Below are 115,343 nucleotides of genomic sequence, written 5' to 3'. Positions count from 1 at the left end.
ACTTCATCCAATGAGGGTATTCCCTCCGCTTCAAGATCAAGACCAGAGAGACCGGCTCGACCGTCAACGGGCATGATCCAGTTCATCGCGAGATAGGCGAAGTCGGCCAGAGGATCGCCGATAGTGGCGAGTTCCCAGTCCAGCACTGCGCATACAGACGGCGTCTGCGGTGCGTAGATGAGGTTGTCGATACGGTAATCGCCATGAATGATTGAACTGCGACTCTGCTGTGGGATGGTTTTGGGAAGCCAATCGATCAGCTTCTCCATTTCGGGTATGTGCTCAGTTTGAGCAGCCCGATATTGCTTTGTCCATCGCTCCACCTGACGCGCAAAATAGTTGCCGGGCCGACCAAAATCCGTCAGCCCAGCCGTTCCGACATCGATGCTATGCAACTGCGCCAGGGTGTCGATCATTGCCTCATAATAGGCCTTCCGTTCGGTACGGGGCACCTCCGACAACGATCCGTTCCAATAGGTTCGACCCTCAATCATTTCCATCAGATAAAAGGCAGCTCCGATGACCTCCTGGTCCTCGCACAGGGCGATCGGGCGTGGGACAGGGAAGCCGAGCGGATGGAGCGCGTACAGCAGGCGAAACTCCCTCTCGATCGCATGAGCGGATGGCAAAAGCGGACCAAAGGGCTTGCGGCGCAATACGTAAGCACCTGTCGATAAAGAGACGCGGTAGGTTGGATTGGACTGGCCGCCCGCGAACTTCTCGAAGCTCACTATGCCGTCGAAGTTTGACAACGTCCTTGCAAGCCAAACACGGAGCGCTTTGTCATCGAGGTCGCTCATTGGCTGGCATCCTTGACGCGACGGAACTCAGATCTTGCGATCGCACGAATGTGAACCTCGTCCGGGCCATCGGCGAGCCGAAGCGCGCGAATGTTCGCCCATTCGGCCGCTAGCGTGAAGTCTTCTGAGACGCCGGCACCTCCAAACGCTTGCACCGCATCATCGATAATCCGCAGCGCCATTTGAGGCGCCTGCACCTTGATCATCGCGATTTCATTTCTTGCTGCCTTATTGCCAGCGCGATCCATCATGTCAGCGGCCTTCAGGCAAAGCAGGCGCGTCATTTCCAGGTCGATGCGCGCCCGGGCGACCCGTTCTTCCCATAGCGAATGATCGGCTATCCGCTTTCCAAAAGCGGTTCTTGCAAGGAGCCGGCTCACCATCAGTTGCAGCGCTTCCTCAGCCGCTCCAATGGTGCGCATGCAATGATGAATGCGGCCGGGTCCAAGCCGCCCCTGTGCGATTTCAAATCCTCGCCCTTCACCCAATAGAAGGTGCTCGATTGGAACGCGTACATCGGTCAGTGTGATTTCAGCGTGGCCGTGAGGCGCATGGTCATACCCGTAAACCGATAGCAGCCGTTCGATTTTGACGCCAGGCGTGTCGAGATCGACGAGAATCATCGCCTGCTGCCTGTGTGCTTCCGCTTCGGGATTGGTCTTGCCCATCACGATAGCAACCTTGCAGCGCGGATCACCTGCGCCGGAGGACCACCATTTGCGGCCATTGATGACATAGTGATCGCCGTCACGGACGATGGAAGTGCGGATGTTAGTGGCATCGGACGACGCCACCTCCGGTTCCGTCATCAAGAAGGCGGAGCGGATTGCTCCCTCCATCAGCGGCTTTAGCCAACGATCCTTCTGCACTCGCGTGCCATAACGGTAAAGCACTTCCATATTGCCCGTATCGGGCGCTGAGCAGTTGAACACCTCGGATGCCCAGGCGACGCGGCCCATCTCCTCCGCGCAAAGCGCGTATTCGACATTGCTGAGCTGCGTGCCCGAGAATGCAAAACTGTCATCGAGCAGTGCACGATCTCCCGACGGCGGCATGAACAGATTCCATAAACCCGCGGCCTTTGCTTTCGCTTTCAGCTGTTCGATCGTCTGGAGCGCGGCCCAGCGGTCACCGCTGTTCACCTCGGCGGCACATTCCGCAATCCGCGGTCGTACCTCGTCGTTCATGAAGCTGCGGACGCGAGCTCGGAAGTAGGTCTCGCGGTCGGTGATAGAAAAGTCCATGATTGCAATCCTTTTTCAACCGGCGCGAGCTGTTTTCGCAGACGATCGAGCTTTTCGATTAACCCAGTCATCAAGCTTGTGGGCAGCACCCAGCACGGATGACATGACTCCCCATTCCAGCGGTTCGGGTAGGACCGAAGGTGTTTTATGGCGGAGGGCAGCGAGATGTTCATTCTCGGCGCCCCGGATGCGATCGGCAAGCAACCTGCCGATAAATGATTGAGTGCCAACGCCATGACCGGAGCAGCCGGCGGTATAGAAAATGTTCTGCTGCGCTCCTGTTTCACCCACGACTGGCAACGCATCATGGGCGAAGGAAATATAGCCGCTCCAACAAAATTTGACGCCCAGTGTATTCAAGGTCGGAAAGCGATCCCGTAGAGCTACTGTGAGCGCCCTGTAGGCGCGCTCATCGGGCACATTTGGCGTCTGCCCGCGACGCATGTAACGCAGCCGCTTGGTGGTGATCACCAAGCTGTTGCGCTCGGTGAGACGATGGCTTTCCATTACAAGATGCGAGGTGATGATACCTTCGCGGTTTGGCCAGCCCAAGCTGCTGAGTTGTTCAGGTGATAAGGGCTCGGTTTCGATGGCAGAGACCCGCATTGTCGCGATCTTGTCTTGCAGTAACCCCAACTGGGGGGTGAATGCATTAGTTGCGAAGACAAGAAACCGCGCGTGGACGCGCCCTTTGGCGGTATAGCAGGTGATGGTTGCTCCATCCGAATAGGATAGGAGAGCCGAGTTTTCATATAGTCTAACACCTGCCGCGATTGCCGTGCGCCGCAGACCCATTACATATTTGCCGGGATCGAGGGTGCCTCCATTGTTCATCAGATAACCAAATTGGAAAGCAGGGGGAATTCCTCGCGCGCGCATGTCTCCCCGGTCTAGAAACTGAGCCGGTGCACCGAGTTCAATGTCGACCTGCATATTATGCCGGAGCTTTTTTTCCTGGCTCGGATGTATGCCTGCTTTGATATTTCCGGTTGCCCGATAATCGCAATCGATCCCAAGTTTATCGAGCTTCTCTTCCACGTAGGACACGCCGGTCTGATAGAAGCGAATTATCTTCCTCGCCTGATCCATGCCGACGCGTTTCAGAAATAGGTCATGTTCCAGGCCATGGCCGCCGCCCAAGTAACCAGCGTTGCGACCGCTTGCGCCAAAGCCTGCGAAGTGCTGTTCGAGTATGACGACATTTGCGCCTGTTGACGCCAATTCTAGCGCAGTGGACAGTCCAGCGAACCCGGCCCCGACAACGACAACGTCGGCAGTGACTTCGCCGTCCAGCTCTGGTTGAAGCACAGGCGGCTGTTCAAGCCACCCGCTGACTGGACGATAACTGCCATGCTGCGCTGTCATAGAACCGTGCCCTTCATTAGCTCTTCCATTCACCCGACTATTTAAATTGCGGCGCATGACCGATCATCGGGTGAGGATGTGAACCGCCACCGCAGCTTCCTCGATCCCCAGCAACCCGCCGCCATTTTCCTGTATGGCGACGCGTGCACCTTCGACCTGGCGCGCGCCGGCCTCGCCGCGGAGTTGAGTGGTCAGCTCGAAGAGCTGGCCAATCCCTGTTGCACCCAATGGATGCCCTTTCGATTCCAATCCGCCCGACGGATTGACGGGAACTCGACCGCCAAGACTGAAGTCGCCGCGTTCAGCGCAAGGTCCGCCCTGCCCTAGCGACGCAAGCCCCAGATTCTCGACTTGCAGGATTTCCCCCATGGCCGTCGCATCATGGACCTCCGCGACGTCAATGTCTTCCGGACCGAGCCCAGCCAACTCATAAGCCTGGCGCGCAGCCAGGGCACTGACATGCTTTTGCGGCTCGTCCTCGCGCCTGTGTGTAAAACTCCGCATCACGCTCGCGGCAATGCGGACGCAGCGCGGTCGATCAGCCCCGATCCGACTCAGACCCTCTTCAGTGCATAAGATCGCTGCAGCCGCGCCATCTGTCATAGGCGCACACATGGGTAGGGTGAGAGGATAGGTGATAGGCGGCGCCGCGAGCACCTCATCGATGGTGAAGGACTTGCGGAATTGCGACCAAGGATTGTGCACTGAGTGCTGATGATTTTTGGCACAAACAGCGGCAATTTGGCGCTGCGTAGTGCCAAAGCTCTTCATATGCCAACGGCACCAGGCGGCATAGATGGCCATGAAACGGCTGTAGGGCTTGTCCGACTCCGTGCCCGCCGGCACTTCAATGCCTTCGCCCATTGCGACAAGGCGGGCATAAGTCTCGTCAGCCTGCGATACGTCCCAGCCCGTTTCAAACAAGGCGAACGCTTTGCTTTTATCGGGCACATTCATCTTCTCGACGCCGAGAGCCAATGCGATGTCGGTCGTGCCTGCACGCAGGCTCTGAACGGCGAGATTGATCGCAGAACTTCCCGTTGCACAGGCATTTTCCAGATTGAAGATCGGAACACCTTCAATCCCGATTTTGCTCAAAACTACTTGCCCTGAAATTGAATGTTGGCCTTGAAGGGGGCCATTCGTGATACCGGCATAATAAGCGGTCCCAATATCAGCGTGGCGAGCACCTGCATCCTTTAGCGCGCCATCCAGCGCTTCCTTCGCTAGATGCTGAAGGCTCCGGTCCATGTGACGCCCAAACTGGGTCATCGCGATACCGGCAATGTAAATCGGTTCCATGCGTAAAATTCCTGACGGTCAGATTTGCCGACCTGCGCCTTCCCAGTACCGGACGCGGAGGTCCTTCTTGAGCACCTTGCCGACGGGACTGCGCGGCAGGGCGTCAATGAAGTCGATGCTCTTAGGAGCCTTAACCGATCCGAGTTTTGACTTGCACAGCGCAATCAGTTCGTCGGCCTGAACCGCTTGCCCCCTGTTCAGTTCGACCACAGCCTTGACAGCTTCACCCCATTGTTCGTCTGGGACGCCGATCACTGCGCAATCCTGCACGGCAGGATGGCTCCACAGAAGCTGCTCGACCTCGCTTGGATAGACGTTGAAGCCACCGGTTATGATCATGTCCTTCTTGCGATCGGTGATGTGCAGATAGCCGCGTTTATCGATGAAGCCGATGTCGCCGGTATGCAGCCACCCGTCGACAATTGTTTCAGCTGTTTTCTCCGGATCCTTGTAATAACCCTTCATGACGATATCGCCGCGCACGCAGATCTCTCCAGACTCCCCGGGGCCCAAAATCCTGCCATTATCATCCATGATTTCGACGCGTGTAAGGATGTTGGGTCGGCCCACTGAAGAAAGTTGGTCGTCGGGCGCGATCTCGCCGTTGCGCAAATGCTCATCAGGAGGCATGCTCGAAATGCCTGCTGGCGCCTCCGTCTGTCCATAGGCTTCCGCCATGATAGGTCCAAATGTCGCTATGGCCTCCTTGAGCTTCTCGACGGACATGGGAGCCGCACCGTAGAGGAAGTAACGCAACGAGCTGAAATCGACCTTCTCGGACAGCCCGGGAATGTCGAGCAGGCGATAGATCACCGTTGGCGGCAGGAAGAGCTCTGTCACCTTGTGTTGCGCGATAGCCGCAAGCAGCGTCGCTGGCTCCGGGCTCGTGACGATTACGACTGTTCCGCCACGGGCTGTGCAGGGAAGCGACAGTGTACCGGCCGTATGAGTCATGGGCGCGGCTGCCAGGTTGACCGGCGGGGAATCAGCAGAATAGGGAAAGTTAGCCATGAATTGCGCAACGAAAGTCTGGACGCTGCGATGAGTGTTCATCACGCCTTTAGGCTTCCCGGTAGTGCCGCCAGTGGGCGACACCGCCACGACATCGTCGAGCGCATAATCCACCTGTGGAGCCGTCACGGGATGGTCCTTGATCCAGCTTTCAAGCGAAGGCGCGTCTGCCAGTTCTCCGTCCAAACAAATCCAGAAGCGCACCTTCGGGAGTTGAGGACGCAGCGCTTCCACAGCCGCTGCGAAGGCTTTCTGGAAGAACAGGACTTCGCAATCGAAGGCATCGAGGATATACCCATTCTCCTCGATGCTGTTGCGGGCACCCACTGGAATCCAGCACATATTCGCACGCCACAGGCCCAACGCGCAGGTCCACGCCGTGACATCATTGGAAGCCCAGATCGCGCCCTTGGTCTCTTTAGGCAAGCGCTGCGCCAAGAGCGCGTTGGCAATCTTGCATGACAGTGCTCTCACTTCGTCAAAGGTGAAGCGCTGGTCGTCCTGGATATAGGCCACCCCTTCGGGGTTGATCCGCCAGCCACGGTCGAAAAAGTCGATAATCCCCATTGTACGGCTCAGAGCTGCGAGACAGTGGCGCGAGCTAAGCCGCGCTGCTCAAGGAATCCAAGGAGGTAGCGGTGGCCAAGCGCCTTTGAACCAGAGGCGAAACCGACCTTGGCTGTGTCGTTTTCGAGCAGCTTGACAACAGCAGCCGCCTGCAAGGCCCCGGTGGAGATATAGGGGGTTTGCCCGTGGATAGTCGCCCGTACCGCTCCAAGGTTACCGCGGCCGATGGCGAAATCCACGGTTCGCTGTAACGTTGTGCGTTCGCGCGGCGGCATGGTCGGCGTGGTCGACTCCACGACGCCATTGATCACGGCATCTTGCTGATCCTTGGAAAGATGCTTGTATTCCTCTTCCCATTTCGCGCCGAAGGCATGAACCGCGCGCATTACTTTTGTATCGTAGAATCCTACTGCGGAAACACAGCTTCGGACGCGAGGATCATGCTCAAAATAGACGGGAAGAGAAGTTCCTCCCCAAGGCAAGCAGAAAACCGGTTCGAAGAAGTCGGGGGAGACAATATTGAACGACGCGGAGGCATCGTAGGCGACCAGCTGGTTTTCCCAAAGATACTGAGCTTCATACTGATACCCGCCAAAGATTGTGGCCGTCGACCCAACGGTCACGCCCGAGGTGTTGCCGCGTGGACCTCTGCACAACGTTGCAGTTTCAAGGGCATCGATGCCTGGGATCTCAAGAGCAAGTTCGGCCGCGATTTCCGCGAAGGTGTACATGTAGGCCACCGACGGCGAGACAAGCAAACCGGCCTGGCGATAGAGTTCGCCATATTCATCGCGGACCTGTCGCATGAACATCTGTTCGCCCGTCGTATCAATGTAGTGACATCCGGCGTTCAGCGAAGCTTGGACGGCTGTAATTCCAAAGTTATTGAATGGTCCAACTGTGTTGCAGACAACGCGAGCGCCGTTGAAGACCTTTGTCAGCTCGTCAACGTCATGACTGCATTCGACCAGCTCATAGGTTGCTGACTCGAGGCGAACAACACGCTGAGCCATCATCTCTTTAGCGCGTTCGACATTGCGCGCCACTGCGGTGAACGGGATATTCTGGTCGATGAGCCAATCCATCACCAACATGCCAGTGTAGCCGCTCGCTCCATAAATAACGACAGGATATATAGCCATTTCACATTCCTCAATGAAGTGTATTTTCCATCGGTCAGGGATGAGACCAACCTTCGGCATAGAGTTGTTGCGCTAGGAGTCCGAGCCGCATGGTAAGGACGCGGTTTTCGCCATCCTCGATCAAGGCTGACTGAACGTCTCGCACCAGTTTTTCGATTGGATATTCAAGAGTGGTCGCATTTCCACCGAAAAGTCGAAAAGCTTCGTCGACGACTATTCTTGCTTCTTCCGTCACGGTGACCTTGGACGACGCCGTGTAATAGGGGTGGGTCATGGGCGACAGCCGAGCGAAGGCGAGTGCTCTGCGTGAAACGGCGCGTGCCGCTTCAACACGGCGAAGCATCTCACCCAACCGAAGACGTGTCATTTGATGATCGATGAGCAGCCTTCCGCCCTGGCGCCGTTCGTGACAATATTGCAGAGCGAATTCGAAAGCCGCTCGGGCTACCCCGGTGAAGTTCAGGCCCATGAAAGTGCCGGCAATTGACCAGGATGAGCTACCCGACCCGTAATAGGTTTCCTTCTCGGCAATCGCGAACCGGCGCGGTAATCGCACGTCGTCAAAATAGATTTCACCTTGAGGTAATGAGCGCTGCCCTATCTTCGCCAGGGGCTTCCCCTTGGAGATGCCCTTGCTGTCCAATGGCACAATTACTGAAAGTCCGTTCGGTAGTCCGTCTTCACCCACGAAGCCGGCGCCATAGTCAGCGACGATTTGTGCAAGCGCGATTTGAGCCACGGAACCGTTCGATACCCAGGCCGAGCTCTGTCCGTTGATGATGATGTCGTCGCCGATCACCTTGGCGGTGAGATTTCCGATATTGGCCGGCTGCTTTTCAGGCCACTCACGAGCCATGTCGAAGATCTGTGGATCGCTCCCCCGGTCGGGCTGGGTCACGATCCAGCAGCCGATCTTGCCTTGGCAAAGCTCGGTTAACTCGGATTTTCCAACCGCGGAGGAAAGGAGCATGGGGATCCCGGCGACACCCAACGAGATAGCCAAACCGGCGTCACCCCAGCCGAGTTCTTCCCCGATCAGCGCTTCGACACGAATGGCCGTTTCCGGCGGAAGGGTTGTGAGCAGCTCCGGCTCCAGACCCAGTTTCGCATATTCAGCAAAAACTTCATAAAATGGCGAGTTCGATGCGATCACTTCATCGGGGCTCATCTTGTCGAGTTTCTGTCCGACAGGTCGCAAGATGTCCTTCGCGAAGCGATGGACTGAATCCTGGATAGCGGTTTCCTCCTCCGTGAGAGGCGTCTCGAACCCAGACAGCCCAACAGCAGGAAGGGTAAGCTTAGGTTTAAGGGTGATCATAGCCGCTCTCCTGACCGGCGGCGTTCGATGAAGTGGGCGCAAGCCCGTTCATCGAAGCTGATAAGCTTCGATCCCTGCTGGAAACCAGCCATGGCAGCCTTCTCCTGATTTTGTTTGACGAGTCTCCTCTAGCACAAGTGAGAATTTAACACAACAATCGTTATGAGAAACTATTGTTGAGCTTCTTCAGCTGTTCACTAGAGCACGAAGGGCCTGCAAGGCTGCGGCATGACCAGCCCGAACTGCGCCATCCATCGAGCTTGGCCAAAGTTGCGCCATGTCGGTCCCTGACCAGATCAGTCTGCCGGTAGGCTCGCGCATGATTTTGCCCCAACGGGTGAGGAAGCCGGGCGGGTAGGGCGAGGTGCAGGATAGACTCCAGGGATCGGTTCCCCAATCGATCTCATGATATTGTCGGGGTTGGAGAGCTTCATCGCCTAGGGCCTTGGCGTATATTGTCGACAGGGCAGCGGACGCATTCCGCTCATCTGTTGGCAGTGAGCCTTCTCGAACAAATGCCGTTATTATGCCGACGGAGCCATCGGGCGGAGAATTGTCCGCAGACCAGACGACGGGTCCATCGACCTGAATGATCTGGCCGTTGAGGTCCTTGTCTCGCCAGAATGGCCGCGAATAAACGTGCACGGCTTTCCGCATTCGGGCTGTTGTCGGCCAGGATTGTTGCAGCCGGCATCTATCAGCGGGGAGAGGCGGATCGAATTGGATCTGATTACAAAGTGACGGACTCATCGCCAGGATTAGTTGTCTCGCGTGAACTGTGCCGCTGTCGGTGTGAATTTGAACGATGTCCCGATCCCACCCGACGATGCGGCGTACGGGGGACGACAGCCTTATATGGCCCTCAAGCTGATCTGCCATCTTGGCACTGAGAATATAGGACCCGCCGACAAATCGCTTCTCTTGCGCGCCTCCCGCCATCGCCTCAAGTTTTTCGAGATCGCATTTTGCTGAATTGATAAGCGTTAGATAGTGTAGAAGGCTGAGATTCTCTGGCGGAGCTCCATAGGTAAGACTTGCTGAGAGGCTGAATGTGAGTCTTTCCTCCTCAGTCAATGTGTTTGTCGAAAGCCAGTCCGCAAGTGATTGCCGGTCGAGATCGTTTGCGTCGGGCGCAGTCCAAGGTGCCTCGCTGGGAACATTACGCGCCATCTCGTTTAGCTTTGCGATCGTTGAATTGTGACTGCCCAGACCGCCGGTGCCAACATCCTGCGTGATTCTTTCGTCACCGACCAAATAGACGGTCTTACCGCGAAAGAAGCTCTCAAAGGTCTCGACGCCAAGCTCTCGCGCGAGGTCTGCGATCGCTGTTTGCCCGGGTCCAATCCATTGTCCTCCGCCTTCTGAGATGACTCCGTTGCCGATGTCGTGGTTGCAGGTACGTCCTCCTACTCGTTCGCGCGCTTCGAAGAGGATGAAAGAATCGCAACCTGCACGCAACAAATCGCGTGCAGAGGTCAGGCCCGAAAGGCCTGCCCCGAGAATTGCGATGTCAAGCGGCGACTCGTTACCGCCTGCGCTTTGCCGTTTGCCAGTGCTTGCCCGTCCCGCAGCGCCGGTGACGGCCGCTCCCATGCCGAAGGTGAGTAAAGCAGTTCTCCTGTTAACGTTCTGATGGATCGAGGGTTTCTGGGTATCTGGCATGCTGATTCTCCTGTCCATATTCGACGCTGAATATTTATGATGACAGGCGTTGTGTAAATATGCATTATAGGAAAATCAAAACAGGAAATGACGAGAGTCTGCCCTTGATGACTAGGCCGTACTTACGACTTTCGGCCGTCACATCCCGACGCCTCCGAGGCTGGGAAAGGGTGAGTGACTTTCGCACGATCCTGATGATCCAGCCGGAATGATGCCCATGCGGTTGGCCACAATAGGGGTGGAAAGATGAACAAGTTTGGTCTCAGCCTGTTTTCCGGTGTTTGTGCAGCAGCCCTTGCAGTTCCCGCAATGGGCCAAGAGCCGGCCCCACAAGGGTCGAGTGCGCAGCAATCCGATGAAATCGTCGTAACGGCATTGCGCCGTTCCGAAAACCTTCAGAGTGTTCCTGTCTCGATCACAGCGCTGGGTGGAGATAAGCTGGCGAACCAGCACATTCAACAAGTGAGCGATCTAGCCGGCTCCGTTCCAAACCTTCAAGCGTCTCCTGCAGGCGGTGACGCGCTTCCCATATTCTCGCTCCGCGGCATTTCGATGTCCGACTTCAACGTCAATCAGCAAGGTCCTGTAGCGACCTATTTTGATGAAGTTTACAAAGGCAGTTTTCCTTTGCTACCTCTTGGTATGTTTGATCTCGAAAGGGTCGAAGTCTTGCGCGGTCCGCAAGGTACTCTCTACGGGAAGAACACAACGGGCGGTGCCATTAACTTCATCAGCCGCAAGCCGGGCTATGAGACCGAGGGCTATTTGAAAATCGGCTACGGTAATTACAATCGCTTTGATGCTGATGGAGCCGTGCAAGGCGCTTTGGGAAGCAAAGTTGCAGCTCGCATTGCCTTCACCTTCTCCCGCGCGAACGGATGGTATCAGAACAAGCTTGCCGGAGAGCCCGACCTTAATGCCGTGCGTCAATATGGCGTACGTGCGTCCTTTCTGGCGGAACCCAGCGACAAGCTGAGCTTCGTACTCCGATTGTCAACCAGTCTGCAAAATCCTTTCAATTACGGGATCTATGCTCGTCCTGACGCGGCAGGAGTGGGTGCGGGGGTCTACGAACTGTTTGGAGGTTCGAGCTATTTCCGGACCGGCATCGGGCGGCGGGAAATCGAAAGCAACTACGCGGAGCGCTATCGGCAGCGTACTTATGGCGCGGCTCTGACCGGGACCTGGAAACTGTCAGACAGCTTAACTATTACATCGGTGACCTCCTATGATTACGGCAAACTCTTTTTGCCGGAAGATACTGATGGAAGCCCTCTTCGGGTGCTTGAATCTGATTACAGGGGTAAAGCCAAACAGGTGTCGCAAGACTTGAGGATCGCGAGCGATTATGCCGGGCCGATAAATTTCATCCTGGGGGCATATTATAATTCTGAGACGATACGAGGTGGTACGACCTACCGATATTTCAACGATCTCGACGTGACGGGCGATGGGGCGATCGACGCGAACGACTGCCTTCAGGACTTCTTTCTCGCTTGCACTTACAACAACGATTACAAGCAGAAGAAGACGAGTTACGCCGTTTATAGCGATGTGAATTACAAAATTTCAGATCAGATCATCTTGCGCGGTGGTCTTCGCTATACCCATGATCGCGGCCGGCTCGAAGACTTTTCCGCGCAGTTGCTGTCAGCCGATGGGACGGCGCTTGCCAATACGGTGCCTGGAGATCCCACCGATCCCTTCGCAACGACAGGAACCAGGTTTCAAAAAGGTACCATCACGGGCAAAATTGGGCTTGATTTCAAAACGTCGGATAACGACCTGATCTATGCCAGCTTCAGCCGCGGCTATCGCGCTAATGCCTTCAATGCTCAGGCATTTTTCTCGCCGACCGAGTTGACGGTCGCCAAGCCTGAGACTGTGAACGCCTATGAACTCGGCTTCAAGAGTCAGTTCCTCGATCGAGCAGTGACATTGAATGGAGCGATCTTCTATTATGACTATCGCAATCAGCAAGCATTAAATGTCGATGACCTTTCTATTCAGACGCTCATCAATATCCCTAAGTCGCGGATTCTTGGGGGCGAGTTGGAACTGATCGCGCGTCCGGTCAGTTCGGTGCGCATCAATGCCGGACTAGGTTTTCTAAGTACGAAAATTCGGGAGGGCGTGCTGAGTGGTCAACCGTTGGTCGGGAACCGGCTACCAAATGCACCCAAGCTTACCGCGTCAGCAGGCGTTGATTGGGATGTTATCGATAACTCTGCCGGGAAACTGACTGCCAATGTGAACGCAAGCTATACCTCGAAACAATTTTACGATCTCTTCAATACCGATCGTATCGCGCAAAAGGGTTACGCGCTAGTCAATGGTCAGCTGTCGTATCGTTTCGCTGATGATCGTTTTGGTGTTTCCGCTTGGGGTAAAAATATCTTCAACAAATTCTATCATCGCTACGCGATCGATCTGAGTCCTAGCTTTGGCTTCGACTACATCCACCTTGGAGATCCGAGAACATTTGGGATGACGTTAGATGCCAAGTTTTAGCTGATATTTTAAATGCAAGGATAACTCACCCGGCGGGCCAACACTGTTTAAGTGATCTGATGGTCACTCGTGCTGTGGTCAGCAAATCCATATTGCACTGAAACTTTTCTAAGGATGGGATGCCGGGCGCATTGATGCTGCCGGCTCGCAGCGTCGCCGGCCGCATCCATCAACCTTAATAATCGGATGTCCATGAACGGCATGAGCTGGTGCTCCTTGCCGTGAGGAGAGCTTTGAATGTTCAGCTATGTTCCACCCGTTGAAGATTATCGCTTTTTGCTAAGTGAAGTGCTGAGCTTTGACGTCGTTATGGCTGAAATGGGGAAGGACGTCGACACCGACCTCGCCATCGCGGTGCTCGAGGAAGCGGGTAAGATGTGTGCAGAACGGTTGCACCCGCTCAATCGGCATGGCGATGAAGCGGGTAGCCGACTGATTGACGGCGAAGTTCACACCCCAGCGGGATACCCTGACGCCTGGGCGGATTTTGTAAACGCCGGTTGGCCCTCTCTGTCTGCGTCGCCGGAATACGGAGGGCAGGGACTGCCATTCGTTCTTCAGCTCTGGTTGGATGAGATGATGTCGGCGACGAATCTTTCATTCGCACTGTTTCCGGGATTAACGCGCGGTGCCTGTGAGGCAATCATGGTCCACGCTGACGAGGCGCTACGGACGACATACGTGCCGCCAATGATAAGCGGTGAATGGACCGGCGCTATGGCGCTGACCGAAAGCGGCGCGGGCACTGACCTTGCATTGCTTAAGACGAAGGCTGAGCCGCAAGGCGATGGTAGCTGGATGATCACGGGAACAAAAATTTTCATTTCTTCCGGCGACCATGATTTTGGCGGGAACGTCGTGCATTTGGTACTGGCGCGGCTGCCGGACGCCCCGGATGGGGTGAGGGGAATAAGCTTATTTCTCGTGCCTAAATATCTCCCCGATGCGGAAGGGCGCTTCACAGTCCGAAACACGATGTCGGTCGGAGCGCTGGAAAAGAAGATGGGCATCCACGCTCAACCGACCTGCGTGATGAACTATGATGGCGCCACAGGATGGCTGGTGGGCGAGGCACATAAGGGTCTTGCTGCCATGTTTACGATGATGAACGCTGAGCGGTTGATGGTGGGGATTCAGGGGCTCGGAATTGCGGGCGGCGCCTATGTCCAGGCGGCGAGCTATGCGAAAGAACGCCTGCAAGGGCGAAGCGCAGACGGAGCGCATGGGCCGGTCGCGATTATCGAGCACGCCGATGTCAGGCGAATGCTGCTCAATATACGCGCTTTTGTCGAGGCGGGGCGGGCTCTGGCCGGTTGGACCGCCTTGCAACTGGACCGGGCCCATTCCCACCCTGATGCTGCAGAGCGAGTCCGGGCGGACGCACTGGTCGCCTTGCTGACGCCGGTAGTGAAGGCGGCGTTTACCGATATGGGGTTCGAAAGCGCGGTGCAGGCGCAGCAGGTTTTTGGAGGCCACGGCTACATCCGTGAATGGGGCATGGAACAATATGTTCGCGATGCCCGCATCGCACAGATTTACGAAGGTACCAATGGCGTGCAGGCCATGGATCTGGTGGCACGCAAACTGGCGATGGCAAACGGCGCTGTTGTTGAGAGCTTTTTCGATCTGGTCTGCGGAGACTTGAATATCGGCCCCAGCACAAAAGTGGGGGAGAAAACGCGCGAAGCGCTCGCCTTACTCCGCGAAGCGACTGCGGCGCTAAGAGGCGCGGCGGTGGATGCCGCCGGAGCAGCATCCGTAGATTATCTGCGGTTGTTCGCGCTGGTGGCGATGGGCTGGATGTGGACACGTATGGCAGGTGCAGCAAGAAACGGTACGGCTCAACATCAAGCCAAGCTCGCAGTCGCTGATTTCTTCGCCGATAAAATATTGCCCCAAGCCCATAGCCTCGCTGCTGCTATCGCTGCGGGGGAGAAGTCGGTCACGGCGCTCGCCACCGACGCTTTCTGAGCCGGAGATAGATATGAAGGTTGAGATTGTGCCTCACGGCGCAACCGTGCTGTTGCGCCTGTCCAATGGACCAGTGAACGCTCTATCGGTGGGGAAGGGATTCGTCGAGGCGATCGGCGCTATGCTGCGCCTGGCTGCCAACGATCCCAATTGCCGAGCGATCATCATTGCAGGTGCCGGGACGATGTTTTGCGGGGGCGCAGATATCAGCGACTTCGACGGTGATCCGCTGCAGATTGAAGAAATGCGCGAGATGATGAACCTGATCGAAGGCAGCGACAAGCCTATCATCATGGCGATTCATGGCATGGCGCTCGGCGGAGGTCTGGAGCTAGCATTGGCAGGGCATTATCGCCTGGCGCAGAGCGGAGCCCTGTTGGGCCTGCCTGAAGTGACGCTGGGTTTGTTGCCTGGGGCGGGGGGCACCCAGCGATTGCCTCGCCTGATCGGCGCCGGTCCAGCGCTCGACATGATGTTGTCTGGTGTGCCGCTGACCGCAGAGCAAGCGCTGGAGCGTGGGTTGATCGACCGGCTGGTGGAAGGCGATGTTGTCGGAGCCGCGCTAGAATTCGCGCGTACGGCGCAACTTTCGGTGCGGCGCACAGGCGACTTGGCGGTCCCCTGCGATCTCGCCGAGGCGGTGGGGAGCCGTCGTGCCAAATTGCCTCCGACTCTTAGCCAAGCCCCAGCTTTCATAATCGATTCCGTGGCCGCTGTTTCGGACGATCTCGCTTATGGTTTGGATCGGGAAGCAGCGCTCTTCGGCGAACTGATGCTGTCACCAGCCTCTCGCAGTCTTCGACACGCTTTTCTCGGGGAGCGATCGGTTAGCCGACTTCCGGGCCTTTCAGCGGATATGCAGCCGCGCACAATTAGTGAGGTCGGAGTTGTTGGCGGCGGCCTCATGGGAACGGGCATCGCTATTTCTCTGCTCAATGCGGGTCTGTCGGTAACAATGGTTGAGCTGCGCCCCGAAGCGCTGGCCAAGGCGGAAGATACGATTCGCAAGACCCTTATGCGCGACGTTGAGAAGGGGCGCATCAGCGCCGAGGTGGCGGACGCGCAGATTGCCGCCTTCACCCCCGCGACAGCGCTTGATGCGCTTGCCGACGTCGATCTGGTGATTGAGGCCGTGTTCGAGGATATGGCGGTAAAGCAGAAGATTTTCACCAGCCTTGATGCCGTCACACGGCCCGACACGATCCTCGCCAGCAATACATCGACCCTTGACGTAGACGCCATCGCTAACCTGACGCGTGCTCCTTCGCGCGTGGTCGGCCTGCATTTCTTTTCGCCCGCCAATGTCATGCGTTTGCTGGAGGTAGTTCGCGGGCGCGAAACGGCGCCTGATGTGCTGGTGACCGGGATGGCATTGGGCAAGCGTATGAGGAAAGTCAGCGTTGTGTCGGGCGTATGCGATGGCTTCATCGGCAATCGCATGTTTGAGGAGTATCTGCGGCAGGTCTGGTTCATGCTCGAAGAAGGCGCGCTGCCGCAGCAGATCGACGCAGCTATGGAGGAGTGGGGCATGGCGATGGGGCCATGTCGTGCAATGGATTTAGCGGGACAGGATATCGGCTGGGCAATACGCAAACGGCGCGCGATAGAGCAGCCGGGTCGTTCCTATTCGGGCGTGATCGACCGGATCTGCGAGTTGGGCCGTTTTGGCCAGAAAACCGGGCAGGGCATTTATACCTATCCTGATGGTCGCACTGCGAAGGTTGATCCAGATATCACCAGACTGATCGAGGACTATTCAGATGAACTTGGCGTCACCCGCCGTTCCTTCAGCAACGAGGAGATCATCGAGCGCTGCCTCTTGGCGTTGATCAACGAGGGCGCTCGCATCGTAGGTGAAGGGATCGCCTTCCGGCCTGTCGACGTCGATATGGTCTACCTCCACGGCTACGGCTTTTCGCGTGAGCGCGGCGGGCCGATGTTCCAAGGCGATTTGATCGGTTTGCCTCAGCTGCTTGAGCGGCTGCGTAGCTATTCATCGGGACGTAACGGCTGGGTTTGGACTCCCGCGCCGCTTATTGAGCAGCTGGCCTCTGAGCAGCGCCAGTTCTCGGATCTGAACACGTAAAAGGTATCATGCATGACTAATGTATTCTTGGTGTCGGCGGCGCGCACCGCTATTGGCAGCTTCGGGGGATCGCTGAAGGATCAAAAGCCAGGTGAATTGGCCGCCCATGTTGCCAAGGCGGCGATCGAGCGCGCGCATCTGGACGCGAAACGTGTTGGCAATTTTGTGTTGGGCAATGTTGTCCATTGCGAACCGCGTGATGCTTATGCCGCACGCATCGCGGCAATTGGCGCGGGCGTTCCGCAGGAAAGCCCTGCGCTAACCGTCAATCGATTGTGCGGGTCGGGCCTGCAAGCGATCATCACCGCAGCCCAGTCGATCATGTTGGGTGATTGTGAATTTGCGATTGGTGCAGGGGCTGAGGTCATGAGCCGGGCGCCTTATTTTCTACCCGCTGCGCGTTGGGGGCAGAAAATGGGAGACACACAATTGCAAGACGGGCTGACTGGTGCGTTGACTGATCCGTTTCAAGCGATCCACATGGGCGTGACGGCGGAGAATGTCGCCGCCCGCTACGGCATTTCGCGCGAGGAGCAGGACGCACTGGCTTATGAAAGCCACAAGCGCGCCTCCAACGCCATCGCTGCGGGCTATTTTCGGAATCAGATCGCACAGGTCGAAGTAATGGTGCGGAATAAGCCGATGCTGTTTGACACTGACGAATTCGTCCGCGCCGACGCTGTTGCGGAGGATTTCGGCAAGTTGAAGCCAGTTTTCCAAAAGGACGGCACAGTCACTGCGGGCAACGCATCCGGCATCAATGATGGCGCGGCGGCGGTAGTGCTGGCGAGCGAAGCGGCGGTGGAGGCCCAGAGGCTCACGCCCCTGGCCCGGCTGGTCACATATGGCCATGCTGGTGTCGATCCCGCCTATATGGGCATCGGCCCTGTTCCCGCGACGCGCATTGCCCTAGAGAGAGCCGGGCTGACCGTTGCTGATCTTGATGTTATTGAATCTAACGAGGCATTTGCTGCTCAGGCCTGCGCCGTAACCAGGGAACTTGGCTTCGATCCCACAAAGGTCAATCCGAACGGGAGCGGTATTTCGCTTGGCCATCCTGTTGGCGCGACGGGCGCTATTATCACGACAAAGCTGGTTTATGAGCTGCAGCGCACCGGCAGCCGTTATGGCCTGGTGACGATGTGCATCGGAGGAGGACAGGGTATCGCCGCGATTTGGGAGCGGGTCTGATAGAGATCAAAGCTGAGTTGTCCGCTTGAACTGGCCAATAACCGCTGTCACGTACAAAATCAGGTGTGTTCAGCGAGTGGAGGGGCTTGATGCCCTATGAGCATCATACTTGATGGCTGCCAACCCAAACTGGAGGCCAGATTGGTCCAGTATCGGGTCATTGCTGATCATCGCCTCCATTTCGGCAGGCTCTATTTCCTCGTGGTCGCGACCAACCTCGCGATCGTGATCGGCACCGCAACAGCGATCGCAATCGGTCGGCCTACATGGTGGATCGCCATGCGGGTCATAGCGGGTATTATGTTGGCGGGCACCGGCTTCGTTGCGCAGCGTCTTCATCATCAAGAGTAAAGCTATGCCGCCGCGCTCCGGACAATCGAACAAGAAGAAGACGGCTTACTCACGCTTGCCAGCGCAGGCGGCTTCGGCGCTCGTCGACTGGTGGCCATTGCCCTCATTGCAGTTGGCCTGCTGATATCGTCCGAGGCGGTCTGTCATCTGATCTGAGTGAGCGACTGGATCGCAGGCGTCGTTTCTCCTGAGGCCGCATTGGCCGATGGAGATGTGTCATGGGACATTCAGTATATGATCCTGCTTTTGGAGAGCGCCCTGCCTGGAACGCAGGGAGGAAGGTCGGTTCGAAACGTGCCTTGAAGCCAAAGCAGATTTGGGAAATTCGCTTTTGGCTCGATAGAGAGAGGCGCCTGCGCGACCGTGCGCTGTTCGATCTGGCGATCGACAGCAAACTACGCGGCTGCGACATCGTGAAAATCAGGATTGGGGATCTGGTAAGCGGTGGCGTGATCCGCCCGCGTGCCCTCGTCATCCAGCAGAAAACTGGGCGCCCTGTGCAGTTCGAATTGACTGATACCACGAGGGCCAGCCTTTTGGGATGGCTTGAGCGCCGGTAAGCGCTAAAACACTCCCACTGGGAGGCGTTAGGCGGCCTGATCGATGACGGCGCTGGCGGCGGCGCGGCTATCTACCCAGTTGTAGGGGAGCAGATCATCGACCGGATCTGCGTCGCCGCGCAGGATAATGCGGGCGAGGACATCGGTGAGGTAAGCCTGAGGGTTGATGCCGCCGAGCTTGCAGGTTTCGATGAGGCTGGCGAAGGTCGCCCAGTTTTCAGCTCCCAGGTCATGGCCTGTGAACAGGGCATTTTTCCGCTGGAGGGTAAGCGGTCAGATTGATCGCTCGACAGTGTTGTTGTCCAGCTCGATCCGCCCATCGTCGAGGAAGCGGAGGAGGCCTTTCCAGTGGTTGAGTGTGTAGCCGATGGCCTCGGCCGTGTTGGAGCTTCGCGGCAGCTTGGGCAGCATTTCCTCAAGCCAGGGTCGCATGTCGGCGATGATCCGAGCGGATTCAGCCTGGCGGATCGCCAACCTGTGTTCGGGACTGGAACCTCGGATACGAGCCTCGATCTTGTAGAGGCTGGCGATCCGCCTTAGCGCCTCATCGGCGACAGGGGCGTTGCCGCCCTTGGCATCGTCGAAGAAGCCACGCCTGACGTGCGCCCAGCAAAAGGCAAGCGTGCCCGGGCCGCCCTTCCGGTCCGGCGCCTCGATATGCTTATAGACGCCATAGCCGTCGCATTGGACGATGCCGGTGAACTCCCCGAGCAGCTTTTCCGCCCAGACTTTTCCGCGACCGGGCATGTAGGTGTAGACGACCGCCGGTGGATCGGTGCCCCCATGCGCGCCATCATCACGAGCGAACGCCCAGAGATATCCCATCTTCACCTTGCCGGTGCCGGGCGCCAGGACCTTAGCGGTGGTCTCATCGACGAACAGCCTCGCGCCCGTCAGGAGATCAGCTTTCATCCGGCCGGTCAGGCGCCCGAGCCAGGCAGCGGCTCGGCCCGCCCAGTTGCACATGGTTCCCCGGTCGATCTCAATGCCCTGACGCCGCAGCGCCTGCGCTTGCCGATAGAAGGGCATGTGATCGGCATATTTCTTGATCAGAACATCGGCGATCAGCGCCTCGGTGGGAAGGCCGCCTGGCACCACATGCTTGGGTGCGGGCGCCTGGAACACGCCGTCGCTGCAGGCGCGGCACGCCATTTTCGGCCGGGACGTGACGATCACGCGATATTGGACCGGGATCACATCAAGCCGGCTCGATATGTCGCTGTCTATGCAGTGCAGCGTGCCTCCACAGCAGGGACATTCCTTCTCGTCTGGAAGGATCACTTCCTCAACCCGGGTCAGGTGCGCGGGCAACGACGCCCGTGCTGTCCCGCTTTCCCTCCGCGCCCGTTCCTTCTTCTGGCCTGCCGCCTGCTCGCCAAGCGCCTCCAGTTCAGCACGGGCGACGTCGAGATCATCGAAGGCAAGCGCCAACTGATCTTCGCTCAGCTTCTCGGACCGCTTCCCGAATGTCGTGCGGGTGATCTGGTCGATGATATGCTGCATCCGAGCTTCACGCTCGAGGCCGGCCAGGACCATCGCCTTGAGGGTGGCGACGTCCTCAGGAAGGTCGGCTGCCGTGGCGGACATGCCCCATTTCTGGCAGTTTTTGGGCGGTCCGCAATGGCCTATCGATCAGGGGAATCAGGCGTGCGACCTATCGCGTCGTCACCGGAACCTGGGTGCGCGGCGTGTGCATTTTCGACCATTGCAGCCCTTCGAACAAGGCCGACGCCTGCGATGCCGACAGCCGCATCACGCCATCATGCGCCCGGGGCCAATGGAAGCCTCCGGTCTGCAAGACCTTGCTCACAAGCACCAGGCCGGTGCCGTCCCAGACCAGCAGCTTAATCCTGTTCGCCCGCTTCGAGCGGAAGATGAAGACCATCCCCGAGAATGGCTTGAGTCCGAGCTCATGCTCGACCAGCGCCGCGAGCCTGACGGCACCTTTCCTGAAGTCGACCGGCTTTGTCGCCACCATCACCTTGAGCGGCCCTGGCGGGATGATCATCCCGACCGGCTCACAGCGGCGAGCACCCGGGCGATATGATCCTCGCTCGCGCCCGGCGGCACGTGGATCGCAAGGGCGGCCGTGCGGATCACGATCTCGTCGCCTCCACCATCAGCGGAACCGGTGCCGTCCGCATCTTCGATCACCGCCGGGACGAAGCCCAGCTTCTTGCTGGCCAGGCGCTTGCCCGGGATGCTGTCATGCCGCCATGCGTAGAGCTGCTGTGGCAGCAGCCCATGCGTTCGTGCAATTTCCGCGATGTTGGCGCCGGGTTCAAAACTCGACGCGATGATCCGTGCCTTGGCTTCCGCCGTCCAGCGGCGCCGCATCGGCCCTGCGGGAATGACATCCATCCGCGAGGGGCGTTGCCCCTCCTGCCTTTCGAAACCAGTTTCGAATGTTCTTACATCATCAGCCACTACGATACCCCTCAGACGAGGGGCAAAACATAGCCAGATCAGCGCTTACGAAAATGTGGGGAGGTTTTTGCGCTTACGAGCGCCGAGGTGGATCGGTCGATGATTTTGCCTTTCCAAGCCGGACAAATCATTCAAATCACCTGAGCACTCGGCAATATGCCCGGCTGGTGGACGAATGGGTAACGGAAATCGGACTACGGGCAGAGGATTATGGAACGCACTCCCTGCGCCGAACGAAGGCGTCCATTATCTATAAGGCGACCGGCAACCTCCGCGCTGTCCAGATTCTGCTCGGGCATACCAAGATCGAGAACACCGTCCGATATCTTGGAGTCGATGTAGAAGATGCCCTTACTTTAGCGGAAGGCATCGAAATTTAATTGAAGGAGCTCGGCCCGTCCGGTCGCACGAGCCGAGCCCCAATTATTACATCCTATGGGAATGATCGCTTTCAGGAAGCAGCTATCCTCACCTAAGCGACCGGGATTGGCGCAAAGCAGAAGGTCGGATTGCACATATTGGGCGTTATCGCACCTTTGCGCCGTCATTAGGGCGCGCCGAGCTGGCACATCGCAGCACGTCGTTAATTCCGCACTCGACCCTTCTTTGCCGTTCAAGGACCGATGGTGGCTTCTCAAGTGCAGAAGGGCAGCTTACGCCTGACGCCGGGACTTGATCTTACAAAGAGCCTCGTTCAGAGCGATGAACCGATGAGCTACCCCTCACAGCATTGATCATTTGCCGCCAGGCTCAGCGTGGAAGGTGGCTTTCGCCCATTAGGTGCAAGTCGACTGCGCGAGCGCATTGCCGCCCCTCTCGGATCGCCCAGACTACCAGCGACTGCCCACGGCGCATGTCTCCGCAAGCAAAGACGTCAGGCTCACTAGTCATATAATCCAGCATCGTGGCCTTTACATTGCCGCGCCCGTCCAATTCCACGCGCGACTGTTCCACCATGCCGGCCTTGCGTGGACCGACGAAACCCATGGCGAGCAGGACGAGGTCGGCCTTCAGCTCGAACTCGCTGCCGGGGATTTCTTGCATCTTGCCGTCGACCCATTCGACGCGCACGCATTCAAGCGCCTCGATCTGCCCGTTTTGGCCGATCGCACGCTTGGTGGTGACGGCCCAATCGCGCTCGCAGCCTTCCAGATGCGAGGAGGAGGTGCGCAGCTTCAGCGGCCAGTGCGGCCAGCTCAGCGATTTCTCTTCTACCGCTGGGGGCTTGGGCATGATTTCCAGCTGCGTGACCGAAGCCGCGCCTTGCCGGTTGGAGGTGCCGACGCAGTCCGACCCAGTATCGCCGCCGCCGATCACGACGACATGCTTGCCCTTGGCCGACAGGGTGCCGCGAGGAGCGGCGCGCAGTTCATCGTCGCCCGCGTTGCGCTTGTTCTGCTGCGTCAGGAATTCCATCGCGAGTCGCACGCCCGCCAATTCGCTGCCGGGAATATCCAGCGTGCGCGGATGTTCCGCGCCGCCTGCCAGCGCCACCGCATCGTAATTGCTGCGCAGAGCCTCCATCGAGATTGCGACGCCGACTTCGGTCGAGGTTTTGAACTCCACCCCTTCCGCTTCCATCTGCTGGGCGCGGCGGTTGATGAGGTGCTTTTCCATCTTGAAGTCGGGAATGCCGTAGCGCAGCAGGCCGCCGACGCGGTCATTCTTTTCGAACACCGTGACGGTATGACCGGCGCGGGCAAGCTGCTGCGCGCAGGCAAGACCTGCCGGGCCGGAGCCAACGACCGCGACCCGCTTGCCGGTTTTGCGCGCGGGCAGCTGCGGTTCGATCCAGCCTTCGCGCCAGCCGCGATCGACGATCTCGCATTCGATCGATTTGATTGTGACAGGCGTGTCGATGATATTCAGCGTGCAGCTCGCCTCGCACGGGGCGGGGCATACGCGGCCGGTGAATTCAGGGAAGTTGTTGGTGCTGTGCAGCGTCTCCAGCGCCGTTTTCCAATCATCCTCATAGACCAGATGGTTCCAGTCCGGGATGATGTTGTTCACCGGACAGCCATTATGACAAAAGGGGATGCCGCAGGCCATGCAACGCGCGGCCTGGTCGCGGATTTCTTCATTCGACAGGGGAACGACGAACTCGTTCCAATGCTTCAGACGCTCCTCGGGCGCGGTGTAGCTGCGATCCTTGCGCTCAACCTCGAGGAAACCGGTGGGCTTGCCCAAACTCTTTCTCCAACTTCTCTATTCTGTCGCGAATTGGGGGAAGCGCCGCTTCCCCTGGACGATCACTCGGCGGCTACGGGAGCCACTGCGAGGCGTTCGTCCTCCATATTTTGCAGCGCCTTGCGGTAGTCCTTCGGCATCACGCGCACGAACTTGCCCAACGTGCCCTGCCAATCGGCCAGCAGCTCAGCCGCCCGTTCCGATCCGGTATAGAGCTTGTGCCGTTCCAGCAGGACGCGCAGGCGGTCCGCATCATGGCGGAGCATGTCGCCCATGCCCCAATCATGCACGTCGACGCCGCGCTGCATCGGCCGGCCTAGGCCATCGTCATCGGATGCCGTCGGGGGGACCGGATCGACATCAACCATCGCCGCGTTGACCTTGGAGCGGAAGCTGCCATCCGGGTCATAGACATAGGCCACGCCGCCCGACATGCCGGCCGCGAAGTTGCGCCCGGTTTGTCCCAGCACCACGACCACGCCGCCGGTCATATATTCGCAGCCATGGTCGCCCACGCCCTCTACGACCGCAATCGCGCCCGAGTTGCGGACGGCGAAACGCTCGCCACCAACTCCCCGGAAGAAGGCTTCGCCCGAAATCGCGCCGTACAACACCGTGTTGCCGACGATGATGTTCTCGGTCGGAACGCGTTTTGCATTTTCCGGCGGGCGAACGATGATGCGGCCACCCGACAGTCCCTTTCCGACATAGTCATTGGCGTCGCCGGTCAGGTCGAGCGTCACGCCATGCGCCAGGAATGCGCCGAAGCTTTGGCCAGCAACGCCCTCGAACTTCACCGAAATGCTGTTGTCGGGCAGACCCACGTGGCCGTGGCGACGCGCCACTTCACCCGACAGCATTGCCCCAACGGTGCGATTCACGTTGCGGATCGGCCGTTCGATGCGGACAGGGGTGCGGCTTTCCAGCGCATCCTGCGCCGCCTTGATCAGGTCCTGATCGAGAGCGGCGTCAAGGCCATGGTCCTGCCCTTCGGTGTTGCGCAGCGTGAGGCCCTTGTCGGGCTCGACCTGGTGCAGCAGACGCGACAGGTCGACGCCCTTCGCCTTCCAGTGGCTGATCGCCTTGCGCATGTCGAGCTTGTCGACGCGACCCACCATTTCGTCGATCCTGCGGAAGCCGAGCTGGGCCATGATGCCCCGCAGCTCTTCCGCGACGAAGAAGAAATAGTTGATTACATGCTCGGGCTGGCCGGTGAAGCGCTTGCGCAGCACGGGGTCCTGCGTGGCGACGCCCACCGGGCAGGTGTTGAGATGGCATTTGCGCATCATGATGCACCCAGCCGCGATCAACGGAGCCGTGGCAAAGCCAAACTCGTCCGCGCCGAGCAGTGCGCCGATGGCGACGTCGCGGCCGGTGCGCAGGCCACCGTCGACCTGCACCGCGATGCGGGTGCGCAGGCCATTGAGCAGCAGCGTCTGCTGCGTCTCGGCAAGGCCGATTTCCCACGGGCTGCCTGCATGGGTCAGCGAGGTCAGCGGCGATGCGCCGGTGCCGCCTTCATAGCCCGAGATGGTGACATGGTCGGCCCGCGCCTTCGACACGCCGGCCGCGACCGTACCGACGCCGACTTCGGACACCAGCTTGACCGAAATGCGCGCGCCCGGATTGACGTTCTTCAGGTCGTGGATCAGCTGCGCCAGATCCTCGATAGAATAGATGTCGTGGTGCGGCGGCGGCGAAATCAGGCCGACGCCAGGGGTCGAATGGCGGGTCTTGCCGATGGTCTTGTCGACCTTGTCACCCGGCAACTGGCCGCCTTCGCCCGGCTTTGCGCCCTGCGCCATCTTGATCTGCACGTCATCGGCATTGACCAGATATTCGGTCGTGACGCCAAAGCGACCAGACGCGACCTGCTTGATCGCCGAGCGCATGGAATCGCCGTTCGGCAGCGGCTTGAAACGGATCGGATCTTCGCCGCCTTCGCCGGTGTTCGACTTGCCGCCGATCCGGTTCATGGCCATCGCCAGGGTGGTATGCGCCTCCCAGCTGATGGAGCCATAGCTCATCGCGCCGGTGGCGAAGCGCTTCACGATCTCGCTGGCGAGCTCGACTTCTTCAAGCGGGATCGCCTGGTCGGCGAACTTGAAGTCCATCAGGCCGCGAATGGTCAGCAGCCGCTCATTCTGTTCGTTGATGGACGCGGCGAACGCTTCATATTCCTTCGGATTGTTGCCGCGCACCGCGTGCTGGAGCGACGCCACGCTCTGCGGCGTCCAGGCATGTTCCTCGCCCCGGACGCGATAGGCGTAGGCGCCGCCCACATCCAGCATGTTGCGGTAGATCGGATTGTCGCCATAGGCTTCGCGATGCCGACTGACCGTTTCCTCGGCGATCTCGGACAAGCCGATGCCTTCGATCGTGGTCTGGGTGCCGGTGAAATAGCGCTCCAGGAAGGCTGAATTCAGGCCCACCGCGTCAAAGATCTGCGCGCCGCAATAGCTCTGGTAGGTCGAAATGCCCATCTTGGACATGACCTTCAATATGCCCTTGCCGATCGCCTTGATGTAGTTCTTCTGAACCTCATAAGCCGACAGCGGCAGATTCTGCTTCTGGCGGATTTGCTCCAGCGTCTCGAACGCGAGATAGGGGTTCACCGCTTCCGCGCCATAGCCTGCCAGCACGCAGAAATGATGCACTTCGCGCGCTTCCCCCGTCTCGACCACAAGCCCGGTTTGCATGCGCAGGCCCTGACGGATCAGGTGGTGGTGAACGGCGGCCGTGGCCAGTGCGGCGGGGATGCCGATACGCTCCGCCGACACATTGCGGTCGGACAGGATCAGGATGTTCTGGTCAGCCAGCACAGCCTCGGTCGCCTGCCCGCAGATGCGCTCAATCGCGCGCTCCAGCCCGGCCGCGCCGTCGGTCGCGGGCCAGCTGATGTCAATCGTCTGGGTGCGGAACGCCCCGTCCATCACCTCATGAATACCGCGAATCTTGGCGAGATCTGCGTCAGTCAGCACCGGCTGCGCGGCTTCCAGCCGCTTGTGCGTGCCGGCGTGATGGCCAAGCAGGTTCGGGCGCGGACCGATCATCGACACCAGGCTCATCACCAGTTCCTCGCGGATCGGGTCAATCGGCGGGTTGGTGACCTGGGCGAAATTCTGCTTGAAATAATCGTAGAGCAGCCGCGACTTCTGGCTCAGCACCGCGATCGGCGTGTCCACGCCCATCGACCCGATCGGGTCCTCGGCATTGCGCGCCATTGGCTCCAGGAACTTGAGCACATCTTCCTGGGTATAGCCGAACGCCTGCTGACAATCGAGGAAGGCGGCGGCGTCATTGCCGCGCGCGGGCAGCAGGTCTTCGCCCAGCGAAGCCGGCAGCTCCTCCAGCTTATACTGGGTTTCCTTCAGCCAATCCTCATAGGGATGAGCCTGCGCGAGCTGCGCCTTGATTTCCTCATCCTCGATGATGCGGCCCTGCTCCAGGTCGATGAGCAGCATCTTGCCCGGCTGCAACCGCCACTTGCGGACGATATTCTCATCCTTGAAAGGCAGCACGCCGCTTTCCGACGCCAGCACGATATGATCGTCGTCGGTCACGATGAAGCGCGCCGGGCGCAGACCGTTTCGGTCCAGCGTCGCGCCGATCTGACGGCCGTCGGTGAAGGCGATAGCGGCGGGGCCATCCCACGGCTCCATCAGCGCGGCGTAATATTCGTAGAAGGCCTTGCGCTGCGGATCCATCAGTGGATTGCCCGCCCAGGCTTCTGGGATCAGCATCATAACCGCCTGCGCCAGCGAATATCCGCCCGCGACCAGCAGTTCGAGCGCATTGTCGAGGCAGGCCGTGTCCGACTGGCCATGCGGGATCAGCGGCCACATCTTGTCGAGGTCCGCGCCCAGCAGCGGCGATTCCAGCGTGCGGCGGCGCGCGTTCATCCAATTCACATTGCCGCGAACCGTGTTGATCTCGCCATTATGCGCGATAAAGCGATAGGGGTGCGCCAGCTTCCACGAGGGGAAGGTGTTGGTCGAGAAGCGCTGGTGGACCAGCGCCAGCGCCGACTGGGTCAGCGGATTGCGCAGGTCGTCATAGAAGCTGCCGACCTGGTCGCACAGCAGCAAGCCCTTGTAGACGATGGTGCGGGTGGAGAAAGACGGCACGTAGAAGTCGGCCAGGTTCTTCAGCCCCTGCTTCTCCGCGATTTCCTTCAGCGGGTTCTGCGTCTGCTTGCGGATCGCGAGCAGCTTGCGCTCGAACGCATCTTGATCCTTCACATTCGCGCCGCGACCCACGAAGCACTGACGGATCGTCGGCATCTCGTCGAGAACGGTCTGACCCAGTCCGTCCAACGTCACGGGAACGTCACGCCAGCCAAGCAGGATCTGGCCTTCCTTGGCGATGAAGCGCTCAAGCTGATGCACGGCCGCCGCTTGGGCTTCCGCATCGCGCGGAAGGAAGCACATGGCGACGCCATAATCGCCCGGCGGCGGCAGATCGACGCCCGCGCCGGACGCCCAGTTGCGAAACAGCGAATCGGGAATCTGGATCAGGATGCCCGCCCCATCGCCCACCAACGGGTCCGCGCCTACCGCGCCGCGATGATCGATATTGTGCAGAATCTCCAGGCCACGACGAACAATATCGTTGGTTTTTAATCCTTTGATGTTCGCAATAAAGCCCACGCCACATGCGTCATGCTCATTGCCAGGATCATATAAACCTTGTTTGCCCGGGTATGCCATTCAAGTTCCGTTCTGTGCCGACGTTTCCGGGAGCCATACTTCCGCGATGGACAATTGAATACCCACCGCTCGATTCTGCGGCGAAAAAGGTTAGGTGGCGATCGCCGCGTGCTCGGAAACAGAGTAGGATCATTCCGATGGAGTACGGCAATGACTACCGTAAAGCAGTGTGAATAGCGGCCAACAGCTGCGGGCGATCCCATTGGCGCCGATCGTCGCTATTCATAAGCGAATTTAATTATCTAGTGCGTACCGGCCGCGCCGACTTATTGCACCTTATTCGAACGCCCACGTCATAAGCGACCAATAGTGATGATGTGCCATGCGAACTGGCGATCTGCATCATCTCGGTCGAGATCGCACAAGCGAGCCAGACTGCTGCCTTTAGCTAAGTTTCACGCGGGCTTGTCGAGCGATAGCAGTTAGCTCAACGACCCTTTGTTGCCATTCAGCCGCCAAATTTGCGTTCTCCCAAGCGGAAGGTCCGCTAACCCTAAGCCATAGCCAAGCGCTCGCTTGCGAAGGTCGTCCAGGCGCCCCTGCTGCGGTCCCGATCGACTGGAGGCCTCGTGGAGATGAAGGATCCACCGCTATCTCCGCCAACGAAGCAGGCACGCTCATGGAAAAGTGATAGGGCTCAAGGGATAGGTTTTCGCTGCACAGGGGCTGCCTGATATCTGATGCGGTGGCGTTCAGTGCCGTTCTCTTGCCTAAGATGATGCGGTCCGTCTAGGGTTCGACCAGGCGCGGCCGGTCGCCCCGTCCACCGGAAGGAATTCTTTTTGCTCGACGGCCCCCGCCTCGCCCCTTTATCAGGCTCGAGGCCAGACGCCCTGATCATCCTGATCCACGGCTATGGCTCCAACGGCGAAGACCTCATTTCGCTTGCGGCGATGATGCAGCCCTCCCTTCCACAGGCGGCCTTCGTGGCGCCGAACGCTCCTTTGCAAATCCCTCACATGGCAGCGGCCCATCAGTGGTGGCCGATCGAGACCTTTTCAATGGCCGAGCGCGCGGCCGGCGCCGCAGCGGCGGCGCCAACACTTGACGCCTTCATCGACGCGGAACTGGAGAAGGCAGCTCTTGCCAGCGACCGCCTCCTGCTTGTCGGCTTCAGTCAGGGAGCGATGATGGCGCTTCATGTCGGTCTGCGCAGACCTCATCCTGTTGCCGGCATCATCGGCATGTCGGGCATGCTCGTCGCACCGGAACAGCTGGAAACAGACATCCGTAGCCGCCCGCCCATTCTGCTCATCCACGGCACGGTGGACGACGTCGTCCCGTTCCGCTCGATGGAACTGGCCTCCACCGCGCTCACCGCAGCCGGCGTGGTCGTGGAAAACCACGTGTCGCCCGGCATCGGTCATAGTGTTGGACCGGACGGGCTTTCCGCCGCGACGGCTTTCGCACGTCGCGCGCTTTACTGAGGCGTGCCGGTGAAGCCTGACACACCGTCCGAGGCTACCTCTTCCATGTTCGTCTTTCTCGATTTCGAAGCGTCGTCTCTCGCCAAACTCAGCTACCCGATCGAGGTCGCCTGGGTATTTGACAACGGAACCAGCGAAAGCCACCTGATCCGCCCGGCCGCGCAGTGGACCGACTGGGACGAGGAGGCGGAGGCCGTGCACCATATCCCGCGCGAAACGCTGGAAACCGAGGGCGCCCCGCATGACGAGGTCGCACGGCGCATGGTCGACCAGCTTTCCGGCCACGTCCTGTTCGCCAGCGCGCCGTCATGGGACGGAAAATGGCTAAGCGCGCTACTGCGTGCGGCCAAGCTGCCGCGCCATGCGCTACGCATCCGCGACACAGAGGAGGCCCGCGCAGAGGTCGCGAGAAGGATCCTTACCCGAGTGTTTCCACCCGAACGCCTGCACATAGAGATCGATGACCTGCTCACGCTCATCAAGGTACGACGCAAGGAAGGCCAGCCTGCGCACCGGGCGCTCGCCGATGCGCAGGACGAGCATCAGCATTGGATGGAGGTCGTGGCCGAGGCGGAGGCGGTTGCATGGAACGCTGTGCGTAGCTGATCACACCCGCGTTACGCCGGGCGCTGGCTGACGAGCGTATGATGACCCGCGCAGTCGCGCCTTGACGTAGGCTTCGACCCTTTGGCGCCATTCAGCGCCCGACTTTCGATCTCCAGCACCGGCCCGTCTGCTATTTTTGCGACTGTCGGCCACATTCGGTCGTCGAAATTGCTTCGAGGAATGTCGGGTCTCGACGAAAACTGTCGATCAGCCTGCGCGGTCGTCGCGGTGTGACGATGAGCTGCCACATATCGGACCGGACGGACGTCACGATTGCCTAGAACATCGCGTTAGGCTGCATCACAGCGGATCCTGTCCCTAAGCGGAGATGATCGTGCCGTGACTGTACCCTATAAAGTATCCGATCCTGGCCAGGGGTCGGGATCAAACATCTCAGTGCGCGGAGGTGCCCTCAAGCGGTTTGTAGTGCCTTAGCGCCACAAAGACGGTGATGCCTACCAACCCGAAGGCGAGCGCACCGGTCAAGAGAACGGCGGAGTGGGCGCTGGAGAATGCCGCGCTGATCGCCCCTTTTAGCACATTGTCGTCCAGTCCAATCCTTCGAGCCGCGGCGATCGTCTCTCCTACCGAGTGGGCCGCGCTGGATGGCAGATGTCCGACGAGGTGCTCGGGCAATCGGAGCGAATTCGCGTAACTGGAAGACAGCAGCACGCCGAAAAGCGTGATGCCCAGACCAGCGCCGAGCTCGTAGCCGGTGCCTTCAAGAGAACCTGCGACGCCAGCTTTCTCAGGCCTCACGCTGCTCATTATGGCCAAGCTAGATGCCGTAAGGCCTATTCCCAAGGCCAGACCGAGGAAGAACAACAGCGCAGCCACCCCAACTCCCGCGGCGGCGAAGTCGCTTACTCCGAGCCCTCCGAGACTTATGGCGGAAATAAACAGAGAGAACGCCGCCACCTGGCGCAGGCCGAAGATGCCGACCAGATACCCGACGACCGGACCGCCAATAGCCGAGGCGAGGATCAGCGGCAGCAGAAACAGTCCGGCCTGCAGCGGCGTAAGGCCAACTATGAACTGCAGTTCCTGCGCGATTGTCATTTCGATGCCGGCAAGCGATCCGGACACGACCATTGCAGTAACCACCCCCATACTGACTGCGGGAGTGGAGAAAAGCTGCAGATCCAGCATGGGATTGCGGCTGCACAGTTGCAGGCGCACGAACCAGCCCAGAAGGCCAAGTCCCATTCCTGCAGCCAGCCAACTCAGACCTGGGCGGCTGTCCACGTTGAAGCCTGACTTGATCGCAAAGATCGCGCTGATAAGTCCGAGAAGGAAAACCAGCGCCTGCCCTAGCTGCCACTTCCCCTGAACTTCCAGTGTGTGGCTGGGCAGGGTGACGTAGGCTAGCAACCATACCGCAAGTATGACGGGAACGTTGCTCAGGAAAACTGCTCCCCACCAGAAATGCTCAAGCAGCAGACCGCCAGCAAGAGGACCGACAGCGGCACCGGCAGACGCCACGGTGCTCCAGAGACCCAGTCCGAGTCCCATTTCCTGGGGATCGTCGAAAGTCTGCCGGATGATCGCGAGCACGTTGGGCAGCACCATTGCGCCGCCGACTGCCAACAATGCACGCGCGCCGATCAAGACCTCTGCAATCGAAGCGCAGGCCGCGATCACGGATGCCACGAGAAACACGGCCAAACCGCTCAGCAATAGGCGACGATGTCCAACGCGGTCGGCCAGAGCGCCCATCGGCACAAGAAGTCCCGCCATGATCAGCGGATATATATCAATGATCCACAAAATCTGACTGCCGCTGGCATTAAGCGCCAGCGTCATCGGTGGAACCGCGATGTGCAGGATCGTCATGTTTATGGCTATCGGAACGAAAGCCAACAGAACGGCTGCAAGGATGAGCCAGCGGCTGGATTGAGTAGTCATGGCGTTGACGATGCACCTAATTCACTTGGAGGTCCTGGGAAGGTGACTTCATCTGATAATCCGGATCGTCACCGCCTCGGCAAGTAATCAACGACACCTTCGCAATATAGCGGGCGTTTGTCGCAGCGTAGATAAAGTCTGGTAAAGGAAGACACTTCACCGAAGGCAGACATTCGCCATATTTGTGCGACGAGTTTCTTCGTATCTCCGCGATCTCTTGCATGTCGTTCCGCACAGATGCGATAGCCATTCGATCATCCGAACGATGTTCGAATGTTGCACGCCTACACAATCGAAGCATTCTGTCGTAATCTGTCATCTCTTCCGTCCCATCGTGGGTGGCGGCGACTAGGGCTGTGCATGTTATAGGTTTACGAACTACGCAGTCGGACGGAGATTCAGTTATGAACTGGATCGCCAGAGGCTACGGCTCACGAGCGACATCGTTGATCTCAAAGAAATCAGGCGCATTGAGCATCTCGCCATTGGCGAAGCGACCGGCGCTCGGATGCGTCACTAGCCATGTGATTGTCTGCGCAGTTTCCTCGGGGCGGCGAGCAGGATGTCCTTCACCGATCGTGGCGGCTGCTTCACTGCCCCAGCGCGCCTCCATGCTGTCGGTGAAGGTGAATTGCGGCTCGACAAGAAAGGCGAAAATTCCGTCTGGCCCGTGCTCGTAATTTATAAAGCCGGGAATGCGGTTCAGTGCCGCCTTGCTCGCGCTGTAGAGCAATCCTGCGCCAACCGGGGGCGGCATCACCGCGGCGCCGCTGGTGACGAAGACGATGCGGCCACCGCCATTGCGCGCCATGTGCACGATTGCCTGCCGGCTGATATACATTTGATTGACGACGCTGCCGGTAAAATTATCCTCTGCCTGCTGCATCGTAAAGTCGGCAAGCCGGTCCATGATGCCCGGCCCTTGATAAATCGCGTTGTTAACGAGCACATCAAGACGCCCAAACTGTGCGATTGTCGCGTCAAGCGCAGCATCGATTGAGGAGCGATCAAGCAAGTCGAGCTTGACGCCAAGCGCCACACCTCCTGCGGCTTCAATCGCTGCAACGGTCTCCTCAATGCTGCCTGGAACGAACTCGCCATCGCCGACCGACCCCTGCCCCGCTTGCAGAGTGCGGCCGGTCACAACGACGGAGAATCCCTGAGCGGCCAATGCCAGCGCAGTGACCTTACCGATGCCCCGCGTGGCTCCTGTAACCAGTGCGACCTTTTTCATCGATTCTCCTGTATCTACGGTGTGTTTGGCATCGCGTGAGCCAACAATTTTCAAAAATGTGCGCTCATGCGTCCGGCAACTCAGGTGCCCAGGCGACGCCGTTGATATGGCCCCCGCCATCGACGAACAGCGTGTTCCCAGTGAGGTACCGAGCATCTTCGCTGGCTAGGAACAGGGCAACGCCGCCAATATCGGCTTCTGGATCGCCCATGCGGCCCATGGGATTGGCAGCGGCCGCAGATGATGCGGCGGCAGGTTGCAATTGCTCGAACTCGCGGAATGACGCCGAAGCTGCTGCAGGGCAGATGATGTTCGCGCAAATACCGAAGACTGCCCATTCACGCGCCACTGTTCGCGTCAGCGTCCGAAGCGCTTCCTTTCCCACATTGTAGTCAACCGTGCCGACATGCGCGTTGACGCCATTGAGCGAGCATATGTTGATGATCCGGCCCCAGCCTTTGGCCTTCATATGCGGAAAGGCTCTATCCATCGCCCATTTCGGGCCAAAAAGGTTGATCGCGAAAGATCCATGAAAATGGATGTCGGACATTGCTTCCGCGCGCGAGAATGTCCCACCACTATAGGCATTGTTCACCAGAATATCGACGCTGCCAAAGCGGCTGACAGCGGCGTCGACCGCCGCTTCCATCTGGCTGCGATCTGTGACGTCGGTGCGGATGAAATCAGCTCGGCCTCCGCCCGCGCGAATGGCCGCAGCTGCAGCCTCGCCCTTCTCTTCGCTGAACTCCGCGATGATCACCGATGCGCCGGCACGGGCGAGGCGCTTTGCAATACCCAGTCCGATACCATCTCCCCCGCCGGTAACGATTGCTGCTCTGCCTTCAAGTCGTACATCCACCATCAATCTGTCTCCATAGTAAAGGCGTGGCGATCTCCCCGTTGCATCCGCAGCAACGCACATTCCGCAGCAACTTGGCGCAAGGTGTAAATTCTCCCATCGGGAGGATCTAAATCAGCGCCAGACTGGCTTGCAGGTTCAACCAATCAAGGTGAACGCTTATGTTTAAAGCGTGCGTGCAGGCCCCGCCGTTTATCGAATGTGGTGAAGGTCCGCCGCTGCGCATGCTAACGATGGCACAACTGCCCGCCCGATTATTTGGTGGACTGCTGCGCACGGTATTCAGCTAGGTTCAGCAACGGCATCCGTCTGCGCCATTTCCGGGATTTCGCGAGGCCAGCGGCCAAGTGCAACCTCGGGCGGCACGATATCGCTAAACTGGTCCCTTTTCCGAGGGTCCGTGTAAAAACCCAGAGAGTAGTTCCCGAAGGAATATCCTAATAGATCCGTCAGTTCTTGGTCGAAATCTTTCGCAATTTCGGGCGGACACGAGAGATACTGATTTTCCTCTTGCCGCAACCAGCCGAGCGTATAAGTAACGTTCAACGCCTTTCGAGGGCCCTTGCTGCGATTTTCACCGCCGCCATGGATGACGGTGCCGTTATACAGCAGGACCGACCCCGCCTTCATCACGGCCGGGATTGCCTCGTCGCGGCGAGCCTGACGGCTGAAAGGCCATTTATGGCTTCCCGGCACGATGTTGGTGGCGCCATTTTCAGCAGTGAAATCTTCTACCGCCCAAATTCCATTGCATTGCGGCTCGATACCTTCTGGAATCACACCGCCGCTGTCGTCGCCGCCCCATACAAAGCGGTCGCGGTGAAGTGGCTGCGCGCCCTGCCCGGGCATGATAGTGATGAGCTGCGTGATGTTCAGTTGTATCTTTGAGCAGTATGGACGAAGTGTGGCGTTCGCCGCACTTACGATCATGGAATTGACGGCGATCTTGCGGACCGATGCACAGCGCGCAATCAAGCCGCCCGTTCGCTTGGTTTTGCGGCCCGACCAGTCGTCCATGCCGTCAGCCGTCTGCTCGATCCAGGGTGCCGTCTCTTCCTGCAATTCCTTCAGATCTTCAGGAGAAAGCACATCGCGGATGATGCAGGCGCCGTCCCGCTCCATTGCGGCGACTATTTCTTCGACGGTGCAATCGCGATCCAAGGTTTGAAGGCCCATGACATTCCTTTCTGGCGCAGTCGCCCACCTGGCGACCAGCTATCGATGACAATCCTGACCCTTCTTATCGCCAATAGATGACGGTCGTCAACATTCTAAATTGGTGCAGGAAAGAGGGGCGCGCTATCCACCTGGCGCGCTATTATTCTCACAAAAGAGAAACGGAAATGCGAAACCGTTGACGATCGTCAACTTATGGTCCAGCTTTATCGTCGCCAGCTGATCGACTCGGGCTTGCTGCTACTTTGCCATGCGCGCTGGGACGATCGCCGCGTCATCTAATCGAGGAGGGACCGATGACCACTGATCTTGCCGACCAATTCCGCCCCGTTGCGCCGCCTTACGTCATTGAAAACGCCTATACCGACGATCAGTATGATCGCCTTATCCAGGTCGTGCGTGACCATGGGCCTTGGCCGCTCATCCTTGCTGAAAACTTCAAGTCTCCCGAAGAAGTGATCGCGACGACTGGCGGCGTTATCCCTGAAGGCGTGACGCTGACCTGGGACATGATCCTAAATGGAACATTCAGGGGATATTTTGCGCGGGGGGGCGTCTGCTTTTATCCTGAAATCGAAGATTGCTATTATAATTCCAAGTTTCTCGACATGGTGCGCAAATATTGGGGGGCGCAATATGCGGAACCCGAAACCTTCTTGTTCAACCTGCAAGGTCCGACGCCGATCGGCGGCCCGCCGCATCTCGACGGCACCGTTTTCCGCGGCATGACGATGGAAAATACGCCCCTTTGGCTGCTGCTCATCATGGCCAAGTCAGGGCTGTTCCGCCGTTGGCAGAGCAAAAAGGCTCAGGTTACCGGCTGGTATTATAAGGGCAAGATTGGGGGCGGGTTCAACTATTGGCCGGACGGTCCGCGGGGCGAGCCCCGGCAGGTTACCGCGCCGATGTGGGGCCGCGCCGTTGTCGCTGAAAACGAGATGATGTTCCACCATGCTCAGGCGACTGGCCCTGTGAATATGCGCCGTCCCACAGGCCTCGACATTTCCAGCAAGATCGGCGTCGACCCGACGGTTGAAGGCGGTTGGCGGATCGAAACCTTTGGCGAGGTTACGCAGCAGATCCCGCCGCAGGAAATCCGCTTGCTCGTCCACTGGGGCGCGCGCGTATTCATGGACATGGCGGATCTGAAGCGGACGTTCGACCATACCGACGACATCACGCACGAGCAGGCGCTGAACATGCTGCTGGATGACCTGCGCAAGCGGAGGGTGCCGTTCAAAATGCCGACCGACCCCATGAACGATCGGGCGTTCATCGGCATGCTCAGCCAGGCTTATGCGGTCAACGGGCCGACCAATGTCCCGGCTGATGTAAATGAAGTTCTGGCCGCCTGAGGGCGACTGAGGAAAATCAAAGCGGGAATGGCTGGCGGATCGATCATCGGCCGCCAGTCCCAGCATAAATCGCGGACGTGTCGTCCGGGGCATGCCTCGTCATGTTCAATAGATACCAGCCAGTCGAGCCGATGCGTTCCTTTTTCACAAAGGGTTAAGTCATAAACCAAGGGGGATTTTTTGCGATGCTACGATCCGTGCAGAATGGTGTTCTTCTTTGCACTACCGCGATGACGGCGATCTGGATTGGCGGTCCGGCCCAAGCTCAACTTTCGCCATCTTCTGCCGCCGATTCCGCCGCGTCATCACCGGCCAACGAAATCGTCGTGACCGCGCAGCGTCGCAATGAACGGGCGCAGGACGTCCCGATCTCCATCACCGCTTTCTCTCCCGAGCGACTCCAGCAGCAGGGCGTGACGCAGGCGCAAGATCTTCAAGCAAGCGTGCCGTCGCTGGTCGTCGGCAATAACGGCAATCCGTCACGCGAAGCGCAAAGTTTCACGATCCGCGGTCAGGGCGCGACGTTCCAGGCGTCTCCTGGCGTGGTCGTCTATCTGAACGAAGTGCCGCTCCCAGCCCCGATTTCGGTCCCGCAACAAGGCGGGCCGGGCAATTTCGTGGACCTGGAAAATGTCCAGGTGCTTAACGGCCCTCAAGGCACCCTGTTCGGGCGCAATACAACCGGCGGCGCGGTTCTGCTGGTTCCGAGGAAGCCGACGAACGATTTTGGGGGATATGTCCAGGCCAAGATCGGCAATTACGACAACAGGGAGCTTGAGGGCGCGCTCAATCTTCCCGTCATAGAGGACAAGGTCCTTCTGCGCGTTGCCGGAGCCTATCAGGATCGCGACGGCTATAGCCATGATGTGATCTGGAACACGGATCGCGACAATCTTCACTGGTATTCAGGACGAGTCGGCTTGACGCTCAAGCCGTTCGAGGATTTCGAAAACTATACCATGGTTTATGGCGCCTATTCACGGACCCATGGCACTGGTCTTGTCAGCACTGACATCAACATAGCCGGTCTTCAATCACTCACGGATGGGGCGGGAAATCCCACGCCATTCTGTTATGAAGGGCCGACGATCCCCGGCGCAATAGCATCATGCGACGTCTATCGCGCTTCGGTGGCCGAAGCGGCCGCGCGGGGTCCGCGCGAAACCGCGCACGGCGTGGATTCCTTTCAAAAAACGAAGACTTGGGGCATCACCAATACATCCACGCTCAACCTGACGGACGAGCTTACCGCACGGAATATCATCAGCTACCAACGGTTCAGAACGAACTACAGCATCGATAGTGACGCAACAGTTTTCCAGTTTGACGATGGCGATCCCCGCAATTATCCAGCTCCAGGCCAAGCGGTCCTCCCGGGGGACGGGACACCGATCACCTATCTCAACGCAACCGCAGCGCGCATCCCCCGTGACGATCTGAAAGTCTTCACCGAAGAACTACAGCTGCAAGGCAATCTTCTCGACAATCGGCTGACCTTCACGGCGGGCGGATTCCTTTACGACCAGCGCCCAGTTGGCGAGCAGGGTGCCGGCACCGTCGGCTTCTGCCCGGCCGCGTTCACCGGCAGCGATGTCACGTGCAGCGGCTATGACATCCGATATGCGATCGCCAACCGATCGAAGGCGCTCTACGCGCAGGCGACGCTGGATCTAGGGCTGGTCACGCCCGCGCTGGAGAAGCTGAAACTGACAGGCGGATATCGCCACACCTGGGACAGGATTACCGGCTCATCCAACTATTATCTGGCTTTCCCCGGCGGCGCGTTCTGCCTCGCCACCAACGCGATCGTGGCTGACCAGAGCGAATGCGGCTTTGAAGCCACGCTCAAAACCAATGCACCGACCTGGAATATCGGCGTTGATTATAGAGTATCCCGAGCACTGCTCCTGTATGGAAAGATCAGCCGCGGTTACAAGGCAGGCGGCGTCAATGCGAACGCGGTGTTTGACAACACTCGCACCTTCACGCCGGAATATGTCACCTCTTATGAAGGAGGGTTCAAGTCGGACCTGCGCATCGCCGACATGCCTCTTCGCCTGAATGCGACCTATTACTATATGAACTACCGCGATATTCAGCGCGCGACTGGCGACTTCAATCCTGCGACCGGCGCTGGCGGCGCGCAGATCCTGAGGGCAAACGCCAGAATACAGGGCGTCGAGGCGGAGGCGTCCTTGCGCCCCTTCCCTGGTCTCGAAGTCGGCGGCACGTTCAGCTACACGGATGCCAAATATAAGCGCTACGACTATCAGCCAAACATCCCGGTTCAGGATTGCACTGGCAATCTCGTCAGTCCCGGCGGCACGGCGGTTCTGACTTGCCTGCCCTTCCAATATGTATCGCCCTATATCTACAGCGTCCATGTATCGGCGGAGCGGCCACTTGGCGGCGATCTCGGCACGATATCGATGTTCTTCAACTATGCGCACACAGCCTCGCAGCACACCGAAGCCACGGTCGTTCCGGCCAGCATGAAGCCGGGCGAGAAATTGGCCGCATTCGGGACGCTTAGCCTGTCACTCGACTGGCGCAATGTCGGCGGCAGCCGCGTCGACATTGGTCTTTATGGCACCAACCTCACCAACAAGCTGTATCGGGTGAGCAACAGCAACACTTATTCATCCCAATATTACAACGCCACTTTGTATGGCGAACCCAGAATGTACGGCCTCCGTCTGCGCTATGCTCTCGGTGGCTGATCCATCCCAATCGACCGTTCATCACATCGAGGAATAGAGCATATGTCCACAGGTTCAGGTGGAGCGATCCCGCTGGCTTTTACAAAGTTGATCGTTGAAGACGCCGACAGCATGGCCCGCTTTTATGCCACGCTATGCGGCCTGGAAGAGGAAGGGCGCGGCGAAGACCAGATCGCCGGTCGCCCGATCCAGGAAATCTATTTCCGTTCCGATCCGCCGGGCACCGGGAGTTTCACGCTGACGAAGTTCCTGGATGCGCCAAGGTCCGCGAGCGAGGCCGTGATCCTTGGCTTCGTGGCCGCGGACATTGATCAGTTCGTCGAAACGGCGCAGTCAGCAGGGGCGACACTCATCGAGCCGGTGCAATCCCGTTCAGACCATGGCGTGAAGGTTGCTTTCGTGAAGGACATCGAAGGCAATCTGATCGAGGTGGTCCAACTCCTCTAAAAGGCGATGCAAGGCGGAGGCTGATTATGGATTTAGGACTGAAAGACAAGACCGCCGTCATCACCGGCGGTACCCGTGGCATAGGCCGGGCCATGGCCGAACTGTTTGCTGCCGAGGGCGCGAAGGTCGCAATCTGCGGCCGTGATGCCGATCGCGTGGCGGGCGTGGTCAAGCGGCTGGAAGCGCATAATGTCTCGGTCTTCGGAGCAGCGGTCGACATCGCTGACGCGCAAGGCCTGCAAGCATTCATCCACGAGGCCGCCGCCGCCCTTGACGGCATTGACGCCTATGTCGCCAACGCCAGCAGTCTGGTGGAAGGCAATGGCGAGGCTGCATGGCGCAAGGCTTTTGAATCGGACGTGATAGGCGCGGTGAATGCCGCAGCGGCGGTCTGCCCCTTTCTAGAGGCTGCCGCCGCCGCAAAGGGCGACGCGTCGTTCCTGGCCATTTCGTCGATTGCGGCGACCGAGGTGGGCGCGCCCAGCGCCTATTCGGCGATGAAGGCTGCGCTTACCAACCTGACAAAGGGATTTGCTCGGGAATATGCGCCCAAAAAGATCCGGTTCAATTCCATATCCCCGGGCCTCATTTATGATGAGGAAGGCAGCCTGGGCCGGATGCAAGTGGAAAAGCCCGACTATTTCAACGCAATGCAGTCACTGATCCCGGTCGGAAGGATGGGCGCGCCGAACGATGTCGCTGCGATGGCGCTGTTCATGTCGAGTCCCTGGTCGAGCTTCACGACCGGCGCGAACATCGTCATCGACGGATCGATGTCCACCCGGGTGAACTTCTAGAAACCTCCCTGCTCATGCCGGATCATGGTCCTGCCGGCGCGATGTCGTTCGTCCGGCCCTTGTCCATCCCCTGCATCAGCCGCGGAAGCTGCCTGGGTAGGCGATCTCGTCCAGCGGCTTGCGATCGCTCGGCACCTCGCGCGCCTGCAGCTTTTCGGCCAGCGTGGCAGGATCGCCCCGACGTCCGATCGCCACCGCCGCCTCGATCCTGAAACCATCAGGAATCCCCAGCTCCGTTCTGGTCCTTTTCATGTCGATCCCCACCATTCCGTGGGCATGATAGCCCAGCAAATGCGCCTGAAGCGCAATGCCGGCCCAGGCCGCTCCTGCATCGAAGCTGTGCGAATGGCTCGGCTTGTCCGGCGCGCCCATCGTCGTTTCGCTCAGGATGAACAGCAGGACCGACGCGTCCTTTGCCCAGATCGCGTTAAACGGGATCAGGAGGTCGAGGAAACGCTGCCAGTTTTCCGCGTCATTCCGGGTTGCATAGAGGAAACGCCAGGGCTGATAATTAAAGGATGACGGCGCCCAGCGGCCCGCATCCAATATCGTGCGCAAGTCTTGCGCAGGCATGTCCGATCCGTCGAATGCACGGGGCGACCAGCGGTGGAGGAACATCGGCTCCAAGGCGGTATCGGTCTGCCGGTGGGTCGTCATGTCAGTTACTATCCTCCAAAATCCGTTGCGGTTTCGCGGCGACGCGACGAAAGGCTTGACTAAACGTTGTCAACTGTCAACTATTCTACTGAGTTGAGAGATCATCTTTCATGACAGACAACGCCCATCACTCCTTATTCTCACTGCTCGCCACATCCGCAGGAGCGTTCCGCACCCGCGTTGCCGAAGCCCATGGGCATGACTGAAGCCATAGCGGCCGGCCAGCCGGTCAGGCAAGGACGCGGCGGCATGCTGGTCCGGGCAATGCTCGCGCAGAATGTCGGCACGGGATGCGCGTTCGGTGGACTGGGCATCAGCGTCCTCGCGATGCAGGAGAGATATCATGCGTCCCTTGGTACGGCCACCATGGGGCTGTCCCTGACCGTCCTGTCCATGACGGCCCTGGGTCCGATGATGGCTGGCCTCATCAGCCGCTATGGCCTGAGGTCCGTCATGACAAGCGGCGTGGCGATGTCGCTCCTGGGATATCTCGCCCTGGCCTTCGCGCCGACGATGGCGCTGGCGCTGGCCGCCTGTGCATTGCTGATCGGACCGGGCTCTGCGCTCTTCGCAGCCTTGCCTCCCGCTGTCCTTGCGAGCGGCTGGTATCCCCATGACCGCGGAAAGGTGATGGGCATCGCCTACCTTCCCCTGCTGGTCACTTTCCTTCCGCTGCTGGGCGTGGACATCATCCAGCGGCATGGGCTGACCGCCTTTTATCTGTCGATCGTCGCAATACACCTGCTGCTGCTGCCCCTCATGCTGGGCGTCGCTGACCCGCCCGAAGAGCTTCTGGATGAGCAGGAGACGGTCGCGTCGCCTACAGGGTCGGCCAAGGTCGTCATTCTGGGCAGCATGCTCTTCTGGGTGATCGTAGTGGGCGATGGCATATTGAACGGCACGGCTATCGCGGGATCGGCCCACATGCTGCCAGTCATTAAGGAATATGGCGTTTCGCTGGAGACGGGCGCCATGCTCCTTTCCTCATCCGGCGTCGCCAGCATCATCGGATCGCTGGTCGCGGGCTATGCCTGCGACCGGGTTGGCTCGGCCACGACGCTTGCCCTGTCCGCAATGGGGTTTGCTCTCGCGTGGACGCTGATCGCGATCACTGGATGGTTGCCGGTCCTGACCGTTGCGTCGTTCCTGATCGGATTTTGCGGAGCGTCGGTGTTTCCGCCGATCAGCGCCCTGGTGGTGCGGATCTTCGGCATCGACGCGCTGCCCAAGGTTTTGGGGCTGCTGGGCGTCATGACGCTGCCCTTCACCTTCATCATGTCGGCGGCGGCAGGATGGCTGCATGACCTTTGGGGCAATTATGAACCGGCGTTCGCAACGCTGATCGCTACCTGCCTACTGGCAGCGGCGGCGTTCTTTGGGATCAGCCGACACCTTGCGCGGATGGGAGCGGCCGAACCGGATGTGTGTGGCGGATATCTGTCGCCCGCGGACCCAGGCTGACCTGCGCACTACGCCGCTTTACAATTTTGCGCCTTCACTCTTGCAATAGTTGATATCCGTCAACTATCATCCCTGCAAGATCACAAGAGAGGTTCGAGCGATGGCACACACCAAATTCCACCTGGGCTATTTCACTAAGTTCGGAGCCACGTCATGGCCGGGCGACGGCAAGGAGTTCGGATCGCAATGGGCGGACGGATCCTACCATAAGGAACTGGCCAAGATGCTCGAGGCAGCGAAGTTCGACTTTGTCTTTTTCGAAGACAGCTTGATCGTCGGAGATCGCTACGCAAACTCCATGGAACTGGACCTCAAGAACGCGACGCTTTCGCCCAAGCTCGATCCGCTGCCGCTATTGCCAGTGATGGCGCAGGAAACGTCGCATATCGGCCTGATCGCGACGGCATCGACCACCTTCTATCCGCCCTATCTTCTCGCCCGCCTGCTTTCCACCATCGACTCGCTGACGAAGGGACGTGCTGGCTGGAATATGGTGACGTCGAGCGAGCGGAACGCCGCCCTGAACTTTGGCATGGACAAGATGCCGCCGCCGGTCGAGCGCTATGACATGGCCGACGAATTCGTCGACCTGGTCAAGCAGCTGTGGGACTCGTGGGAAGAAGGGGCGCTGGTCGCTGACACTGAAAGCGGCGTCTATGTCGATCACAGTAAGGTGCACACCGTCAATTTTGAGGGGAAACATTACCGCTCGCGCGGTCCATTGAACACATTGCGCTCGCCGCAAGGCTATCCAGTGCTGGCGCAGGCAGGCGCCTCTGAACGCGGTCGCCAGTTTTCATCCAAAAATGCCGAAGTCGTCTTGGGCATGATGACCGGCGGCGTCCCCGGCATGAAGGCTTATCGCGAGGACATCCGTAACCGCGCTGAACAACAGGGCCGCAACCCCGACGACATCAAGGTCTTCTTCCTGACGCCGGTGAATATCTATCCCGAAGGTGGTCAGCCGCCGGAAATGACCGAAGCGGAAAAACAGGCTTCATTCGAACATAATATCGTCATGGCATCGTCATCCTTGGACGTGGACTTCTCGCAATACGACGTCGATGCACCTGTGCCACAGGACATCGTCGCAGGCGGTCACACCAGCGCCCTCGATTTCATGAAAAAGGCGGGCAGAGAAGAAGGAAAGTCCCTCCGCGACCTGTTCTCTGTCGGCAAGGGCGCGAGCGGCATGGATTTCAGCGGCACTGCGGATGAAGTGGCCGAAAAGATGATGGCGGTCATGGACGAAGTAGGCGGCGACGGCTTCCTGATCGAAGGATCAGGTTATAATCGTCAACTCCAGGATCTGGTGAATGGCGTCATCCCGGCGCTCCAAAAGGCAGGCGCCGTGCGGAGCGAATATAGCGGGACGACGCTGCGCGAGATATTGCGCGAATTCTGATAAGGCCGGCGGGGTCCTCCCATGTGGGAGATCGCCCCGCGACCTTCCCGCTGTTCTGCCTGACCATTCGAGATGCCGCTCGCGCTCCTCCACCCCTCTCATGAGGTAGATAACTTTTCTTGCGGCGGATTCAGGGATACGGGGGAGCATGACCATTCAGAAGTCGAAGACCACCAAACGCGCTACTCCGACCCGGCCTGGCGTATATTCTCGCGGTTCTGATACCGTGGATGCTATCTTGAAAGCGGCTTTGCATGTCCTCATTGAGGAAGGCGCATCGGCTTTCACGCTCCGGCGCATCGCTTCTGAATGCGGGCTGCAGGTGGGTAACGTCAGCCGCCATTTCCCGCGCAAGGAGATGTTGGTGCAGGTTCTTCTGGAAGAACTTCTCAGCCCGAGCGAGGGGGAGGTCAGAAGAAAGATCACCAACACAGGAATGCCTGCAGACGAAGCACTCGCGCTCGTTATTGGAGGCAGTCTGGATGAAATCCAGACAAAGAAGATGACGCACCTATTCACGGAGCTGTGGGCCATGGCTAATCACAACGACTTCGTGGCGGACCGGGTTGAGCTGGTTTATCGCTATGTCCACGGCCTGATTGCGACGTTCGTTGCGGAACTCAACCCGTCCTTATCGCCTGAAGAGGTAGAGATCGTATCGGTTTACATTAGCGCGTCGATAGAAGGATCGACGATGCTTGCCGGTTATGGCAAACCGTGGAACCCCATAATGCCGCAGATCAAGGCCATCGCCGTCAAGTTCCTGGTAAAACTGGCGAAGACGATCACGCCAGAAGAGGTCCGCGATCTCTCCCCTGTGTCGTCACCTACGAAAGGGCGAACGAGGTAGAGGTGTTATGGAGCCAGGGCAGGCGAAGTTCGACCCTTATCGGTCGCTCAGAGCCAAATTTTCAATCCCTAGCTGCCGACAGTCCGCTTTTCCGGCAGATCTCGACCGATAGTGTTGAAGAAGTCCGGGATTTTCGTTCGCGGATTTTGGAGTGAAGCTGGACGCCGCCTCATGCGGGACTGGTTGCTGGATAGATCGGTACGAGCTTTGCCAGTTTACGGAGGTTTTGTGCCGTGGCTGCCAGGAGGAACTCGTCTTTTGCACCATTTGGTCCTCGCAGGCGCAAGCGGTCGAGCTTGAGGATGCGTTAGAGGTGGGCGAACAGCATCTGAACCTTTTCCGCTCGCGGCGGGAGGTGACATAGGCGTCGGTTTTGGACAAATCTCTTGCCAGATCCCGTGCCCCCTCGTGGATTGATCGGATCACTTTTCGGTTGGGCTGACCCGGGCAGCATTGCGGCTTGAGAGCGCAGGCATCGCAGTCATGTTTACTGGCGCGATAGCGGATGAACCCGTCCTGATCGACGTCAGGCGGTGGGATCGCATAGTTCTTGCGGCGCGGGAACAACTCTTTGCCGCCGGGACATACATAAAGATCATTTTGATGGTCGTAGCGGAACTCAGTGCGATGGTAGCTTCCAGTCCGGCGGCCCGCATGATCGAAAATGGGAATATGCGGTTCGATGCCGCGCTCATGGACAAGCCAGGCGATATTGGCGGCATCGCCATTACCAGTATCGGCGGCCAGGCGCTGTGGCCAAATGCCAAAGCGTTCCTGCGTCCTATCAATCATCGGTCGCTGCGCCGTCACCTCGGCGGGGCGAATGGCCGTGGTGGCTTCAACATCAACAATTACGGCGTTTTCCAAATCGATGAGATAATTGGTGCTGTAAGCGAAGAAGGCTTGTCCGCCATGAGCGCTTGTCCAGCGCGCTGCAGGATCGACAGGTGACAGATATTTGGGCGTGACGGGCGATGCCGCGCCGAACGCTGCCGCATCGAGCACCTCCAGATACTCCCGGGCTGCATGGTTGCCGATGTCCGGGGGCAAGCCTTCCTCGCCGGGCACACCTCGCTGGCGGTTCGCTTCGGCCTTGATCAGGCTGGCGTCGACGGCAAAGCCCTCGCCACCGACCAATCCCTCCTCGATACAGCGCGTGACCGTCATCTCGAACAGGTCCCGCAACAGATCGCTATCCCGAAAGCGGCCGTGGCGGTTCTTGGAGAACGTCGAATGATCCGGCACCGCTCCGTCAAGGCCGAGGCGGCAAAACCAGCGATAGGCAAGATTAAGATGCACTTCCTCGCAGAGGCGCCGTTCTGACCGGATGCTAACGCAATAACCAATGGCAGCATCCGGATCATGAGGTCGGGATCAATCGAAGGGCGGCGCGTCTCGCTATAGAATGGTCGCAGTTTCTCCCGGATACCGTTCAGGTCCACAAAGCGGTCAACGGCCCGCAGCAGGTGACTTTGCGGCACATGGTCCTCCAGGCTGAAGCTGTAAAACAGCGCCTCCTGCATCACCGCTCGAGCACCCATCATCAGCCTGTCTCCCAACGACAGACCCAGTGAATCAGGACTTTGCGACTACTGCAAGGCTGAGTTTTTCAACACTATCGACCAACATACGCCGTTCGGCAGCAGGGCCTTAAATGCCTGTTGTTCCCACGACCTGCCGCTCGTCGGGCGATTTACGAAAGGGCGGGTATTCGTGCGCAAGGATCCTAGCCGGGTTCAGGCTTCGGCGCGAAGCGGCAGCCGTTTCGGCAGGATGAACAGCGACGCATAGGATGGCCTTGCGCTGCCGATTCCACCCGTTAATGTCTGCTGCCAACATCCTATTTTTGCGCTACTTCGAGAAACATGACGATCCCACACGTATTTCCTGATGAAGCCAACGTGCTAGAGGCCTGCGGTCGCTTGGTCGATTTTGGCGCTTGGGAGCAGACGAAAATCGACCCCGAAGGCTGGCTTGCGAATTTTTCTGAAGCCGAACGAGGCTACGCCTTGATATTGCTTAGCCGCTTTACGTTCCTTGCCGATCACTTGGTCGATCAGCTATTTCGGTCAGCGTTTCAAAATCTGTCCAATTTTCTGGCCGATGATCTCGAAACATTCGCTGACGCGTCGGCGCGTTGGAGAGAGTTCTGCGGAAGAGCGCTTATCACTATCGTCCAAGGGGAGGATCCAAACCCGTCCGACAGCGGCTGGCTTTTCGCTAGGAAGGCTCGGCAAGCCATCGGCATCGATCAGAACCAGCTCTTCGAACCGCGAGAGGTGATTGAAAGGCTGGCGAACGGATTTAGTGGGCCAGTCGTCTTTGTCGATGATTTTGTCGGTTCGGGGGAGCAATTCCTGAAGACATGGCGGCGGTCTTATAGCCACGCTTCCGGCTCGACATCGTTCGAGAGGCTTGAGACTACGCCGCATGCCGCAGCAACCCGTGCCACGTTCTATTATTGCAACGCCATGACGACCGAATATGGGCGCCGCAGGATCAGCCGCCATGTTCCTCAACTGAGGATCTCAGCCGGAAACGTGATCCCTGAGCGATATTCGCTTGCCGATCCGCACTCACTACTCTGGCCCGATTCGATCCGCGCTGAGGGCATAGCTTTCGTGGAGAGAGTGGGCCGGCGCTTGGGCTATGACCAGGACAATGGCGGTGAATTAGATTGGCGAGGCTTCCACAAGCTTGGGCTGGCGCTCGCGTTCCAACACTCCGTTCCGGACGCCAACCTTCCCCTTTTCTTCACCGACAATAGCGGCTGGACACCGCTGGTGCGGCGCCTGTGATTAGCGATCTATCTGTGGAAGACGACGCACTCGCCGATCCTTTTGGCATCTATCGTGCCGAATGGCTCAAAGACGCGCTCTTCAAGCTTTTTACCAAGCCTACTTACTACCCCGAGCTGGAAACGCCACGCCCCTGCATATTGGTCGGCGGGCGAGGGACGGGAAAAACGACCGTCCTGCGATGCCTGTCCTACGAAGGGCGGTTCGAGCTTGAGAAGCACGACACTGCAACGATCAGTCAATGGCCTTATTACGGCTTCTATTACCGGGTGAACACGAACCGAGTGACTGCATTTCGCGGTGATGAGCTTACCGATCGCCAGTGGGAGCGGGTCTTCGCGCATTACCTCAATCTGGTCTTCTGCGGGCAGGTGGTCGAGTTCCTGAATTGGCATGCCAAACACGCGCCGGTTGGGGCTGCGCTGCCAACGTCAGTGTGTCAGGATGTGGCAGATTCCCTCTATCTCGATCTAGCCGACGATCAGGCCCAGCTGCTTAAGAACATTCATCGTGGACGACGCCGGTTCGAGGCCTTTCTCAACAATCTTGATCCTACCGCCTTGCCCCCGCTGTCGCTGCAGGGCCAAGCGATCGACGACCTGTGTCAGGCGGTTCTCGAGCTACCTCAATTTTTGGGAAAAAACCTCTTTTTCATCGTTGATGAATTCGAGAACCTGCTCGATTATCAGCAGGTTGTTCTCAACACGCTGATAAAACATTGCGGACCGCACTACACGTTCAAGATTGGCGTACGTGATCTTGGCTGGAGAAAGCGCAGTACTCTCAACGAAAATGAACAGCTGATCAGCCCTGCTGATTATGAGCGCATAGATATTGAGCGGCGCTTGGAAGGCGAACAGTTTGTAACCTTCGCTGCCGAAGTCTGCAATCTCAGAGCGCACGTGGCGAAGGACTTTCCAACGAGCCTCGATATTTCTCGAATACTACCAACATTGACACCTGAGGAAGAAGCAGATCTCTTAGGCGTGCAGGAACATGCCGCACGCATAATCAAGCATGTTGAGATCGACTGTCCGGTCTGGCTGGAAGAAGCCAAGTCGATGCAACCGCTCGATTTGGCTCTCGTGGATTTCTGGGCGCGCTCCCAGAAAGTTTCGATTGCGGCCGTGTTTAACGAACGGGAGCTGCAGCCGAAGGCTTGGGAAGAAAGGCTGGGAAACTACAAATTCCCATTGCTTTTCACATTGAGGCGCCGCCGCCCCGGCATCCGCAAATACTATGCGGGTTGGCGCACATTTACGCTGATGGCAGGCGGCAACATTCGATACTTACTCGAGCTGGTCGGCCAAGCGCTTCTGCTTCAAAAAAGAGACGAGAAAAGCGTGGCCGGCGATCCCATTCGCCCGGAACTTCAAACACAAGCGGCGACGTTGGTTGGCCGCAAGAATCTCACGGAGCTGGAGGGGCTTTCAGTTCATGGCGCCCAGCTAACCAAGCTTCTGCTGGGGTTGGGTCGCGTGTTCGAAGTGCTGGCAAGCGAACCTGAAGGACATACTCCTGAGGTAACACAGTTCACTTTGCCCGAGGACGCACCACTTGGTGAAGCGGAAAAGCTGTTGTCGGCAGCTGTCATGCATCTCGCTCTGGTTCGCAGCGTCGCGAACAAGCGGACTGACCTCGATCTAAAGGGCTACGACTATTCGGTTCATCCGATCTACTCAGCGTTCTTCGTCTTCAGCTATCGCCGAAAACGTAAGCTTAGGCTGACACCAAACCAGCTGATGACACTTGTGAGGGAGCCAAAGACAGGCATCCGCCAGATCCTCCGGCAGAACAATAGAGGCGAAGAGGATTATCCGCTTCCTGATCAGCTTCGACTCTTTGAGGGTTTCTATGTCGCCGATTAGTGAGCGGCCCCTCTTTACCCGTGATTTCGAAGATCCATCGCGGTTTGAACCCGCGGAAGGATCGAGCTATCTTTATGGAGTGACGTCCGAGCCGCGAAGCGAGTTCGCGCTGTCGCTAGTTAAGAGGGCAACGAGCGTGCGTTTCGTTGAGATCAGGGACGGCGAGCAAGGAACATTCGAGACCAACATTGCGGGTTACGAGCGCGTCCCTACCCGAAGGCGAGCGCCGCTTGAAGAATTCGTGGCTGCTTTAGGCGACGGAACAATCTATCTCGATATTACCGGCTTGAGCCACGCAACCTGGGCGCCGCTGGTTAGAATATGCCTGGAGGCAGGGCGCCAGTTCCGCGTAATCTATCTCGAGCCCGAAAGTTATAGCGAAGCGCCCTCACCGGACGCGGGACAGATATATGATCTCAGCGAGCGTATAGATGGCATCGCTCCAATCCCGCTATTTGCGTCTCTCGATGACCGCACGGAGGAGGATATTTGCTTTGTTCCCCTCTTGGGGTTCGAGGGGGTTCGTTTCTCCCACATGCTGAATGAAGTGCAGCCCCTTGCGAAGAAAATCTATCCGATAATCGGTGTGCCGGGCTTCCGTCCGCATTATCCGCTTGACGCGTACCTCGGGAATGCTGCGCCGCTGGAAAAGTACAAAGCAACCAGAAATCTGCGTTTTGCCCGATCCAACTGCCCGTTCAGTTTGTATTACGTTCTTGAAGAAATCCGCAATCGGCATCCGTCCCAGCAGATTAAAGTTGGTTTAATCGGGACAAAGCCCCACGCCTTGGGCGCCATCCTTTTTGCCATCGCGCACGCCGAGGATGTTGAGATTGTCTATGATAACGTGAAGCGAAAAGTCGGGCGCACCACCGGCGCAGCGCGCTGCCTTGTCTACGGAGTCTCGGACTTCCTGCCGCCCTCACGTCGAGCGGCTGCGTGATGGATGCGATCTATACCCCTGCAGATCTCGCGCGGTTTCTCACGGCGGCATCTTCGCTTGACGCTCCGGCTTCGATTGCTGACTTCGCTGCTGGCGACGGCGCGTTGCTTCGAGCGGCCGCCGAGCGGTGGCCCCATGCTCGGCTATTTGGCTCGGACATCGATGAGACCGCTGTCCTGTCGATTGGCGCTGGTTTAGCGCGTTGCGAGGCTAAGGTTCATGACTTACTTGCGGACAGCGCCGACAGTGATCTCGAAGGCCAGATTTTCAGCCTAATTTTACTCAATCCACCGTTCTCGTGTCGTGGGAATACTCGGTTCCAAGCCTCCGTCGCGGGACAAAGCTACTCGGCGAGTAAGGCCCTGGCTTTTGTCGCGCGCGCCCTAAAATATCTCGCGATCGACGGCGAGTTGATCGCGATCCTCCCAGCTTCAGTGCTGGTGAGTGAACGCGATGCCGAGTTGATTGACGCGATCCGCGCTTGGGGTAGCGTCGAACAAATCGGCGAAGTACGAAAGGATGCGTTCCGGTCTCATGCCGTCACAGTGACTGTATTGCGAATATCGCGAACGGCGCGGCAGCCCATGTCGGCGGTCGAGAAGCCGTTGCTTGTCTCCCTCCGGCCTTACGCTGTCGAAATGTCTCGAGGTTCGCTCTCGGTCCACGACTATGTCGAAACCAAAACGGGGCCACGTTTCATTCATACAACCGACATGAGGGAGAGGTGTCTAGCACCCACGAAGCGGATGGCCTCCGCTGAGCGCCGGCGAGTGCACGGACCTGCAGTATTGATCCCGCGCGTAGGACGCCCGTCGAAGGACAAGATCGTTCAACTGCCTAGCTATGAAGCTGTTCTGTCTGATTGCGTTATTGCTCTAAGGACAGTTCCAGCCGGACATGAAGAAGCACTAGCTGCCGCCATCGCCGAAAACTGGGAAACCTTCAAAGCAGCATACGGCGGAAGCTGCGCGCCATACACCACGCTAAAGCGCTTGAGTGAGACCTTGCTGCGTCTTGGAATCGTGAGTTCCGTCATGCCAGATGATCGTGCGATGAAAAAGGCCTCAGCTGCCCCATCACGGTTCCAGTCGCTGCCGCCCGAACGCGCAAACGGTCGCTTGGATAGCCTTTAAAGGTCGCTCACGGGAATATCCACTTCGAGCGTGGGTCCAGAGCGCCGAGCGCGGCGCGATCAATCATCGGGCCACCTCAGCAGAGTGCCGGTGTCTCCAAAAAGCGGCCGATGAGGTCTTCGATGCACCGTACCGAGTTGTACCCTCCTGCAAAGTTCTTGTTCATGACGTGAGGAGCAAACTTCCTCCCGTCGTGGGTTTGCACGTTGCCTGAGCCGCCTACCCCCTTCCCAAGTCGAGTGAGCGGAACATCGCGCAATGCCTTCTCGAATGCCGCCTGGTCGGCACAGGCGACGACGCATGCGAGCTGCCAGTCGCCGAATAGGTAGCACGCGTTGTCGATGGCGTGGCCGGTCGCCGCGAGGGCGTCTCGGACGCCGGCTCCCACAGTCCACGCCGGCTCGTTGTCAAGAAGAATGTCTATGTTGTTGGCGATCGCAAGCTGCTGAACCGCGCTTCCAACTCCGTCGGAACAGTCCATGCAAGCCACGTCAAACGGCAAGCCGCTCAGTATTGCGCCCGCCTGGGTCTGCGCGACCGGTGCGAGAAGGGCCGGCATTAGAAGTTCCTCTCCGGGCACGCCTCCTTCGGCCCAACCCGCGTTCTGGCCGGCGACGGCCGCCCAAAACGATCCGCTGCTGCCAATCACGTATACGCCACATTCAGATGCGGCGATCCGGCGAGTGACTGGTCTCGCGCCGGCTCTTCCCAGAACTGAGCCCGTAACCGAAAAGCGAGCAGAGGACTTCACGTTGCCGCCGAGCAGTTGGGCGCCGCTGGCTGCCAGAGTCGCAAGCAGGCCAGCCTGGAACCGTTCCACGAAACTGATGTCGGTATCATCGGGTAGTTCGAGGGAGGCCAACAGCCCGATTGGCCGTCCACCGCAAGCCGCGATGTCGGACAGGTTGATCGTAGCCGCTAAGCATCCCCAGGCCTCCGGCGTGCAACATCCTAGCAAATCGGCGACGGGGATCGGGCATGGATCGATTGACCAGAGCACGGCCGCCCCATCGACTAGCACCAGCGCGCAGTCGTCCCCCTTCAAGGCACCGCTCACCCCGGGCAGCAGCACTTGGTCGATGAGTTGCATCTCCCCGAGATCGGCGAGCGTGGTCACTGCGTGGAGACCTCCGAGACGAGCCGATGCAGCCCGGCCAACGCCCAGAATCGTTCGGTTTCCTGGAAGCCGAAAAGCCCGATGGTGACCATGAACAACGCTGTCATATACTCGCGTTCGGCCCCTGCTGTGCCACCGACACGTCCGCAGTAGTCGTGTAGGACTTTCTTGGCCGCGGTGCGGATCGAGACGAGGCACCTGTATGTGCGGAGGATCGGAGCCTCTAGCGTAGTGCCGCCGTTCCCGTCCTTGAGAAGGTCAGCCATGCGAGACTGGAGAACAGACGGGTCCGGTAGGTCGAAGCAATTCGCTGCGAGCACGTCCTCGAACTCCGCCACGGCCTCCATCGATAGGCTTCCCTGCTTGCCTAGCCGCTTCTGCACTAGTTCAGGAAGCAGCATGTACTTGAGCGTGGCTTCCATGAGCACAAGGTCCTTGGCCGGGTGGCCGTAATGGACCCAGTCGAAATCGATCAGCTCGGTCGAGTGAGCGTTTTCCGCGTCGACCATCAGGTTACGCGCGTGCAGATCGCCGTGCACCAGATGCGGGAGCACCACATGGTCGGCTCGGGCGTTGATCTCGGAAAGGGCGGCGAGGATCTCCGTGGCCGCAGAGGACAGGGGATGCCAGTCGACCCTTGCCTTCGCCAGCGCTTGCAGCTTGCCGATCGGGTTGGTGCGGCGTTCTATGTAGTCTTTGAAATCCTCGTGGACGGTACGGCGGGGAGCCTGGTCGTTCGGAAACCTGCCAACGTCCTTCAGCCCAGCCGACAGCGCGTTCGCGCAGAATTCGTCCGGCACATCGGTGTCGAGAAAAACCCCGCGGAACTCCCTGTGATTTCGCGCCCGCGCCAGATCATAGACGATGAGCCCAAGGTCGGCGTCTTCGTCAAGGAAGTGCGAAACCTCCGAGCAGAGTTGCGCGTGGCGTGCATCGAGTGCCGCACGGTACTCTTCCGCCGTGCGCTTACAGTCCTGAAACTTAGCGATATGCCGTCGAGGGAAGCCGACTCCGGGTACCCATATGTCGCAGTAGAAAACCTCGCTGCCGCTCTTCCCCACACGGGATACCGGGTAGAACTCGATGCGCGAGACAGCCTGCGAGCTGCGGATCTCCCCCGCATAAAACTCCGCAAGTCGCGTCCTTACCGCGACTGCTTGCTTATGGAGAGCGAGGTCCCTGTCGAAGCGGTAGCCGAAATCGACCTGCATGCTCAAAGCGTAGCACTCGTCATTATTCCCGCTGTCGCCAGACCGGAGAGCAGCGACGGCTCGCGCCCGGCGGCCCGCCAGTCCCAGATGTTTTGTCCGAGCGCCTGCGCCACGCGGCGGCGCAGGTACTGGCTGGGCAGCGGGGACGCCAGTGCCGCCCATCTGAACTCTGCGCCCCAATGCCCGCAGAGCGCATAAGACCCGTTGGTCGTCATGGCCTCCAGCGCCGTTCGCAGTCCAGTGGCGATTCTGATCTCGGTCAATCCCAGTATCCGCTCCGGATCAAGCCTCGCATTTAGCGGCACAACGTGCAGGTGCGCATGGTAAATACCGCATCCGCCGTCCCAAGGCTCGCGGGCGCCGTGCTCGAAGACGAGGAGTTCGGGCGCGCAGATCCCAAGCAGCGCAGCCGTCTGCCCAATCGCCTCATCGAGCCGTCCGATCTCATGCCCGCACTCCCGCCAGGTCGAACGGTGCTCAACAGGCATGACAAGAAAGTGGTCCGCACTTAACTGACCTATGCAGGGCATGGTGAACACAGCGCCGTCACTCCATACAGTCCGACTCGCCACTTCTGGGTAGCGGTCGATGAAGTTGACGCTCCGGCGACCTTCGGCCTCGTCGCAGATGACACAGTTCGACATACTATTTGCTCGCTCGTATCCGCCGGCGACGGGTTGATCTCTTAGTCGTGCGCTGTTTGCTGGTTATAGATGTCTGGTGACCGGTGCAACGAAGCTCTAGGCTAAACCCGCGCAACGCGAGTGGGTCCCCTTTCACGTGACTCGGGCTTGGGCGCATGGCCGCTCATTGGGCCAGCCCGACCGCAGCCAGCCACGGCTCCGCTTGGCCTGCTTACCACGACCCGCTTTATAGGTGCTGCGCTGTCAAATCGACGTGGCAGGACATTCGGCTTCTGGGAAGTCAGTCATGCGCTCTGCCGCCAGCCGAACGGATGCCTGCTTTTCCGCCATTGTCCGGTTTGTCCCAGTCCAGGCCTCGGATTAGGGATCGCGCAGCCTTGGAGCGATCGGCAGCTTTCTTGGGGTGACCGCCGTTAAGCGACTGACCGGAAAGTCCCATCGTTTGCCATTCGACGCGTTAGGCAATCGCGCCCTCCAGGCTTGCGATCCTCTCGCTGCAGATGATATGGACGACGCGGCCCAACTCCTCGACGTGGGTTCCGAGCCAGATCAGCTCTTCCTCACTGATCGTATAATGCTTGGAATAGCGTGCCTTCACGTAGGCGTCCTTCAGCTTCTCGAACATCGCCCGCTCAGCCCGCGTCTCACGCGGCCAGACGTTGAACAGGCGGAAATCAAGCCGCTCGGCCTGCGTGCGCAGGAAGCCGAGATTGTGAACGTGGGGGGTGTAAAAGGTCGAGACCAGCAGGACGCAATGATATAGTCGCTCCGCCGCTTGGTGCAGCTGAAAGGCAGCGTTGTTGTGCCTTGCAAGGCCGAAATTAAATTTGAAATTATCGAAAAAATCAACACCGCTGGGCAACCATTCCTCGAAATACTCTTTCGCCATAGCCAGCGCTTGCGCTGAAGTTTTCGGCTTTGGCTGATGCAGTTCGCTCTCGTCGGCCTGGTAGAGCGCGATCCCCTCACCGGCGACGTCCATGAAGAAATAACGCCCATGGGCAAGCCCATCATTCACTTCCTGCAAGGTGTGGACGATGAAGTTCACCGGGGTCTTGAGCGTCTGGGTGATCGCGAGTTCGCGCATCAGCCGCTCGTCGGTCTTCTCCCAATATTTGACCCGGTCGGTAAGCTCCTTTTGATTAACGATGATGAGAAGGTCATAGTCGGACTTGTAGCCCTTCGCGGTGTGGGGCTCGTCCACCCATCCGCCCCGCGCGTAGCTGCCATAGAGGATGATCTTTTGGATGCGGCCCGCTTTGCGCTTGCCGGTGGCGAGATTGTTCGCGTCCCCGAATTCCTCGAAGATGATCTGTATCACGCGCTCAAGTTCGCGCTGCTTCGATGCAGGAAGGTGATCAAGGTTTGTTCGCATAATCGATGCCGTCAGCGCGAAATCCAGGGGTTGATTACGGCAATGCCAACCGCGTCGAAGGGAGCGGTATCACGTGTCGCCACTGAGAAGCCGGTCGCCTTTGCAATCGCGGCGATGTAGCCGTCTGGAGTTGGAAAATATTTGCCGACAGCCTGGGCGTGGAAGGCGAGGGCGGCGTAGCTTTGCGCAGCGTTGGTCTCGAACGGGAGGATTCGCTCGCCAAAAAGTTTCAAGAGCCTGTCCAATGCAGAGGCGAGGGCATTTTTGCGCTTGCCTTCGGTTAGGGCTGTAATACCGAACAACAGTTCAGCGAGCGTCACGCTGGTCAGGAAGAGTGTCTCGGCCGGCTGGCGATTAAGCCAGTCGACGACCACCGGCTCCGCTGACGGCTTCATGGCCTCCAAAACAACGTTGGTATCCAGGACGATCATCAATCAAAGCTCATGGGGGCGGTGGGCATACGCTTCTGGGCGAGCCAATCTCCATCAGCATCCGTCAGGCCCGCTTGCCTGCCGATCTGGGCAAGAGCATCGCCCATGCGAAGCCGGCCGGCCGGCTTTACTGCTTGCTCCAAAATGTCGCGAATTTCCGCTTCCGTGCTTCTTCCATGGGAGGCTGCACGCGCGCGGATTGCCCGATGAACCTCATCTGGCAAATTCCTCACAGTCACCGATGGCACAACGGCCTCCTCTTAGCGCAAGCAGACTGATATCACTTTACCGATTATGCTATCACTTGCAAGGAGGATGCGCCATATCGGCGACATCTCATTGCGCGGAACAGGCGAAAATCTGTCAATGTCTGCTCGAGGCAGCGAAGCATGGACGAAACAGACAAAGCCCCGAACCTAGAGCCGTTAGAACGGCCGAAAATTCGCGATTGGTTCTGGCGCCCCTGGTACGCCAAACTGTGGATTGCACTCATTCTGCTGGTTCTCCTGCTCGGTTACGTCGGTCCTCGCGATCTTTTGCACTCCCATGAGGACGCCGCCACGCTGACGATGGCGCTTGTCCTGAACCCCTATCTTTTCATATGCGGACTCGGCTTTGGCTATTTTCGCGCCGCCTGGAAGCACAGATTTGGTCCGATGCGGCCGCTTACCGAGGATGAATGGGAATGGCATAGGCGCCACCGCGGGAATGACCCGACTGATCCCGGCAATTCTGAATGGCTTTGGCATCCAATGAATCCGATGAGCGATTCTTTTCGGCGCCGACTTTACGGGGATTCTTAGCGCTTTTTGAAGGTCGGGTCGCCATCTCCTGGACCATAACCAATGTCACCCGAGAAGCTTCCCGTGCCGAGAACCCTCGATTGCTCGAAGCTTGTCACGGGGGCTGTGAGGTCAAAAGTACCTCGGCTTTCATCAGCTTGGCTGAGGTAGCGATTGCGTAGGCCTTCGGGGCCGAGAATCTGTTTGCTCAGTTCTTGGGTGAAAGACTGATGCGGACTGCTCGATCTGGCTGCGCTTTGCTCGGCGTTAGCAATTGCCGAACGAACGTCGTAATTCACGATGTCTATAGTTGATGAAGCCCTTGTGGCACCGGATCCCGTGTCGGCCGTCCTACCAGTCAATTGAAATCCGCTTTCTCCGCGCGCGGCTGTGCCAGCCTTTGGGTTGCCTCGACCATTGGTCCTTCCAAACTCCAAGCTGCGACCTGAAATGTCTGCGCTGAAGGTGATATCATTGGAAATTTGATGGTCGGCGGATCGAGCAAGCGAACGTGTCCATCCTGTTTGGGACATAACCGCCTGAACGTCGCGCTGTAGCGTGTCGGCCACCTGCGGCTTCAAACGCCATTGGCCATAACGGTCCATCTCGAACCCGCCTTTTAGCCATCTCGCCATCATGTCGTGGCCATCCTGGCCGCCGCCCAGGAAATGCTCAATCGTGTCGGGGCCTGCCTGCTTTCCCGCCTCGAACCGCGTGCTGGTGTCGCTGCGAGCGCTTCGCTGAAATCCCGCGCTGGACGAGACCAGCAGGTCATTGCCGGCGAAGCTGAAGCGGGCCTGGCCACCATTGGCAACGGCGCTCAGCTGGCTCTCGTTGATGAGGCCGGCCTGCCACATCTGGGCGGCGGTCTGGGGCGTCAGGTTGAGGCTGAGATCGCCATTCTGATCCATCGCAAGCTGCCGTTTCGACATGGTAATTCCGTTGGCGCGAAGGAGGCCCTGCATGCGGGTCAGACGTTCGGCATCGACAATACGGGTGAGGCGGTCGTTTCGTGCCCGGTCAGCAGTACCCTCGGCGCCACCTTCCGCCCGGTCGACCTGGTTGCCGGCGGTTTGGCTCAGGGTCTTGATGAAGGCATCGAGATTGGCGGCGCCCCGCACGGATGTGCCAGCGGCCTGCGCGCCCTCGGCAAAGCCGAAATTATCGGACTGACGGCGCTGCTCGCCAATGCGCGCGGCGGCCCTGGTTCCGTCATGCCCGACCTCCCGCTGGGCATCGAGCTTGCCGGACCGTTCGGCAAAATCGTACCCGGCTGCCTCTCTCGTACGGCCATAGACGCTCGTGCCTTCTCTCGCGGCCTCAGCGGTCGTGCCGTCGGCTATTCCCAGTTGCGTTGCGGCCGAGTAGGTGGCGAGCGCCTTTTCCACCTGGGCCTCGTTGCGCCCAGTAGCCCGGGCGAGCTGGCTGATGGCGGAAGAACGTGCCTCGCCCGAGAGCGCATTGATGAAGGCGATCCGGCGGCTGGTCTCCTGGACCGGAAGTCCGAGCATCGCCGAAGCGTCGCGCTGACCTTGGTTGCTTCCAGTCCGATGGGCTTGCTCCGTTGCCACATTGCCGCGCTCGATCCCGGTCACATTTTGCCCGGCAAAGTCGCGCCGGCCTTCCATGGCCCCGACCTGCACCTGCGCCCCGGTGAGGTCGTTCCGCAGCATCTGTTCCTGGTCCCAGGCATTGGCGATGAGTTTGCCGAAAGTCGGATCCGCGGAGGCTTCGGCTATGATGCTGGTGGCCTTGAGCTCGGCATCCTGGGCGCTGTAGCCGCCACGTTCATAATGGCGGGACGCTGCCTGGTGCATCATTGCATAGGCGCGCTCGTCTCCGAACGCTTTCCACTGCACCATCGTTTGTGCGAAGGCGGCAAAGGCGCGCTCGCCTGACTGTCCGTCGCCAAAATAGCGGGTGCCGAGCGACCGAAGCGCATCCTTTTCTGCAAATTGGTGGATCGCCGAGGTGGTGGCGTTGGCGCGCGCGGCTTTTGCGGCTTCTGGGCTGGTGAGATCGCCTTTGGCGAGCGCCGGGGCGAGGCCTCCCAAATGGCGCTGCGCGTCGAGGCCGCCCAGGCTGAGTGCGCTCTGGCCCGGCGTTGTCGGGCTACCTTCCCCAATTATGGTGCCGGCCTCACCGAACGATCGCGAGGCGGCGAAGGAGCTTCGCTCGCCAAAGTCGCCGAAACTGGAGGTCGCCGCCTTACGATGCGCGGTGCCCATCGCCGCGCCCTGGGCTTCGAGGGCCGAGGCATAGCCCTCGCTCGTCGCCATCGGCGCGGCGGCGCCCGCAGCCTGGGTGTGAATGCCTTGAGATGCTCCAGTCAGCGAACTGAACATGTTACCCGAGAAGCGGAATACCGTGAACACGAAGGCAGCGGCCAAGCCGGCTGCGGCCGTTCGGAAGGTGCCGAAGATCGCCAGTGCCTTCATCGCGGAGGAGGGGGCCAGAATCCAGGCATTGGCCGCCACATGATTGGCGCGCATTTCGGCCAGCACGTCCATCGCCCGGCCCAGGGTCAACTGATAGATGCCGGCATCAATGACGCCCCAGAGCGCCACGAACACGAAGAGGCCGAGCGCATAGCTCAGAACCCGAAGGTTGATGGGCGTCAGCACGAACAGCAGCGCCACCGGCACCATGAACAGCATGATCCCGAATATGGTCGCCCTGATGGTGGGCATCCACTCGTTGGCGGCGGACATGGTCGCAAGACCGTTGGAGATGACCGCCCGGTTCGCCATGACCCTTGCTGCGGTGGCCGGCGAGTCCTCGAACAGAACATCGCCGACGGTGGTGCCAAGCATCAGGTCGGTCATGAAGGCCTGAAGGGAGAGGGGCGTTCCCATCATCATCTCGCCCATTTCGCCAAGCTGGCTCTTGCAGCGCGCGAACTGGGTTGCATCATCAACGTCGAACCCGGTGCGGATGCAGCTTTGCCGCACATAGTTGTCGTACAGCGCCGGGTCGGCGAGGCGCGCGGAGATATGCTCCCAGGCGTCGGCGCAGCTCATCGTCTCGCCGGCCTTGTTGCCGGCGGTATAGACCGTGGAGAAGGTGGCGGGACCTCCCATTGCCGCGAACGCAGCGGGCAAGTCCGTGGCGGTCCGGAACAGCATGTCGTCATCGACGCCATAGGCCGGCGACACCCGCGCGACCGGATAGCATTGCCGCACATAGTCCTTGAGCGTCGCATCAAGGAAGGTGTCGGTCATTGGCCCGCGAGGCGAGGCAGCATTGAAGAAGAGATTGAAGGCATGGCCGCCCGCGCCGAACTCCAGCTTCGCGGCAGGATCGAGGGTGTTGTCGTCGATCGTCTCGGCCAGCGAACGCTCGATCAGGTTCGTGGTCCCGGCGACCAGAACCAGGAGATTGGGGACTTCACCCACCGCCTGATAGGCGTTGCGAACCCGGTCATAGACATGGACCGTTCCGGTCGTCGCGACGAATCCGACGAAGAGGCCGACGCCCATGAGGATCTGGAAGCCGAAGGCAAGCAGGCCCATCCCCTGGCCCCGGACGCTGGCGAGCACCGCTCCAAGCGCGATACCGGCGATCGCCATGATCAGCACCAGCGTCTCATAGCGCGGATCGGCAAAGATCATCGAGACGAGGCGGAAGGCGTCGACCGTTTCCTCAAAGCCGTCATAGCTGTGGTAGCTGGCTTCGAGCGCCAGGGCCGGTGCGGGAAGGACAGCGAGGATCGCCGCGATTGCCGTGGCAAGGCGAGCGGGGAAGGCTGGGTGGCTGCGCTTGGGCATGGCTCGACCTTCGCGTGTCAACGATTGCGGCTGGCAGCGACGCCGGCTGCGTTGCGGGCGTCCAGATCGCGCTGGCGAAGTAGCCCGGCATAGTTAGCCGAGAGGTTCGCCTGGTTGAGGGCCGCCAAATAGGATTGCCGCATCTGCGCGCGCTGGCGCAGCACTTCCTCACGCAGATCCCTTAGCTGCTCGATCCCTTTGGTCAGGATGCGGGTTTGGCAGATATGGGCGCTCGCCCCGTCGGCGGCGCCCGCGGAGGCCGCCCCCCGTTCGGCATTGGTGAGCGCGAAATCAATCGTGCGGGTGAGGTCGTTTAACATCTGATAGGCAAGGGTCAGCGCCACAAGTTCGTCGGTGTCTGCGATGACCGAATCCACCACGCCCTGACGTACGCCCCATTCAAGCAACCGGTAGACGGGGAGGGTCCGGACATTGGCCACGAACTGACGCTCATCGGAGGTGAGCGCGGCTTTTGTCCGGATCTTAGCGGCAATCGATGCGAGCCTTTCTCGCGACAGAGCGAGAGCGCCCTTGCCGCCATCCTGGGAGCAGTCGCTCGACGTCGCCGGGATGTTGAGCGCGCGGGTCTGGACCTTGCCGGTCAGGAAATCGTCGGGCGCATCAGTGTCCTGCGCCGGGCAGGCCGGAATCGCGGAGAAGAGGGGGACTTTGTCATTGTTGTCCCAACGCATGTAGACGTCGCCCACCCGCGCGCGCATGACACCGGCCCAGCCGCTCGCGCCCACGCGCGCTGCGGCATGGGAGAGAAGCGATCCGGTCCGGAAGATGTCGGTCACCTCAGCCGGGCAGTTGGCGAGCGCGTCCTTCAGATCCTCGGTCGGATTGTTGGCGTTGGACTCGATCTTTTCCCGGCTCTGCTGATAGCTTTTGGCAAAGCCCTGTTTGACGGAGCGATAACCGGTCATCTCCTCGATGATGCCCGACATATTGTCGTCGCCCTTGGCTATCTGCACCATCCGGTTTGACAGCCGGCAGTCGTTCACCTGGATAGAGTTGAGGAAGTTGGTCGCAGCCTCCATCTTGCTGATGATGTTGCCCATTTTTTCGTCGAGCGTTTCGAGGAGATACTGGAACGCGACCGCTGGCGCTGCCTGAAGGATGCTTTCGAGCTTCTGGACGAGATAGTCCGGATCGAGGAACGACATGCCGCCCAAGAACATGTCGATGCCGCCACACCCGGCCTTCACCTTTGGAAGGGTGAGGCTCATCAGATAGTCATTATGGACATCGACCCGGCCGGACATGCCGCCTGCCGTTACATAGCCGCGGGTCTGGTCCTCGAAGCTGCCGGGGCTCGTATAGGTGACATTGTCAAACCAGCTTTCCGCCCAACCCTGGGCGTGCGCATCAGGCGTGGTCAAAGGGATGCCGAGCGCTGCCAAACTGATCAGAGATAAACGACAGATAGAAGCCATGGCGGGTGTCCTTGCTGGAGGAGGAGAGAGCTGAAACCCGCCATGGTCAGTCCCCTTTGCGCTTGAATTGGATGGGCCGGGCGGTCGCGGGCGCCACGATCCCTGTATATTTCGACATGGCACGAAGACCGATTTCCGGTCGGACGCCCGTCAGCAATTTGGTCGAGAGGTAGATGTTTCGCCGGAGATTGGCGTCATGATCCGTGCCGATCGCAGCGGGAACGAGGCGATCCTTGTCAGCCGCCGGTCGCACCCAGAGCACCGGATGGCCGACCCAGGGAAGGCCAAGCCGGCCGGATCGCAGGAGCGCTTCGCTGGAGGATATGGTGCGGACTTGCCACCCATAGGCACGGCTGAAGCGTAGCAGTTTCGCCCAAAGGTCGCCGCATGGCACGCAGCCCGGCGCTGAGCTCATCTCGATCACGAACATTCTGTTCTCAGACCGCAGCGTTTCGTCGAGGTCGGATGGGAACTCACGAGTCAGAGGCACGCGCGCGAGCCAGGCGGTCAATTCTCGGGACGTAGCGACCGGGTGGATCGCGGCCTGCTTCGCTCGTTCAGCCGGAATGGCAGCTGAAGCCTGCGTGGGGATTTCCGCTGACAGGGAGGTCATCAACATGACGAGGCTGAGCTTGAATGTAAGGCGATAATGCCTTACCTTGGTGGTCGAAAGGATAGCTGCGATGAATGCGCTTACCATCACGACCAAGGGCCAGATTACCCTCAAGAAGGATTTGCTCAAGCATCTTGGATTGCAGCCTGGCGACCGGGTTGCGGTCGAGAAGCTACCTGATGGTCGCATCGAGATCCATGCGATGAAGCCCAGCGGAAAAATCTCCGATGTCTTCGGCATGTTGAAGCGAGAGGGGCGCAAGCCAATGAGCATCGAGGAGATGAACGAGATTATCGGAAAGGGTTGGGCCGGCGAACTGTGAAGATCATCGCTGACACCAACATATTGGTTCGCGCCATTACCGACGATGACGAGGTCCAAAGCCCTCTGGCGCGCGCGCAGCTCGATGGGGCAAAGCTCGTCGCCCTGACCCTGCCAACCTTGTGCGAACTCGCCTGGGTGTTGATCAAGGGCTTCAAGGTCAGTCGGGGGGAGTTCGCCGATATGCTTCGCACGTTGCTCGCGGCCGATAATGTCGAGGTCGATCATGCCGCGGTCGAGGCTGGTCTCGCCTTTCTTGATGCTGATGGTGATTTTGCAGATGGCGTCATCACCCATGAAGGCCAGTGGCTGGGCGGCGAGACATTCGTCAGTTTCGACGTTCAGGCTGTGAAGATCGCGAAGCGACGCGGCCGAGCCGCACTTACCCCGAAGTGAACAGGGCTGCATCATCAGCGGTCTTCCTGCAGTGATGAGGCGTCTGAAGACCCATCGACGGAGCTGACTGACACCGGCCCATTGGCGAGCGCGTCGAAGAAGCCACCTTCCTCTCCCGCGCCCGTCATGAACTGCTCGGGGCGGATGTCGCCATTCAATAGCCTCACGGCCTGATAGGCCATGGCCGAGAGATTGGGATAAGCCTCAACCCCGCTCGCTATCACCATCCGCTGCTGGCTGTCGCGCTTGATGACCATGATCGTGGGCGTCACCTCGACGCCGAACCGTTGACCAAGCTCTGGATGAGCATCGAGATCCTGTCGTATGACCTGCCAGCCAAATTCTTCCTGGAAGCGCTGAGCGATCGGCCATTGCACCCGGCAATAGCCGCAGCTGGTCCGGCTGAACATGACGAGGGCATAGCTTCGGGCATTGGCGCGAAGATAAGTGCGACGCACAGCCTCCTTTTCCGCGCCGAGCGCCGCGCGCGCATCGCCGACCATGGGATTGGCGGATTTTGAATTGAGTTCTGGATGGGTCAGCATCGCGATCTGTGTGACGCCGGCGAATGCCCGGGCCTTGCGCCGCGCAAAATCCTGGAGCCGCCAGAAGTCGGAGACGGCGTCTACCGTCAACACGGTTGCCGCATAGTCGCGCTGCGCCTCGATCAGTTTGCGAACGCGCGGCGGCGACCATTTTGCGAGCTGTGCCATGGGAGGAATGGTGGGCTTCTCGACCGCCTCCTCTTCCGCCTTCTCATCTGCCGGTGCGGGCGGCGCTTCATACCACCAATAGCCTTGCCGCACCTTCGCCGAGGAACCGGGATCTGCGCATAGTCCGGCGCTCGAAGCGGTAACGGCCGTGGCAAGAGCCAGCGCGACGAGATGTCGCGGCATCACAGCACGCGCTCCATGCGCGTGAGCGCGGAGATGGGCACGAGCCCAAAATAGCGGCTATCGAACCCGTCCTTGTAGGAGGAGCCGATATAGGCCTGGCCCGCTGGCACCGGCCCGTTCTTCCAGCCGAAATAGTCCAGGCGCTGCCCGGAGCGGCCATAGGGTTTGCTGACGCCGATGAGACTGCCGTTGCAGAAGTAGGCAGCGTCGAGGCGCTTGGCATATCGTTCGGAATGCATGGTGTAGGAGGCCAGATAGTCTCCAGGAAGGCAGAGCGCATATTTGGTGACATTGACCGGCGCTGGGCCAGCGAGCGGATGCTTAAGCTCGAACATGACGAGGTCATGCCGCTTGATCGGGCCGCCGACCTTGCGCACCGCCCAGGCGTCGATCGAGGGGCTGCGCACCCATAGGAGCTGGGGCAGCGCCCACCAGACGAACAGCGCGATCGCGCTTACGATGATGAGGGTTTTAGCCAGCGGACTCTGGAGGAAGGGCTGGGCGGTGTCCGGTGATTGAAGGGCGCCCGCAGCCTGGCGAGGAAGGTCACGGACTTTGGGCCAGACGAACCTACCGGCGTTCCAGGCGAGTCTGAGCATCGCGCACCTCCTCTTTTCCGCCGAGGCGGGCATAGGTTTCGAGCATCCCGAAGAGCGCGGCGTCGCCATAAACGAGGTGGCTGGCCTTGGTTGATGCAGGCCCTTGCTCCTCTCGCTCGCAATAAGGCTTGGTGGGATCTCCGGGCAGAAGCCCCAGCGCAGGCACGCGCGCGATGCCATGCTGGCGGAATAGGATCGGATCGATAATGAGCTGAACGTCGCGCATCGTGCAGGCCGGGCCTTCGCAGCCTGGATCGAGCCGCAGGATTTGCGCGGAGAGCTTCGCCATCGGCCCGACCCTGGTGAGGCCGCCAGGCATCCCCCGGAACGCCAACACGCCCCGGGCGCGTTCAAGCTGCCCGGCATAGGTCCGCAGCGTAGCGATGGGCATGGATGAGGAGACGAACAGGACGGGCACCCAGGCGTGGGCGGGCGCCCGCGTCACTGCCTGGGCCACGGCCATAGTCGCGGGCGCCTCGAGCCCCAAAGCCTCAGCGAGCCGCCGGCTCATCTCATCACGATCCCGCGCGAGCTGCGCTTCGCCCGCTTGTCGCGCCGCGCGCGCCCGCTCCTCTGGACGAGGATCGGCTTTTCGCGATCGCATGGCCTCGAACGCACGTTTGCGCAGCTTTTCGGATGGCGCAGGGAGCGCTGGTGTGGGCGTCTGCCCGCTCGCCTCCCTGCCGGGCTTCGCGCGTGCGCGCGCCTTTGCCAGCGCCTCCATTGCCGCAGCGCCCGATGTCGCGGAGATGGATGGCTTTGTGCCCGGTGGGGACATTTGCCCTGCGGACCCCGCCACTGCCGGCGCGCAGCATCCTCCCAGTAGCAGGGCCACCGCGATCCTAGGGTTGGACGGCGTTGAGATAGGCATCGACGCGCTCCTCCATGTCGGATTGGATGAGATCGGCCGATCGGGCTTCGATCTCGCTATAATATTCGAAGAGGTCCATCTTACTGAAGTCGAGCGCCTGGAACTCCTCGGGCGTGAACCCACGGCAGTTGGGTGATTTGACCTCGCCCCAGCCAATGGCATTGAACGATTTGAGCTGCGGGCGGCCCTGTTCCTGGATGATGCGGCCAAGCTTGCTGTTGAAGCAGCATTGGCTCCTGGCCTTCTGCACGCAGATCCCGAGGATCTTGGACGAGCAATAGGTGCCAACCTCGTGGCACATGCCCGAACCGCGCAACATGCCGGCTTCCATATCTTGGCTGTCGCAGCCCTGGAGCAGCACCTCGACCATGAAATTGATCGCAAGGCTGATGGCGATCGACGTGGGGTCGATGCCGACGATGAGCGCGTTTGCGCCTGCGCTTGCAGCCTGACTCGCGGTCGCGCCTGCCTTGAAGGCGGTGTAGGCAGCCTTCATGCCGGTGAATACGCCCTTGGCGACGGCGATCTTGGTCCCGATCGAACTGATCGACGAGCCCATGCCGTCCTTCACGATCTTGTCCTTGTCCTTGCAGCAATTCTGGAAGGTGACGCTAAGGCCCGGCGGACGGCAGCGAAGCTTGCGCCCGCCGAATATTTCGATCGTGCCGAGGCAATTGCCGTCGGCATCGACCTCCCCATCGGCAACCGTGCCGGGGTCATCGACCACTGCTTCCTCTTCGAGCGGGTTGGCGCTGGTGTCGATGCAGCTATGGGGTGAGCAGCTCGGCGGTGAGACACCATCGGACGAGCCGCAAGTATATCGGCTCCCAAGCGGACAGCTATACTGGCTAGCACCGTTGAGCGTGCAGGCACTTTCATCGATCGGACACAGATGTCCGCCCCCCTGCGTAGCCGTGCAGCTCGCAATCTCGCCTTCATCGGCGGCGTCGCCGTTGCCGTTTAGATCAGCCGCACATAGCCATTGCTGGGCCACGGCCGCTTGCGGTTGGCCGCAGGTGGCAAGGAGCAGCACCGCCAGAGCAGCGAGGGACGAGCGGGGCGTCATGGCGCGCTCGCTGTGCAGACGAGATCTGCGCCCGCGAGCCGCACCGTCTGCATCATCGTGACGGCCTCGGGAAAATCATCGAGGCAGCCGCACGCCGAAACGATCTCCTCGCCATCACCTGCCGGACAGACAGTGTCGGGCGTGCAGACATGATAATAGCTGTCCCAGCCTTGCGCGGCGTTCTGCAGCTCCCCCACTACGCCTGCAAGCGCGGCATCGCTGTTGGTCCGGGCCTTTCGCGTCTTGCAGATAGGTTCGCAGGCGGCGACCGCATCCTGTGCCGGGAGCGAGAAGGGCCGGGACGTCTCAACGCTTCCGCCGTCCGCTGTGCCGATCTTGTCGCGCAAGACCGTCTCGGTCGAATGGTCGATGATATAGGCGGCGCGGGAGAGATCGGGAGAAGCCGCACTCCCTGTGTCGATCATGCAGGCATAGCGCCGGCTCCTCAGGAAGAAGTCGCGGTTGACGGTCATGGCGCAGGCGCCCGTGCCGATCATTCGGGTCTGGGAGAGCGGGGTAAGGCCAGTATTTACGCCATTGCGGAAGGTCACGACATCGTCGACCGTTTCGTCGCGCAGCGTGCATGCCGGATCGGCGCCATAACCGGCGCACAGGTCGACCAGCCGCTCGGTTGTTTCACAACGCGTGTCGACCTTGACCTCGAGCGTGACATAGCCCCAATTCCCGCCGCCGCCGCCCCGGACGCGCGCGCCGACTACCGTCGGGCCGGCGCGGAGCCGATCGGTGATGTCGATCGCGTTCCTGTTAACCCAAGGATCGTCGCTGATCCGGCAATCGCCTGAGGGCAAGGGCTCGCCCAGCCACGGGCGCTTGCCCGCATAGCCGACGATCTGTCCATTGACCCTTGCCTGGACCCAGTCGTCCGCGCCCATTTCGACGATGCGCGCTGAAACGATCCGCTTTGGTGCCGCCGGCTCGAACGTCGCATTATAGATGGGGGGCATACTGCCACATGTGCCAGCGCCTCGGATCTCATAGCGCCGGCAGTCTGTCCCGCAGCTGGTGACCCGCGCGATCGAACCCTTCACTGTCAGAATGTCATCAAAGTCCCATGACTTGACGGAAATCTCGCGCTCGATCGTACAACTGCGGATCTGTTGCGTCTTGCCGGTGCCGGCCGCCGAGCTGGACAGCGCCTGAAAAATGCTGCTTTCCTGGGAGGCAGAATAAGCGTCGCCCTGTATTGCAGTCGGATTGGCGCGATAGCCCGTCGCTGAAACCTGGGGATTGGAGGTACAGGAGGTCGTCTGTGCGCCCGTGTAGCGAATGAGTGGGCCGTCGATCGAAGCCTGCGCGACGCCGATGCGCGGATCGGCGGTCGTCAGCGCGCCGATGACGCCTCCGCCCAGGTCCTTGAGGACCTCGCTCATATTACCCGCTGCGAGGTTTGATCCACAGCTGTTATTAAGGCAGTAGCAGCCCGAAAGGCTCGTCATCTGCGTTTGCGCGAGGTTGATATTAAGCGAGCCATCGACCGCCCAACCATAATAGCGGCAGCCCTCCCAAGTGCCTGGATTGCAGGCGATCACACCATTGGCGCAAACGCCCGATACAGGCACCGGGAGCACGGTTTGTCTGTCGAACGCGCCGTCAAAATCGCGATCATGCGAGATGCGGACTTGCGTCAGGTCGCCGGTGCTGCCCGGTTGCACGAGCAGTTCTAGCAAAGTCGATGTCTTCTGGCAGCTTAAGGAAGCGGTGAACCCGTTCTTCCCATCGACCGTGGTGATGGTCTGGCCGCTTAAGCCAGGCGTCACATAGTTGGATTGCAGGGCATCACTTGATCCGCTCCTGCCCCGCGAGGCCGCGGCAGCGGCGCGCGCGCGCTCCTTGGCGTTGGCGTGCTCGCCCTGTGCCAAGGCAGCGGTCTGGAGGCAGAAGGGCGTCGCCAAAGCGGCGAGAAAATAGCCAGGATGGACCCTCATGCCTCTTCTCCCTGTGCGCTCCGGCTCCCCGCCCGAAACCGGAAAAGCCCTCCCGAAAGAAAGCGGAAAGCGGCCTGGCCCTCAAAGATGGTCAGCGCAGCCGTAAGCGGCAGGCGGGGAGAGGGGCCGCCCTGGCTTATAGGGGTTACGGCCGCGCTGACCGGGGATGGAGCGGCGCCGTCTGGGGGCGTCGGCGCCGCTCCGACACCATGCGCGTCCTGTCGGCCTTGGGGGCTTTGGCGGGAAGACCCGGAGACCTGTCGGCCGCGCGCGGTGCTTGGGGAGGGTGATCTGCTCATGGCGCCCCAATCCCCGCGCAGCAGATCACCTTTTCGAACAGCATGAACTGGGCATTGTCTTTACCGGGTGCGTGCTTGGCCGACGACCAGAGCGCGCCGGGACGGCCGATATTGACGCACTTGCCGCCCTTGACCGGCTCCATGATCTGGAGCTTGTAGCGGCTCTTGGTCCAGATTGGCTGCGCCTTGAACGAACAGCCGTCGGCCGAGGAAGTGGTGAGTGCGCCAAGCCGGCCCATCATGAAAGTGCCGCGCGCCGCCAGGCCCGCCCAGGCCTCGACACTGTCGCCAAAATGGATGTCGCCGGCGATCGGATAGGTCGAACCCCAGCTGCCCATGCACCAGAAGAGTGGATCGATGACCTTGCCGGCAGCGGCCGCCGCGCTGTCCGCCATACAGGCGAGCCCCGCCGCCGGATTGCCAAAGAGTATGCCCTCGGGCTGGATGATGGCGCCAAGCGTTCCCGACTGCCAGGTAGGCAGCACCTCGGTAATGAGCGCGACGTCGAACCCATCATCCTCGATGCAGGGCAAGTCCGTGAACATGTCGAGCATCTTCCAGACCGGCGCGATATAATAATGCATCTGCGCGAACATCTTTTGGCTGTTGGTGCCGTCGGCAATTCCGCTCTGGCTGCCCTGAAGCTTTCCGCCGGTCGGCATGAGATCAGCGCCCAGCGCCATCATGCATCCCGGTTCCGTCACCACATCGACCAGGCGATTGGGCGACCAGAAGCTGACCTTGACCCCGAACCAGAAGCTCACCCCCTTGCGGCACGCACAAAGCGGCTTGCTGGCAGATTGGGCATCCAGTTCCTTGGACAGGCTGTCGAAGCTCCCGACCTTCACCCCGCCGATCGTGATCGGGAAGATGCAGGTCCAGCGGACCTTGGTGATGGGGTTGAAGATGGTGCCAGCCTCGCATTTTGATGCATGGGCGGGCGTCGCCACCATAGCCGACAGGACCAGGATGCCCAAAAATGACGCCTGTTTAAGTTGGGGCGCCTGGGTCACATAGGTCAGCCTTGAAATGTGCGCCTGAAAGGCGTACATCAGATCACGAATTCCAACGAAGAGGCTTAGACGATGCAAGCGTTTGACGACGCGGCAGGTGCGATCAATGAGCGCAGCACGGTACGCATGAATTTTCGCACAAAGCCGCACATCAAACAGGCCATTCAGCGGGCGGCGGCATGGTGCGGCCTCGATGATTCCGCCTTCGTGATGAATGCCGCCTACAAGGCGGCGTTGGAGACGATCCAGACGCACGAGCGGACGATTGTGAGCCGCAAGGATTATGACGCGATCCTCAATGCGCTGGATAATCCTGGCCCGCCCACCGAAGCGCTGCGCGAGGCTTTTGCGCGGCATGACGAGATGATCGAAAACCGGTAAGAGCGACTTTGCGTGAGCGACAAAGCGATGATCATCGAGCCGCTTGATACCGCGCGGCACGAGCGGGCAGCCTTCATGTCCGGTATCGCCCAGGTCGACAATTATCTGCGCAAGACAGCGAGCAAACTCGATCGGGCGGACAATGTACGGGCCTTTGTCCTTCTGTCTCCAGACCAGGTGCTTATGGGATTCTACACCCTGAACGCGCACAGCGTGGATTTCTCCCATCTGCCCGCCAGCTACGTGCGCAACAGACCGGGTCATGGCCAAATACCCGCCGCGTTCATATCGATGATCGGCGTCGATGCCCGGTTCCAGGGCAGGGGACTTGGAAGCCTTCTCCTCGCCGATGCGCTCAAGCGCATAGGACGGGCCGCAAGGGATGTCGGGATCGCCATCGTCTTGCTCGACATTCTCAACTGTGGCGACCAGGACTTGGTGGAGCGGCGCAAGCAACTCTATATGCGCTATGGGTTTCAGCCGCTCCCGGACTTCCCGTTGCGGCTCTTCCTGCCGGTCGCTAAGATCCACGCCCTGCTGGGCCTGGCCTGAGATGCGGGCGATGGGATCGATAGCATCGGTCATCGCGCCGCTCCATTCCCAAGAGGCCGAGCGCCAAGATCGACTTCGGTGAGCATCAGCCTTTGGCCCTTCTGCTCAACGATGACCGGCGCGACGGTAAGACCGAGGCGCTCCTTCACCCGTTCCTCCAGGATGAAGAGCGGACGACCGACCCTTTCCCCCAGCGATAGCGCGTCGCCAGCGGTCAGCAGGATGAAGTCCCCCGGGCGCGCGGTGCGAATCGCCCAGCTGAGGTCTCGCGGGTGCACGATCACCAGGCGCTGGGGCAGCGACACATAGGTCAGCGGATTGAAGGTGTAGCCCTTGGGGTAGAGCAGCGTGCCGTCCGGCAGCTTGATGTCGAAATCGAGCGTGTAGAAGGGCACGACGCTGCGGGTGCGCGCCTGGGTCGCGACGCGGAGCGCGGCCGCCTGCATCGCCGACCAATTGGCGCGCGGCCCGAAATTCCTTGCGATTTCGACTGGCTGCTTTGCAGTTCGCGCCTCGATCTCCGCCATGGCATCGGGCTCGGCGATCGGCCAGGTGCGGCCAATTGTCGCGGTACCGGCCTGCGCCGGGCAAAACGGTGCGGCAGCAGCGAACGCGAGAGGAAGCGCAAACATTCGGAAGAAGCGGGGGCTTTCAAACATGGGACCGTCTCCCGAAAGGCGGGAGGTCCGCTTGCTCGGATTTGATGGCGAACAGGAAGGCACCGATCGCGGTCAGCAGCATGATGCCCACCGCCGCGCGCAACATCGTAGCCGACGGATCGGGCGCGATGAGAGCCAGGATGCCAGCCAGCGTCGATTGGAGCAGGCCGCCGATCATCAGGCGTGCAGGGCCCGTCGACGGGCTGGCGGAGAAGATGCCGCTCATGAGCGCCACCGGCGGTAGCGCTCGAGAATCGCGGACCAGCTGTGGCTGGCGCCCACCGAAAGGCCAAGCAGGATCATGCCGCTCCCGAAGCAGGCTACGGCCACCATCACCGAGGCGCGGAAGATCGCGAACGGCGCTTTGCCGAGCAAAATGCCGGCAGCGACGATCAGCGCCGCCATCATGATCGTCTCGATCGTGATCAGCCGAAAGCGCCAGAGCCAAGCATCTTCTTGCATGCGGCGCGCGACGCGCGCTTCGATCTCACGCTCGATCGCCTCGCGCTGCTCGAGCGGCAGCGCCAGCTGGGTGCCGTTGATCGAGCGGCGTTTCATTGTGCCGCCTCCTTGGGATTGAAGCGCGGACCCAGGACATGATCGGGGTCTATGCCGGCGAGTTCGCACACCGCTTCGAGCGGCGAGGCGCCGCGCGCGAGGAGCCGTTCGAAGGCCGCCACCTCCTGGGGGGCGCTGGTGTTGATCCAGTAGGAGAAGGGATCGACGACGAGGCGCGCGATGCCAAGGCCCAAAGGCGAGTCGATGAAGACTTCGCTATAATTGGGCTTGTTGTTCCTGACCGATTTCAGGAGATCGAGGACGAAGCCTGAATAGTCCAGGATCTTGTTTTCGACTGCCTTGTCATAGGTCGAACCTTGGAGGAGGAAACGGGTCGCAGCATTTTCCAGGATCACCTGGCCCGTGCCGCCGAAGAGCAGCAGATCGTTCATCGACTGGAGGACGATGCCAAAGCTGCCCTGATATTTGCGCGCCCGCCGGTAGCCCTGACCGAATGCTTCGGCGAGGCGCGAGAGATCCTGGCCCTCGCTCTTGCTCATGAACTGCGCTGCTTCATCGCACAGCACAAAGCGCGGTCGGTCGCGGCCTGAAAGATAAAGCTCCTGCGTGACCGCATTCACCACCACCATCACGATGACGTTGAAGAGGTCCGGCATGTTCTTGAGGCGCTCGAGTTCCAGCACCACGAACTCGTCACTCGATATGTCGAGAGTGGAAGGGCCATTAAAATAATGGCCATAGGCACCATTGCTCGCGAAATCTCTGAGGTTGAAAGCGAGTTCCCGCGCGACCGGCACGAGATGATCGACCCGATCGAGATCGGTCGCGGCATGGGCCGGATAGGCGCCCAGCCATTCGCGCACCGCGTCAATGCCGGCCGTGGCCCTTCCTGTGTCGATCGTCCATTGGACCGCGGACTTGATGAGGTTCCACTGCGAGGTGGAGACGCCCTTGCGCGTCGCGGCGTTCGCCATTTCGGCAACGATGGCGACCGCCATGGCGATCGCCGACTGCCGGTCATCGCCATCGATCGCAAGGCCCATATCGAAGGGATTGAGGACCAGATGCTCCTCGCCGATATCAATGTAACGCCCCGAGCAAAGGGTGCAGAGCTTGCGGTAGCTCCCGCCGATGTCGATGATCCGGATGAGCGCCTGGCTCGCATAATATTGCTGGCACAGGTTATTGAGGAGGAAGCTCTTGCCCGCGCCGCTCTCAGCTGAGACGATGAAATTATAATTGTTGATGCGGCTGTCGAAGAGATCGAGCGTGATGAGCTGGCCCTTGCGGCCCGTATAGACAAGCGCTGGGCGTCCCCCGCCGCGAAAGTCTGTCTGGACCGGCGCCATCAGCACCGCGGCTTTTACCGGCATCCGCAGATCGCGTTCGAGTAGCTTCATCGTCCGGCGTTCTGGATAGAGGCCAAAGGGTAGGCTCATCGCGAGCAGGATCGGATTGAGATAGCTTTCCTCCTGCATCATGAAGGGAAGCGGCTCGCTTTCCCAGAGTCGCTTGGCGCGCGCCGCCATCTCTCGGGCCTGGGCGCGGGTCTCGCCGAATAGCCACACGGTCGGGATCACCGAGACGAACTTGCTGTTCCCCGCTTCATCGAGAACCCAACCAATCTCCTCAATCTGCTTGCCCACCTCGACGGCAAAGGAGCCCGCCGCCTTCTGCGCAGAAAGGATCTGGGCGCGCTTATGGATCTCAAAGGCGCTGTGATCGAAGAGGATGTTCAATGTATAGAGGAAGGGACCGCCAATCTGGTCGCTATCCTCCGACGACCCCCGCATACCGCCCGTCAGCCGATTGGCGCGCTCGGCGGTCACCCGCCGTGCCGGCGACTTGGGCGTCAGGCATCGCGCCACCTGATTACCCAGGAACACTTCCGGTCCCTCGAACAAAAGGTCTGGGCCGGCATCAATGATCTGCTTGCGAACGGGGCGCGCCGCGATTCCGTCCTCGCCGCGGGCAAAGACACCGGGGGCGGCCGAATGGACGCCGTTGAATATTCGGCGATAGAAGGCGACCAGCTGCTCAGGGGCCATCCGCTCAATACCGAGCTTGGCAAGCTGCTCCTCGATCTGCCGCCGCATGTCGTGGCCCATCGCCGTGCGGGTCTTGACCGACAGGAAGCTGCGGAAATTGCGGATCGGGATGCCGTGGAGCGCGTCCAGGCCATGTCGTCCCTTTTGCAGATAGTCATAAGTCTGCTGGGCCGAGGCCTGGATCAGCGGATCGTCCCGCGTCTTCATGTCAAGGAAGGCGTCAAGCGCATCGTCAATCAGCGGGTCGGCAAAAGCGTGGAGCTGGACGACAGTATCAGGCGAAAAATGGATATTGAGCAGCCCCTGGAGCGCGCCATGGACATGGGCGAACATATAGGCCGCGGGCACCAGCTCCCAGGCATAGCCCCAGCCATCGTCGATGCAGAGAAAGGCTTCCTCGCCCTCGTCCCAGGCCACCATGGGGAGGAAATCTGAATAGGCGTCGCGCGCGACGCTCTGGCGCAACCGCGCCAGGGTCATGCCGCCGCCGGTGCGGGAGCCTGGCGCCCTCATGGGCGCGCGCTTTCCGGCGCGGCAGTCTCGTCCGATGGTCGCTCCCGCACCTGATTGAGGATCGGAGCCTTGGCCGCGGGGGAGACCGGATCAACCAGATAGTCGCCGATCACCCATTGCGGCTTGTCGATCAGCGAATAGACGTAGCGGGGCATATAGAGCCGATCGGGCCGCGCCCGGTCGGCATAGGGGAGAATGAGCGTGCGGACCGCACGGGAATGCCGAAGCATGGGCGTCACCGGCGCGTCGATCAGCCCCTGCAACTCGCGATAGACGCTGTCCCGATAGCCTTGATAGGCGCTGGGGGAAGCGGCCGCCTTTGCCTTGCCCGGGCGCGCTGGTGGATTTTGTGCCGAAGAGGGCGCCGTCTCGCCTTGCGCCTTCAGCAACGCCTTGTCGTTGGTGACCGCCGCGTCAGAGCGCGACGGGCGATCCGCAACCGCATCGGCATAGGCTTTCTCAGGATGGATACATTGGCCATGATCGCTATTCTTGCAGGAGAATGTCTCTGAATAGGGCGACATGAGCGACCCGATGCTCGCGCATCCCGGGAGCACGGCGAGCGCAGGGATTATCCATGTCATAGAGGTTATGGATGTGGGCTGGCTTGGCGAGGGCATGGGCTTTGACTCCTGAAGGGCGATTGCGCCGCGCATCAGAATTTCGATCCGGCGCTTGGCTTGATTTCGAGGGAGACGCCTTCCTGGATGACCACGACCACGTCCTTGGCGGCGCCGACCTCGACGATCGGACCGGCCTGGCGCGCGAGGTCGAGATAGAAGTCGGTGAGCTTTTCGGAGGATTTGCCAAGGCCACCTGCGATCCCAGACTTGGCGGCCTCCCCCGCGTCGAGCGTGCGGACATTGCCGAGCGCCGACGTCGAGACATCGCCAAAGCTCGATTCCACCGATTGCGAAAAGCCGGTGACGGTGCCGGCGATGAAGGATCGCGCAAGCGCCGCGCCGGCCCTGGTGACGACCTTGCCCGAAAGTCCCTTCTTCCCATCGGTGTCGACGAAGAAGCCTTTGATGGGCTGGTCCACCACCGATCGCTCGTCAAAGTCGACGCAGGAGAGCGAGACCAGTTGAACCTCGACCCGCTCCTTGGCGAGACTGCCGGTCGCATTGCCGACGACAAAGCAGCCGGCAAGGTTTGCCTTGACGTCATTGGGCAGGACCGCGGGCGCCTGGACCCTGGCGATCAGCGGTTCGGGGTTGCTCGTCGCATCCCGGCTCGCCAGCGCGTCGATCCCCGTCAACAGCCGGGCCTTCATGAAACCAGGCGGTAAATAGATCGTGCGGGCTTTTTTTTTGGGTGCGCGCGCATCACCCGCATCGCCCGCGGTGATGCCGCTCGCACTGGTCGCGCTGCCGATCGAGCCTACGACCTTATCCTGCGGCGGAGCAGGTGGCGCGGCGGGCGCCGCGGGCGGTGGCGGGATATCGCTCTGCGCAGGACCCGATTGTGCGCTCTGCCCAGCCATCGGCGGATAGGCAGGAATGTCCACGTCGGGGAAGGCAGGGGGCAGGTCGCCCGAATCCACGCCTTCTCGCCTCGCCGGATCGAGGGGGGATATCCTGCCCTCCTCAATCGCACTGATCCGGTCGCCAAGCAGCGACTGACCGTCCATAATCTTCTTAAGGTCACCCCGCATCTTGAGTTCAAGGCTGTCGCCGCGCAGGCCAGCGCCCATGTCCAGCTTGGAGGCGCTGGGCGGCAGTTCGGTCGGCGTGCTGGAACCGCTGCTTGCCGTGTAGAGGCCATAGCCCAGGATCGCGATCCCGGCGGCAACGCCAGCCTGTTTGCAGCGCAGCTTCTGGGTCGCGCTGAGCGCGGCCCAATGGGTCTTGAGGTCGAGCAGCGGCGCGCCGTGCGATTTCCCTTCGTCTGCCGACGTGTCGGCATCGCCCTCCGGCTTGGGTGGTCGGGGATAGCGGATGAGGCCATCATCAGGCTTGGCGGGCGCGTCCGGGCGCTCGGGGACTTGTCTGTCGGTCATGACCGCTCTCCGCGCCGCACGACAATGAGGCGCGCACTCTCGCCAGCCTTGAGGTCGGACCGGTCAAGGGTAAGGGCAAAGATGGTCGAGCCCAGTTCCGATCGCAGGAACGACCGCTCATCGAGATGGACAGGCTGCTTGGCCGTGATCCTATATTCGGAAGCTGAAAGGCCGGCGCCATCGATCTGGATGGCCTTGCGCTCGGTGATGGTGAGGTCGGGAAGAGTGGTGATCGCGATCGGCCCGGCCCGCGGCGCTGTCTCGGCGAAACTGGCCGGTAAGCGATCCTGGAGCAGGGAAAGGGTGATCGATACCGCGCGTTCCTCTTCGACCAGCGGCCCCAGCAGCTCCATGTTCGCCTGCGCGCGCTGGTGAGCGCCAGGAACCAGCGTCACGGTCTGCGCCGGGATATCTGCTGGCTCGGCGTAGAGCGGATAGATGGCGCCATTACAGGAGACGAAGAATTCCGACGGTGTGGTCACATAGCTGCGCGTGACCTGGCCCAAATCGTCGCTTTCCTTGACGAGAAATTTGATCCAGGCGTCGGCGCCAGCCCGCTCGACAGCGATGGCTTTCTCCGCGGAGAATTTGACGTCCTCGATCTCGCCGCCCACGCAGACCAGATGATTAATATCGCGGTTCGAAAGGCGCAGCATGCTGGTCTGATCGGGGAGGGCAGCGAGAGGCTGCGACTGGGCCGAAGCGACCATATGCATGCCCGAGAGCCCGAGAACGACGGCGAGCGCGCCGATGGCTTCAGCGTTCAGCATTGAAATTTTCCTCGGTTAGAGCAGTCAGCCAGAAGCGGCCATTGTCGAGGGCGAAGCGGATGTGCAGCGTGCCCCGGAATTTTCGGATAACGCCGCCAATGACGCGGACCTTCTCGACGGGAACCTGGATGTCGCGGTCGGTATAGACGACCGGCTGATCGGCCCGGATGTAAGTGGCGATCGAAAGCGTCGGATTGTCGGCTAGCTCGTCTAATATGCCGTTCAGACTGTCGCGCAGAGCATTATAGGCCGACGGGTGGGCGAGAGTCAGCAGCTCCTGGAATTGGCGATCGGCGGAATAGGCCGAATATGTGCCGGACAGGGCCACGATGTTGCGGGTGATGGTGCGCAAATAGGCGGCAGACGGCTTGTTGCCCGTTACATAAAGGTCACCCGACGCTCCGAAGGGGATGACGATCGTTCGCTGGTTCTGGTTCGAGGAGTAGATGACGATCCCCAGGACGCTGGTTACGCCGAACAGGCCCACCACCGCGAATTTGAGGAGCCGGTTCTCTTCGAAGAGATTGGAGGAGCCCTGCAAATAGCGGTGGATGCCCCAGCTCGACGGTTTGCCTGCGAGCGGGTCAGCGGCTTTCGCAGCTTTCTGTCTGGAAAAGACCATGGGTTTGGGCTCCCTCATTCGAAGAAGCGGGTCTGGGTCGGACCCGGATAATAAGCGAAGCGCAGGAGGCCCCAGCGCCAGGCGAGATGGGGAATGAAACCCCTGGGCTTAGTCCGCTTCCAGGGGATGAAAAGGAGAAGGGAACAGAGGAGCGACCAGCCGATCACTCCGCCCACGATGACCGCGACAAAGATGGTGGCCATGACCAATATGAATTCATCGGAGCCGAACCAGAGGATCTGGACGGGGCGGTGAAGATATTGGGGGAGACGCTCGTCCATGTCCCTTCTCCTCCTGCTTCCCGACACCCCGCAGGGCATCGGTCCGGGAACCGACCATCGGCTCCGGTTGGTTTTGCCGGCGCGGACGGCTTGTCCGCGTCGGCCTCGTCAGACGGGTGTCAGATGGTCATGCCGAAGGTCTGGAGGATCGAATCCGCCTTGATGAGGCAGACCGCCGCCACGATCGTCGGGATGCCGATCATGATGTTGGAGAAGAGGCGCGAGACCCCGAAGAGAAAGGCCGCGACCCCTCCCACAAAGCCCAACGGACCCTTCACGCCCTGGTTCACCACGATGTCGTAAATATCGTAGCCAAGGTCGCCCTGTGCCGGCGCCGAGAAGGCATGGGCCGCGCTGCCGATAACGGCCAGCAGCAGGAGGGCCACACCATAGTCGGCGGCCGACGCGAACCGCTTTCCCAATCGCATATTCATGTACTTACCTCCTTTGAACCGGGCCGTCCCTCATCTGCCTGCCGGCCTCGATCGAAATCGCTGTCGGCCGATGACGTTGCTGGACAGCCCATCAGAGGCTGCGCCATCGGCATTTCGGTCCATGTCGTGGTTGGGTCGGCATGCCCGTAAACTGCCGCCGGCCCGGCCGAGATGGCCGCCAAAATTCTTGCGTGACGCCGGACTTGGCCGGCCGAGCTATTTGCCAGCACTGGCTATGCCCTGTTTTTGGCTGAGCCAGGCCTCGATCTCTGCTTGCTGGAAGCCCGAGAGGAGTTTGCCGCCAAGGATGAGCGTGGGCGTGCCGGAGAGACCGACTGCCTTGACTGCGGCGTCGTGCGCGGCAAGGTGGGCATGGCCCTCCGGGCATTGGTCAAGCCTGGTTGGCGCCGCACCGCTATAGATGGCCCGGAACGTCGCCGCCTTGTCCTTGGCGCAGAAGATATGTTCGGCCTTGGAAGCGGCGGTGGGATGGATGCCGCTGACGAAGAAAATCACCCTTCGCACGGGCTTTCCCTCAGCCGCCTTGGTTGCCCAGAAACGATCCAGGGTCCGACAATAGGGACAGTCGGGATCGGTGAACTCGATAACCTCGGGTGCGCCGGGCGGTCCCAATATGAGGGCCTTCGACCGATCGACACCGGCCATTCGCTTGCGGGCTGCGGCATCCTGCGCGAGCGCCGTCACATTGACGCCGCTGCGATCATAGATGGCGGCAAAGAGGATATGCTCGCTCTCAGGCGCATAATAGACCATCCGGCCGCCGGCATTGGCCTGATAAATTGGCCCCTTGATCGGCGAGGGACCAAAATCCTCGAAGGACAAGTTGGTGAAGGTCTGTTTGAGCTGCTCCTGCGCCAGCGCTGCTGCCTTCGAGAGCGACCGGGTTGATGGTTCCTGGGAGAAGGCGGTCCCGACAGCCGCAAACGACCCAAGCAGGACCAGGCCGAAGAGGGGCTTAGTGCACTTCATGCGCCGCCTCCGTCCTCGATGCGGACGAGCCGGCCGGGAGTGGCAGGGCGACATGGGCGCCGAGCTTGAAAGTCAGCCGCTGGTCAGGCTGTTGCACGCCAGGAGCGCGAGAGGCTTCTCGGATGGAAAAGTCACCGCCTTCGGCAACGACATGCTGGCGTGGCGTAGCAGAGATTGGAAGCCCATCGTCGCTATGCCCTTCTGGCCGGGAGAGTGTGGCCGCATGGACCGCAAGGCTGGTCGCAACCAGAGAGGTAAAGGCAACTATCATCGCGAACTCCCACATTTGGGGCGAAGCTCCATTCTGCCTCATGTTCGACACTAAGGTGGTCACAAGGCATTTGCGCTTCGCATCTTGTCTCGATGAGAGGTGGATGGCCGAACGGAACCATCGCGGCAACCACGGGAGCATTTGAGTGCGCAAAGCGCATTTTGCTGCCCAATGCGCACTACAGTGCGCAAATCTCGATCATATTTCCTCAACGGGCGCATCGATTGTTGGGCGGCGCTACTTTGCACGGCGCATTTAGGTTGGCCGGGCAGTGGTCGTGCGCAGGGGCGAAGTCCTTGATTTCGCCGGACGAAGACTCGCCGGATCGGCGACACTTTATGTTGCGGTACTGCGAGCGCTGCTTATGGTCCGATCACAGGGATTCCATGGCGGCTCATTCTCCAAAGAAGGGGGCACATGTCACCAGACAAGGCGACTGCGCTAGCGAATAGTCCGCTTCTCAACTTCGTGAAGGAGTTGTCCGGAAGCCGCATCGAACAGGCGCGTAGACGAAACGGGATCACGCAGGCGCAGTTCGCGCGTGAGATTGGCATCAGCCGACGTTGGCTGCAGGAAATCGAATCTGGAAATCCAAGTTCCCGCCTCGATTTTCACGTCGTCTGCGCTGAACATCTCCAGCTTACGACAGGCTATATATTTTTGCCGTTTCTATTCCGTGGGCACCAGATGGAGTTTCCTCGCGAACTGACATACGGCGATTACCACGATATCGAGCGCGAATGCATCGACCTCATCGCGAGGCGAAATCTTACGCGGATGAAGCAGAAGCTAACGCCGCGCTGGTGGTCGCCGCAGCTGCCCGAAGGTGCGTAAGTCATCAATGCCCGCACCCGAGCCGATCACGCATGATCGCATCTACCGGACAATGAAGGCCGACATTCTCGGCGGCCACTTTACATCTGGCGCCAAGCTGACGGCGACGAAGATTGCCGGCCGGTATGAGGCGAGCATTACGCCCGTGCGCGAGGCGATCTATCGCCTGGTAGGCGAAGGTCTCGTCGAGATGACGGTCGAGGGCTTTCATGTGAAGCTGAGCAGCCGGGATATGTTGCTCGATATTCTTGACCTTAGCCAGAAGCTGCTGGTGGTGTGTTTGCAACGCTGGAGCGGGTCGCCGGCAATGAGGGTGGACGATCAGCCGCTCGCGGCAGAGCCCACTGCTGAAGAAGCCGTGCAGCTTCTCGAAAAAATTCTCATCACTCTCTTCGTCGCCTCCAACAACAAGGCCATCCTAGCCTGGGGCGAACAGGCGAATGAACGCCTGAGATGGATTCGCACATATCAATGCCGCGGCAGCAGAAGGGCGCTGCTGGAATGCGTTACCATTCATAATCTTGCGCAGCAGCACGATCGTGTGCGTCTTCGGCGACAACTTCTGGCCCATCATCGTCGCTGTGCCCGCACGATCGTCGAGCATTTTTTTATCGAGTGATGATCTTATTCAGACTGGAAATCTCGGGCGTTAGTGACGAATTCCAAAAGAACTTTCGGTCGCTTGCGCCGGATCGGCGCTTTATAAGCTGCGATATATATCCGTCGCTGAACTACCTTTTGATGGCCGCACCATTGCGGCTGTTATGAGGAGTGAAACGATGCGTGACGACGAAACGGTCGGCCAGTCCGACATCATCGAACTGGGTTCGGTTACCGAACTGACCCGGGGTCCTTTCGGTGTCCAGGAGGACATTCTCACCAACCAGGCGCTGACGAGCATGGGCCTCGCCGACGAGTGAAGGGGAAGGGGCACGCAGCCGCGTGCCCCTTTTCTTGGCAAGGAGGGTGCGGTGGGATTTGTCTTAGCGGATGGTCTCTCATACGGCGTCGGCGCAAACCAGGCGATTTTCCTGGCAATCGCCAGCGACCGCTATTTTTGTCTGTCGCCAAAACTCAATGAGGCTTTTCTGGCGCTGGCCCAAGGGCAAAATATTGATCAGCACCATATTAAGAGCCTTATTGCGGATCGGATTATTTGCGATGCGGTCGGCGATAACGATATTCGCGCCGTCCGCGTGCCGGTGGCTGAGCGATCGCTCGCGACCCGCGCGGCGCGGTACACCAGGGCTGTTCGGTCGCCGGTCGCCCTGTTCGATCGTGTATATGTAAAACGGGTACTGGCCAAGAAAGGGCTCCCGCGCTTGCTCACACAAGATCTGAGCAATCTCCTTTACGAACGGAGCGAACGGGGAGCAGACGATATCGCCCAGATTGTCGAGGCGGTTCACGCCGCAGGCCGGATATTCGGGGCGAAGGATCAATGCCTATCGCAATCCTTGTTGATCCGACGCCAGATGCAACGCTGCGGCTATGGCGCGGCGCTCGTTTTCGGAGTTCGTCTCCTGCCTTTCCAGGCGCATTGCTGGCTTCAGCGCGGCGTCACCGTACTGGACGACCATCATGAGCATGTCGCTCAGTTTACCCCGGTATTCGCGTCATGATGGCAGAGCGCTATCTTGTAGTGGCGGATAGGTCGCCTGGCGCGCAAGGTCGGATCGCGGAGGCCGGGCTGCTGACGGTCTACACAAGCGATCGAGTGGCGATTGGCATTTCGCCTGGTCTGCCCTTCACGCTTCTGCCCGGAGGTGTGGGTGTGATTATGGGCGCCTTCTTTCCTCGCAAGGGCCGCGAAAGGGCGCTGGATAGCCTTCTGAATTGGGAGGCGACCGGGCGGACGGAAATGCTTGAGGCAATCAGCACCCATTTCTGGGGCTCCTATGTGCTCGTGTGTGATAGTGCAAATGGCGACGGTCCATTGGTGGCCCGCGACCCTTCTGGAGCACTCTCTGCCTATTACAAGGCTGTGCCGAGCGGCCTTCGTATCAGCAACGATGTCAAGCTGCTCGGCAATCGCTTCACGATCGCCAGCGACCGGGTCCGCGACCTCATAGCCTCGGACGGCTATTATGCGGAAGAAACCTGCCTTTCGGGCATTTTCGATTTGCGGCCGGGGATGGCGCTGACGGGACTGGTCACCCAGCTGGTCGAGCGTCCCTTCTGGTCCCCCTGGGATCACTGCCCTGATCCCCGTGAGCCGGGGAATGCGCGGGCGGCCGATAGCGTCAGAGAGGTGGTGTGCGATACGGTCGCGTCGCTTTGCGCTGCCTATGAGCGCCCGCTGGTCTTCATGTCGGGAGGACTCGATTCTTCAGTCGTTCTCGCTGCATTGAAGGCCGCCGGCCGCGCCGCTCATTGCCTGAATACCTACACTGCTGATCTGTCTGGAGACGAGCGCGGTTTCGCGCGGATCGTTGCCAGTTCCTTCAACTATCCTCTGGAAGAGCAGTTTCTTGATCCTTCCCTGGTGGACTTCACGACCTGCGTGGCCCCTCATCTCCCCCGGCCCAAGAGGCGGCCTCTCTTCCAGGCGATGGGCAAGCTCGCCGCCCCCCTTGTCAGAGAGATGGACGCCGATGTGCTGGTGAATGGAAGCGGTGGGGACCAGGTTTTCTGCTCCACCCAGTCGATGAACGCGGTGATCGACAGCCTAAACGCCCGCCGGTCGCTGCTCGCCACCCTGGCAACGTTTGAGAATATAGGTGAACTGACAGGCTGCTCTCTCGGTGAAGGTCTCAAAAGCATCTGGAAGCGCTTCCGGCGGCCGGCACGGCATGATTGGGCGATCAATACGGATTTGCTGGCTCAGGCCGAAAAGGTTCGACTTCCGAGCCATAGCTGGCTCGATTGCCCAAAGGGTACGCCCCCGGGAAAGGCATTCCATGTAGGGATGCTGCTCCGCGTCCAGGAGAGTATCGAAAGTCCATTCGATGCTGACGGCCCGCCGATGCTCAATCCCCTGATCGCGCAGCCGATCGTCGAAGCCTGTCTTCGCATTCCGACCTGGGCTTGGGTGCGTGGCGGGCGCAATCGCGCGGTCGCGCGTGAAGCCTTTTCGTCAGACCTGCCGCCAGCGATTTTAAACCGAAAGGCAAAATCCGGCCCAACCAATTTCTCTTCACAACTCCTGTCGAAATATCGTTCGCAGATGCGGGAAATGTTGCTCGGCGGGGTCCTCGCCGAGCAACAGGTGATCGATGTGGCAGCGGTTTCCAATGCTTTGGACAATGTCATGCAGCAAAGCGGACCGCGCAGTCTAAGACTGCTTCAACTCGCCGACACCGACGCCTGGTGTCGGCATTGGTCTAGCCTTCGTTAGATTGTCATGCCCCGTCAGCCCGCCTTGTTCTCGGCCATGGGCTTCCTGTCGCGCAGCAGCGTCCATCGCTTTGCGGTCTCTGCATCCCGTGGCACGATGCCCTTCAGCCAGAAGTCGAACCAGGCGATATTGCGCTCATAAACGGCGAGGCGGTGGGCAGCTTGCCACTTGATATGCTGCTCGTCCGGGAAGACATAGGCGTCGACCGGTTGACCAAAAAAACGCAATGCCCGGATCGATACCAGGGAATGCAGATATTCGGCGTCGGCAAGATTGAACAAAATGGGCGTGGAAATCTTCGCTGCATTGCGGGAAACCGACATATTGGCCCAGAAGGGCTGATCATTGTCCGACAGGAGCGGGTAGCCACCTGCCTCGAAGCCCTTTGCGCCGCGTTCTCCCAACAGGGCCATCGAACTGATGGGTTCTTCACAACAGTGACTCACGGATGCTGCGGCAAAGAGATTGCTGTTGATGAGCGAGAACCACAGGATGGACGCTCCTTCGCTCAGGCCCGTGATGGCCCTCCGTGTCGGATCGGTCAGGCCGAGCCGCTCGACCGTCGCGATGCCCGCTTCCAGGGAGGACTGGATGCTGCGCCGGTTCGCCCAGTTTTTCCGGTTGATCGCATTATATTCCGCCTGCGAGCTTGTCTTTACAAATGATGCAATGTGTCGGGGTTCATCGAAGCTCAGAACCGCATAGCCCCGTGCCGCCAGAGGTTGGATCGGATATTCATCTCCGGTGCCCCCGCGAAGAAACCCGCGGCTGCGATAGGTTGTGACGATCAGTGGAAGCTTCCCGCCTTTCCGGCTTTCGGGCGGAAGGACAAGATCGCCATAGGTTTCGATGCCGCGATCATTGCTCCAGAATAGCCGGCGAACCGGCCCCAAACGGAACTGTTTGAATTCGGGGTTCGGATCGAAGACCAGGCTTGTCGCACCTGTTTGCGGATTGAGCCTGATGATCCTCCTCGGGACGGTCGCTTCCTCCTGTGCGCAGACCAGCATATCTTGAGCAGGCTCGCAGCCCAGGAGAAGACCAGCGGTTCGGAAACGCTCGATCACCTTGCCCTTGTCGAGCCGCCATTGATACAGCGCCATGTCGCCATTGGCGCGGCCCACACGCCGGAGGAATAGAAGAGATTGGCGGTCGGCAGCCTGCCATGCTGCGAGAATTCGTCCGCTGCAGGCGGCATCCGGGCAGCTTCTCGTTATTCCCGCCTTCCGGGCAAGCTCCTCAATCGACACGGCCGCGCCCTGATCAACAATGACAAAGGCCAGCCAATGCGGAGGGGGCGTTGGCGCTGTCCCGACGTCCTCTGACTTTGTGAAAGAAGATGTCGGGAATGGACTGACCGGGATGGCTTCATTACGCTGGGGAAGGGGCGCTACGAAAAATGGACGATCTCTCGTGATCGGAACAAAGCGATCGTCGAGATGATAGCCCCGGCGTGCTTCCTGGGCATCGGCTTGTTTGAGAGCAGTCAGATCCTCGAACGTCACGTCAATTACGCGCGCGTCCTTCACCCATTTCAGCGCGACCACATTGGCAGGACCGGTGGTGACGGCGCGCGATCCTCCGCCCCCCGCGTCAGCAACCCAGGCCTGCACCTGGCCGTCTACCTGCTTGAGGTACGCCAGCGACCGTCCGTCGGACGACCAGGCAGGTTTTATGGCCTTGGCGTTGCCCGAAGGGTAGGGCCCAAGGTCCCATTGCGGATCCTGCCGGAGGATCAACTCGCCGCCGCGATCGACAATGCGGGCCTCTCCATGCCCGTCTATGGGCATCACGATCATGGAAAGGCAGTAGCTGTTGCTGACAGGGTCCGCTTGACGGATCTGGAAGGCAACTTGCCCACCGTCAGGCGAAACACTTAAGCCAACATCCGATTGCGAGTCGGTTGGCTCACCGAAATCGCGCAGACGGGCAAGGTCGTCTGGGGTCATCAACCGGCTGACGGCGGCCGAAACTTTGCTTTGGGGAACATCAGCGCAAGAGGGCTGCGCCGGTGCGGAAATTACCGAGGCGGCGAGCGCGAGAAGGAGGCCGGTCACCAGCTTTTCTCCACGGTAAAGCCGACATAGCGGCCGATGGCGGAATAGTTGGTCGAATCAAAGGCTGGGACAAAGGCGCTCGATGTTCTGATGCGGTCGGGCTTGGCATTGAAGATGTTGAGGACCGACAGCGCAAAGCTGATGCCGGGCAGAGTGGTCGAGTGCGGCTCATAGCGGATATTGGTGTCGACCGTGGTCATGGAAGCGACCGTTGCAACGGCGCCAAAGCGCCGGTCTTCAAGGCTGTCGGTGTAATTCACATAACCTGCGAACATCAGCTCGCTGATTTGCCAGGCTACACCAGCGCGAGCGCGCCAACTGGGCGGACGGAACACCGTGCCGGCGAGCTGCTCTGGGGCCTGGCCCGGCAAGAGCTGTTGGCGGCTCTTGAGGTAGGACATCGAAGCTGAAAACTGAAGATCGCCAATATCCCTGGTCTTGAGATGATATTCCAAGGCGAGATCGACACCCTGGATTTCCTGCCGCGCGACGTTCCTGCTTCTATTGTCGATAATATAGGCAACGCTTGCAGGATCGAACGGCCGGCCGGAATTATTGAGCAAGCCGCCAGTCGCCAGTGCGAGCGCACTTTCGACCTGCGCGATTGTCGGATCGCTGGTGATGATCGAACTGTACAAGGGGTTCGACAGCGCACCCACGCGGCTTGCAATCGGGGTGACCACCCGATCTTTGTAATCGGTATGGAAATAGCTGAGCTCGACTTTGAGCCCCGGAATGAAATGCGGTTTGACGGTGACACCTGTCGACCAAGTTTCCGCCTTCTCAGGATCGAGATCGAGATTGCCGCCAGTCAATTGCAGGACCGTATCGCCTGCCGAGCCTGTTGCGCCATAAAAGCTCGGCAGATCGATTTGGCCGCGTTGGATCAGATAGAGCTGGCGAAAAGTCGGGGCCTTGAAGGATTTCCCCCAACTGGCCCGGAAAGTCACATCGCCGACGGGAGCGTAAACCAGACCAAGCTTTGGCGTGGTCACATTTCCAATTGCCCGATAGCGCTCATGCCTCAGTGCGCCCGTCAGCGTCAGACGATGGATCCCCGGCACATCATTGTCGGGTGAGACGATAGGAAGATTGGCTTCTGCGAAAACATAGGTCGATTTTCGAGTCTCATCGAACGTCGTTCCGGGAAGGATCGCGGTCGGTGTGACTGTCCGAAGCCGGGAGTTAAGGCCGTTGTGGCGAAATCCTCCACCCGCCGCGATCTTCGCCTCGCCGCCGGGGAGTTTGAACAGACTTCCCGCCAGGTTCAGTTCTCCAAGCAGGATCGAGTTGGCGTATCGCGCCTCACTGGTGCTCACGCGCACGCCGCCGGCATTATAGCCCGTCGCGACACTACTCTTGTCTTCGCCATAGGTCCCGGTCAGCGAGACCGACCAGCTTTTCGCAAAATCCCATGCAAGGCGCGGCGTAATCACGAACGATGAGAGGCGGGACGACGTCGGAAAACCTGACTGGCGATAATCCGCCGTCGGCGTGAGGGCGGTCGCAAAAAAGGAGGTGCGGTGGTTGTACAGTGCATCGAGATCGAAGGTCAGATCCTTGCTGACCTGCTGATGTCCGGTGAGCGCAATGGCATGATGTTTCTGCTCAGGAAGCAGAGTGGTGCTGTGATTAAGATTGCTTCCATAGCTTCGTTCGCCGGCCTTGATCGACGTGTTTCGACCCGTCTCCGCGGCAATGAGAAAACCGCCATTGTTCCATCGACCGCCAGTGACAGCGGAATATTGCTGTTCGACATCTCCTCCATCCGTCGCCGCTCCAAGCCGCGCCGATAGATCGAGCCCTTCGAAATCGCGTTGCAGGATGACGTTCACGACGCCCGCGACGGCATCTGAACCATAGATAGCGGATGCGCCCTCGGTCAGGATTTCCACCCGCTCGACAGCTGCCATGGGGATGGCGGAAATGTCGATGGACTCGATCCCGCTATCATAGGCCAATCGCTTTCCATTGAGCAGCGTCAAGGTCGCATCCGCTCCGAGACCCCGTAAATTTACGCCGGTCGCGGAATTCACGTTCAGGTCGGCCGCGGTCGGACTACCCGCAAGCACGCCGGGATTCTGGCCACCGTTGAAATTCTGCGGCACTGAGCGCACGACGTCGCCCAACTGATATTGGCCGGCATCGCGCATCGCCTCTTTGGAAAGCGTGATGAGGGATGCGGACGGCTCAGCACCGGCGATGCGCGTACCCGTGACAATGATGGCCTCTGATTGGCCGTCACTCGGGGCTGCGGCTACAGCGTGGGCGCGCTTGTGAACGACAGCACTGCCTTGCGCATATTCAATCTGAAGCGGAGATGTCTGCTCCAGAACGGCAAGAGCCTGCGGCCCGGTCATGCGCCCCTTGATGGCAGGAGCCACCAAATCTCCGATTTCCTGCGCATCATAGAGGACCTCCAGGCCGCTGGCCTGGGCAATGGTCCGCAGGGTCGTTCCCATGGACTGCGACGGAATGTCAAAATCGGCGACGATATCCTGCTGCGCCGACGCGATGATGGGAAATGCCGCTGTATTGACGCTTACCGAGGCGAGGAGAGTCGGCAGGAGTTTGCGGGTAATACTCATAAAGCCCCCTTCGGCCCGGCTTGTTCATTTTGCCGGGCTCATCGGGCTTTCACGCCTCAGTGAGGGCTCCCCCTAATCATGGACGAAATCTTTTTTGGTCCTGCCGACGTCGCAAGATGATCCGCTCCTTGCCCACCTCTCGCTCCAGGTTAAAAAGAGCGGCAAGCTTGATACTTAAAGCCTTGGTGTTCTTCAGCGAGAATATCCCAGAAACGCGCAACCGCTCTGTCTCGACATCGCCGATCTCGATGGGCAGATCGGCGTAGCGGTTGGCCTCGGTCACAACGTCGATCAGCGGCTCATCATGAAACTCGCCTTTCGCCTGTGTCCACAAATTTGGTTCGTGGTCGGCGATGGGTCGAGGGGCTTCCAGGCGAGGGGCAAAGGCTGTCTGTTCGCCCGGGCGCAATCGTTGACGTGAAATGACTCCAGAACTGGCCACGGTGACATCGACCGCGCCCCGGAGCAGAGCTACCGATACTTTCCCACCTTCGGCGAGACGCACGTCGAAGATCGTGCCGCGCGCCGTTACCGTTCCCGCGCCGGCGGCTACGTTGAAGGGCCGTTGTTCATGAGCAACCTTAAATCGGGCACGACCGCGCACAAGTCTCAGTCGCCGGTCTGTTGCGGTGAACGATACCTGCACCTCGCTGTTCGTATCGAGGAGGATAGACGATCCATCGGGGAGAGCTACGCTGCGTATCTCGCCGATGGCGCTCGCAACGGTGAAATGATCGAGTGATGCATGCTGCAACCGCCCGGACTCCTGGCGATCGAGCGCTGTATGGAACATCAGCTTGGCCGAGATTGTACCCATGGCAATGAACAGAGCGATCATGGCGAGCCCGCGCTTGCCCGGGCGCAATCGGGGCTTTTCATTCGCGCAGTGTCTATCAGGATCATCCACTCTCCCACTGTCGGTGAAAATCTCCGATACCTTGTTATAGGCCGCCCGGTGCAATGCGCCGCGGGCTAGCCAGGCCTTGAAATAGGGCTCATGCGATTTTGCATCAGGGCCGCGCATTTTTGCGAACCAATCTGCCGCATCGTCATAAAGCTGATTGCCCAGGGGCGCGATCGGATCCGGTCTCTCGTCGGTCATGCCTGATCCACTCCCCTCACAAGCGCCTTCAACGCCGCTGATATGTGATACTCGATCGCCTTGACGCTCAGATCCATCTCTTGCGCTATCTCGATATAGGTTCGCCCGCCCAAGCGATGCATTAGGTAGATGCGTCTGGTTTTCTCAGGCAGTTGGTCAATAACCCTTTGATATTGTCGCTTCACGTCTTCAGCCTCAAGGTTTAATGACTGCTCTGCGGGCGACGCAAACAGGCTGCCTTCATCGACTGGCACGTCGCTGACAAGCCGCCTCCATCTGGCATCGCGCCGCATGCTGCTGAGGAGCAAATTCCTGGCGATCCTGAACAAATAGGGGAGGGGGTCTCCCTCGATACTGGCGCGGGACAAACGAAGAAATGCGTCGTGCATGAGATCCTGTGCCTCGGCTTCGTGCCGTGTTCGACGGGAGAAAAAGCGCAGGAGGCGCCTAGATTCATGCCGATAGAGCGCCTCGATTGTGGCCGCCGGCATGGGCGCGCGGCCTCCACGGCCGTCTGGAACAATGTCATTCATTGCCTGGACACCTTCCAGGCACTGCATCGCTGCCCAATAATGGGCAAAGGCGCGAGATGAACATGAGATACTGCTACATGCCGACACGAACCATCCGGAAAACCGGACCAGTCCGCTCATGCTGGTGCCGCCGTTCGCTCTACACCATTAGCGCAGGGCTTTGATCCGGTACGGCCGCTCGGCCGTCATGGACGAGCGTGATTGATGCCTGACGAGAAAATTCACGAGTGGCCGCCGGCAGTCCGATCTCGCTTCATCAGTCTGCATAGCGGGGCGGCAGTGTCAAGGGATGGGGGGCATAGCCGTCCTTTGTTACCGATACATCATCTGCTTCATAGGCTCTATGCGTCGGGGTTCCATCATGGGATGACCCAGGGTGATGACGATGTCGCTGGAAGGTTTTTGCTTTTTTCGTAGGCGCAAACTGCAATCTTCATCAGTCCTTGCCGCGGCAGAATATGCCTCAAATGATGTTTCCCCGGACGATAGACGCCGCTGTCGCGGTCGAGGTAAATTTCACCATTGGCCTTGGAACGGACGAGGGGTGCGCTACTACGTCGTCACCCTGCGAAACGCCGCGTGTCATGCTTGCAGAGCGGTTAAGTGACGCGTCCAATGCCAGGATTGATAGGACTTCTCAGCCATGCGCGTCGTGGGGAGGCAAGCGGCATTCGTATACCGCACTCTTGGGTGACCATCAGCGCCATCAATCAGAAAAGGGGGGTGCTCAATGAGCGATGGGCCAAGATGCGGGCACCATTGCGGAGGCATATAGCCCCTCGGCAGCTTTCGAAAAATCCGGGCAAGGGGAGCGAGACCGAAGGCCGCGCTCCCGCTCTGTATCAGGCTTTCACTGGTGCGAGTTCGCTTGCCTTAGAAGCCGGCTCTGCTTTCTTCGTAGCGGATCTGGCCGGTTTCGATGCGGGAGCGGCCTTGGCCTTTGCGTCGACCTTTTCAGCCTTCGGAGCAGCGATTGACAGGCGCTTGCGCGCTTCCTTCTTCACGGCGGCAGGCGCGGCACCAGCGGTGATCGCACCGCTCGCAATCATGGGAGTGGCCTTGGGCTGGGCATCTCTCGTTTTTGCGGTCTTTTTCCCAGTGGCCATGGTAGGTTTTGCGGCGACCTCCAGTGCCTTAGCCGCAGGATGAGCGGCGCCGGTAGCAGGCGAGACATTTGCCTTTGCAGACTTCTTCGCCGGAGCGGGAGCCGCTTTCTTAGGGGCCTTCGTCGTTGCCGCAGCCACTGCAGTTGATGCAACTGCCAGAGCGGGTGCAGCTTCGACGGGCTTGGCAGCGACGACTGGCTTTCTGCCCAGTCCGATCTTTTCCGCGACAGCGCGGCGCGAGTCCGAATAACTTGGCGCCACCAGCGGATAGGTCTTCGGCAGCTTATAGCGCTCGCGATACTGTTCGGGCGTGAGGTTGTTCGCGGCCAGATGACGCTTCAAAGTCTTGTAAGGTTTGCCGTCGATCAGGCTGATGATGTGTTCGGGCGAGGACAGGCTCTTGCGTACCGACACAGCGGGCGCAAAAATCGGGGCGGCCGGTTCCTCGACCGCAGGCGTCGGCACAACAGTAAGCGCCGCCCGGGTCGTCTTGATCAAGTCCGCCAGGCTGTCGCTCGCGACAGTGTTGTTGGAAACAAATGCGCTCACGAGCTGAACAGTAAGAGCGGTAAGGTCGGTCTGATTGTCGTCTGCCATGTTGTGGACCCATATCAAAAGAATGTTGCTGCTATCTGCCCGCAAAGACCTCAAATGTAAATATCGCGATCTGGTTTCGCTTCAAGACCGGTTTTGGGTGGTAACGTCTCACTTGCGAAGATTTCACCTCAGCTAGGTTCCGGGCCATTTTCGAACAAATCGAGAATATAGCTTCGAGGAAGTTTAAGGCGAACTCGTCAAGGCCATCATGTGGTGACGGCGGCGATGATGGTCATAGCTTTGAAGCTTTTGCTGTTGCCGTCGAAGCGGGATGCCCCTTTTGATGGCCGCACAGGGGTTCAGTGACGTCGACTGAAAAGGAATGCCGCGGTCGTGCATGACTTGGACCTTATCATCGGTCTGACGGGACGAAGGGTGACCTTCCGCGCAATCATCGACACAAGGGCAGCGGTTGCTGCGGGCAAAGGAAAAGCAAGAACTCCATTGAAAATGTGGATCGGTCGCTTCGAGTAAGGCATCGTTTAAAACCTGACGTTCCGAGAACAGCTATATTTTGTGCGGTACGCAACGGCTATTGGGATGGTCCATATTTGGAGCGAAGCCAATGTTCGATGACGCCCACGACATAGGTCTGCTGCTGAGCGCTCAGTTCCTGCCCCGGTGGAATAGCATGCCATTTGGACAGACAATCGCGGCAGCAGGTCGCCGTGGCATGCTGGGCTATGAAGACAGGGTGCCCGCGCATCGGCGTCTGCTTGCCGTCATTCTTTGGGGCTGCCGGGGCAAGCCGCTTCCCGACGAAGTCTGCGGCATGGACAAGGACCGTTTCGATCCCGCGTTCCCGAAGATAGGCTTCGTCCTTCGTGTTCAGACGGAAACGGGAGCGGAAAGACGACCTCGCAAGCCGCGAAAAAAGTGTGTCTAGGTCGTACATGGCTTGGATATAGATCGTGCGGCCCAATAGTCACGCGCTCGGTGCGAAGATCAGCGCCATGGCTTACGGGTGGCGTTCCGCGTTTGATACAGGGAACGCCGCCCCTATTAGCCGTTCAGCCGGTCATTGAGCGCCTTGGCGGGCGTGTTACGAACTTCCTGACGTGCTCATCGGTGCCCTTTTTTGGAGAGACGAGCGCTGGTATTTGTCGCGGCGCCCCATCCCAGTCGGTAGCGAATGAAGGGTGAAGCACTCGGATTTGCCGTTAGCAGGCTGGCCGTTGAGCGTGGAATGCCTCAATGAGGGCAATCTGCTCGGCAGCGAGAGCATCGACGGCTCCGTTTTGCTGTAGACCGCCCAACAGTTCGGATGGGCACCGGCCCTCGACATTTCCCAGATTGGGGCGATGGATCTGGTAGCCGACCAATCGCGCAAGATCGGGCGTGAAGCGCCGCGCCTTTTCGGGCGGGTAGACGAGAGTCTGGATTTCATAGGGCTTGAGCCACCCCAACGCATAGCTAACGATCATTCCCCTGCGCGCCGCTGCGGTCCGGTTCGCGCCCCCACAGTGTAGCGTCGACCCCAGGAACAGGAGCGCAGAGCCGGGTGCGATTTCCAGCGATGTTGCCTGATCCGGAGCGATCAAATCTTCACTGCGGCGCCGATGACTTCCCGGCCATAGTAGCGTGGAGCCATTTTCCGGCCGATACTCTGTGAAAGGCCACATGACATTCACCAGATATTCGGCTCCGTGGTCGCATGGCAACATCCTGCTCACAGGCCACATGTCCTGGTCGCGATGGGGCACCTGCTGCTCGGCACCTGGACGTATCTCAATAGCCTGGGTGAGATTGAGCTGAATATTGTCGCACCATGGCCCAAGGATCGCCTCGACAATCTCGACAATGAGAGGATGTTGTACGAACAGGGCGGACAAGGGGGAGCGATCCAGCAGCCCGCCGAACCGGACCGTGTCAGCGCCGTAAAAGGGACCCTGTGACGGCTGTGTGGCTGCGAAGCAATCGCCAAGATCTGAGGCAAGTCCCTGGACAAGTGCTGCGGGTATGACATTGTCCACGACGCAATAGCCCTGCGTCATCAAAATATCGATGTGAGGCTGTGCTGCACTGCTAATGGGTTCGTGCTTCATTGAACGCCCCCCTCGCCAAGCGCCGCATCGACGTAGGTTTGAACCGGCGTCTCGTCCCAGGTTCCCGCCTCCGCCATCAGGCGGGGCGTTTCCTCGTTGATCGATATCTCTAAGGCGCCGACCATTCCGCCCGGGTCGAACTGAGGAAGGCCTAGCGGCCTGCATTGCCAGCCATAGGCCATGACCTCAGGGAGATACCAAGCGTGCGTCACGCAGCAATAGCCGCTTATGCCATTTCGCAACGCGAACTGAACGGCGGAGGTCAGTAACCGGTTGCGGACACCGCGACGCTCCGCCGCGCGAATTCGAGGACTGAGGCACAAACGGGATAGCTCCCAGACCTGACCGGACCTTGGCGCCTCGGTATCGCAAAGATGCTCGAAGAAATCGCCGATGATCGTGGGCCGGTCGGTGGGCAGCAATCGCATGGATCCCAGATGCGTTCCATCCGGCTGCCCCACGATGAGGTAAAGAGTATCGGGACCATCAAACTGGTCTATCTCGAACTTGCCGTCCAAAACCGGTAAGTCCCAGCCCAGCAGATCGATGAAAACCCGTTTGCGATCCCGATACATGTCGGCCATGAGCGCGTCGGGCACGCGCGCAGATACACCCTGTTCAAAAGACAGCATCTTCGTCCTCCTGCTTAAGAGATTGGCAGGATGTGAAGGATCGTGATTCCGCGCTATTCCCTGAACAGGGGTGCTTTAATGCATCCGCAGCATGTCCCTGTAGCTCAGTTGCCCATCGAACAAAGCGCGCACGACGAGCAGTGTCCTTTTGCCCACGTCATATTTGCGCATCGCGCTTGAAACATGTTTGTGGATGGTATCCTCCGAAACTCCAAGGATCTTTCCGATCTCCCAATTAGTCTTGCCCGAGCCCACGAAAACGAGACAGTCAAGCTGGCGCTGCGTGAGCACGGGTATTTGGGAGGTCGATGCGCCGCCCTGCTTGGTGATCCGGCGGGCGACCTCGAAGCAGAATGTCCCGACCAGTTGGGCGCTACCGATAAGATCGGCGGTGAGTTCAATCGGATGGTCGCTGGCGAAGGAGCAGGTCCCACGATATTCACCCGCAAGCTGAAGCGGTACGGTAAAGCCATCCCGCAGGCCGTGCGCCCGTGCTTCGTGCAATATCCGGCGCTGACGCCGGCTGAGACGGATGATGTCGGGCACCTCCCGCCAACCAAAGCCGGTCAGCCGGCGATTGCTTGCAGCCAATATCGGATCGTCGTGAAAATAGCGGTATCGCAAAATCCGCTCCATCCAGCTGTCCTCATAACCCAGCAATGTGATCGAATGCGCGGGCGGCCGCACCAGATCGACGTGATGGAGTAATGCATACTGATTGAAACCAAGTTCCCTTGTCATTTGGTCGAGCATATCGCGAAGGCCGGTCTCGTCCGTGATGGCCCGGCAGCTGTCCATGAACTCGATCATTTTTGGTGACATGAGCATCGGTAAGTCCCCTGTTGCCTAAAACTAAGTAAGCATCTGCGACCCATCCTTTCGCGGGCAACTGCATCCAATCACCCCCTTTCAGGGAATGGGCGGAAGCGCGGCCGCGTGAAATATTTGTGACAGTTTTGCTATGGGGTGAATAGGGATGCGCTGGCCACTGGGAGATAAAATTTTCGCCGTATCGGCGACAGTTAAGGGGATTTACGGCATGGGTGAGGTCCTGGCGTTTAAGCTCGTTGCAGCTTGCTTTCAGCCTTCCTGCCTAGCTGATCGTTCCGCCACATATCGCCGGTGATGAGGTGGAGCGGAGCGACGACAGCCGGCGACATGAACGCCGGGTCGAAACATGCCTCAATCTGATTGCCAATCGCCACCTCGTCGGCAGGCATATCGGATTTGACCTGTGTGCCGATCCCGCCTGGGACATGCTGCTGGACCTCTACATCTCCGAATGTCGAGGCCGTAATATTGCGATCTCCAGTCTTGCCAGCGCGGCCAATGTGCCACCCACAACCGCGCGAAGTGCGATTAGAATTCTTCGGAAGCGGGGCTGGGTATCCCGTGAAGCGGATACACTCGATGGAAGGCGCATCTATATCCGCCTGACTGAAATGGCGAGATCGGCCCTGGTGGAAATTTTCGATGCGGTCGCCGATAGAGCGGACACTGGCCTGTGACATCCTGACGTCTGGGGGAGGGGAGAGGGAGGAAATGGCGGACCCTCAATCGGGAGTTCGTCATGTCATCCAAACCTTCCAATCAAACCGCCTCCAAGGGCGTCGACCCAGGCGAGACTAATATCGCCTTCGGCGGCAGCCCGATCCACCTTGGGCCCCTTCTGCGGGAAATCGCCGCAGCCTTGCGCAAGCCTTCATTCGGGCGCTTCTGGCCGATGCAACGACGACGCTATGCCGCGCTTGCCGACAATATCGATCGCCTCCTGCAGCAGCAGGCGCCAACTCCTCTTAGCCTTGCGACGGCCGAGGCAGTTCAACTGGCGGACATTCCACCAGGCGTGCGCGTCGATGTCGGACAAACAAATGTCATGCCGACGGCTGCGGGGGTCTGGGTTCACGCCCAGTTTCTGGTCGATTGGAGCCTCATCCTGCCATCGTTGCCGAATTTCGCCCGTTCTCGCTACGTCGAAGCAATCGCGGCATTACCGGAAAGGCAGCGACAGGTGTTCATGCTGCACCGATTTGGGGGCCTCGATCTCAACGAAATTGCCAAGCGCCTCGATCAAGATATATCGGCCTGCGAGCGCGCGCTTGCCCAAGCGCTTGCCAGCATCGCTCGGCATATCGATCAAATCGATCAATAAGGGGTTATGCTTAGAGCATGGCTTCCACGGACGGCCATGGAGTTAGTCCGCTTGCTGATCGGGCTCCTGCTCCCCGCGAACAACGTCGATGGCATGCTGCAAACGCATAGCCCCAAGAGCATCGTCCATCGCGTCTAATTCCACCAGCGCCTGCTCCATCAGCTTGATCGCGCTTGATCGTCTTGCGGTAGCATCTTCGATTGTGACCATGTGAATTTCCTCTACTCTCAGCCGGCGGCACGCCTTGCTCATGAAGGATCAAGGCGTGCGGCCCCTGAGAACCGGGTGTGGTTTAGCTGAGGTCTTTTCTCTCCTGCAAGTGGGCGCACGATGATGCTGCACGATAGATGGGAGATGAAGCGATGACAAAGAAGATCACGAACCCCGAGATCCTGGCGTTCCGGGCGGCGGCGGAAGTGGACCCGGCATGTGGCCGCGTCTGGGTCGGCCTTGATGTCGGCCTCAAGTCGACATCGGTGTGCGTGCTGGATCGAGACGGCAAGGTCGTCCACCAGGTTTCGATGAAGACGCACCCGACCGAGATCGGGCGCTACTTGGCGAAGAACTTCACCTCTAATGTGGTGGTCGTCGGCATGGAGACGGGCGCGATGTCGGCGCATCTCGCCGGCGGGCTGCGCAAGCAGGGCTACCAAGTCGCCGTGATGGACGCGTTGCAGGTCCACCGGGTGCTGTCCCTCAAGCGCAACAAGACCGACACCAACGATGCTCGCGGCATTGCCGAGATCACACGCACCGGTCGCGACTATCTGACCGAGGTATACGTGAAGAGCGCAGCCTGCTTCGAGGTGCGCGCCCAGCTCATCATGCGCCACCGGCTGGTCCAGCAGCGCCTCGCCAACGAGAACATGATCCGCGGCCTGCTGCGCGTCTATGGTGGGCGGGTCGAGCCTGGCGCCAAGTCATCGGCTACCTATCGCGACCGTGTCGTCGAGCAGTTGCTGATCATCCAGGATCGCGAAGGCATCAACCTGCGACCGCGCATCCTACCGGTGCTCGACCTGTGCGAACGGCTCCAGGCGGATGCCGTGCGGATCGAGACCGAACTGGAGGCACTCGCTGCCGCCAATCCGGTATGTCGGCGATTCATGGCAGTGCCCGGCATCGGCGCCATCACCGCCCTGTCGTTCTTCACCGCAATCGAAGAACCATCTCGTTTCCGGCGGGCTGACGATGTCGCCGCCTATCTCGGGCTCACGCCGCGCGTGTACCAGTCCGGCGAGAGCCTGACCCATGGCAAGATCAGCAAGATGGGGAACCGATTGACCCGTACGCACATGGTCAATGCCGCAACAGTACTGCTGTCGGCGACCAAGACCTTTTCGTCATTGAAGGACTGGGGCGTCAGGCTGGCGAAGAAGGTCGGGTTCAACAAGGCGAAAGTGGCGGTTGCCCGCAAGCTCGCCGTCATCCTGTTCGGCATGTGGCGCGACGGCACTCACTTCCAGTTCAAGACGGAGACCCTCGAGCCGCATCGCCAGATGATGCAGACCGCCCGAGCCTGATACGATTTTACGCCATCCGTCCCATCGGACGGTACGATCCTCCCGGGAGGCGGAGGGACCGGTGACTTCGATTCTAACGTTGGGGCAGCGATGACCCCGAGCAACGGTTGTTGAAGCGCCACCCTTCGATACGAACCGACCCCATTGCGGCATGCGACACTGATGAAGGCTGCATCAAGACGGCAGTCGCATGACCCCGGAGAGACTGTTGCGCCCCGGGTCGATCGACATGCCGATGTGACCATTGCCAGAAAAGGCAAAGCATGATGAAGTAGCGACACCAATGTCCCGCCCTGCCGCAGGGACCTCAGCTAGAGAATGTTCGAAACTCGCCAGCAGACGAGCGCAAGCGCCTTTAGCCGGATGGCCTGGACATACGCGCCCGCCATCCGGTCGAGGGAGCATTCGACCGGCCCTACTGGTGCGAGGTTTCGACGCCTCGGCCCGCCTGTGGACGGACGCGGCAACTAATAATCGAAAATGCCGTAAATCCAAGCGCTCTTGTCATTGGCCCGGACCCAACCCGCCGGTGTCAATGGCATGGCTAGCTGCCCACGGCGTCAGAGGCCGGTGGCAAACACCTCATGAACACGTCCAACCAATCAGGAACCACCTCAGATGAGCACGCATCTTGACAGGATCGGCGAGTCCCTCGTCCGCAAGCTGGGCGGCCACTGGAGACACGGAAAAGGCCTGTGCCGTTGTCCCGCCCATCCGGACAGAAGGCCCAGTCTTTCGATCCGGGTCGGGACCAGTGCGCTCTTGTACAAATGCTGGGCCGGTTGCGATACACGCGATGTCATTCGCGAAATATTGAGGCTCGACGGGAAGGCTCTCGATAGCATCGAGGAGGCCGGCCCGGCTCCTGCGTCATTCACGGCAGATCTATGGCGTAGGCAGCGTGCCCTGCATGTCTGGGACGCGGCGCGCCAATTGAGCGGCACGCCTGCGGAAATCTATCTTCGTCGCCGGCGTATCGCGATCTTGCCGCCCGCTTTGCGCTTTCATGCTCGAACGCCACTCGGCGGCGGCGAGAGGCTGGACTACCGCCCGGCTATGATCGCGGCCGTGCACGAGGGTGACCGCTTTGTCGCCATTCAGCGGACATTTCTTGATCGCGACGACGCCCGCCGCGCGCGCGATCTGATCGACCCCCGAATGATGCTCGGACGACCGCATCGGGGTGCTGTGGTACTGGCACCGTCTGGTCAGACACTTGGCCTCTCTGAGGGTGTCGAAACCGCGCTTTCAGCGATGATGCTGTTCGACATCCCCGTGTGGGCGGCACTTGGCTCTGAGCGCCTGGACCAGGTCGCAATACCGACCTATGTGACCCGCCTCGTACTTTTTCCCGACAATGACATGGCGGGCGAGATCGGCGCAGCAAAAGCCATGGCAGCCTATGCGATGCCCGGCCGCCAGATCGACGTGGAATTTCCGCCAGCGCGGTTCAAGGACTGGAATGACGTCCTTCTGGCGGGAGGGCAGGGAGTGGGCAAGTGATGATGGCGAGTGCCCTCACAACGGTGCTGGCCCCGTCAGGAGACTGTGCTCATGACCGCGCGCGGTCTAATGGTAGCAGCCGCCGGTCAGGCCCTTTCGGCGACGAAGCCGGGCCAGCTGTTCATGTAGGCGATGAACGCCTCGGCCAAGCCTTCGTCGAGTAGATGCTCGGCAGTCACTGGCAGCGGTGGCGAGTCATAGCCACTATCATCGCGTACGCGTTCCGGAAAGTCGTGGCGCAGTATGGCCGCCCGGCCGATTGACACGAAGTCGCAACCGGCCTCGATCACGCTGGCGGCTGCGGGGCCGCTCATCACCTTGCCCGCTGCGCCCAAACGAACATTGCCCCGCGGTAGATCGGTAAAGCAACTGAGCAACGTGCGTCCCTTGAAGCGTTCGTCCTCCGGCTCCTTGGTCACGTCCCACAGCGACAGGTCGAGATAGTCGATCTTGTCCTGACGCATTATCTCACCAGCCACCGCGATGATTTCCTCAAGGCTTTGTTCATAACGCTCGGGTGAGAGACGAAGGCCGATCTGAAAATCGGAGCGGCACTGCGCACGAATGCCCTCGATGATCTCGAACAACAAACGCGAGCGGTTCTCCGAGCTGCCGCCGTAACGGTCGGTGCGCTGGTTCACCTCTGGCGACAGGAACTCGGCCAGCACATAGCCATGCGCTCCATGCACTTCTACGCCGTCGAAACCGGCCTTTTCGGCACGCACGGCTGCTGCGATGAAGTCGTCGCGGAGCGTCTCTACCTCATCCAGCGTCAGGCCACGTGCACCCGTCTCGGGATTGTCCGAGGGGCAGACCGGCGTGCCGACCAGATCCTTGGGCGCGCGATAGCCTGCATGATGAAGCTGCACGGATGAGATTGCCCCGCGCTCCTTGATTCCTGCGGCCAGCCTCGTGAGGCCCTCGATATGTTCGTCACCGAAGATACCGAGTTGGCCCGGAAAGCCCTGACCGACAGACTGCACATGCGATGCGCAGGTCATGACCAGCCCGAAACCGCCGGTGGCGCGCTTCGTCAGCCAATTATATTCCTCGTCCGACAGGCGGCCGTCCGGATGGCTTTGTTGATTGGTCATCGGCGCAAGCATGAAGCGGTTCCTCATCGCCGGACCATGGGACAAGGAAAGGGGAGAAAACAGGTCGGTCATGAGGTTCACTCGACTGGAGAATAATTAGCTTTTCCTAAGCACATCTTAGGTCCGAAAAAGAAGGAATTAGGTCAAACGGTTAACTAAGCGACGGGAAGCCGGCGAGCGCGACCTTGCCTATCATTTGGCCGGTTTCGACCAGGCGGTGCGCGGCTTTCAGGTGCGCGGCATCGATCGGCCCCAATTCCTTGGTCAATGTACTGCGCAGGACGCCTTCATCGACGAGACGCGCAATCTCGTTCAGGATGTTGTGCTGCTCGATCATGTCATCGGTCTTGTAGATGGAGCGTGTGAATACCCCTTCCCACGCGACGGTAATCGACTTCTGGCGCAGTGGAACAATGTCAAAGGCCCGGACATCATCGATCAGGCATAGAGCGCCTCGTGGAGCGATGATCTTGGCAATTTGCGCCAGGTTGTTGTCGCTGGCAGCCAGGCTGGCGACATAATCGACACAGCGTACACCGATCCTCGCCAGTTCCTCATCAAGCGGCCTGTGATGATCGATTACGTGATGGGCGCCCAAACCCTCCGCCCATTGCACCGTGTCGGGCCGCGATGCAGTGGCGATGACCTGAAGGTTGGTGAGTTGCCGCGCCAATTGGACGAGCATGGAGCCTACGCCACCTGCGCCGTTGACGATCAGGATCGATCTTCCGGCATCCTTGTGGCGCGAAACCCGCAGGCAATCGAACAGGATTTCCCAGGCGGTGAGCGCGGTGAGCGGCAGTGCTGCCGACGCCGCCCAGCCAAGCGACGACGGTTTACGCCCCACTATACGTTCATCGACGGCGTGCAATTCGGCATTTGTCCCGGGCCGAACGATGGTTCCGGCGTAATAGACCTCGTCTCCCGGAGTGAAAAGGGTGACCTCAGGGCCGACGGCTTCCACAATGCCCGCCGCGTCAAAGCCGAGGATCATCGGCTGTCCACCGCGCGGCTTGGCGGCGGCGCGCACCTTAATATCCACCGGGTTGACCGACACTGCGTGGACCCGGACCAGAAGGTCGCGAGGACCGGCTACAGGATCGGGAACTTCGATGTCGAGCAGGGCATCGTCACGGTCGATGCTGCCGCTCTCTGTGAATCCAATCGCTCTCATTTCGAACCTGTCTCTATCATCTTTCAGGGCGGATAGGTCCACCCCCTGCCAATCTGCAACCTTACTAAAAGCGAATGATAGCTTACGTGCCTTAAAGGTCAGCCATCACTTTGCAACGCATTCTATCGATCACTCTATCAACGCGACCTGGATTTCATCTCCTATTCTCGCCGCCGGTAATGCCATGCCTGCTTCAGGCATGCTCATCGAAGCGCGGGTCAGATCAACTCGACGAGCGCTATGCCTTGGAGCGGTAGTTGAACCGACAGCGTCGGCCGTTCCGCTCAGCTGGAAGCCGATCGCTGCCCTTTGACTCTGCGGCCCCCGCATGGCCCTTCAGCCGCTACGCCGTGCGGCACGAATGCAGTTTTGCTGTGAAAAGTCGATAAGCCGATTCTCTGTATCTTCGGCTTCTGCTTTGGTCTCCTGAATGCTCGTCAGAGCAGCAAACTTACGAAGCATGAATAGGATTTCGGCCTCAGACGGTTCGACGGCTTTGAAGCGTACTGGCTTTGCAATCGAAATTCCGCGTGAACGTCGAGACGAACCCCAGGGACGTAACCCATTTAAAGCCGGCTTTTTTCTTGTGCTGGCGGCCCATGCATAGGTGCTCACTACGTCAGATATAGATGCTTGCGCCTCTGTCTCGGCTTGTGTGTCAGAAAAATAGCACAGTCAGAAAAAAAGCTCCGGATGAGTTTACTTTCTGCTCCGTTGGCGTAAGGTCCAACCGTCGCGCACGAAAGGGGGGAATCGACTGCCAGCTACTCAATGACGCTTCCATTCTCGAGAGAGCGCTACCACGGTCCGCCCTAACAGACGTAAGCGTCAAGTTGCGGCACGAAAGTTAGGGCCGATGCTCGAGACGGCCTGGCCGATCCTAAGGTTGTGCGCGACAGCTAACAATTCGGATAAAGAACAGCCGCTCCTTTTGGGGTGACGCTGAAGAGTGGTTACAGCTGCGTGCGGCTGAATAAGAATGAACTTTGAACGTAAAATGGGAGAGGATGATGCAAAGGAATTTGCGCCGTAAAATGCTACTGTTATCGACTTGTACTTTTTGCGCACTATCATTGCCCGCCTGGGGCCAAACCGAGACTGGAAATGTCTCAACAGGGGCTAATCAGTCCAACGCTGAGATAGTCGTGACAGCCACTCGCCGGGCACAAGCTCTGCAGGATGTTCCGATGAGCATCAATGTCGCGACGGGCGAGCAGATCGAGCGCCTGAAAATTTTTGACGTCAAGGATGTGCAGCAGCTTGCTCCGGGTCTTGAACTTCGGAATGACAATGGCCGCGCCAATTCGGCAACGCTGCGTGGCGTGACCTTTGATCCCGACCAGGGCACAGGTCCTGCGGTCGACCTCTATTTCAACGAAGTTCCCATCGACGCGCAAACCGCCTTCACGGCCATTTACGACATCGATCAGATCGAAGTGCTGCGCGGGCCGCAGGGCGGTCTTCGCGGCCGTACCGCGCCGTCGGGCGCCATCACCATCCGGACGCGTCGCCCGAACCTGAGTTCGATCGAGGGATATGTGCAGGGCACCGCGACCGAGGATGCTGGTTACAACGTCCAGGGCGGGGTCTCCCTGCCGCTCATTACGGACAAGCTCGCCATCCGCGCATCGATGCTGGTGGATGGCAACCGTCTGAACCAGGTGCGCAACATCGTTCGTTGGGACCGTTCGCGAAGCCGCACGGAAAGCGCCCGCCTGTCGGTCGCCTTCCAGCCGGTGGAAGGTTTCGACATCAACGTTATGTATCAGTATCTCAATGCTGATAATCGCCTTTACCCTCAAGTTTTCGGCCCGGGAAATCCGGTCATCGGCAATCCGGCGGTCGGGCTCGATGACCGCTATACGCTCGCTGAGGGGCGCAGCCGCTTCATCAACAACAGTCATCTGGTTACCGTAAACGCGAAATATGACTTTGGGCCTGTGACCCTCGACTTTATCGGCGGTCATCAGGAAACTAAACTCACGCAATATGGCGAATCCGACCCAGGCAATGCGATCCACAGCTACGCGCCGACGCAGATTACACGTTCGCCTTATAATGTGGACTCAGCTGAACTTCGCCTGCTGTCTAACAATGATGGTTTCTTCAACTGGTCGATCGGCGGGACCTACTCCAAGCAAACCGGCAATGTCACCGTGGATAGCCCGCTAGACTACATTCCCAGCGTCCCGGGCGTCCCGGTACCTGTTGCGCCGATCTTCCCCCTGACAGGGCTGATTTCTATACCCGTCAGCGCCGAGACCTATTCCTTGGCCGGAAGCATTCGCCTTCAGCCAACAGATCAACTGACTTTCGAAGCTGCCGGGCGCTATTCAGTCATCAGTTCAAAGCAGTTTGCAACTATCTCGATTCCGGGCGCAGGAACTTTTCCGATCGTCGATTTCGAGAAAAAGTTGCACCCGTTTACCGGATCGGCAACACTGACATATGAACCGACCTCGGACTTGACGGTCTATGCTGCTTACGGCCGATCTTTCCGTGCACCCACAGCCGGCGTCGGAATCCCTCAGAATGTCAGCCAGGATCTAGCGATCAGCAAAGCGGAACGATCGAACACCTATGAAATTGGCTTAAAGACAGCTTTCTTTGATCGCAGGCTCTCGCTCGACATTGCAGCCTTCTATCAGAAGTTCGACAATTTCATTTCGCGCTTCACCGGGATAGCGACTGACCAGGGCACGAATATCGACTTCAACGGTGACGGCATTCCTGATGGCGTCTTCGTCGGGCCGCCGGACGGCACCGTCGATACGAATGCCGATTACAATTATAATGGCGATGCCACGGTCAAGGGCGTGGAAGCGACAATTTCCGGCAGGCCTATGGACAATTGGGATGCTTCGATCAGTGCGTCCTACGTAAAGGCGCATTATGATAACGCTGTGCTGCCTTGCAACACGGTGGATCCAGTTACCGGTCAGTCAGTGATCGTTCCAAATCCGGCGTTTGGTGGTGTCAACAACGTCAGCTACTGCCAGCGTGACTCACGTCTTGCTGACGTTCCGGACTTCAGCCTGACCGCAAACAGCGAATTCCGTTTCGGAACCGGGCCTGTCCAGCCGTTCATCCGCGGTCTGATCACCTATCGTCCGAGCGTCTTTTCGGAAAGGCAGCAGTTCCGCTTTCCGCACCGGGAACTCATCAACCTGTTCGTGGGTGTGCGCGGTGAAGAGAATAAGTGGGAGGTGTCGGCGTTCGTGCGCAACCTCCTCAACCAGAACAAGATTACCAATATCTCGTTCAACAACGCGACGATCACTGGCGACAATGTGCTGGGCGGGGCTGGGGTGATCTTCGACTCCGGATACCGAACGGTGAACCTCACCAATCCGCGGGAGTTTGGCCTTTCGGGAACTTTCAAATTCTAAGCCTCTCCACCTCCCGCCAGCCTTCCGGCTGGCGGGTCTTTTTTCCTTGTTGAGGGCTTTTGTGCTTTAGAAGGTTGTTCGAGAATACTCATCGGGATCCCGAGCCAAAAACAGGTGTTGCCAACCAATAATGCAACGATACGGTCTACTTCTGCTTTGGTCATGTTGTAAGACGCGCGGATTACGATCCGCAGCAGCAGCAAAGGGGATCGACGACCCATTTGGACGGAGAATGTCTTGGCTGATCAGCTGGCAGTTATGCGGCGAATGTTCATCGCTTGAACCGCTTTGGCGATGCCTGTGGCCGCAATGGCTGAAGGTGCAACTCGCAGTGGCATCGGCCACGTTATCCACATCTCGGCTAGGATACGCTTCGCCGGTTGGAGAAAGTCTGGCTGCAGGAACACGAAACCAGCCCTTCGATGCGGAATGGACATTTTATCGCGGCGATGACGATGGAGCTTCAGCACCGTCTTTTGATGACTCCGACTGGCGCAAGTTAGATCTTCCCCACGACTGGAGCATCGAGGATGTCGAACCGCAGGAGCCGTCCGTCAACGCCATTGTCCGGGATGCTGACACTGCCCCATTCTGGGCCCCGGTCAAAGACGCGCCGAAGCTCATAGGCCCCTTTGACAAGCTGATCGGTGAGGGGGCCCGTAAGGACGATCTCGCGCGCATAGTTGTCCCGCATGGTGGAATGGGCCCTTATGAGCCTCCGCCCATTCTTCTAAGGCAACGGCGCATCCGATATCTGGCAAATGTCAGTTATCTCAGAAGAGGAGGGGACTATGAAGGTTTCAAGGGGCCGTCACATCATATCGCTGCTGGGTTGCGCGTGCGGGCTGGCTATCGCCACCGGTGCATCTGCGCAGCAGGCTGAGCAAAGCGCGATCGAGCCGCCGACGGCGGAAATCGTCGTTACCGCGACGCGGCGCGCCGAAACGTTGCAGGAAACGCCGCTGGCTGTTGATGTCGTGTCGGGTCAGGACGTCGCCAAGCTCAATTTGTTCGATGTCAAGGAAATCCAGAACGTCGTTCCCGGTCTGACGCTGGAAAATAGCGACGGCCGCAGCAACATCGCGACACTACGGGGCATTTCGTTCAACCCGGACAGCGGGTCGAGCGATGCGGTGCAGGTCTATTTCAACGAAATCGACGTAGATCCCAACACCTTCTTCAGCGCGATCTATGACATCGGCCAGATTCAGGTGCTACGTGGGCCCCAGGGCCTGTTCCGCGGCAAGGTCTCGCCGGCCGGTTCCATCGTCATCGGCTCGGCGCGCCCGGATCTCAGCAAGCCGACCGGCTATGCTCAGGCGGCGGTGAGCGATCTTCACGCCCGCAACTTCCAGCTCGCGGCCTCTGTGCCGATCATCCAGGACAGCCTGGCGGTTCGCGGAGCGCTTCTCTACGACCGCAACCGTGCCGGCCAGGTTAAGAATATCGACGGGCGCCAGTCCTACAATGAAACGATGAGCGGCCGCTTCTCTTTGGCGTGGGAGCCGTCATCCGACGTCCGTGCGGACCTCGTTTATCAGTATCTCTGGACCGACACACGGCCGTTCCGCGCGGTATTCGGCTCAGGCAACCAACCGAGCCCGAACTCCTTCTTCCCGCTCCGCAGCGGCCCGGCGATGGATCTTGATGACCGTCTGGCGGTCAGCGAAGGCGCGCTGCGCTTCACCAATGAAACGCATCTTATCACGCTGAACACCAACTATAATCTCGGCTGGGGCGAACTAGTATTCAACGGCGGCTATCAGAAAACCCGCCTCGAACAGCAGCGAGACCAGGATGAGGGCAATGCCGTGCCCGGCTATCAGCTGAACCAGCACGTCCACACTCCTTATGACCTTTGGACCGCTGAAGTCCGCCTGCAGTCGCCCAGCAATTCGCGGCTGAACTGGGCCATCGCGGCGAACTATGATTATGGCAAGTTCAACAATGTCCGCGTCAATCAGAGCAACGACGCCTTCTTCACCGATCCGTTTGGCACCATCTTCCCCGGCATGACCGGCCCGGGTCCGGTGCCGCCGCAGATATTCGTGTTCCCGGTCGACGTCTCGGTGATCCTGCCGATCCTGAGCGAATCCTATGCCGTGTCCGGCTTGCTGGGCTATGAGGTTATCGATGGGGTTACCATCACCGGCGGTCTGCGTCAGACTTGGGGCAAGACCACCCGCTCGCAGCGGCTGATCATCCCTGCTATCGGCCTCGACAGCACCAACACCAGCGTCGTGAAGCCCAGCGCTCTCACTGGCGGTGCGTCGATCAGCTGGAAGATCAATCCGGATCTGAATGTTTATGCCAACTATGGCCGATCGTTCCGCCCTGGCGTCGCAGCGACGGGCGTTTCGACGCCGTTGGACCCGCAATATCTGCAGACGCCTGACGAAACGTCGGACGGTTTTGAAGTCGGTCTGAAATCCAGCTTGTTTGATCGGAAGGTGACGCTGAATGTCGCTGCTTTCTATCAGAAGTTCAAAAATTATGTGGATTTCGCGGCGTCGCTCACGACCAACTCGTCGCGTATCCCCGGCAACGTAGATACGGCGACTGCGCCGCTGCCGACCTTCGGCGACGCGATCAGCAAGGGCGTCGAGGTCCAGTTGGGCTTCCAGCCGTCCGAATGGGTCGATTTCAACGTGAACGCTACCTATGCCGACGCGCATTATGACGACGCGCTGCTCTATTGTAATGACTATAATGGCGACGGCGTTCCGGACTCGATCGGCACACCCAGCGTTCCCGGCACCAACCAGGTCGCAGTTTGCCCACGTAACGACCGCATCGCCGATGTTCCCAAGTTCAGCCTGTCGAGCAATGGTGAAGTCCGCTTCGGCATGGGTTCGCTGACGCCGTTCATCCGCGGCCTGTTGTCCTACCGGCCGGGCTTCACGTCGCAAAACAGCAACTACACCTACCGCGACTTTACCAAGATTGACGTTTTCGCGGGTATTCGCGGCGAGGATCGCTGGGAGTTGAACCTGTTCGTGAAGAACCTGCTCGACCAGACCCGTGCGCAGCGCGTGTCGCAAGGCAATGCCCAGGTCGCTACGGGTGCGCTGCCGGGCCTCGAGTCCTTCGGCACCATTCCGTTCGATTCGGGTTATCGTACGGCGTCGATTACAGCGCCGCGTGAATTCGGTGCGACCCTTCGCTTTAATTGGTGAGCCACAAAGCGGGATCGCTTGAGGATCCCGCTTTGATCCGAGTTGAAGGATATCAGAGCGGCCCGTGGCTCGGTTGAGCGCGCGGGCCGCAATTTTTCGTTAGCCTCAAACCCATCGGTTGCTGTGCGCCGTCCCGCCACAGGCCGGCATTTCAAAATCCGCTGGCTAAGCATTTTTGATGTGGTATTACCAGTTGCGATCGGATGGGATGACATGATGCACGAGAAAATTGAGACTGTGGCTGCGTCACGGCTTGCCGGCTTTTGCGCCACGGCTCTCGCGATCCAGGCGTTCGCGACACTCATTACAGTGTTCCTGCCCGAATTTTACGCCAACGCCATGGCCCTGCCGGTCGCCGCCGTCGGCACTGCGTTCATGACGGTGCGTGTGCTTGACCTGCTGATCGATCCAGTGCTGGGCGGCATGATGGACGCGACGCGCAGCCGTTTGGGACGGTATCGGCCATGGCTGGTGGCGAGCGCTCCCATTCTCATGCTGTCAACCTACGCGCTGTTCCAAGCAGAGCGCGGCGTTGGCATGACCTATTTATGGTCATGGCTGTTCGTCGCCTTTTTGGGCTTTTCCATGATCGTATTGTCGCATCTGGCGTGGACGGCAACGCTATCGTCCGATTCCGAGGGCCGCACCCGCATCTTCGCCTGGTGGCAGATATTCGCGACGGCAGGCCAGTTTTCGATCCTTGCCATCCTGCCATTGGTCGCACGCGCCTACCCCGATGATCCGGCGGCAGGGATGCGCGCTGCCGGTTGGGTCATGATGCTGCTTGTTCCCGGTGCGATTATCATGGCGTTATGGGCGGTGCCTGAAAAGCGCGTTTCCGTGGAGCAGGGTCGCATGTCGATCGGGGATTATGTCGCGTTGTTCCGGCAGGGTCCGGTGGTGCGCCTCGTTCTGGCGGACCTGCTGATCGCACTCTCAACTGGTGTCGCCAACGCCGTGGCTCTGTTCTTCTACATGGGCCAGTTGGGGTTCGACCGGGCGACCGCGAGTACGTTGATTCTCATCGCCTATGCCGCAGCCTTTGCCGGAACGCCGCTGTTCGCAAAACTTGCGGGGCGGATCGGCAAGGCGCGAGCGCTCCAGGCGGGCGCTTTCCTGCAGGCGGTGCTGCAATTGGGCATGGCCATCCAGCCGCCGCAGTTCTTCTGGTTGACGGCGGCCAATGTCGGGGCGCTGGGGCTTTGCATTCCGATCGCCTGGTTCCTTCCCCGGGCGCTGATGGCTGACGTCGCGGACGCTAGTCGGGCGCGCTTCGGCGTCGATCGTACCGGTCTCCTCTATGCGACGTTGAATGGCTCTATGAAGCTGGCGCTCGGGCTTGCGGTCGGCTTGGCCTTCCTACTGCTCGGCTGGTACGAATTCGACCCCGCGCATGCAGGCGACCCCCGCAATGCCGGGTTGCTGCGCGCCTTGATCGGTGTGGTGCCGGCGCTGTTTTCATTGTGCGTCGTGCTGTGCATGCTCCGTTATCCCGAAGAAAGGTTACGGGAGGTGTCCAGAATGACTGCCCTGGCCTGAACGCCGCCTCGCCACCCACGAGAGCTTCATTCTCCTTCAGGAAAGTAAAATGCCAATGAACCGCCGTGAGATGCTGAAAAGCTCCGCAATCATGATGTTGGGGGCGAGCATGCCTGCGATCGCGAAGTCGGGCGGCATCTGGGGTACGGATGGTATCGGCGTTCAGCTCTATGCGCTGGACCCGGATTTGCGGCGAGACCTGCACGGAACTTTGGATCAGGTCGCCAAGCTCGGCTTCCGCAGCGTGGAAATCGCTTCGATGCATGGTCGTACGGCCGCCCAGATGCGCGCTGCGCTGGACCAGGCGGGGTTATACTGCCGCAGCGTCCATGTCGCCGCGTCGTCATCCGTTCCCGGCGCCAGCGGGCTGACCTTTGACGATATGGATAAGCTGGGCGAAGATCTGACGACGCTGGGCGCACGCGAAGCCGTCCTGCCTTTGTTTCAGTTTCCCAAAGACCCGAAATGGGGCGAGCCGGTGCCCTTCTCATCCTTGATGCGTGCCGATGGATCGCCCCTGTCGGCGGCACGCTATGAACAGATGGCCAATTTTCTGAACCAGGCGGGCTCAGCCCTCAAAAAGCATGGCCTTCGCGTTGGTTATCACAACCATAATGTCGAATTCGCGCCCATCGGCGAGAAGACGGGACTGCAGATCCTGCTGGAGCGCACCAATCCCCGGCTGGTCGACTTCGAGATGGATGTGGGCTGGCTTGTCACGGCGGGTCACGACCCTGTGGCATGGTTACGCAAATATCCTGGCCGGTTCAATCAGATGCACGTCAAGGATATCAAGGCGAGCACACCCGTAAACTTTCACTTGCGGCAAGACCCCGTCGAAGTCGGCGGAGGCAAGATCGACTGGAACAGCATCCTGCCGGTCGCAAGGACCTCGGGGGTCCACCGCTATTTTGTGGAGCAGGACCCGCCTTTCACCGGACCGCGCATCGATGCGATGGCGCGGAGCCTCGCCTATCTTCGTTCGCTTCCAATCGCGCGCGGCGGCCATTGAGCCAAGTCATGATCAAAAGGAGCAAAGTGGCGGTGACACTATCTTCGACCAACCGGAGCGCTGTTTGGGCTGTCCGTGCCCTGTACAAGCCGTTGATGATGGCGTCGCTCGCGGCTGTCAGCTTGGTCCCCGCTCATGCGCAGGACAGCGCGGCTGCGCCGACCCTGTTCGAGGATGTGACGGATACGCACGTTCCGGCGGCAAAATATATTCATGCACTGGATGTGGCTCTGGTGGATGTGGACGGGGATGGCGATCTCGATGCGGCGCTGGCTGTCGAAATGGGGCCGAACCGTCTGTACATCAATGACGGCAAGGGCCAGTTCAGCTGGCGGCAAGGCGCGTTTGCAACCAAGGCGCATGACAGCGAACATGTGCTCTCCGCCGACTTCGACCGCGACGGCTTTCCCGACCTGATCTTCGTTGCGGAGGAGGACCATGCGCATCAGTTGTTCCTGGGTGGAGCGGGCGGTGTCTTCACTGACGCGTCGGATCGGTTGCCCAGCATGAGCGAAGGCAATGGCTTGGCGGTCCACGACGTGAACGGTGATGGCCTTCCCGATATCGTTATCGGCAATTCGGCGGAGGAGCGACCGGGCAAGCCCCGCGCGTCAGCCCAGGATTTCCTGTGGCTGAACAATCCGGAGAAGCCCGGCACGTTCATCGACGTCACCACGACGCATCTGCCCCGCGATGCGGACGACGCGCAGGACATTGCACTTGCCGATATCGACGGAGACGGCGATCTCGACATGGTCGTCGCCAACGAAAGCCCGCCGAACCGATTGCTTCTGAATGATGGAAAGGGGCATTTTCGTGAAGCGCCCAAGGCTCTGCAACTGTTGATGCCGATCGAAACCCGCGAAGTCCATGTATTCGATGTCGATGGGGACGGAAGGAAGGACATCTTATTCCTAAACCTCACCAGCAATAACAAGGCGTGGGACAAGGATCCGCAAGCCCGTCTGCTGATCAACAAGGGCGGAGCGAAATTCCGCGACGAAACGGCCAAGCGCCTGCCCGCGAACCGCTTTTCCAGCTGGGGGGGCATGCCGATCGACTTCAACCATGACGGCGCGATGGACCTGATTGTCGGCGCGATCGATGTGCCTGGTTTCAAGCCGCTGCAACTGCGGGCTTATGCAAATAACGGGAAGGGCTATTTTTCTGACGTCACCGCCTTGGTAATTCCTGCTGCAAGCGTCGGGCGTAGCTGGAGCATGGCCAAGGGCGATGTGAACGGCGACGGAAAGGAAGATCTGTTCGTTGGGACCTGGGGTACGCAGGCGAGGCTGCTGCTTTCAAAGGCGCCTTGAGGATCGCCCAGCTCGAATGAGCTTCGTGATGATTGGAACTGGAAATTCCGCGTCGGCGGGGACAGTGGGGATTATTGAGATGGCAGTTGCGGAAACTTTGGCAGCCGACGAACAGGCTATTCCCTTCCGTGAAAGGATCGGCTTCGCGAACGATCATGCGGGATTTAACCTGCGCGTTCCCGTGCTCGAACTGCTGAGCCGTCATTGCGGCCGGATCATCGATGTGGGCACCCGGTCAGAAGAGCCGGTGGATTTTCCCGACATCACGCAGCGCGCCGTGCGGGCGATATTGGAAGGCGAGGCGGATCGCGTCATCTTGTTGTGCGGGACCGGCGCGGGGGCGTGCATCGCGGCGAACAAGATCAGGGGCATTCGCGCGGCGGTGGCTCACGACACATATGTTGCGCGGCAGGCCGTGGTGCATGACGATGTCAACGTGCTTTGCATCGGTGCATGGATAACCGGGCCCCAGATCGCACTCGACATCGTGCGGCAATTTTTGGCCGCGCGGTTTAGCGAAGAAGAACATTTTCGCCGTCGTGTCGCCAAGCTCGCGCTGTTGGAGGAAGCTCTGGCGACCTCCGGCTCTTCGGACCTGTCTGCCGGATGACGTCGCGGCCGTTCACTGGCTTGAAGGATGGCGGCAAGGTTGTCGTGCTGGGAAGCGTCAATGTCGATCTGATCGTCAGCGCTGTCCGCCTGCCCAAGGCGGGTGAAACGGTGGAAGGCCGCGGCCTTGTGCGCCAACTGGGGGGGAAAGGCGCCAATCAGGCGGTCGGAGCGGTGAGGGCCGGCGCGGCCTGCACCCTGCTGGCCGCGGTCGGATCGGATGTTGAAGGTGCGACGATGACCGCCACATTGCAAGACTATGGCGTGGACGTAAGTAAAATGATCCCGGTCGGTTCGCCGACCGGGGCGGCACTGGTCGCGACATCTCCACATGACAATCAAATCATCGTAGTGGCTGGCGCAAACAGCAAGGTGGACGCGGGTCTGGTAAAAAGCGTGGAAGTCATGCCGGGCGACATTTGCCTTACTCAGATGGAGACGCCCGTATCGGCAGCGACGGCATTTTTCAACATGGGGCAATCCGCTGGAGCGACCACCGTCCTCAACGCCGCACCTGCCAGCATGGCGGCCAGGGAGCTACTGCCTCTATGCGATATATTGGTGGTCAATGAAGCAGAACTGTTTCTCCTGGCGGGCGCCGATGAAGGACTGAACGATGCGGCGCTTCTTTCCTACAGGGATCGTATGGGAATGAGCGGCCGCCAGGCGCTGGTCGCGACGATAGGCGCTGACGGATTGGCCATCGTCCGCAGCGGATCGGTGTTGCGCATCCCAGGGCATAAAGTTGATGTGATCGATACCACAGGTGCGGGGGACTGCTTTTGCGGCTATTTGGCTGCTGGGCTGGCGCGAGGCGATGATCTTGCAACCGCAGCGATCGAGGCGAACGCGGCAGGCTCCATTGCCGTCCAGACAGTGGGCGCCGCTGCTTCCATCCCGGACCGTTCAGCCGTTCTTGAAAGGTTGAGGCAGTGTTCCGCGTAATGCTGTTACGCCATTTGGAACCGATGATCGCTTAAGTTGAAAGATCGCGAAGACCTGCGACGACGCTGCATATTTGCGCGAGGCAATTTGAGGAGTTTGATTCCATGAAGAAGACCGACGGAAAATCCCGGATGCACATGTGGCGGCTTGTGCTCGCCGCCGGCGCGGCCGGCGCGATTTTGCCGCCCTTGGCGTCCATGCCGGCGCGCGCGG

97 protein-coding genes and 4 pseudogenes (2 of these 101 running past the window's edge) are annotated in these 115,343 nt (G+C 59.6%); 42 read left to right on the top strand and 59 right to left on the bottom strand.

All coding sequences use genetic code 11. The features are described 5' to 3' along the window. The 8 genes from EP837_RS14160 to EP837_RS14125 form a co-directional block, all read right to left on the bottom strand. Positions 1–800 carry the 5' portion of a phosphotransferase family protein gene (locus EP837_RS14160; protein ID WP_066529948.1) on the bottom strand. It extends 223 nt beyond the left edge of the window, so only the first 800 of its 1,023 coding nucleotides appear in the window; its start codon is at positions 798–800; its stop codon lies off the left edge, out of view. Then, positions 797–2,044, bottom strand: a complete 1,248-nt coding sequence (locus EP837_RS14155; protein ID WP_066529945.1) for an acyl-CoA dehydrogenase family protein — start codon at positions 2,042–2,044, stop codon at positions 797–799. Before EP837_RS14155 ends, EP837_RS14160 begins: the two co-directional genes overlap by 4 nt. Before the next feature lie 15 nt (positions 2,045–2,059). After that, entirely contained in the window at positions 2,060–3,409 is a 1,350-nt protein-coding gene (locus tag EP837_RS14150; RefSeq protein WP_066529942.1) for an NAD(P)/FAD-dependent oxidoreductase, read from the bottom strand. A gap of 63 nt (positions 3,410–3,472) precedes the next feature. Further along, positions 3,473–4,711, bottom strand: a complete 1,239-nt coding sequence (locus EP837_RS14145) for a thiolase family protein (RefSeq protein WP_066529940.1) — start codon at positions 4,709–4,711, stop codon at positions 3,473–3,475. A gap of 18 nt (positions 4,712–4,729) precedes the next feature. Then, entirely contained in the window at positions 4,730–6,289 is a 1,560-nt protein-coding gene (locus tag EP837_RS14140) for an AMP-binding protein (protein WP_066529931.1), read from the bottom strand. Positions 6,290–6,297: 8 nt separating this feature from the next. Continuing rightward, on the bottom strand, positions 6,298–7,431 hold the full coding sequence (locus EP837_RS14135) for a saccharopine dehydrogenase family protein (RefSeq protein WP_066529923.1): 1,134 nt from the start codon (positions 7,429–7,431) through the stop codon (positions 6,298–6,300). Between the two features lie 34 nt (positions 7,432–7,465). Next, positions 7,466–8,749, bottom strand: a complete 1,284-nt coding sequence (locus EP837_RS14130) for an acyl-CoA dehydrogenase family protein (RefSeq protein WP_066529921.1) — start codon at positions 8,747–8,749, stop codon at positions 7,466–7,468. 186 nt (positions 8,750–8,935) lie between these two features. Beyond that, the gene (locus tag EP837_RS14125) at positions 8,936–10,411 is read right to left on the bottom strand and encodes a flavin monoamine oxidase family protein (protein WP_197486392.1); all 1,476 of its coding nucleotides are present in this window, start codon (positions 10,409–10,411) and stop codon (positions 8,936–8,938) included. A gap of 246 nt (positions 10,412–10,657) precedes the next feature. On the opposite strand from EP837_RS14125, the gene EP837_RS14120 reads away from it, so the two are divergent. The 6 genes and pseudogenes from EP837_RS14120 to EP837_RS14095 form a co-directional block, all read left to right on the top strand. After that, complete coding sequence (locus tag EP837_RS14120; protein ID WP_066529919.1) at positions 10,658–12,922, top strand: TonB-dependent receptor; 2,265 nt, start codon at positions 10,658–10,660, stop codon at positions 12,920–12,922. Between the two features lie 237 nt (positions 12,923–13,159). After that, positions 13,160–14,893, top strand: a complete 1,734-nt coding sequence (locus tag EP837_RS14115) for an acyl-CoA dehydrogenase (RefSeq protein WP_066529916.1) — start codon at positions 13,160–13,162, stop codon at positions 14,891–14,893. Between the two features lie 13 nt (positions 14,894–14,906). Continuing rightward, positions 14,907–16,979 carry a 3-hydroxyacyl-CoA dehydrogenase NAD-binding domain-containing protein gene (locus EP837_RS14110; protein WP_066529914.1) on the top strand — a complete coding sequence of 691 codons (2,073 nt, stop codon included), beginning with the start codon at positions 14,907–14,909 and terminating at the stop codon, positions 16,977–16,979. Between the two features lie 12 nt (positions 16,980–16,991). After that, positions 16,992–18,170 carry an acetyl-CoA C-acyltransferase family protein gene (locus EP837_RS14105; protein ID WP_066529913.1) on the top strand — a complete coding sequence of 393 codons (1,179 nt, stop codon included), beginning with the start codon at positions 16,992–16,994 and terminating at the stop codon, positions 18,168–18,170. Positions 18,171–18,266: 96 nt separating this feature from the next. Continuing rightward, on the top strand, positions 18,267–18,521 hold the full coding sequence (locus EP837_RS14100; RefSeq protein ID WP_066529910.1) for a hypothetical protein: 255 nt from the start codon (positions 18,267–18,269) through the stop codon (positions 18,519–18,521). Positions 18,522–18,739: 218 nt separating this feature from the next. Beyond that, positions 18,740–19,078 (top strand): annotated as a pseudogene (locus tag EP837_RS14095) (integrase); the annotation flags it as partial. A 30-nt stretch (positions 19,079–19,108) separates the two neighbouring features. Here the strand turns inward: EP837_RS14095 and tnpC are convergent. The 3 genes and pseudogenes from tnpC to EP837_RS14080 all read right to left on the bottom strand — a co-directional run bounded on the left by tnpC (position 19,109) and on the right by EP837_RS14080 (position 21,508). Then, positions 19,109–20,668, bottom strand: a pseudogene (gene tnpC, locus EP837_RS14090) (IS66 family transposase). Positions 20,669–20,735: 67 nt separating this feature from the next. Beyond that, positions 20,736–21,089, bottom strand: coding sequence for an IS66 family insertion sequence element accessory protein TnpB (tnpB, locus tag EP837_RS14085; protein ID WP_066529904.1), 354 nt, complete (start codon positions 21,087–21,089; stop codon positions 20,736–20,738). After that, entirely contained in the window at positions 21,086–21,508 is a 423-nt protein-coding gene (locus EP837_RS14080) for a transposase (RefSeq protein WP_225870650.1), read from the bottom strand. The genes tnpB and EP837_RS14080 overlap by 4 nt, the downstream gene beginning before the upstream one ends. A gap of 77 nt (positions 21,509–21,585) precedes the next feature. Here EP837_RS14080 and EP837_RS14075 point away from each other — a divergent pair. Next, positions 21,586–21,888 (top strand): annotated as a pseudogene (locus EP837_RS14075) (tyrosine-type recombinase/integrase); the annotation flags it as partial. 370 nt (positions 21,889–22,258) lie between these two features. Here the strand turns inward: EP837_RS14075 and EP837_RS14070 are convergent. Continuing rightward, positions 22,259–23,695, bottom strand: coding sequence for a glutamate synthase subunit beta (locus tag EP837_RS14070; RefSeq protein ID WP_066529894.1), 1,437 nt, complete (start codon positions 23,693–23,695; stop codon positions 22,259–22,261). A gap of 62 nt (positions 23,696–23,757) precedes the next feature. Continuing rightward, on the bottom strand, positions 23,758–28,404 hold the full coding sequence (gene gltB, locus EP837_RS14065) for a glutamate synthase large subunit (protein WP_066529891.1): 4,647 nt from the start codon (positions 28,402–28,404) through the stop codon (positions 23,758–23,760). 782 nt (positions 28,405–29,186) lie between these two features. On the opposite strand from gltB, the gene EP837_RS14060 reads away from it, so the two are divergent. Then, positions 29,187–29,831, top strand: a complete 645-nt coding sequence (locus tag EP837_RS14060) for an alpha/beta hydrolase (protein WP_066529889.1) — start codon at positions 29,187–29,189, stop codon at positions 29,829–29,831. Positions 29,832–29,876: 45 nt separating this feature from the next. After that, on the top strand, positions 29,877–30,437 hold the full coding sequence (locus EP837_RS14055) for a 3'-5' exonuclease (RefSeq protein ID WP_066529886.1): 561 nt from the start codon (positions 29,877–29,879) through the stop codon (positions 30,435–30,437). Positions 30,438–30,830: 393 nt separating this feature from the next. Here EP837_RS14055 and EP837_RS14050 read toward each other — a convergent pair whose 3' ends face one another. The 4 genes from EP837_RS14050 to EP837_RS14035 form a co-directional block, all read right to left on the bottom strand. Next, positions 30,831–32,342, bottom strand: a complete 1,512-nt coding sequence (locus EP837_RS14050) for an MFS transporter (RefSeq protein WP_066529885.1) — start codon at positions 32,340–32,342, stop codon at positions 30,831–30,833. A 424-nt stretch (positions 32,343–32,766) separates the two neighbouring features. Then, positions 32,767–33,576 (bottom strand): SDR family NAD(P)-dependent oxidoreductase, encoded by an 810-nt coding sequence (locus tag EP837_RS14045; RefSeq protein ID WP_066529882.1) that lies wholly within the window; start codon positions 33,574–33,576, stop codon positions 32,767–32,769. Between the two features lie 64 nt (positions 33,577–33,640). Further along, a complete protein-coding gene (locus EP837_RS14040; RefSeq protein WP_066529880.1) occupies positions 33,641–34,438 on the bottom strand; it encodes an SDR family NAD(P)-dependent oxidoreductase in 798 nt (265 codons plus the stop codon). Between the two features lie 279 nt (positions 34,439–34,717). Then, positions 34,718–35,611 (bottom strand): phytanoyl-CoA dioxygenase family protein, encoded by an 894-nt coding sequence (locus tag EP837_RS14035; protein WP_066529878.1) that lies wholly within the window; start codon positions 35,609–35,611, stop codon positions 34,718–34,720. Between the two features lie 296 nt (positions 35,612–35,907). On the opposite strand from EP837_RS14035, the gene EP837_RS14030 reads away from it, so the two are divergent. From EP837_RS14030 to EP837_RS14015, 4 genes are all read left to right on the top strand, one after another. Continuing rightward, positions 35,908–36,966 (top strand): hypothetical protein, encoded by a 1,059-nt coding sequence (locus EP837_RS14030; protein ID WP_066529876.1) that lies wholly within the window; start codon positions 35,908–35,910, stop codon positions 36,964–36,966. Positions 36,967–37,151: 185 nt separating this feature from the next. After that, positions 37,152–39,686 (top strand): TonB-dependent receptor, encoded by a 2,535-nt coding sequence (locus tag EP837_RS14025; RefSeq protein WP_066529873.1) that lies wholly within the window; start codon positions 37,152–37,154, stop codon positions 39,684–39,686. Positions 39,687–39,728: 42 nt separating this feature from the next. Beyond that, entirely contained in the window at positions 39,729–40,133 is a 405-nt protein-coding gene (locus EP837_RS14020; protein WP_066529870.1) for a VOC family protein, read from the top strand. 26 nt (positions 40,134–40,159) lie between these two features. After that, positions 40,160–40,930 carry an SDR family NAD(P)-dependent oxidoreductase gene (locus EP837_RS14015; protein ID WP_066529865.1) on the top strand — a complete coding sequence of 257 codons (771 nt, stop codon included), beginning with the start codon at positions 40,160–40,162 and terminating at the stop codon, positions 40,928–40,930. A gap of 75 nt (positions 40,931–41,005) precedes the next feature. On the opposite strand, the gene EP837_RS14010 is transcribed toward EP837_RS14015, so the two are convergent. Then, a complete protein-coding gene (locus EP837_RS14010; protein WP_066529860.1) occupies positions 41,006–41,587 on the bottom strand; it encodes a nitroreductase family protein in 582 nt (193 codons plus the stop codon). Positions 41,588–41,785: 198 nt separating this feature from the next. Here EP837_RS14010 and EP837_RS14005 point away from each other — a divergent pair, with 198 nt between their 5' ends. The 3 genes from EP837_RS14005 to EP837_RS13995 all read left to right on the top strand — a co-directional run bounded on the left by EP837_RS14005 (position 41,786) and on the right by EP837_RS13995 (position 45,303). Beyond that, complete coding sequence (locus EP837_RS14005) at positions 41,786–43,048, top strand: MFS transporter (protein WP_197486391.1); 1,263 nt, start codon at positions 41,786–41,788, stop codon at positions 43,046–43,048. A gap of 100 nt (positions 43,049–43,148) precedes the next feature. Continuing rightward, positions 43,149–44,453 (top strand): NtaA/DmoA family FMN-dependent monooxygenase, encoded by a 1,305-nt coding sequence (locus EP837_RS14000; RefSeq protein WP_066529852.1) that lies wholly within the window; start codon positions 43,149–43,151, stop codon positions 44,451–44,453. Positions 44,454–44,601: 148 nt separating this feature from the next. Next, positions 44,602–45,303 (top strand): TetR/AcrR family transcriptional regulator, encoded by a 702-nt coding sequence (locus EP837_RS13995; RefSeq protein ID WP_066529849.1) that lies wholly within the window; start codon positions 44,602–44,604, stop codon positions 45,301–45,303. Positions 45,304–45,472: 169 nt separating this feature from the next. On the opposite strand, the pseudogene EP837_RS20545 reads toward EP837_RS13995, so the two are convergent. Next, a pseudogene (locus tag EP837_RS20545) lies at positions 45,473–46,847 on the bottom strand (transposase). Positions 46,848–47,168: 321 nt separating this feature from the next. Here EP837_RS20545 and EP837_RS13975 point away from each other — a divergent pair. From EP837_RS13975 to EP837_RS13960, 4 genes are read left to right on the top strand one after another with little or no spacing between them, the layout of a single operon-like run. Then, complete coding sequence (locus EP837_RS13975) at positions 47,169–48,101, top strand: phosphoribosyltransferase-like protein (protein WP_066529833.1); 933 nt, start codon at positions 47,169–47,171, stop codon at positions 48,099–48,101. A gap of 14 nt (positions 48,102–48,115) precedes the next feature. Continuing rightward, positions 48,116–49,969: an ORC-CDC6 family AAA ATPase gene (locus EP837_RS13970; RefSeq protein ID WP_082919704.1), complete on the top strand. Its 1,854-nt coding sequence runs from the start codon at positions 48,116–48,118 to the stop codon at positions 49,967–49,969. Then, the gene (locus EP837_RS13965) at positions 49,956–50,912 is read left to right on the top strand and encodes a hypothetical protein (protein WP_066529831.1); all 957 of its coding nucleotides are present in this window, start codon (positions 49,956–49,958) and stop codon (positions 50,910–50,912) included. Before EP837_RS13970 ends, EP837_RS13965 begins: the two co-directional genes overlap by 14 nt. Then, a complete protein-coding gene (locus EP837_RS13960) occupies positions 50,912–52,045 on the top strand; it encodes a methyltransferase (protein ID WP_066529829.1) in 1,134 nt (377 codons plus the stop codon). The genes EP837_RS13965 and EP837_RS13960 overlap by 1 nt, the downstream gene beginning before the upstream one ends. Positions 52,046–52,121: 76 nt before the next feature. Here EP837_RS13960 and EP837_RS13955 read toward each other — a convergent pair whose 3' ends face one another. The 6 genes from EP837_RS13955 to EP837_RS20535 all read right to left on the bottom strand — a co-directional run bounded on the left by EP837_RS13955 (position 52,122) and on the right by EP837_RS20535 (position 57,056). Further along, positions 52,122–53,162, bottom strand: a complete 1,041-nt coding sequence (locus EP837_RS13955; protein ID WP_066529823.1) for a thiamine-phosphate kinase — start codon at positions 53,160–53,162, stop codon at positions 52,122–52,124. Beyond that, positions 53,159–54,373 (bottom strand): phosphotransferase, encoded by a 1,215-nt coding sequence (locus tag EP837_RS13950; protein WP_066529822.1) that lies wholly within the window; start codon positions 54,371–54,373, stop codon positions 53,159–53,161. Before EP837_RS13950 ends, EP837_RS13955 begins: the two co-directional genes overlap by 4 nt. A gap of 2 nt (positions 54,374–54,375) precedes the next feature. Further along, positions 54,376–55,017, bottom strand: coding sequence for a hypothetical protein (locus EP837_RS21370; RefSeq protein WP_066529815.1), 642 nt, complete (start codon positions 55,015–55,017; stop codon positions 54,376–54,378). A gap of 457 nt (positions 55,018–55,474) precedes the next feature. Next, positions 55,475–56,392, bottom strand: a complete 918-nt coding sequence (locus tag EP837_RS13940) for a HEPN domain-containing protein (RefSeq protein ID WP_066529813.1) — start codon at positions 56,390–56,392, stop codon at positions 55,475–55,477. A gap of 11 nt (positions 56,393–56,403) precedes the next feature. Continuing rightward, entirely contained in the window at positions 56,404–56,823 is a 420-nt protein-coding gene (locus EP837_RS13935; protein ID WP_066529804.1) for a type II toxin-antitoxin system VapC family toxin, read from the bottom strand. Continuing rightward, positions 56,823–57,056: a FitA-like ribbon-helix-helix domain-containing protein gene (locus tag EP837_RS20535; RefSeq protein ID WP_225870673.1), complete on the bottom strand. Its 234-nt coding sequence runs from the start codon at positions 57,054–57,056 to the stop codon at positions 56,823–56,825. Before EP837_RS20535 ends, EP837_RS13935 begins: the two co-directional genes overlap by 1 nt. Before the next feature lie 156 nt (positions 57,057–57,212). Here EP837_RS20535 and EP837_RS13930 point away from each other — a divergent pair, with 156 nt between their 5' ends. Next, entirely contained in the window at positions 57,213–57,626 is a 414-nt protein-coding gene (locus tag EP837_RS13930; protein WP_066529802.1) for a hypothetical protein, read from the top strand. On the opposite strand, the gene EP837_RS13925 is transcribed toward EP837_RS13930, so the two are convergent. The 3 genes from EP837_RS13925 to EP837_RS13915 are packed head-to-tail and all read right to left on the bottom strand — an operon-like array spanning position 57,623 to position 63,508. Further along, positions 57,623–61,372, bottom strand: a complete 3,750-nt coding sequence (locus tag EP837_RS13925) for a conjugal transfer protein TraG N-terminal domain-containing protein (RefSeq protein WP_066529800.1) — start codon at positions 61,370–61,372, stop codon at positions 57,623–57,625. The two genes, EP837_RS13930 and EP837_RS13925, sit on opposite strands and share 4 nt — an antisense overlap. A gap of 17 nt (positions 61,373–61,389) precedes the next feature. Further along, positions 61,390–62,808: a conjugal transfer protein TraH gene (locus EP837_RS13920; protein WP_066529792.1), complete on the bottom strand. Its 1,419-nt coding sequence runs from the start codon at positions 62,806–62,808 to the stop codon at positions 61,390–61,392. Between the two features lie 46 nt (positions 62,809–62,854). Beyond that, on the bottom strand, positions 62,855–63,508 hold the full coding sequence (locus EP837_RS13915) for a hypothetical protein (protein WP_335676300.1): 654 nt from the start codon (positions 63,506–63,508) through the stop codon (positions 62,855–62,857). On the opposite strand from EP837_RS13915, the gene EP837_RS13910 reads away from it, so the two are divergent. Both EP837_RS13910 and EP837_RS13905 read left to right on the top strand, forming a co-directional pair. Further along, the gene (locus EP837_RS13910; RefSeq protein ID WP_066529788.1) at positions 63,492–63,743 is read left to right on the top strand and encodes an AbrB/MazE/SpoVT family DNA-binding domain-containing protein; all 252 of its coding nucleotides are present in this window, start codon (positions 63,492–63,494) and stop codon (positions 63,741–63,743) included. The two genes, EP837_RS13915 and EP837_RS13910, sit on opposite strands and share 17 nt — an antisense overlap. After that, positions 63,740–64,138 (top strand): type II toxin-antitoxin system VapC family toxin, encoded by a 399-nt coding sequence (locus tag EP837_RS13905; RefSeq protein ID WP_066529786.1) that lies wholly within the window; start codon positions 63,740–63,742, stop codon positions 64,136–64,138. The genes EP837_RS13910 and EP837_RS13905 overlap by 4 nt, the downstream gene beginning before the upstream one ends. Positions 64,139–64,152: 14 nt before the next feature. On the opposite strand, the gene EP837_RS13900 is transcribed toward EP837_RS13905, so the two are convergent. The 6 genes from EP837_RS13900 to EP837_RS13875 all read right to left on the bottom strand — a co-directional run bounded on the left by EP837_RS13900 (position 64,153) and on the right by EP837_RS13875 (position 70,768). Further along, positions 64,153–65,034, bottom strand: coding sequence for a conjugal transfer protein TraF (locus tag EP837_RS13900; RefSeq protein WP_066529784.1), 882 nt, complete (start codon positions 65,032–65,034; stop codon positions 64,153–64,155). Beyond that, complete coding sequence (locus EP837_RS13895; protein ID WP_066529778.1) at positions 65,034–65,633, bottom strand: S26 family signal peptidase; 600 nt, start codon at positions 65,631–65,633, stop codon at positions 65,034–65,036. The genes EP837_RS13900 and EP837_RS13895 overlap by 1 nt, the downstream gene beginning before the upstream one ends. Then, positions 65,605–66,504 carry a type-F conjugative transfer system pilin assembly protein TrbC gene (locus EP837_RS13890; protein WP_082919700.1) on the bottom strand — a complete coding sequence of 300 codons (900 nt, stop codon included), beginning with the start codon at positions 66,502–66,504 and terminating at the stop codon, positions 65,605–65,607. The genes EP837_RS13895 and EP837_RS13890 overlap by 29 nt, the downstream gene beginning before the upstream one ends. Next, positions 66,476–67,570, bottom strand: a complete 1,095-nt coding sequence (gene traN, locus EP837_RS13885; protein WP_066529765.1) for a conjugal transfer protein TraN — start codon at positions 67,568–67,570, stop codon at positions 66,476–66,478. Before traN ends, EP837_RS13890 begins: the two co-directional genes overlap by 29 nt. Continuing rightward, on the bottom strand, positions 67,567–69,516 hold the full coding sequence (locus tag EP837_RS13880) for a hypothetical protein (RefSeq protein ID WP_066529762.1): 1,950 nt from the start codon (positions 69,514–69,516) through the stop codon (positions 67,567–67,569). Before EP837_RS13880 ends, traN begins: the two co-directional genes overlap by 4 nt. 295 nt (positions 69,517–69,811) lie before the next feature. Continuing rightward, positions 69,812–70,768 (bottom strand): TraU family protein, encoded by a 957-nt coding sequence (locus EP837_RS13875; protein WP_156518708.1) that lies wholly within the window; start codon positions 70,766–70,768, stop codon positions 69,812–69,814. A 132-nt stretch (positions 70,769–70,900) separates the two neighbouring features. On the opposite strand from EP837_RS13875, the gene EP837_RS13870 reads away from it, so the two are divergent. Further along, positions 70,901–71,209 carry a type II toxin-antitoxin system TacA family antitoxin gene (locus EP837_RS13870; protein ID WP_066529760.1) on the top strand — a complete coding sequence of 103 codons (309 nt, stop codon included), beginning with the start codon at positions 70,901–70,903 and terminating at the stop codon, positions 71,207–71,209. Positions 71,210–71,221: 12 nt separating this feature from the next. Then, a complete protein-coding gene (locus tag EP837_RS13865; protein WP_225870649.1) occupies positions 71,222–71,761 on the top strand; it encodes a GNAT family N-acetyltransferase in 540 nt (179 codons plus the stop codon). Positions 71,762–71,790: 29 nt separating this feature from the next. On the opposite strand, the gene EP837_RS13860 is transcribed toward EP837_RS13865, so the two are convergent. The 12 genes from EP837_RS13860 to EP837_RS13805 all read right to left on the bottom strand — a co-directional run bounded on the left by EP837_RS13860 (position 71,791) and on the right by EP837_RS13805 (position 80,867). After that, positions 71,791–72,393 (bottom strand): conjugal transfer protein TraW, encoded by a 603-nt coding sequence (locus EP837_RS13860; RefSeq protein ID WP_066531590.1) that lies wholly within the window; start codon positions 72,391–72,393, stop codon positions 71,791–71,793. Positions 72,394–72,412: 19 nt separating this feature from the next. Beyond that, a complete protein-coding gene (locus EP837_RS13855) occupies positions 72,413–72,646 on the bottom strand; it encodes a hypothetical protein (protein WP_066529757.1) in 234 nt (77 codons plus the stop codon). After that, positions 72,643–72,978 carry a hypothetical protein gene (locus EP837_RS13850; RefSeq protein ID WP_066529753.1) on the bottom strand — a complete coding sequence of 112 codons (336 nt, stop codon included), beginning with the start codon at positions 72,976–72,978 and terminating at the stop codon, positions 72,643–72,645. The genes EP837_RS13855 and EP837_RS13850 overlap by 4 nt, the downstream gene beginning before the upstream one ends. Further along, on the bottom strand, positions 72,975–75,500 hold the full coding sequence (locus EP837_RS13845) for a TraC family protein (protein ID WP_066529751.1): 2,526 nt from the start codon (positions 75,498–75,500) through the stop codon (positions 72,975–72,977). The genes EP837_RS13850 and EP837_RS13845 overlap by 4 nt, the downstream gene beginning before the upstream one ends. Further along, the gene (locus EP837_RS13840; RefSeq protein WP_225870671.1) at positions 75,497–76,057 is read right to left on the bottom strand and encodes a TraV family lipoprotein; all 561 of its coding nucleotides are present in this window, start codon (positions 76,055–76,057) and stop codon (positions 75,497–75,499) included. The genes EP837_RS13845 and EP837_RS13840 overlap by 4 nt, the downstream gene beginning before the upstream one ends. Positions 76,058–76,155: 98 nt before the next feature. Further along, entirely contained in the window at positions 76,156–77,499 is a 1,344-nt protein-coding gene (locus EP837_RS13835; RefSeq protein ID WP_082919699.1) for a TraB/VirB10 family protein, read from the bottom strand. Beyond that, positions 77,496–78,215 (bottom strand): type-F conjugative transfer system secretin TraK, encoded by a 720-nt coding sequence (locus tag EP837_RS13830; protein WP_066531577.1) that lies wholly within the window; start codon positions 78,213–78,215, stop codon positions 77,496–77,498. Before EP837_RS13830 ends, EP837_RS13835 begins: the two co-directional genes overlap by 4 nt. Positions 78,216–78,255: 40 nt before the next feature. Then, positions 78,256–78,891 (bottom strand): TraE/TraK family type IV conjugative transfer system protein, encoded by a 636-nt coding sequence (locus EP837_RS13825; protein WP_066529749.1) that lies wholly within the window; start codon positions 78,889–78,891, stop codon positions 78,256–78,258. Positions 78,892–78,905: 14 nt separating this feature from the next. Continuing rightward, positions 78,906–79,172, bottom strand: coding sequence for a type IV conjugative transfer system protein TraL (locus tag EP837_RS13820; RefSeq protein WP_066529746.1), 267 nt, complete (start codon positions 79,170–79,172; stop codon positions 78,906–78,908). Positions 79,173–79,291: 119 nt separating this feature from the next. Then, positions 79,292–79,606, bottom strand: coding sequence for a hypothetical protein (locus EP837_RS13815; protein ID WP_066529743.1), 315 nt, complete (start codon positions 79,604–79,606; stop codon positions 79,292–79,294). Between the two features lie 216 nt (positions 79,607–79,822). Further along, on the bottom strand, positions 79,823–80,596 hold the full coding sequence (locus EP837_RS13810; protein ID WP_066529741.1) for a DsbC family protein: 774 nt from the start codon (positions 80,594–80,596) through the stop codon (positions 79,823–79,825). Continuing rightward, complete coding sequence (locus EP837_RS13805) at positions 80,583–80,867, bottom strand: hypothetical protein (protein ID WP_156518599.1); 285 nt, start codon at positions 80,865–80,867, stop codon at positions 80,583–80,585. Before EP837_RS13805 ends, EP837_RS13810 begins: the two co-directional genes overlap by 14 nt. A 417-nt stretch (positions 80,868–81,284) precedes the next feature. Between EP837_RS13805 and EP837_RS13800 the strand changes: the two genes are divergently transcribed. From EP837_RS13800 to EP837_RS13785, 5 genes are all read left to right on the top strand, one after another. Further along, on the top strand, positions 81,285–81,701 hold the full coding sequence (locus tag EP837_RS13800; RefSeq protein WP_066529736.1) for a helix-turn-helix transcriptional regulator: 417 nt from the start codon (positions 81,285–81,287) through the stop codon (positions 81,699–81,701). A 7-nt stretch (positions 81,702–81,708) separates the two neighbouring features. Beyond that, positions 81,709–82,320 carry a GntR family transcriptional regulator gene (locus EP837_RS13795; protein ID WP_066529733.1) on the top strand — a complete coding sequence of 204 codons (612 nt, stop codon included), beginning with the start codon at positions 81,709–81,711 and terminating at the stop codon, positions 82,318–82,320. A gap of 160 nt (positions 82,321–82,480) precedes the next feature. Continuing rightward, positions 82,481–82,621: a hypothetical protein gene (locus tag EP837_RS21040; RefSeq protein WP_156518597.1), complete on the top strand. Its 141-nt coding sequence runs from the start codon at positions 82,481–82,483 to the stop codon at positions 82,619–82,621. Positions 82,622–82,672: 51 nt separating this feature from the next. Beyond that, complete coding sequence (locus tag EP837_RS13790) at positions 82,673–83,323, top strand: lasso peptide biosynthesis B2 protein (RefSeq protein WP_066529731.1); 651 nt, start codon at positions 82,673–82,675, stop codon at positions 83,321–83,323. Then, positions 83,320–85,038 (top strand): asparagine synthase-related protein, encoded by a 1,719-nt coding sequence (locus tag EP837_RS13785; protein WP_066529730.1) that lies wholly within the window; start codon positions 83,320–83,322, stop codon positions 85,036–85,038. The genes EP837_RS13790 and EP837_RS13785 overlap by 4 nt, the downstream gene beginning before the upstream one ends. Positions 85,039–85,052: 14 nt before the next feature. Here EP837_RS13785 and EP837_RS13780 read toward each other — a convergent pair whose 3' ends face one another. The 9 genes from EP837_RS13780 to EP837_RS13740 form a co-directional block, all read right to left on the bottom strand. Continuing rightward, entirely contained in the window at positions 85,053–87,095 is a 2,043-nt protein-coding gene (locus EP837_RS13780; RefSeq protein ID WP_066529729.1) for an Atxe2 family lasso peptide isopeptidase, read from the bottom strand. Beyond that, positions 87,092–89,683, bottom strand: coding sequence for a TonB-dependent receptor plug domain-containing protein (locus tag EP837_RS13775; RefSeq protein ID WP_066529728.1), 2,592 nt, complete (start codon positions 89,681–89,683; stop codon positions 87,092–87,094). The genes EP837_RS13780 and EP837_RS13775 overlap by 4 nt, the downstream gene beginning before the upstream one ends. 76 nt (positions 89,684–89,759) lie before the next feature. Next, positions 89,760–90,785, bottom strand: a complete 1,026-nt coding sequence (locus tag EP837_RS13770) for a FecR family protein (RefSeq protein ID WP_066529726.1) — start codon at positions 90,783–90,785, stop codon at positions 89,760–89,762. Continuing rightward, complete coding sequence (locus EP837_RS20530; protein WP_197486390.1) at positions 90,782–91,318, bottom strand: sigma-70 family RNA polymerase sigma factor; 537 nt, start codon at positions 91,316–91,318, stop codon at positions 90,782–90,784. Before EP837_RS20530 ends, EP837_RS13770 begins: the two co-directional genes overlap by 4 nt. Positions 91,319–92,160: 842 nt before the next feature. Then, positions 92,161–93,021 carry a MucR family transcriptional regulator gene (locus tag EP837_RS13760; RefSeq protein WP_066529723.1) on the bottom strand — a complete coding sequence of 287 codons (861 nt, stop codon included), beginning with the start codon at positions 93,019–93,021 and terminating at the stop codon, positions 92,161–92,163. A gap of 532 nt (positions 93,022–93,553) precedes the next feature. After that, positions 93,554–93,916 (bottom strand): DUF4186 domain-containing protein, encoded by a 363-nt coding sequence (locus EP837_RS13755; protein WP_066531571.1) that lies wholly within the window; start codon positions 93,914–93,916, stop codon positions 93,554–93,556. A 265-nt stretch (positions 93,917–94,181) separates the two neighbouring features. Continuing rightward, positions 94,182–95,066: a phytanoyl-CoA dioxygenase family protein gene (locus EP837_RS13750; protein ID WP_066529720.1), complete on the bottom strand. Its 885-nt coding sequence runs from the start codon at positions 95,064–95,066 to the stop codon at positions 94,182–94,184. Next, the gene (locus EP837_RS13745) at positions 95,063–95,698 is read right to left on the bottom strand and encodes an acyl-homoserine-lactone synthase (RefSeq protein WP_066529718.1); all 636 of its coding nucleotides are present in this window, start codon (positions 95,696–95,698) and stop codon (positions 95,063–95,065) included. Before EP837_RS13745 ends, EP837_RS13750 begins: the two co-directional genes overlap by 4 nt. A 75-nt stretch (positions 95,699–95,773) precedes the next feature. After that, positions 95,774–96,526, bottom strand: coding sequence for a LuxR family transcriptional regulator (locus EP837_RS13740; protein WP_066529715.1), 753 nt, complete (start codon positions 96,524–96,526; stop codon positions 95,774–95,776). Between the two features lie 302 nt (positions 96,527–96,828). On the opposite strand from EP837_RS13740, the gene EP837_RS21035 reads away from it, so the two are divergent. Further along, positions 96,829–97,206: a MarR family transcriptional regulator gene (locus tag EP837_RS21035; protein ID WP_156518595.1), complete on the top strand. Its 378-nt coding sequence runs from the start codon at positions 96,829–96,831 to the stop codon at positions 97,204–97,206. Positions 97,207–97,268: 62 nt separating this feature from the next. Next, positions 97,269–97,850 (top strand): RNA polymerase sigma factor, encoded by a 582-nt coding sequence (locus tag EP837_RS13730; protein WP_066529713.1) that lies wholly within the window; start codon positions 97,269–97,271, stop codon positions 97,848–97,850. A gap of 42 nt (positions 97,851–97,892) precedes the next feature. Here EP837_RS13730 and EP837_RS13725 read toward each other — a convergent pair whose 3' ends face one another. Then, entirely contained in the window at positions 97,893–98,060 is a 168-nt protein-coding gene (locus tag EP837_RS13725) for a hypothetical protein (protein ID WP_156518593.1), read from the bottom strand. Between the two features lie 152 nt (positions 98,061–98,212). Here EP837_RS13725 and EP837_RS13720 point away from each other — a divergent pair, with 152 nt between their 5' ends. Together EP837_RS13720 and EP837_RS13715 are read left to right on the top strand one after the other, a co-directional pair. Next, positions 98,213–99,373 carry an IS110 family transposase gene (locus EP837_RS13720; protein WP_082919794.1) on the top strand — a complete coding sequence of 387 codons (1,161 nt, stop codon included), beginning with the start codon at positions 98,213–98,215 and terminating at the stop codon, positions 99,371–99,373. 618 nt (positions 99,374–99,991) lie between these two features. Further along, positions 99,992–100,876: a DUF7146 domain-containing protein gene (locus tag EP837_RS13715; RefSeq protein WP_066529711.1), complete on the top strand. Its 885-nt coding sequence runs from the start codon at positions 99,992–99,994 to the stop codon at positions 100,874–100,876. An 86-nt stretch (positions 100,877–100,962) separates the two neighbouring features. Here the strand turns inward: EP837_RS13715 and EP837_RS13710 are convergent, their stop codons facing one another. Both EP837_RS13710 and EP837_RS13705 read right to left on the bottom strand, forming a co-directional pair. Further along, a complete protein-coding gene (locus tag EP837_RS13710; protein ID WP_237234893.1) occupies positions 100,963–101,982 on the bottom strand; it encodes an NADH:flavin oxidoreductase in 1,020 nt (339 codons plus the stop codon). 139 nt (positions 101,983–102,121) lie between these two features. Next, positions 102,122–103,144 (bottom strand): zinc-binding alcohol dehydrogenase family protein, encoded by a 1,023-nt coding sequence (locus EP837_RS13705; protein WP_066529706.1) that lies wholly within the window; start codon positions 103,142–103,144, stop codon positions 102,122–102,124. Between the two features lie 1,010 nt (positions 103,145–104,154). Between EP837_RS13705 and EP837_RS13700 the strand changes: the two genes are divergently transcribed. Continuing rightward, positions 104,155–106,533, top strand: coding sequence for a TonB-dependent receptor (locus tag EP837_RS13700; protein WP_225870648.1), 2,379 nt, complete (start codon positions 104,155–104,157; stop codon positions 106,531–106,533). Between the two features lie 499 nt (positions 106,534–107,032). Here EP837_RS13700 and EP837_RS13695 read toward each other — a convergent pair whose 3' ends face one another. Next, complete coding sequence (locus EP837_RS13695; RefSeq protein ID WP_066529702.1) at positions 107,033–107,227, bottom strand: hypothetical protein; 195 nt, start codon at positions 107,225–107,227, stop codon at positions 107,033–107,035. Positions 107,228–107,324: 97 nt separating this feature from the next. Between EP837_RS13695 and EP837_RS13690 the strand changes: the two genes are divergently transcribed. The 7 genes from EP837_RS13690 to EP837_RS13660 form a co-directional block, all read left to right on the top strand. After that, complete coding sequence (locus tag EP837_RS13690; RefSeq protein ID WP_066529699.1) at positions 107,325–109,709, top strand: TonB-dependent receptor; 2,385 nt, start codon at positions 107,325–107,327, stop codon at positions 109,707–109,709. Between the two features lie 213 nt (positions 109,710–109,922). After that, positions 109,923–111,248: an MFS transporter gene (locus EP837_RS13685; RefSeq protein WP_156518591.1), complete on the top strand. Its 1,326-nt coding sequence runs from the start codon at positions 109,923–109,925 to the stop codon at positions 111,246–111,248. Positions 111,249–111,297: 49 nt separating this feature from the next. Beyond that, a complete protein-coding gene (locus tag EP837_RS13680; RefSeq protein ID WP_066529695.1) occupies positions 111,298–112,260 on the top strand; it encodes a sugar phosphate isomerase/epimerase family protein in 963 nt (320 codons plus the stop codon). A gap of 8 nt (positions 112,261–112,268) precedes the next feature. Further along, on the top strand, positions 112,269–113,576 hold the full coding sequence (locus EP837_RS13675) for an FG-GAP repeat domain-containing protein (RefSeq protein ID WP_197486389.1): 1,308 nt from the start codon (positions 112,269–112,271) through the stop codon (positions 113,574–113,576). A gap of 79 nt (positions 113,577–113,655) precedes the next feature. Then, entirely contained in the window at positions 113,656–114,186 is a 531-nt protein-coding gene (locus tag EP837_RS13670) for an RpiB/LacA/LacB family sugar-phosphate isomerase (protein WP_066531568.1), read from the top strand. After that, positions 114,183–115,130, top strand: coding sequence for a ribokinase (locus EP837_RS13665; RefSeq protein ID WP_066529681.1), 948 nt, complete (start codon positions 114,183–114,185; stop codon positions 115,128–115,130). Before EP837_RS13670 ends, EP837_RS13665 begins: the two co-directional genes overlap by 4 nt. Positions 115,131–115,234: 104 nt before the next feature. After that, a protein-coding gene (locus EP837_RS13660; RefSeq protein WP_066529679.1) for a PD40 domain-containing protein crosses the window boundary here: on the top strand, positions 115,235–115,343 show its beginning. 1,070 nt of this gene lie beyond the right edge of the window; 109 of the gene's 1,179 nt are visible here — the first part of the coding sequence; the start codon lies at positions 115,235–115,237; the stop codon falls past the right edge of the window.

This window comes from Sphingobium sp. EP60837 (genome assembly GCF_001658005.1).
GTDB classification, from domain to species: Bacteria; Pseudomonadota; Alphaproteobacteria; order Sphingomonadales; family Sphingomonadaceae; genus Sphingobium; species Sphingobium tyrosinilyticum.
Note: the sequence above shows the minus strand (reverse complement) of the source record. Positions and strands in the feature narration are given on the sequence as shown.

Bases quoted from the DNA above. Each gene is read 5' to 3' on its own strand.
- EP837_RS14155 (WP_066529945.1), bottom strand. From the start codon at position 2,044: ATGGACTTTTCTATCACCGACCGCGAGACCTACTTCCGAGCTCGCGTC.
- EP837_RS14150 (WP_066529942.1), bottom strand. From the start codon at position 3,409: ATGACAGCGCAGCATGGCAGTTATCGTCCAGTCAGCGGGTGGCTTGAA.
- EP837_RS14145 (WP_066529940.1), bottom strand. From the start codon at position 4,711: ATGGAACCGATTTACATTGCCGGTATCGCGATGACCCAGTTTGGGCGT.
- EP837_RS14140 (WP_066529931.1), bottom strand. From the start codon at position 6,289: ATGGGGATTATCGACTTTTTCGACCGTGGCTGGCGGATCAACCCCGAA.
- EP837_RS14135 (WP_066529923.1), bottom strand. From the start codon at position 7,431: ATGGCTATATATCCTGTCGTTATTTATGGAGCGAGCGGCTACACTGGC.
- EP837_RS14130 (WP_066529921.1), bottom strand. From the start codon at position 8,749: ATGATCACCCTTAAACCTAAGCTTACCCTTCCTGCTGTTGGGCTGTCT.
- EP837_RS14125 (WP_197486392.1), bottom strand. From the start codon at position 10,411: ATGCCAGATACCCAGAAACCCTCGATCCATCAGAACGTTAACAGGAGA.
- EP837_RS14120 (WP_066529919.1), top strand. From the start codon at position 10,658: ATGAACAAGTTTGGTCTCAGCCTGTTTTCCGGTGTTTGTGCAGCAGCC.
- EP837_RS14115 (WP_066529916.1), top strand. From the start codon at position 13,160: ATGTTCAGCTATGTTCCACCCGTTGAAGATTATCGCTTTTTGCTAAGT.
- EP837_RS14110 (WP_066529914.1), top strand. From the start codon at position 14,907: ATGAAGGTTGAGATTGTGCCTCACGGCGCAACCGTGCTGTTGCGCCTG.
- EP837_RS14105 (WP_066529913.1), top strand. From the start codon at position 16,992: ATGACTAATGTATTCTTGGTGTCGGCGGCGCGCACCGCTATTGGCAGC.
- EP837_RS14100 (WP_066529910.1), top strand. From the start codon at position 18,267: ATGAGCATCATACTTGATGGCTGCCAACCCAAACTGGAGGCCAGATTG.
- tnpB (WP_066529904.1), bottom strand. From the start codon at position 21,089: ATGATCATCCCGCCAGGGCCGCTCAAGGTGATGGTGGCGACAAAGCCG.
- gltB (WP_066529891.1), bottom strand. From the start codon at position 28,404: ATGGCATACCCGGGCAAACAAGGTTTATATGATCCTGGCAATGAGCAT.
- EP837_RS14055 (WP_066529886.1), top strand. From the start codon at position 29,877: ATGTTCGTCTTTCTCGATTTCGAAGCGTCGTCTCTCGCCAAACTCAGC.
- EP837_RS14050 (WP_066529885.1), bottom strand. From the start codon at position 32,342: ATGACTACTCAATCCAGCCGCTGGCTCATCCTTGCAGCCGTTCTGTTG.
- EP837_RS14045 (WP_066529882.1), bottom strand. From the start codon at position 33,576: ATGAAAAAGGTCGCACTGGTTACAGGAGCCACGCGGGGCATCGGTAAG.
- EP837_RS14040 (WP_066529880.1), bottom strand. From the start codon at position 34,438: ATGGTGGATGTACGACTTGAAGGCAGAGCAGCAATCGTTACCGGCGGG.
- EP837_RS14035 (WP_066529878.1), bottom strand. From the start codon at position 35,611: ATGGGCCTTCAAACCTTGGATCGCGATTGCACCGTCGAAGAAATAGTC.
- EP837_RS14030 (WP_066529876.1), top strand. From the start codon at position 35,908: ATGACCACTGATCTTGCCGACCAATTCCGCCCCGTTGCGCCGCCTTAC.
- EP837_RS14025 (WP_066529873.1), top strand. From the start codon at position 37,152: ATGCTACGATCCGTGCAGAATGGTGTTCTTCTTTGCACTACCGCGATG.
- EP837_RS14020 (WP_066529870.1), top strand. From the start codon at position 39,729: ATGTCCACAGGTTCAGGTGGAGCGATCCCGCTGGCTTTTACAAAGTTG.
- EP837_RS14015 (WP_066529865.1), top strand. From the start codon at position 40,160: ATGGATTTAGGACTGAAAGACAAGACCGCCGTCATCACCGGCGGTACC.
- EP837_RS14010 (WP_066529860.1), bottom strand. From the start codon at position 41,587: ATGACGACCCACCGGCAGACCGATACCGCCTTGGAGCCGATGTTCCTC.
- EP837_RS14005 (WP_197486391.1), top strand. From the start codon at position 41,786: ATGACTGAAGCCATAGCGGCCGGCCAGCCGGTCAGGCAAGGACGCGGC.
- EP837_RS14000 (WP_066529852.1), top strand. From the start codon at position 43,149: ATGGCACACACCAAATTCCACCTGGGCTATTTCACTAAGTTCGGAGCC.
- EP837_RS13995 (WP_066529849.1), top strand. From the start codon at position 44,602: ATGACCATTCAGAAGTCGAAGACCACCAAACGCGCTACTCCGACCCGG.
- EP837_RS13975 (WP_066529833.1), top strand. From the start codon at position 47,169: ATGACGATCCCACACGTATTTCCTGATGAAGCCAACGTGCTAGAGGCC.
- EP837_RS13965 (WP_066529831.1), top strand. From the start codon at position 49,956: ATGTCGCCGATTAGTGAGCGGCCCCTCTTTACCCGTGATTTCGAAGAT.
- EP837_RS13960 (WP_066529829.1), top strand. From the start codon at position 50,912: ATGGATGCGATCTATACCCCTGCAGATCTCGCGCGGTTTCTCACGGCG.
- EP837_RS13950 (WP_066529822.1), bottom strand. From the start codon at position 54,373: ATGCAGGTCGATTTCGGCTACCGCTTCGACAGGGACCTCGCTCTCCAT.
- EP837_RS21370 (WP_066529815.1), bottom strand. From the start codon at position 55,017: ATGTCGAACTGTGTCATCTGCGACGAGGCCGAAGGTCGCCGGAGCGTC.
- EP837_RS13940 (WP_066529813.1), bottom strand. From the start codon at position 56,392: ATGCGAACAAACCTTGATCACCTTCCTGCATCGAAGCAGCGCGAACTT.
- EP837_RS13935 (WP_066529804.1), bottom strand. From the start codon at position 56,823: ATGATCGTCCTGGATACCAACGTTGTTTTGGAGGCCATGAAGCCGTCA.
- EP837_RS13930 (WP_066529802.1), top strand. From the start codon at position 57,213: ATGGACGAAACAGACAAAGCCCCGAACCTAGAGCCGTTAGAACGGCCG.
- EP837_RS13925 (WP_066529800.1), bottom strand. From the start codon at position 61,372: ATGCCCAAGCGCAGCCACCCAGCCTTCCCCGCTCGCCTTGCCACGGCA.
- EP837_RS13920 (WP_066529792.1), bottom strand. From the start codon at position 62,808: ATGGCTTCTATCTGTCGTTTATCTCTGATCAGTTTGGCAGCGCTCGGC.
- EP837_RS13910 (WP_066529788.1), top strand. From the start codon at position 63,492: ATGAATGCGCTTACCATCACGACCAAGGGCCAGATTACCCTCAAGAAG.
- EP837_RS13915 (WP_335676300.1), bottom strand. From the start codon at position 63,508: ATGGTAAGCGCATTCATCGCAGCTATCCTTTCGACCACCAAGGTAAGG.
- EP837_RS13900 (WP_066529784.1), bottom strand. From the start codon at position 65,034: ATGCCGCGACATCTCGTCGCGCTGGCTCTTGCCACGGCCGTTACCGCT.
- EP837_RS13895 (WP_066529778.1), bottom strand. From the start codon at position 65,633: ATGCTCAGACTCGCCTGGAACGCCGGTAGGTTCGTCTGGCCCAAAGTC.
- EP837_RS13890 (WP_082919700.1), bottom strand. From the start codon at position 66,504: ATGCCTATCTCAACGCCGTCCAACCCTAGGATCGCGGTGGCCCTGCTA.
- traN (WP_066529765.1), bottom strand. From the start codon at position 67,570: ATGACGCCCCGCTCGTCCCTCGCTGCTCTGGCGGTGCTGCTCCTTGCC.
- EP837_RS13880 (WP_066529762.1), bottom strand. From the start codon at position 69,516: ATGAGGGTCCATCCTGGCTATTTTCTCGCCGCTTTGGCGACGCCCTTC.
- EP837_RS13875 (WP_156518708.1), bottom strand. From the start codon at position 70,768: ATGGTGGCGACGCCCGCCCATGCATCAAAATGCGAGGCTGGCACCATC.
- EP837_RS13870 (WP_066529760.1), top strand. From the start codon at position 70,901: ATGCAAGCGTTTGACGACGCGGCAGGTGCGATCAATGAGCGCAGCACG.
- EP837_RS13860 (WP_066531590.1), bottom strand. From the start codon at position 72,393: ATGTTTGCGCTTCCTCTCGCGTTCGCTGCTGCCGCACCGTTTTGCCCG.
- EP837_RS13855 (WP_066529757.1), bottom strand. From the start codon at position 72,646: ATGAGCGGCATCTTCTCCGCCAGCCCGTCGACGGGCCCTGCACGCCTG.
- EP837_RS13850 (WP_066529753.1), bottom strand. From the start codon at position 72,978: ATGAAACGCCGCTCGATCAACGGCACCCAGCTGGCGCTGCCGCTCGAG.
- EP837_RS13845 (WP_066529751.1), bottom strand. From the start codon at position 75,500: ATGAGGGCGCCAGGCTCCCGCACCGGCGGCGGCATGACCCTGGCGCGG.
- EP837_RS13835 (WP_082919699.1), bottom strand. From the start codon at position 77,499: ATGACCGACAGACAAGTCCCCGAGCGCCCGGACGCGCCCGCCAAGCCT.
- EP837_RS13830 (WP_066531577.1), bottom strand. From the start codon at position 78,215: ATGCATATGGTCGCTTCGGCCCAGTCGCAGCCTCTCGCTGCCCTCCCC.
- EP837_RS13825 (WP_066529749.1), bottom strand. From the start codon at position 78,891: ATGGTCTTTTCCAGACAGAAAGCTGCGAAAGCCGCTGACCCGCTCGCA.
- EP837_RS13820 (WP_066529746.1), bottom strand. From the start codon at position 79,172: ATGGACGAGCGTCTCCCCCAATATCTTCACCGCCCCGTCCAGATCCTC.
- EP837_RS13815 (WP_066529743.1), bottom strand. From the start codon at position 79,606: ATGAATATGCGATTGGGAAAGCGGTTCGCGTCGGCCGCCGACTATGGT.
- EP837_RS13810 (WP_066529741.1), bottom strand. From the start codon at position 80,596: ATGAAGTGCACTAAGCCCCTCTTCGGCCTGGTCCTGCTTGGGTCGTTT.
- EP837_RS13805 (WP_156518599.1), bottom strand. From the start codon at position 80,867: ATGATAGTTGCCTTTACCTCTCTGGTTGCGACCAGCCTTGCGGTCCAT.
- EP837_RS13800 (WP_066529736.1), top strand. From the start codon at position 81,285: ATGTCACCAGACAAGGCGACTGCGCTAGCGAATAGTCCGCTTCTCAAC.
- EP837_RS13795 (WP_066529733.1), top strand. From the start codon at position 81,709: ATGCCCGCACCCGAGCCGATCACGCATGATCGCATCTACCGGACAATG.
- EP837_RS21040 (WP_156518597.1), top strand. From the start codon at position 82,481: ATGCGTGACGACGAAACGGTCGGCCAGTCCGACATCATCGAACTGGGT.
- EP837_RS13785 (WP_066529730.1), top strand. From the start codon at position 83,320: ATGATGGCAGAGCGCTATCTTGTAGTGGCGGATAGGTCGCCTGGCGCG.
- EP837_RS13775 (WP_066529728.1), bottom strand. From the start codon at position 89,683: ATGAGTATTACCCGCAAACTCCTGCCGACTCTCCTCGCCTCGGTAAGC.
- EP837_RS13770 (WP_066529726.1), bottom strand. From the start codon at position 90,785: ATGACCGACGAGAGACCGGATCCGATCGCGCCCCTGGGCAATCAGCTT.
- EP837_RS20530 (WP_197486390.1), bottom strand. From the start codon at position 91,318: ATGAATGACATTGTTCCAGACGGCCGTGGAGGCCGCGCGCCCATGCCG.
- EP837_RS13760 (WP_066529723.1), bottom strand. From the start codon at position 93,021: ATGGCAGACGACAATCAGACCGACCTTACCGCTCTTACTGTTCAGCTC.
- EP837_RS13755 (WP_066531571.1), bottom strand. From the start codon at position 93,916: ATGTACGACCTAGACACACTTTTTTCGCGGCTTGCGAGGTCGTCTTTC.
- EP837_RS13750 (WP_066529720.1), bottom strand. From the start codon at position 95,066: ATGAAGCACGAACCCATTAGCAGTGCAGCACAGCCTCACATCGATATT.
- EP837_RS13745 (WP_066529718.1), bottom strand. From the start codon at position 95,698: ATGCTGTCTTTTGAACAGGGTGTATCTGCGCGCGTGCCCGACGCGCTC.
- EP837_RS13740 (WP_066529715.1), bottom strand. From the start codon at position 96,526: ATGCTCATGTCACCAAAAATGATCGAGTTCATGGACAGCTGCCGGGCC.
- EP837_RS13730 (WP_066529713.1), top strand. From the start codon at position 97,269: ATGTCATCCAAACCTTCCAATCAAACCGCCTCCAAGGGCGTCGACCCA.
- EP837_RS13725 (WP_156518593.1), bottom strand. From the start codon at position 98,060: ATGGTCACAATCGAAGATGCTACCGCAAGACGATCAAGCGCGATCAAG.
- EP837_RS13720 (WP_082919794.1), top strand. From the start codon at position 98,213: ATGACAAAGAAGATCACGAACCCCGAGATCCTGGCGTTCCGGGCGGCG.
- EP837_RS13715 (WP_066529711.1), top strand. From the start codon at position 99,992: ATGAGCACGCATCTTGACAGGATCGGCGAGTCCCTCGTCCGCAAGCTG.
- EP837_RS13710 (WP_237234893.1), bottom strand. From the start codon at position 101,982: ATGCTTGCGCCGATGACCAATCAACAAAGCCATCCGGACGGCCGCCTG.
- EP837_RS13705 (WP_066529706.1), bottom strand. From the start codon at position 103,144: ATGAGAGCGATTGGATTCACAGAGAGCGGCAGCATCGACCGTGACGAT.
- EP837_RS13700 (WP_225870648.1), top strand. From the start codon at position 104,155: ATGCAAAGGAATTTGCGCCGTAAAATGCTACTGTTATCGACTTGTACT.
- EP837_RS13695 (WP_066529702.1), bottom strand. From the start codon at position 107,227: ATGCGGGACAACTATGCGCGCGAGATCGTCCTTACGGGCCCCCTCACC.
- EP837_RS13690 (WP_066529699.1), top strand. From the start codon at position 107,325: ATGAAGGTTTCAAGGGGCCGTCACATCATATCGCTGCTGGGTTGCGCG.
- EP837_RS13685 (WP_156518591.1), top strand. From the start codon at position 109,923: ATGATGCACGAGAAAATTGAGACTGTGGCTGCGTCACGGCTTGCCGGC.
- EP837_RS13680 (WP_066529695.1), top strand. From the start codon at position 111,298: ATGCCAATGAACCGCCGTGAGATGCTGAAAAGCTCCGCAATCATGATG.
- EP837_RS13675 (WP_197486389.1), top strand. From the start codon at position 112,269: ATGATCAAAAGGAGCAAAGTGGCGGTGACACTATCTTCGACCAACCGG.
- EP837_RS13670 (WP_066531568.1), top strand. From the start codon at position 113,656: ATGGCAGTTGCGGAAACTTTGGCAGCCGACGAACAGGCTATTCCCTTC.
- EP837_RS13665 (WP_066529681.1), top strand. From the start codon at position 114,183: ATGACGTCGCGGCCGTTCACTGGCTTGAAGGATGGCGGCAAGGTTGTC.